This window comes from Streptosporangium sp. NPDC020145, from assembly GCF_040631275.1.
Lineage (GTDB): Bacteria > Actinomycetota > Actinomycetes > Streptosporangiales > Streptosporangiaceae > Streptosporangium.
The window spans coordinates 393,709-505,311 of record NZ_JBEXZT010000004.1; the positions used below are offsets into that span (position 1 = coordinate 393,709).

Consider the following 111,603-nt stretch of genomic DNA (forward strand, 5'->3'; position numbering starts at 1 on the left):
TGATTCGCCTGATGGTTGGGCATTTTGGGCTCGGGGGGAACTCCTCTGTCGTCCCACGCGTCATTCCGGTGTGAATCCCCCGACACCGAGAGGCATCGCCTGTGCGTAGCTCGTTCTTCGGAAACCTCGACCAGGGGCAGGTTCCCGGTCACTTCGCCCTGCAGAACGCCAAGATGCTGCGGGTGCACCTGAACGGGGAGGTTCTGGCCCGGCAGGGGTCGATGGTCGCCTTCCAGGGGCAGATGGACTTCGACTACGAGGGCGGCGGCGTGGGCCGCCTGCTGAAGAAGATGGTCACCGGGGAGGGCGCGCCCCTGATGCGCGTGCGGGGCCAGGGCCTGCTCTTCCTGGCCGACAACGCCGACGACGTCCACCTGTTCTACCTGGAGAACGAGGCGATCACCGTCAACGGCAGGAACCTGCTGGCCTTCGATCCGCAACTCACCTGGGACATCCAGCGGGTGCAGGGCGCGGGCATCGCCACCGGCGGTCTGTTCAACACCACCGTCCAGGGCACCGGGTGGGTGGCCGTGACCGCGCACGGGGCTCCGGTCCTGCTCGACGCCTCCCGTATGCCCACCTACGCCGACAGCCAGTCCGCGGTGTGCTGGAGCACGGGTCTGCGCGTCGGCGTCAACCGCACCTTCAAGGCCTCGGCGCTCATCGGGCGCGGCAGCGGCGAGGCGGTCCAGCTCGCCTTCCAGGGGCAGGGGTTCGTCCTGGTCCAGGCGAGCGAGGGCCCGATCGTCCCGCAGAACGGCGGCTGACACCCCGGCGGGAGATCCCGGCCGGGGTCACCGGGGCGGCGCGGGACGGGCGGCGCGCCGGAAGAAGGCCGCGATCGCGTAGGGGTCGACCGGGTCGGTGAGCAGGGCGAGCATCTCCTCCCGGCGTGCCGGGTCCACCTTGAAGGGATGGCCGAACACGTGCGGCCCGGTCCCGTCGTCCAGCAGCCTGGTCAGCATCAGGTCGCCCGGACGCGCCTGGGAGGGCAGCAGCTCGTCGGCCAGCGTGACCGGCCGCCCGGCCTTGTCCGCCGCGTCGCGCAGGGTGATCCGGTCGTCGTGGACGCCCAGCACCTCCCACAGGCGCAGCGGCGTCCCGCGCCACGAATCGAGCAGCCGGACCTCGTCCTCGCGCAGCCACTCGCCCCGCGCGTCGAGGAACTCGCCGACGACGTCGTTCTCGAACAGCGCCAGGTCGGCCAGGGCGGGCTCGGCGACCCGGACGCTCAACCCGACCAGGTCGTCGATCAGGCGGCGCCTGGCCGGGCGGTCTCCGTAGGCCAGCAGGCCGCGGAACAGGTGCGCGGCCCGCGCGGGCAGCGGATCACCCGGGTCGGTACGGCACGCGGCGTACTCGGCCGCGTCCCGCTCGGCGGGAGCCAGCCCCGGCGACAGCGCCAGCACCTCGGCGATGATCCCGGACGCCTCGAACGAGCGGCCCTCACCCTCGGCCGACCTGGCGGCCAGCAGCAGCGCCGCGGGGTCGGTGCGCGGCAGGGCCTCGACGAGCCGCGCGGGCAGCGGCTCCCGTTCGACCTCGTCGGCGATCCTGGTGAGCACCGCCGCCGAGCGGCCCAGGTAGGTCAGCGCCCGCGACAGGTCGGCGCCCTCCCCGTAGGTGCGCAGCGCGCTGCGCACCAGGGCCAGCCTGACGACGTCGAGCGGGGCGAGGTCGGCGACGGAGTCAGGCTCCCACGGCGCGCCCACGATGCCGACCCGGCCGCCCCGGACCTCCAGCGAGGCGCCGTTCAGCAGCGGGGCGAGCGGCGGCAGCGGATCGGCGAACGTCTCGGGGTCCTTGGCCAGCAGACCGAGGACCGCGACGTCGATCGAGACCCCGGGGCTCGGCTCAAGTCCCTCGGCGAAGGCGCGAAGCGCCTCGAAGGCCCGCTGGGCGAACTCCTCGGTGACCCGGACCGCCCGCTCGGCGGAGAACCCGGCCAGCGTCGTGGTGGACAGCTCGAACCCGCCCCCGCGCAGGCGCAGCGCGACCACCTCCTCCGGCCGCACCGCCGAGAGCCAGCCCTCAGGCCCGGTGAGGTACGGCTCGCCGGCCTCGACCACGGTGCGCACCGTGCCGCCCCCCGCGAGCGGCAGCCCGTCGCCGTCGGCGAGACGGGCCCACAGCCGCAGGTCGTCCACGGCCCGCAGCGTGCCGTCCGTCAGTTCGGCCCTGGTGGCCAGGTGCGTCAGCACCGCGCCCTCGCTCAGCGTAAGAAGCTCACTCACCCGTCCATTGTTCTCGACGTTCCCGATCCGCCGCACCGGGCCCCGGCCGGGGCCGGAACGTCAGGACGCCGCCGTCCCTTCGGAAAGGGGCGGCGGCGTTCGGGGACGGGGGGTCGGGACCCGGCCGTTCTGGCCGGGCGGGTGGTGAACGCGGGGGGTACGGGTTCTCCGCGGGCTCCGCGCCGGATGTCTCATCGTCGCGTCACGGAGAGGTGCCGAAACGCGGGTTGTCGGCGAGCCACGCGGCGTAGCGGACGCTCTGCCGTACCGCGTCGGCGTGGGCCGCCTTGGCGTGCTCGACGATCGAGGCGGCGGCTCGCGCACCCGGGCCTTCCGGATGCCAGCCGAGCAGTTGCCGCCACCGCAGCGGCGCGTCCACGAGCGGTACCAGCGCCACTCCCGGTGTCGGCTGGAAGGTCGCCTGGCACAGCACGACCGCGCGGCCGACCTTGGCCAGGTGCATGCATGTCGCCACGTCCGTCTCGTAGATGGTCTGCGGCGTGAAGCCCGCGCGGGCGCACGCCGTGGCGAAGCAGTCCCCGAAGCAACTGTCACCCGGGGTGACCGCCCAGCTCTCGCCTGCCAGTTCGGCCAGTGTCACCTCCTTCCGATCCACGAGGGGATGGTCCTCGTTGAGCAGGACGAAGACCGGGTCCATGCCCACGGTCAGCCACACCACCGGTCCCTCGACCGGCGGGGCGCTCTCCCCGCAGGCGCCGATGAGCGCGAAGTCGATCCGGCCGAGCATCACCATCGTGGTCAGCTCCCTGGCCGACCACGAGGTGTACGTGCTGACCGGTGTCGACGGCCACGCCCTGGCGAGCCGGTCGACCAGCCCGCCGAGAATGGGACCGTTGGTGGCTCCCAGCCGGTAACGGGGGATGTCACCGGTGGCGTTGGCGAAGCGGACCGCCTCCTCCTGGAGTTCCCTGGCGGCCGGCAACAAGACCATCGCCCTGGACAACACCAGTTCCCCGAGAGGTGTGGGCCGCGCACCGTTGTGGTCGCGTTCGAAAAGAGCTCCCCCGAGCACTCGCTCAATCCGTTTGAGCTGCGCGGTCAGCGCGGGCTGTGCCAGCCCGAGATGGCTGGCAGCTTTGGTGACGCTCCCGGCCTCTGCGACCGCGCGCACGATCCTGAGGTGTCGGAGCTCGAGATCCATACCGGGAAGGTAAGGCTAAGACGTTATGGCCGCAATGCAAACCGTGTCACGAAATCTGACTCAATTTCGTGAAAGCGCTCCAATGAGAAGGGAACAAGGAATGCCGAGAGGTGCGGCGCAGGCGGGACGGGGCAGGTGGAGGCCCGTGACAACGGGAGCCGATCCACGCGGTCCCACCGGGGAAGACCTGCTCCGAGAGCCCTGTCATCCGCACGTTACTCGCAATGGGACGTTTATGCACGCATCGGGCGAAGTGTCGATAGATCACACCAGAGAAACACGAACATGAATATCTCCGTCGCCATACGGGCCGGGGCGTAGGCCGTACACGACGCCGCGGGTCCCGGCCAGGGCTCCTGGAAGGCCCGCAGGGGGCCCACAGGGGGCCGTGGAAAGGCTTTCGGGGATCACCCGGAGTAACACGCCCGAAAGGGGTGAGACAAGGTCCTGGGGCCGTAAGCCGATCCGGGAAGGAGAGCGGAGCATGAGCGAGGAACGACAGGCGGACGTCCAGGCGCTGTCCACGACCGACACCCGCGTCTACGAGGCGGTGGCCGTGCTCGCGGTCGACACCAGGACCGCGAGCGTCGAGGAGATCGTCCACGCCACCGGCCTGCCGGAGCAGGCCGTACGGCACAGCGTCGAGACCCTCACCAGGGCGGGCTGGCTGACGGCCGACGGCGGGTCCTACGCCATCGGCCGTCACGACTGGAGCGTCGAGCGCTGACCTCCCGGACGGGTCCGCGCCCGCCGGGCCGTACGGTCAGGACCGCCAGACCTTGGCCACGACCTCGGCGACGTCGGGGGCCTGGGCGAGGCCCGCGGCGAAGGCCGGTCGCCACAGGGTGGGGTTGAGGATGTCGATCCCGAAGACGGAGATCGCCGCCTGGTCGGGCGCCACGTGGGCGACCGCCGCGTCCCCGAGCGTGGTGACCTCCGCCTCGAAGCGCTCCCTGGTCTCCAGATGCGCCAGCGGCTCGACGACGACCACCGCGGAGCTGCCCGCGGCCAGGTCGGCGTTGGTCACCGAGCGGACTCCGCCGTCCATGTAGTGGCGCCCGCCGATCTCCACGGGCGGGAACACGCACGGCACGGCGCAGCTCGACGCGACGGCCGAGGACAGCGGGACACCCGAGTGACGGTCCCAGACCACGAACCCGCCGGTCGCGGTGTCGACCGCGGTGACCAGCAACCGGCGCTCCGGCCACTCCTGCACGGGCAGCCGCCTGCCGATCTCCTCGGTCCTGGCCCCGGTGTCCCCGGTGCCGAGGGCGAGCGCGCCGACCCGCCGCCTGGCCTCCTCCGGGTCGAGGGAGGAGTCGTGGAGCAGGCCGAAGACGGTCATCACCGCCTCGGGGTCGACCTGCGGGGACGCGGCGGGCTCGGCCTCCGCCTGCGCGACGACCGCCTCCTCCAGGTCGACGCCGGTGGTCATGAGGGTCCCCACGACCGATCCGGCGGACGTGCCGATCACGAGATCGGCCTCACCCAGGTCAAGGCCCGCCCGCCGCAGGCCGGTCACGATGCCCGCCTCCCACGCGATTCCCGCGATTCCTCCGCCGCCAAGCACCAGTGCTCTCGTCATGTCCCCATTGTCGCGGTCGCGGGGAGTGTCCGCCCGAGTCGCGCATCCCCGACCGGTTCGAGCCCCCGGGAGGACGATCCACGCCGGATGGGGAAAGGTCGTGATTCCAGCGCGCAACCTCAATCAAGGTGAAGGTCGCGTTAGAGTGGAATGTGTCCGCGAACATGGAGCTCACCGTCGGCCAGCTCGCCTCGCGCAGCGGGGTCGCCGTCTCCGCCCTTCACTTCTACGAGGCCAGAGGCCTGATCAGCAGCCGCCGTACGGCCGGCAACCAGCGCCGTTTCAGCCGTGACACGCTGCGCAGGATCGCCTTCATCCGGGTCTCGCAGCGGGTCGGCATCCCGCTGAGGACGATCCAGGACGCGTTGTCGGCCCTGCCGGACGAGCGCACCCCGACCCGCGACGACTGGGCCAGGCTCTCGGCGGCCTGGCAGAGCGAGCTGGACGACCGCATCAGGCAGCTGCAGTTGCTCAGGGACGGCCTGACCGACTGCATCGGCTGCGGCTGCCTGTCCCTCGACCGCTGCGCGCTGATCAACCCCGACGACAAGGCGGCGGCCGGCGGCCCCGGCTCACGGCTGATGCTGCGCCCACGGGAGTGCCCGGTGGACTGCGACCCGCCGAAGGCCGGGGTCGCCTGAGGACCGTCCTCAGAGGCCGTGCGCGCTCAGCCAGAGCCGGTTGGCGCGCTGGTCGGCCATGGCGCGCCCGACGTCCTGGCCGGGGCCGGGCGCGTCCTGCTCGACGACCAGCCAGCCCTCGTAGCCGCGCAGCTCGCGCAGGACACCCGCGAGGTCGACCTCGCCCGCCCCGAGCGGGGGGAAGGCGTCGCCCGCGATGACCGCGGCCAGGTCGCCGCCCGCGGCCCGCGCCCGGTCGCGGGCCCGCCTGCTGGCGTCCTTCAGGTGGACCTGCCTGATCCGGTCGCCCCACAGCCGCAGCGCGGTCACGGGGTCACCTCCGGCGAGCCAGAAGTGGCCGGTGTCCAGGCAGATCGAGACGTCGGTGAGGTCGAGCAGCCTCTCGACCTCCTCGGGGGTCTCCACGAGAGTGCCCAGGTGGTGGTGGAAGACGGGTTCGAGACCGCGGTCCCGGCAGCGGTCGGCGGCCTCCTGCACCCGTGAGGCGAAGTCGGCCCACGCCTCGCCGGGCAGGCCGGGGGCGACACCCTGGGCGAACCGCCTGCGGTGCGGCGGACAGGCCAGGGTCAGGCGGGGGGCGAAGCGCGGGTCGGCCACCGGAACGCTCGCGAAGATCGCCAGCGCCGTGTACAGCCCGGCCAGTCCGGCGGCGAAGGCGTCCTCGTCGTCGTAACGCAGGTCCACCTGGCCGCCCGCCAGGCCCATCCCGGTCCTGGCCAGCCGGTCGAGCAGTCCGCCGCCGGTGCCCAGGTAGCCGATCGGCCCCGAGTCGATTCCCTCGTAACCGGCCTCAGCCAGCCCGTCGAGCAGGAGGTCGGGGCTCGGTGTACCGCCCCCTGCCCGGTTGATCCCGAAGTTGACGGGCGCGTTCGCGACCTTGATCGACATGGCCTATGTCGTGCAGGTCAGCCAGCGGAGGGGGTTGTCATGGGTGATCATGCGGATGGCGCCCTCACCGATGCCCGCCTCGCGGAGCCTGGGCAGGAGGGTGCGGAACAGGTGGCTGTAGCCGGCGCCGCCGTACCGCTCGATCTCGGAGACCCTGGACAGGCCGCTGCTGAGCAGCAGCCTGGAGGCGTAGCCGTCCTCGATGAGGTCGAGGGCGTCCCGCAGCCGGTCGCCGCCCATGGAGGTGAGACAGACGTAACCGCCCGACTCGACGACCTTGTGCGCGGTCATGGGGTCGGTGCCCGCGTCGGCGACGCTGATCCGGTGCGCGGGGACCCCCTCGGACAGGAGGATCTCCAGCAGGGGCAGGCCACCGCGCTCGGAGACGGCGAGGGGCAGGCCGGAGGCCAGGGAGGCCCTGGCGGCGGCGACCGCGAACCGCTCCTCGGCGGGGGTCGGCTCCTCGTCCCAGGAGCCGATCTCGCCGATCACCCCGGGACGGGAACCGGTCCCGTCGAGGCCGTTGTCGATCTCGTCCATCAGGTGGGCGGTGAGCGTGTCCACGTCGGCGGTCAACGCCCACGGCGGGCTGAACGGCCCGGCGAAGAAGCCGGTTCCGGCGATCACGGACACCCGGCTGCACGCCGAGATCCTGGACAGGGTCGCGGCGTCGCGACCGGTTCCGATGGAACTGAGCTCGACCACCAGGCCGAGCCCGTCGGACCTGCGCAGTTCGCGCAGCTCCACGGAGGCCGCGTCCTCCTCGTCCAGCCAGCGGTGCGGGTCGGACGGGACACCCGCCGCCCAACGCAGGTCGGCACGAAGGCGCTCGCGGGGCAGGACCGAACCGGTGATGGCGGACACGGCGCAGGGGCCGCTCACGGTCCTCACACTGACGGTCTTGACAAGGGGAGCCTCAGACATGGACGGACATTAACCCACTTTTGGGGCTAAAATCACCCAATTCACCAGGGTTTTTACCTTTGACTTGTCAGGGCTGTTTCGGGGTCTCGTCATCCCCAAGGGCGCGTAACGCCCGGTCGCGGCCGGAAAACGTCGGTCACCCCGGCTAGGGTCCCTCCCATGATCGCGACCTCACCGGAAGCCCCGCTCTCCGCCGTCGGCCGGATGGTCCTGCCCGTCGGCGACCTCGACGTGGCGCTCTCCTTCTACCGCGACGTCCTCGGCTTCGCCGTGCTCCACGACCGGACCGACGACGGCTACCGCTACCTGCACGTCGGGCTGCCGGGGCAGGAGCCGGTCGGGGTGTGGCTCATGCCCGCCGCCGGCCGGGAGCGGGCACCCGGCGGCAGGCCGTCGCTCGTGCTCTACACCACCGACCTCGGCCGCCTCTCCCGGCGCCTGGGTGAGTACGGCGTGCGGGTGTGGAACGAGCGGGAGGACGCCGAGAGCCGTTCGCTGCACCTGGCCGATCCTGACGGCAACACGCTGATCGTCGCCGAGCTCAAGGACTGAGGATTGAGCGCGATCCACTCGAAGGCGCCTATTCTTTGACGAAACCAACGTCCAGGGGATCGAGTGGCCACTTCCAACGGGATGCATGACGAACGCGACGCCTCCGGGCGTCCGTCCGAGACCGGAGACGCCGACGTCCTGAAGGACGAGGCGGCCCGGCGTTCGGGCATTCACGGCTGGCTCGACGGTGTCAGGTCCACCAGAACCGGCCGCCTCACCCTCAAGATCGTCATCGGGGTCATCGGATCGGTGCTGGTCGTCGCCGGCCTCATCATGGTGCCCTTCCCCGGGCCCGGCTGGCTGGTCGTCTTCGCGGGCCTGGCCGTGCTGGCGACGGAGTTCCACTGGGCGCACCGCCTGCTGCAGTTCGGCAGGCGGACGCTGGCCGCCTGGACCGCCTGGCTCGGGCGCCAGGGCTGGACGGTCAAGATCCTGGTGGTCCTGGCCGCCGCCGCGACCGCGACGGTGATCGTCTACTACGGTCTGAGGCTCAGCCTCCACATCGACCTGATCGCCGAGGCGCGCGCCTTCCTGAGCCGCTGACCTCCGGTCACGCTCGGGGTACACGCCCGGCCGGACGGGGATGGCGACGATCAGCCCCGCCCGGCCCGCGTGTCTCCGATTTCTCCCGTTCCCCATTGGAATCACCCCCAACCATCCTCTTCTCGGTCCTCTTTGGGCGAATCCCGGCAGTCCGTTCCCGAAGGCCGCCCTTGTCAGGGAAACCGATTCGGTATAGATCACAAACTATGAGTAGCTCCCGCCCTAGGCTGCGCCCGTGCCTGTGACTCCTGGAATCAACAAAACGCTCGGTGGCGCTGTCATCGCGGCCTGCCTGACCGTGCTCGCCCCGTCCGCGGCCCACGCCGCCCTGCCTGCGGACGTCACCCTGCCCGACACCGGGGTGACCGTCAGGGAGAGCTCCGCGGACCCGCTAACGGTTTCCTCCTACACCCTCGGCAATCTCGCCTACCTGCGCAGAGGTGAGGCGTTCGCCAAGCAGAAGGGGTACCAGGAGATCACGGTGGCGCCGGGCGGGACCAAGGCGCTCGCGGTGCCCAGCTCCTACAGCTCGGGGCACGACTCGGTGCTGCTGGCCGACCTGGTCTCGGAGAAGGCCGTCAAGATCCAGACGGTGCAGAAGCCGTTCGTCGCCCACTTCGCCCACTGGTCCCGCGACGGCCGCAAGGTGGTCCTGACCGTCCAGCGCAAGGCGGCCGGAGGCTGGACGACGACCGGGTTCGTGATCGTCGACGTGGCCGCGAAGACCGCCCGCACCGTGACCGTCTCCGGGGTCGACCCCGCCGCCACGTTCCGCTGGACCCCGGACAACGCCCAGCTGGTCGCCGCCCACCAGGGTGGCGTCCGCTTCTACGGCCAGGACGGCACGGCCAGGCGCACCCTGGCCAAGACCGGCGCCCCGGGCGGAGGAGAGGACGTCTTCTCCCCCTCAGGCAAGGGGCTGATGACCTGGTGCCCGGCGAGCTACGCCGAGGACGTCTGCGTCTGGGACCGCAGCTCGGGCAAGATCGCGGTCAAGGTGAAGGGCGTCAAGCCGAAGGCCCTGCTCGGCTGGTGGGACGAGCGCAGCTTCGTGGCCGTCCTGCCCGGCTCCGGCGTCTACAAGGTCGTGGTCGTGGACGTCAAGGGCAAGGGCCTGCGGGTCCTGGCCGACGTCTCGGCGCGCGACTGGAACAGGAAGATCTATCTGAGCTACACCCGTAGCTGACCGCTCGGCCGGGCGCCGCCTCGCGGTGTCCGGCCGTACGGGACCGTCCCGGGACGCATGGGCGCCGTCCGGCGAGTCCTGGCGGCGCGGCGCGCCTGATGGCTCAGAGGTACAGGCCGGTGCCGTTGTCGGTCTGCGGAGTGGCGATGGCGTGCAGGTCACGCTCGCGCATGACGAGATAGAGCTGCCCGTGCACCTCGACCTCGTACTGCTCCTCGGGGTTGAACAGGACCTTGTCGCCGACCTTGACGGAACGGGCGTTCGCCCCCGCGCCGCAGACCTCACCCCAGACCAGCCGGTTGGCCATCTTCACCGTCGCGGGAATGACGATGCCCGCGGTGCTGCGGCGCTCCTCTGACTCCTGCTCGATCTTGACCATGACACGGTCGTGGAGCATCTGAATCTCGAATTTCGGGTCACCCACAGTAGAAGCTTATGGGAACGGCGCCCCCGGGCCACCGGTGATCCGGCGGACCCGTCAGGCGCAGGGCCCAGGCGAGCCTTGAAGTTCCCCGAGGGGCCGAAAGTAGGATTTTCCGCTATGACGTCCTCTGAGCTCGTGAACGACTTCGTCGCCTGGCACCTGGAGAGCAACCCCGTCCAGGCCACCCTGCTGGGGGCCGAGGGCTACGACCGGACCCTCGGCGACCTCTCCGAGGCGGGCTTCCTGGCCAGGGAGGGAGAGTCCCGGCGCTGGCTCGAACGCCTCGCCAGGGCCCCCCAGGAGGAGGGGTTCGAGGAGGAGATCGACCGCGAACTCGTCGTCTCGACGCTGCGGGGCGCCCTGGCGTACGAGGACTGGCCGACCTGGCGGCGTGACCCCGCGGTCTACGTGGGCACGGTCTTCGGCTCGATGTTCAGCCCGTTCCTGCAGCGCCTGGCGCCCGAGGCCGAGCTGGTCGAGGCGGCGGTGGCCCGGCTGGCCGAGGTCCCCGGCGTCCTGGCCGCCTGCCGGGCCAACCTCGACCCGGCGCTGGCCTCCGAGCTGCTGGTCAGGCGGGGGCTCGGTCAGGCGCGCACCGCGCGTAACTTCCTCACCGTGACGGTCCCCGGCCTGGTCGAGGACGAACGGCTGCGCGCCCGCCTGGCCGAGGCGGCGGAGCCCGCCGCCGCGGCCTTCGACGACCTGGTCGTCTTCCTTGAGGGCTTCCGGGCGGGCGGCACCTGGCGGATGGGGGAGGAGCTGTACTCCAGGCTGCTGTACGAGCGGGAGACACTGGGGTACGGCGCGGCCGAACTGCTCAAGCGCGGCCAGGAGGCCTACGAGGAACTGGACGCGCAGATGCGGGAGGTCGCGCTTCGGCTGCCCGGCGGCACCGAAGACTGGCACGCGGCCGTCACCGCGCTCCAGGACGACCACGCGCCGACCCTTGAGGACATGCGGGCCGAGTACGAGGCCGAGACCGAGCGGGCCAGGCGGTTCGTGCGCGAACGCGGCCTGGTGACGTTCGCGGAGGGGGAGGAGTGCCGCGTCGTGCCCTCTCCGGAGTTCCAGCGGCCCATCCTCGCCGTCGCCTCCTATCTGCAGCCTCCGCCGCTGTCCGCCTCCCGGATCGGGCACTTCTTCGTGCCCTTCACCCCCGACTCCTTCACCGGGGAGCAGGTCCGCCAGCGGCTGCGCACGAACGCCAGGGCGCAGATGCCCTCCATCGCCGTCCACGAGGCCTACCCCGGTCACCACTGGCACCTGTCCTGGGTGGCGGGCAGCCCCCGCCGGGTCCGCAAGCTGTTCCGCACGCCGTACTTCGTCGAGGGCTGGGGCCTGTACGTGGAGAAGGTCATGCGGGAGCAGGGCTACTTCACCACGGCGGCCCAGGAGCTCGCCCATCTGGACTTCCGGCTCTTCAGGGCGGCCCGCATCATCGTGGACACCTCGCTGCACTGCGGTGACATGACCGTCGAGGAGGCCGAGGAGTTCATGACGACGAGGTCCACGCTCACCCCGGGGACCGCCAAGGGCGAGGTGGACCGCTACTGCGCCTGGCCCACCCAGGCGCCGTCCTACCTGACGGGCGCCCTGGAGATCGACCGCATCCGGGACGACTACCTGGCCGCGGGACGGGGTGACCTGCGCGCCTTCCACGACAGGCTGGCGGGTTCCGGCGGTCTCCCCCTCGGCCTGGCCCGCAGGGTCGCCCTGGAGGGGTAGGACGTCGGCCGGGTCCTCGGCGAGGCAGGGGATCCGGCCGACGTGGGTGTCAGGCGGGCAGGCCGGACTCGATGGGCAGGCCCGCCTCGGCCCAGTCCTGGATGCCCTCGCGGTACTTGCGGACGTGGGTGTAGCCGAGCGCGGCCAGTCGCCTGGCCACCGCCTCGCTGTTGCCGCAGGAGGGGTTGGAGCAGTAGGTGACGATGGAGGCGTCCTTGTCGGGGAGCAGCCCGGCGGCGCGCTCGGCGACCTCGCTCTCGACCAGGGCGATCGCCCCCGGCAGGTGCTGCTGCGCGTAGTACTCGCCGCCGAGGGTGTCCAGAACGATTACGGAGCCCGCCTCGATCGCGGTCCTCAGCTCGTCGCGGGTGATCAACTGGGTCATGACCGGCCTCCCGAAGGATAAATGGACTATAGTCCGTTTGTGTGAACAGGAGAGAACTTAACGGACCGCAGTCCGCTTCGTCAACCGAGCCGCTGCGCGTGCTGATGGGCGAGCCGCCCAGGGAACGCGCCGACGCCGCGCGCAACCGTACGAAGGTGCTGGCCGCCGCGGCGCGGCTGTTCCGCGAACGAGGTGTGGACGGCGTCTCGATGGACGCGGTCGCGGCCGAGGCGGGCGTGGGCAAGGGGACGCTGTTCCGCAGGTTCGGCGACAGGTCGGGCCTGGCCGTCGCGCTCCTCGACGAACGGGAACGCGAACTGCAGGAGGCGATCCTGGCCGGTCCCGCACCCCTCGGGCCCGGCGCGCGGGCCGCCGAACGGCTGACCGCGTTCGTCGAGGCCTACCTCGACTATCTGCTGGCCCACCTCGACCTGGTCAGGATGTCGGAGACCGCGAGTCCCGGCGCCCGCTACCGCATCGGCGCCTACCGGTTCTGGCACCGGCACGTGGCGATCCTGCTCGCCGAGGCCCGTCCCGGCTGCGACGCCGACCCCCTGGCCCACGCCCTGCTCGCGCCGCTGGCCGCCGAGCACATGACGGCCCTGGTCGCCGAGTACGGTCCGGCGCGCGCCAGAAAGGCCGTGCGCGCGCTCGTCACGGGGTGAGAATCGTGCAGCCGAACGTGCAGGCGAACGTGCAGATGCCCGATTCGCCCTGGACTGTCGGAGAAGCGGTGTCAGACGTAGGTGCCGCGGACCTCGACGATGTCGGCGAGCGGGAACTCCAGATAGTCGCCGGCCTCCTCGCACCAGGCGTCCAGTGTCCCGCCGCGCAGCTCACCGTGGCTGATGGTCGCGGTCAGTCCGTCGGCCAGCGTGATCGCGGCCCGCACGCCCCGGTCGACCACGAAACCGAGCAGCGACTGCTGGGCGGTGGGCAGGCGGGAGGCCATGCGGCCGATCACCGCCCACGTCCTGCCGTTGCCCCGGGCGCCGTCCCCGGTGGCCAGCAGCCGTCTGGCGTGCTCACCCGGGTCCGGCGGGGTGTCGAGGACCGGGTAGGGCGGTTGCTCGAACTCGGCCACCCGCCCCCCGGGCAGCAGGATCAGCCGCCCGCCCTGGGGCTCCTCGATCCGGGCACGGCGGACGGTGATCTCCCCGGTGTCCTCGACCGGGACCGGGGCGTAACCGTTCTCCCGCAGCGCGGCCAGGGTCTTGGCCGCGGGCACGGAGCTGGCGAGCACGGTCGGCGCGAGCAGCCTGAGCCCCAGCCTGCCCAGCCGCCGGTGACCGGCGATCTCGGCCAGCAGCACCGGGTCGGAGGCCTGGACGATGCAGGCGACCGTGGTCACGGTGACCTCGCCGTGCCGCCTGGCGATGTCGCGCACGAGATAGTCGAGCGGCTGCGGCACCGTGCCGACCTCGGCGAGATCGGCCAGCAGGTCGTCGGCGGAACATCCGGCGTCCATCGCCCGCCGTATGCTCGCCGGGCTGAAGCGCCACACGGAGGCGGCGCCCCTGGACTCGCGGTCGGCGGTCCGGTCGAGCAGTTCGGCCAGTTCGGCGGAGGGGGGACCCGTCACCACGGCGGTCAGGTCGGCGCCGAACAGCGCGCTGCGCCGTACGCTGGCCAGGGCCCTGATCGAGCACTCGACCAGGAGCGGGTCGTTCTCGACGAGCGGCACCGAGTCGTCGTTCTCGTCACCGGCCGTCTGCAACGCGGCCAGCGCGCGCCCCAGGTCGGTGATCGTGTCGTAGGCGACCAGGCCGAGCATCCTGGCCTCCTCAAGTGCGGCGGGGGCGCACTCGCCCAGCAGCGGGCGTTCGAGCAGCGGGGCGTGCCAGTGGGCCGCCTCGACGAGCCCGGCCTGGTCGGCGCACGCCGTACTGGCGGGCAGGCGGGCCAGCACGCCCAGCACCGCCCGTCTGGCGCGGGCGACCATGATCCCCGCGGGGTCGTCGCCGAGCACCGTGCCGTATCTGCCGTCGATCCGGCGCAGCGACGAGCGTTCCATGCGCCACCAGGCGGCGAGCAGCACCCGGAGCCTGGCCGCCGCGTCGTCCAGCCGCCAGCGGTCGAACTTCTCGGTCGGCACCAGGCCGCCCGCCGTGTCGTCCCAGGCCAGCAGCCGGGCGACCGCGCAGATCTCCAGCAGCAGCCGGGTCTCGTCCTCGTCGCAGCCGATGTCCTTGGCCAGCCTGCGCACCTCGCGCACGCCGACCCCGCCCGCCTTCAGCAGCGGCAACGGGATCTTCGCGGTGTTCTCCAGCATCGCGGCGCAGCGTTCGACCACGTGGGGCGCCGCCAGGGTCATCAGGTGGTCGACGGCCTCGGGGTCGACGGGGACGGTCGCCAGGTCGGGCGGGACGGGGGTGAACGGGGGGTGGTAGTCGGCCCCGCGCAGCGCGAGCGCCACCTCCCTGGGCATCTCGGCGGTGTTCCAGCTCGGCCGGAAGAGCAGGCCGTGGTCGCCCGCCCACTTCTCCGGGGAGCCGGGGACCACGAACCGGCCGCCGTCGACGCCACGGGACGGGCCGTCCCAGGCGAACTCGTCGAGCAGTCTCCTGGCTCCCTCGGGAGCCCGTTCCAGCAGGGCGGCGAGGCGGCCCGGGTCGGAGAGCACCTCGATGATCTTGCTGACCGTCTGGCGCTTCTGGCCGTTGGGCAGGCCGAGGGCCCTGGCCAGCGCGCGCAGGGCGTCGGCGCTGACGGTCCACGAGTTCAGGTAGTGGGCCAGCGATTCGCCGAGGCCGCACGGGGCCGTCCAGCAGCGGGCCAGGCCCCCGGCGAGCCGGATGCGTCCCTCGTCGTCGGGCCAGGCCAGGGCGTGGTCGGACAGCAGGTCGATCCAGGGGGCGGTCTCGGCCTCCGAGACGCCCATGAACCCGGCCAGTGTCTCAAGGTCGACGCGGTCGCCCAGGGCCAGGGCCGCCTGCGCGACCTCGAAGGAGGGCAGTGGAAGAGCGCGCATGACCGCGGAGATCGCGGATCCGTTGCCCAGCCGCTGCGCCAGGGTGTCGAGGCGCCGCGGCCACGGTGCGACGATGGCGTCCGGCCGGTTGGCCAGGATTCGGGTGAGCCGTTCTTCGTCGAGGGTCTTCAACCAGCCGAGCAGGTGATCGTCCATCTCGCAGCTCTCTGCAGGAATCTCACACGGGGACTCTCCGTGAGCCATGAACATCCACGGTAATGCAGAGGGCGTCGCCAGGGGACGCACCGCGCAGAATGCGACAGGTTCACAGGATGTTCACCGTGTCACCGCCAGGTCAGCTCATGGTCACCGCCAGGTCACCGTCGGGCCGGCGGTGGATCGGCGGTGGATCGGCGACGGGCGGGAGGCCGGGATCGGCACGGGTTTGGCCGGTCCCGGGGCCGCTCGCGGGGGTGCGTCACGGGCCCGGGACCGGCCGGCGCCAATGAGGGAAGAGGCGGCGCCGTCCGGGATGGTCTTGGCGGGGGTACTACGGGGGCGTCAGCCGAGGACGGCCCAGACGATCTTGCCGTAGGGGGCCAGGGGAGCCCAGCCCCAGCGCACGCTCAGCGACTCGACGATGTGCAGTCCGAGCCCGCCGATGTCCAGGGGTGACGGATCGCGCAGCGCGGGAAAACCCGATCCCGGGTCGTTGAGCGCGCAGGTGACCAGGCCTCCCCGGCGTAGCAACGAGAGCCTGATGGGTTCCTTGGCGCGTGACTCGGCCAGGCGCAGGCCGTGTCTGAAGGCGTTGGTGGCCAGCTCGGAGACGATGAGCTCCATGTTCTCGACCAGGTCGGTGAGCTTCCAGCCGGTGAGTGTCCCCGTGGCGAAGCTGCGGGCGGAGTGCACCGACTCCGCCTGCGGGGGAAGCACGAAGGTGGCGCTCGCCATGGCCGCTGATCCGGAGAGGAGATCGCGTGCCGTATCGGGCCACCAGCCGACGGGGGGCCACCAGTCGAGCGCCGTCCAGGAGGTCCGGGAGAGCGCGGTGTGGGCGGACTGCACAGCGATCATCATGGTGCAAACTCCCGTGCAGGTGCAAGAGCGAATGCACGTGCATAAGGTGCGTGCAACCGCTACGGTTACCCATGAAATCGGCAATCGGACAGAAAGGGGATCTTGTCCGCGGCTGGGAAATCTTGGGCCGCGAAGTGACAGACTGTCGATCAGGAAAGCGAGCGAGGAGCAACCACGTGTCCATGGACCCGCCCGGTACCGGTTCCACCGTTCGGCGCATCATGCTCGGCGCAAGCCTGCGTCGCCTGCGTGAGGAGAAGGGGCTTCCCCGTGAGGTGGCCGGATTCCACATCCGGGCCTCGGAGTCCAAGATCAGCCGGATGGAACTGGGTCGCGTCGGTTTCAAGACACGAGACGTGGAAGACCTGCTCACCCTGTACGGCGTGCTCGACGACGCAGAACGGCGCGGCCTGCTGGAGATGGTCCGCGAGGCGAACACCCCCGGCTGGTGGCACAAGTACGGCGATCTCCTGCCGAACTGGTTCACCACCTACGTGGGGCTGGAGGAGGCGGCGAACGTGATCCGCACCTACGAGGTGCAGTTCGTTCCCGGCCTGCTGCAGACGGCGGCCTACGCGCGCACCGTGATCCGGTTGGGCTACCCGGACGTGCCGGAGGCGGAGATCGAGCGTCGTGTGCATATGCGCATGCAGCGTCAGGAACGCCTGACGAAGAAGGACGGCCCCCGCCTGTGGGCCGTCATCGACGAGGCGGCCCTGAAGCGCCCTATCGGAGGACGGGAGATCATGCGCGAACAGCTCCAGCACCTGCTGGAGGTGGCCGCGCTGACCAACATCACCATCCAGGTGATGCCCTTCCGCTTCGGCATGCACGCGGCCGAGGGTGGTGCGTTCAGCATCTTGCGGTTTCCCGAGTCCGACCTGTCGGACGTCGTTTATGTCGAGCAGCTCTGGGGTGCCCTCTACCTGGACAAACGTGAGGACATTGATCCATACCTCACGGCCATGGAGCAGCTGTGCGTGGAAAGCACCACGCCTGGGGGCACCGCCGAGATCCTCGGCGACCTTCTCAGAGAGATCTAAATGAACCACACCTACAACGGCATGCCCGCCACGGACCTGGCCGGGGCGAGTTGGCGTAAGAGTCGTCACAGCAACTCGACGGGCAACTGCGTCGAGCTGGCGGAACTGCCCGACGGCAGTATCGCGGTCCGGAACTCCCGCTTTCCCGGGGGTCCGGCACTGATTTACACCCGCGACGAGATCCGTGCGCTGGTGCTCGGGGTGAAAGACGGGGAGTTCGACAGCCTTACGGTGTAACGCCGTTTTCACATCGGGGCGAGTGGTTAACCTCGCCGTGTCGATGACGTAACCCGGGGAGCGGGTCGGCGGGGAAGAGTGTGAGCCAACAGCGAATGGGGGCTCAAGCCATGCTCGACCGGATGACCCTGTATCCCGTGGCCGACGACGTGCTGTTCGCACCAGGCGGTCGCGTCGTGATCCGCACATATGGTGTCGCCTCGCAGGCCACAGGCGACGGTGCGACCACTCCGGTGTCCTACCGCACATGGGTCACCGGAGTACGCGACCAGCCCTGCCACTGGAGATGGAGGCACTGCGAGGAGGCCCGCGCGGGCCACGCAGGAAGTGCTGATGTGGTTGACGGGCCGCGGACCGCGGCCCGGCCCTCAGACGGGGGCGTTCCAGGTGAGCGCCACCGGTTCGCCGTGTTCGAAGCCCAGCCGGGAGTAGGTCCCGGTGTCCAGGCGGAACAGGCGGCCGTCCCGCGCGGGAAGTCCCAGCCAGCGGGCGCACAGCACCCGCAGCAGGTGACCGTGCGCCACCACGGCGACCGTGCCGTCCGCGGCGCGGGCCCGGGAGATCACCCGGTCGGCGCGCTCCGCGACCTCCTGCGCGCTCTCACCGGGATGCTCGGCGTCCCCGGGGACGACCCCGTCGCGCCACAGGTACCAGCCGGGGCGCGTGCGCCGGATGTCCACGGTCGTGATGCCCTCGTAGCCGCCGTAGTCCCACTCCCACAGGTCCGGGTCGACCTCGTAATCCGTCAGTCCGGCCAGCTCCGCCGTACGGCGGGCCCGCGACGCGGGGCTGACCAGGGCCAGCCCGAAGGACCTGCCCCCGACCAGCGGCGCGAGCGCCCGCGCCTGCTCCTCACCTCTGGGGGTCAGCGGCAGGTCGGTACGTCCCGTGTGACGCCCGTCCCTGCTCCACTCGGTCTCACCGTGCCGCAGCAGAATCATCTCGTCCATATGTGATCCATCATGCCGGTACGGCCTCCTGGTTCTGGTGGGGTGGGTCCCTGATGAGCGCGCGACCGGCGGAAGGGGTCGTGAGAAGCTGGGGCCGTGACGATATCTGTGGGTTTGGTGGGCGCGGGGCCGTGGGCGGAGATGGTGCACGCACCGGTTCTCGCGGCCGGACCGGACACGCGCCTGGTCGGTGTGTGGGCGCGGCGCCCCGAGGCCGCGGCCCGGTTCGGGGTCCCGGTCTACGAGCGGATCGAGGAACTGTTCGACAACTGCGAGGCGGTCGCCTTCTCCGTGCCGCCCGCCGTACAGGCCGAGCTGGGGGTGCTCGCCGCGCGGGCGGGCAAGGCGCTGCTGCTGGAGAAGCCACTCGCCGCCGACCTCGACGGTGCCAGACGGCTCGCCGAGGCGGTCGCCGAGGCAGGCGTGCCCTCCCAGATGGTCCTGACCTGGCGTTACTCCGCGGCGACCAGGGCCTTCCTGGCCAGGGTCTCGGCCATCGAGCCCTTCGGCGGCAACGCGGTCAGCGTCTCCGGCTCCATGCTGGGCGGCGACTTCGCCACCCCCTGGCGACTCGAACGAGGCGCGATCCTCGACATCGGCCCGCACATGATCGACATGTTGGACGCCGCGCTCGGCCGGATCACCGGCGTGCGCGCCCACGGCAACCCGCGCGGCTGGGTCGGCCTGCTGCTCGAACACGAGACGGGCGCGGTCAGCGAGGCGTCGCTGTGCATGAGCGTCCCCGGCGAGACGCCGCCCTCCAGGGTCGACGTGTACGGCAGGCTCGGCAGCGAGCACCTCGACGGGAACCGCCTCGGCTCCGACTCGTTCGCCGTCATGCTCTCCGAGTTCGCCGAGACCGTCGCCCGCGGCGGCGGCCATCCCCTTGACGCGGCACACGGCCTACGCCTCCAGGAGGTGATCGCCGAGGCCGAACGGGAGCTGGAGGACCAGGCTTGACTGTGTTTCCTTGCGCCGCCTGCGGCGTCGCGGGCTTGGGCGCTGCGGGTCGGTGCTTTCCCTCGTCACTGCGTCGCTGCGCTCCTGCGTTCCTCAGTCCAAGCACCGACGCGCCCAAGCCGTGTCTCTTTGCTCCGCCTGGCGGCGTCGCGGGCTTGGGCGCGTCGGTGTCTTCCCTCGTCACTGCGTCGCTGCGCTCCTGCGTTCCTCAGTCCAGACACCGACGCGCCCAAGCCGGCACTCCTCATGCACGGCACCGGGTTCGCGGATGTTGGGAGGGCGGGCTTGACGGAGGAGAGGATCGGGGGGATTGATAGCGTTGGTTTGTTGCACAGCGTGTAGCGAAGTCCGGTGTGAGCCCGGCGCTGTCCCGCAACTGTCATGGTCAGGGGAGCGTTCTCCCTGATCGAGCCAGGTCGCCTTCCGCTGTGCCGACGCTGTCTGCCCTCGTGGAAAGGGTGACCCCGTCCCTTCACGGGTCTCTCCTGTTCCGATGACCGAAAGGATCCCCCCGAGTGAGGCCCGTACGTATCGCCCTCGTCGGCGCGCTGTCCGGTGTGCTTGCCCTGTCCGGATGCGCCGGGAGCACCGAAGGCGCCGGAAACACCGGGAGCACGGCCGACCCGTCCGCGACGACGGCGCAGTCCCCGCAGGGGGCGGCCTTCCCCGTCACCGTTCAGGCGGGCAACGGCCCGGTCGTCGTCCAGAAGCGCCCGGAGCGCATCGTCTCGCTGTCGCCGACCGCGACCGAGAACCTCTTCGCCGTCGGCGCCGGCCCCCAGGTCGTCGCGGTGGACGACCAGTCGAACCACCCCGCGCAGGCGCCGAAGACCACCCTGTCCGGGTTCAAGCCGAACGTCGAGGCGATCGTCGCCAAGAAGCCCGACCTGGTCGTGCTCGCCAACGACATCGACGGCGTCGTCGGCAAGCTGGGCGCGCTCGGCGTCCCCGTGCTGGTCGAGCCCGCGGCGGCCAAACTCGACGACGCCTACGACCAGATCACCGACCTGGGCCTGGCCACCGGCAACGTGGACCGGGCCGAGGAGGTCGCCGACGGCATGAGGAAGCAGATCGAGGCCCTCGCCGCCGAGGCTCCCAAGGACAAGAAACTGACCTACTACCACGAACTGGACAGCACGCCGTACTCGGCGACCTCGACCACCTTCATCGGCCAGATCTACGGGCTGTTCGGGCTGACCAACATCGCGGACAAGGCCCCCGACGCGGCGGGCGGCTACCCCAAGCTCTCCGCCGAGTTCGTCGTCAAGGCCGACCCGGACATCGTCTTCCTCGCCGACACCAAGTGCTGCGGCCAGTCGCGGGAGACCCTCGCCAAGCGTCCCGGCTGGTCCGGGCTCTCGGCGATCAAGAAGGACCGGGTCGTCGCCCTCGACGACGACCTCGCCTCCCGCTGGGGTCCCCGCGTCGTCGATCTCGTCAAGCAGGTCGGCGAGGCCGTCCGGAAGACCGCGACCAGTTAGGTGACCGACCTCTCCCGTCCCTCAACGGGCTCGTCCTCGCCCGAGGTGGCCCCCGGCCTTCTCCGGACGGCGGGCAGGCGGCTTCCCCGCCGGACCGCGGGACCGCGCCCGTTCGTCACACTGGCGGCCTGCCTCCTGCTGCTGGCGAGCATGCTCGCCGCCCTGCTGGTCGGCGCGGCGGACATCGCGCCGCGCGGCGCCGCGCTGCAGTTGCTCGACTGGCTGCCGTTCGTCTCCGCCGACTCCGGGCTCGCGCCGGTCGAGCGGGCGTTGCTGCTGGAACTCAGGCTGCCCAGGGTCCTGCTCGCCGCGATCGTCGGCGGACTGCTGGCCTGCGCGGGCGCCGGATACCAGGGCGTGTTCCGCAATCCGCTGGCCGACCCCTACCTGCTGGGGGCCGCCGCCGGGGCGGGCCTGACGACGACGGCGGTGATCGTGTTCACGACCGGCGAGGGGGACACGCTCCTGGTGCCCGGCGCGGCGTTCGCCGGGGCGATCGGCGGTGTCCTGCTCGCCTACGCGCTGGGCAACGTCGCGGGGAGGGGCGGCGGCACCGCGACGCTGGTCCTGGCCGGGGTCGCCGTGACCTCCTTCCTCACCGCGGTCCAGACGTTCCTCCAGCAGCTCGACGTGGAGGAACTCCAGCGCGTCTACGGCTGGATCCTCGGCAACGTCGGCGGCGGCTGGGAGCAGGTCAGGCTGATCCTGCCGTACGCGGCGGTCTCCGTCGTGGTCATGCTGCTGTACGGCAGGCTGCTCGACGTACTGTCGGTCGGCGACGACGAGGCGGCCAGCCTCGGCGTGAACGTCGCCAGGGTCAGGCTCGTGGTGCTGCTGGCCGCCTCGCTGGCCACCGCCTCCGCCGTGGCGGTCAGCGGGCTCATCGGCTTCGTCGGCATCGTCGTCCCACATGTGGTCCGTCGCCTGGCCGGGGGGTCCTACCGGGTGGTGCTGCCGTTGTCCCTGGTCGGCGGGGCCGTCTTCCTGGTCCTGGCCGACCTGGCCGCCAGGACCGTGATCGCCCCGGCCGAGCTGCCCATCGGGGTGGTCACCGCCTTCGCGGGGGCGCCGTTCTTCGTGGCCGTGCTCCGCCTCACCCGGCGGGTGGAGACATGAGCCGCGTCGAGGCCAGGGGGCTCGGCGTCGTCCTCGGCGGGCGGGCCGTGCTGTCCGGTGTGGACCTGCGGGCGGGCGCGGGGGAGTGGCTCGCCGTCATCGGGGCCAACGGCGCGGGCAAGTCCACCCTGCTCAGGGCGTTGGCCGGGCTGCTGCCACACTCGGGTGAGGTGCTCGTGGACGGCGCGCCGGTGCGCGGGCTCAAGCCGAGGGAACGGGCGCGACTGCTGGCCTACGCCCCGCAGACCCCGGCGCTCCCCGGGGACATGACGGTCTTCGACTACGCGATGCTCGGCCGCACGCCGTACATCCCGCACCTGGGCAGGGAGAGCCGGGAGGACCGGGAGGTGACCGCCTCGGTGCTCGACCGGCTCGACCTGTCCCCGCTGGCCGCCCGCGCGCTCGGCCACCTGTCGGGCGGGGAGCGCCAGCGGGTCGTGCTCGCCAGGGCGCTGACCCAGCGGGCGTCGGTGCTGCTGCTCGACGAGCCGACCACGGCCCTGGACCTGGGACACCAGCAGCAGGTTCTCGAACTCCTCGACCGGCTCAGGCTGGCCGACGGCCTGACCGTGGTCACGACGCTGCACGACCTGAGCGTCGCCGGGCAGTACGCCGACACGATGACGCTGGTCGCCGGCGGTGGGGCCGCAGCGGCGGGCACTCCCGCGCACGTCCTCACCGAGGAGCTGATCGGTGAGCACTTCGACGCCCGGGTCCGTGTGGTGGCCGACGCGGGCGGCAGACCACAGGTCCACCTGGAGCGCCCGTGAGACTCGGACTGAGCCGTCGTGAGGAGGACGGGGCCAGGCTGGCCTCGCTGCTGTGGGAGTGCGGCCCCGGCTGGCGGGCGATCTCCTCGGCGATGCTGGGCGGCGGCATCGGGCCGGTCGGGTGGGTGCTCAACGCCCAGGTGGCCGGGGGCTACTCGCGGATGGACCCGGTGGCGCACCTGCTGGAGATGGCCCCGCCGGGGCCCGGGGTCGGCATGCTGACCGCGGCGGCCGTGGACCGGTTCACCACGGCCGCAGACGGGGGAGTCGAGGTCGCGGCGACCGTCGGCCTGCGCGTGCCGACCTGGGCGGCGGCCCCTGAGGGAACCCCCGACCCCGAGCTGGCGCCGATGTACCTGCCGGGGACGATCAACATCGTCGTCGCCGTCCCGGTGGCGATGACCGACGCCGCCCTGGTCAACGCCGTCATGACGGTCACCGAGGCCAAGTCCCAGGCGCTGGCCGAGGAGGGATTCCCGGGTACGGGCACCGCCTCGGACGCGGTCTGCGTCGCCGTACGGGAAGAGGGGCGGGCCGAGCTGTTCGGCGGCCCGCGCTCGACCTGGGGCGCCCGCGTCGCCCGCGCGGTGCACGCCGCCGTACGGCAGGGCGCCCGTGACTGGATGGGCAGGAACGGCCAGGCGGCTCGGGAACCATCTTCAGGACTGTCCGAAATGTAGGGATTGGTAGTTGATCTAGGCGTTGTTTTCGGGGGTCTGGCGGGATGTGTCCTGGTCGAACGGTGATTGTTTGTCTACTGAATACTTATCCGGGTGATGTTCTATTGACTTCTGCACTACGGTTGCCACGCTTGTCCTAATCCCCCCTATGGAGTGGCTATGCGGCGATTCGTCTTGGCTCTCGCGCTCCTCGGCGTCGTCGTCCCCGTGGCCGCCGCGACGGTCCCCGCGTTCGCGCACGAACATCCGAGTGGCATCACCGACCTGGTGACCCCGGCGGTCGTCAGGGTCGAGGCCAAGGCACGCGTCGACATCACCCTGCTCGACCACATCGGCGAACTGGTCCACGTCGAACGCTCCTACGACGTGCCGATCGGTGAGGGCACCGGCACCGTGGTCAACCCCGAGGGCGCCGTCGTCACCCTCACCAGGGTGGTCAGGACGGACAAGGACGTGGCGGTCCACGCCGCCAACAAGATCTTCGCCGAGCACCACAAGGTCAAGATCCCTGACGACTTCAAGCGGCACACCCTGAAGGACAAACTGCTCAACCACCACCTGCAGGAGTGCTACCCGCCGAAGCTGCCGACGGCCACCTGCATCGTCGACGTCACCACCGAGATCCGTGTCTTCCCCAACATCTCCCGGCCGGACGACGAGGGCTTCAAGGCTGAGATCACCCGTGTGGGGGACAAGCCGGACAGTCCCGCCGTGCTCGTGCCGGTCGGACGCGCGGACGCCAGCGCGGGCCTGCCGACGGCGCCGCTGGCGGCCCAGGTGCCGGACAAGGACTCCTGGCCGGTCGCGGTCGCCGGATTCACCAGACGGCCCGCGGCGGGCCTGCCGGAGACCGTGGACATCGCCCACCTGAGCGCCGGAGGCGCGGGCGAGGGCGGCAGAGGGTTCCGGGACCCGGAGAACAAGGTGGACGAGCCACGCAAACTGGGGGCGCTCGTCGACCGGGGCCTGCGCGGCGGCCCGGTGATCGAGGACAAGAAGGGGGAGGTCGTCGGCCTGCTCGTCGGAGGAGGCGAGGACGGCCGCATGATCGGGGTCCGGGAGGTCACCAAGGCCCTGGCCGAGGCCAGGGTCATTCCCAGGAGGGGGCCGATCGACGCGGCCTTCGAGCAGGCGCTGACCCGCTTCCACACCCACTACTACGGTGACGCGGTCCCCGCCTTCCAGCGTGTCCTCGACCTCTACCCGGGGCACGTCCTGGCGGCGGCGCACCTGAAGACGTCCCAGCAGAAACGCGGGACCGCCGAGGACGAGGGGGCCAGACGGGCCGCGGCCGCCGCCGGTGACAGCGCCGCCGGACCTCCCCTGTGGCCCTTCCTCGTCGTGGGAGGCGTGCTGGTGCTGGCCGTGCTGGCCGGGGCCTTCCTGCTGTGGCGCCGGAGGGGGAACGAAGAGGAGGAGGCCGAGGAGGAGCCGGTACGGAACACGCCGCCCCCCGGACCGCGGCCCGCACCCCGCCCTGAGCCTCGCCCCGGGGCACAGGCGGACAGGCGCGGGGCACCGGACGAGACGGCCGACGCCACCGTCGTGGTCGGCCGTTCCTTCCCCGCGCTGCCCAGGACGACCACCGCGCCGGGCACTCCCGTGCTGGTCGCGCGGGACCCGGGCGGCGGGCCCGGCACCAGGGAGACCGCGACCAGGCCGGACACCGTCCCCGTCAAACAGAAGTACTGCACCGCCTGCGGGATGCGGCTGGGGCCCGCGCACCGCTTCTGCGGCTACTGCGGCCACCCCACGGAGGCGTGATGGCCCAGAACGACAGAGCCCTGATCGGCCAGGAGGTGGCCGGATACCGCGTCGAGGACCTGATCGGCAAGGGCGGCATGGCGGTGGTCTACCTCGCCATCGACTCCCGGCTGAACCGCAAGGTGGCGCTGAAGGTCCTCAACCCGCTGCTGGGCGAGGACGAGCGCTTCCGCCAGCGCTTCGTGCTGGAGTCGCGGACGGTCGCGAGCATCGACCACCCCAACATCATCCCGGTCTACGAGGCCGACGCGGCCGAGGACGGCACGCTCTACATCGCGATGCGCTACGTGGACGGCCCCGACCTGCGGCGCCTGTTCTACGACCGGGGGCTGATGCCGGTCGGCCAGGCCAACAGGATCTTCGCCCAGGTGGCGGCGGCGCTGGACACCGCGCACGCGCACGACCTCATCCACCGCGACGTCAAACCGGCCAACATCCTGATCGCGGGCCACACCGAGGGCGACCACGCCTACCTCACCGACTTCGGCATCACCAAGCACCTCACCTCGCTCTCCGGGCTGACCCAGACCGACCAGTTCATCGGCACGCCCCGCTACATGTCCCCCGAGCAGATCAACAAGGAGCGCGTCGACGGCCGCTGCGACCAGTACGGCCTGGCGTGCGTGGTCTACGAGGCGCTGGCCGGGCGGCTGCCGTTCCGGCGGGACAACGAGATCGCGCTGCTGTGGGCACACCTGGCCGAGACGCCGACCCCGCTCAGCTCGCTGCGGCCCGAGCTGCCGATGGAGGTGGACGGCGTCATGGCGCGGGCGCTGGCCAAGTCACCCGAGCAGCGCTACGACACCTGCACGCAGTTCGTCACCGAGCTGCGGGACGCGATCAGCGGCCAGTCCTACCGGCTCGCGGAGGCGGCCCCCCAGGACCTTCAGGCCTCCCGGACCTCCCAGGCCGAGCCGGAGGCACCCACGAGGAGGCCCGCGCCGGAAGCCTCGCGGAAGGCCTCCCCGCGCAAACGCGGGAAGGGGCGGGGGATCGTCGTCGGCGCGGGCGTCGCCGTGGCGGCCGTCGTCGCGCTGGTCGCGGTGCTCGCCACCGTCCTGAGGGGCGGCGGCGAGTGGACGCCGTACGCGGGATCGTCCGCGGTGCCGGTCGCCTTCGAGCATCCGCCGAGCTGGACCCCCCGCGCGCACGCCGACGTGTTCGTGGTCGCCTCCCCGAAGGCCGGGGAGTTCGACGCGCTGTTCGGCACGCCGGTCACCGCCGACTGGGCGGCGGTCAACGAGATCATCAAGGCCTCCCCGGCGGAGGCGACCGGGATCTACGCGCAGACCCTCGACACCCTCGACCCGCGGAGCGGGGCCCAGCAGCTCCAGGAGACCCTGCAGTCCTCGCTGCCGGGCACGGTCAACGTCTCCTCCGAGGTCGTCCAGGTGCTGGTGGGCGGCAAGCCGGCCGTACGGCTCGAAGGCTCGATCACCGACCCGCAGCGCGGCGGCAGACTGGACTTCACCGGATGGGCCGTGGAACGACCGGGCAAACCCGCCCTCATGATTTACTTCTGCGCGCCGGGCACCTGTGACAGCTCGCTGGCCAATCGGTTCGTGCGGAGCGTGTCCTTCGGGACCTCCTGACTTGTGGCCCACTTGTAAGCCACTTGCCTGGGCGTTTTGTCCTGTATGCACGGAGGGCGGAAGGGATTAGTCTCCCCGCATGGCGGTTCCCTCTCCCCTCCTGCGACGCTCCGGCGCCGCTTTCCTCACCCGGCACCTCCGCACGGTGCCCAGGGCTGATCTGCTGATCGGCCTGGCCGTCATCGCACTCGGCACGCTGGAGGCCTTCACCGTCGCCGCCGACCACGGCGCGGCGCAGACCCCCGAACTGTGGTGGATCGGTCAGGCGCTCGTCACCGGGGTACTGGTGTGGTTCCGGCGCAAGGCGCCGGTCGCGGTCTTCATCCTGATGATCCTCGCCCAGTACGCCTGGCACCGGCAGGGCTACGAAGGCTGCCAGACCTGGCAGCTGGCCTCCCTGCTGATCGTCTTCCACACGGTCGCCGCCGAGCTGCCCGTCAAGCCGGGCCTGGCCTGGGCCGTGACCGGCATCCTGGTCTTCGACTCCGGTGCCGTCGACCACCGCCTGCTGCCCTTCGACGAGGTCATCTTCCTCACCGTCATCTTCGGTGCCGCCTACCTCACCGGCTTGGCCGTGCGCGCCTACGCCACCAGGGCGCACCGTCTGGCCGCCCACGCCGTACAACTGGAACGTGACAGGGAACGCCAGGCCGCCGAGGCCGTCGCCCAGGAACGCACCCGCATCGCCCGCGAGCTGCACGACGTGGTCGCCCACAGCGTCAGCATGATGGTCATGCAGGCCGGGGTGATGCGCCGGATGGGAAGCCCGCACGAGGACATGCTGCTCGGCATCGAGCGGATGGGCCGGGAGGCGGTGGACGAACTGCGCGTCATGCTCGGCGCGCTGCGCATGCCGCTCGACGAGGCCATTCCGCAGCCGGGACTCGACCTGCTGGCCGGCACGGTCACCTCGCTGGCCTCCTCCGGGCTGCGGATCAGCCTCGACGTCGTCGGCGATCCGGTACGGCTGCCCCCCGGCCTCGACCTGTCGGCCTACCGCATCGCGCAGGAGGCCCTGACCAACGCGGTCAAGCACGGCGGCGAGTCCGAGATCACGATCACCATCACCTACCACGGTGACCACATCGAACTTGAGGTCCTGGACGGCGGCGGCGGAGCCCCGTCCGAGCTGTCGACGGGCAACGGCCTCGTCGGCATGCGCGAGCGCGCCGCGCTCTTCGGCGGCCGCTTCGAAGCGGGCCCCCGCCCGGAGGGCGGTTTCCGTGTCCACGCATCCCTGCCTATCTCCCACCAGGAGGTGTTCGCCGATGAACGGATCAACTGAGACGAGCATTCGTGTCGTGATCGCCGACGACCAGGCCATGGTCCGCGCCGGGCTGAAGCTCGTCGTGGAGAGCGAGGCGGGCATGGAGGTCGTCGGGGAGGCGGCGGACGGGCTCGAAGCCGTCTCCGTCGCCCGCCGTACCCGGCCTGACATCGTGCTGATGGACATCTCCATGCCGCGTATGGACGGCCTCACCGCGGCCAGGCAGCTCCTCGGCCAGCCCGCCCCGCCGAAGGTGGTGATGCTGACCACCTTCGACACCGACGAGAACCTCTACGCCGCGCTGCGCGCCGGGACCAGCGGGTTCCTGCTGAAGGTCTCGCCCCCCGAGCAGCTCGTCGAGGCCATCCGGGTCGTCGTCGGCGGTGACGCGCTGCTCGATCCGGCGGTCACCACCCGGGTCATCGCCTCCTTCGCGGGCCGCCACGACCCGGCGCCCCCGCCGCAGCTGGCCGAGCTGACCCCGCGCGAACTTGAGGTGCTGCGCTTCCTGGCCAGAGGCATGACCAACGCCGAGATCGCCGGGGAGCTCTTCGTCGGTGAGGCCACGGTCAAGACGCACGTCGCGCGGGTGCTCATGAAGCTTCACCTGCGGGATCGGGCTCAGGCCGTGGTGTTCGCGTACGAGTCGGGCGTGGTACGGCCGGGCGCGTCCGTGGGGTAGTGGGAGATCCACTCCGTGCGGCTCATCCTGAGCATCTTGACGCCGAGCGAGCCGATCGCGACCGCGCTGGCGCCCCACAGCGCGACCGAGGCGGGGCCGTACGGAACGACCAGGGAGGTGCCGTAGCCGATCGCGACGACGAGCGGCACCCACCAGTGCGCGAACCCGGCCCGCCACACGCCGGCCAGCAGGACCGGCATGCCGAAGATGGCGAAGAAGAGCCAGGGCATCTGGAAGCCGAAGACGACGCCGGGCAGGTTCAGCATCTCGTCGAGGATCTTGGCGGCCTGTTCGGGGGTGTTGCGCTGCCCCAGCCACCACTCCACCGGATCGATCATGAGCATGCCCGACAGGTTGATGTAGCCGAGCGCGGTGAGTGGGCCCACGATGTGGCCGAAGACCACGGCCCTGCGGCGCATCACATGCAACAGGGCGATGGCGGCCAGGGCCATGAGCAGGTAGGACCAGTGGTACAGAGCCGACTGGGCCTGGGCCAGGGCCGGGTTGTCGCCGTAGCTGACGGCCTCCCGGTCGTCGCCCCAGGTGCCGGGGTCGATGATGACGGCGATCGTCTGCAGGAGGGGCGCGACGATCAGCAGTGTGCCGGACGCGATACGCCTGAAGTCGGCTGAGTCCTTGAACATCGGGAATTCCTTGCTGTGCCTTGCTGTGCGGAACCAATGCAAGGAAGGTAGGCCCGTCCCCGGCGCCGGGTCGTCCGCCGGGGGAGGGACCCACTCTCCACCCGGCGGCGTATCATCCCGCGACGCCGTTCCTTAGAAACAGGTCGGAGCGCTGCCCGGCAGACAGGGGCACTGGTTTCCGCCTCCGTCGCTCACCTGTCCGGAACGTGCCCGGATGACGTATCCCGCGTTGCCCGAGCCGGTGTTGCCGGCCGGAGGGAGCGGAGGAAGGGCCGGGGCGCCGCTCCTGGCCTCGTTCACGACGTGCATGCCACCCCGGAGGGGGCGAGGCCGTTCATCAGGGTGGCTATCAGGGCGTCGGCCGTGGCGGGGGGAACGTCGGCGGGGACGGGGGCACCGCGCAGGAGGCGGGGGAGGACCAGTTCGTGGCAGACGCCGACGAGTAGCGTGGCGGCGGCCTCGGGGTCGGCCGAGGGGGTCAGGCGGCCGAGGTCGCGTTCCGCGCGCAGATAGTCGGCGAGCATCGCCTGCAGCCCCTTGCCCTCGCCGAGGGGGTTGGGCAGCGCGTCGAAGCGGGCGAGCACCTCGGGCTGGGGGAGCAGGCCCGCGAAGGCGGGCAGGAAGGCCCTGTGCAGGGCGAGACCGTAGGTGAGGCAGGCGCGCAGGTTGCCGGCGACGGTGCCCTCACCCGGCCTGGCGGGCAGCGGGCCGAGGTCGTGCTCGACCGAGCGGACGTGGGCGTGCAGCGCCAGCGCCAGCAACTCCTCCTTGCCCTCGAAGTGGTTGTACAGCACGCCGTCCGCGACCCGTGCCGCACGGGCGATGTCGCGGACGGTGAGTCCGGTGGTGCCGCGTTCGGCGATGAGCCGTCCGGCGGTGGCGACGAGGTGTTCGCGCAGGCTCAGGCCGTCGGTGCCGTCACGCAGGGCGGCCGCTTTTCTCGGTGACATCACCCCGCATCCTAGTGAGCCGGGTGGGTCACGGCCGGGTGGCGGTGATCAGCCAGGCGGCGCCGCGCAGCCGTACGGCACCGGCCCGTTCGAAGGGGCGCATCGCCTCGGTGAGGGCGTCGAGGGCGTGGGAGGCCGACTCCTGATCGACCTGGCCGAGCATGAAACGGACGGGACCCCAGGCTCCCAGGAAGGCCGCCGCGTCCTCGGTGTCCGCCCCCCATGTCTGGGGAGCGTCCACGGGGGTCGCGGCCACGTTCTCGAAGCCCGCGGCGGTGAGCACCTCGTGGACGCGGACGGGGTCGGCCAGTGACTCGGGGCCGGGCCCGCCGGGTTCTGTCGTGGCGGGGCGACGCGGCAGGTGCGGGGTCATCGCGGCGAGGACGCGGCCCAGGTCCTGGTCGTCCAGGTTCCGCAGCGACAGCATGGCCAGGCGCCCGCCGGGGCGCAGCGCGCGGCCGATGTTGGCGAACGCGGCGACAGGGTCGGCGAAGAACATGATCCCGAACCGGCTCGTCGCCACGTCGAACCGGCCGGAGGGCAGCGGGTGGACCTGGGCGTCGCCCCGCTCGAAGGTCACGTTGGCGACGCCCTCGGCGTCCGCGCTCGCGCGGGCCCGCGCGAGCATGGGGGCCGACAGGTCGAGGCCGGTCGCGTGGCCGTGCCGGGCCAGCCGGGCGGCCAGCCTGGTCACCCGCCCGTTGCCGCAGCCGACGTCCAGCACCGTGTCCCGCTCCCCGACGGCCGCCGCCGCGAGCAGGGGTTCGTTGAAGGCGTCGTTCACGGCGTCGTAGCGGTCCTGGTGGTCGGCCCAGTGGTTGCCCTCGTAGCCGTTCCAGGCCTCGGACTGGCGGACGTTGACGACGGAGCCCATGCTTCCTCCCGAACTGATATGAACGAACGTTCATGAACGTTCGTTCATGATGGGGCGCGGAGCGGGAGGGTGTCAACCGCACGTGCCCCGGGCTCTTCGCCGATTAGGTCTTACTGGAAAGCTTCTTTGCTTTTACTCTCGATGCGTGGATCTCCAGGTTCGTCATCTGAGGGTGCTGTGTGCGATCGCGGACAGCGGGAGCATCTCCAGGGCGGCCGTGACCCTGAAGATGTCCCAGCCCGCGCTCACCGCTCAGCTGCGCCGTATCGAGCAGATGTTCGGCGACCCCCTGTTCGACAGGGGCCCCGAGGGCGCCCGCCCGACCATGCTCGGCGAGTGGCTGCTCGTCCGCTCCCGCTCCCTGGTCTCGGCCGTCGACGAGTTGGAGCGGACGGCCAGGCGTTACGCGCCCCCGCAGGTGGAGACGGCGCCGATCCGGGTCGGCTGCGCCCCGACCCGGCTGCGGATCTACCTGGCCAAGACCCTCCGCAGACTGCTGCCCGGCGCGGAGATCAGGCTGCTCACCGAGCAGACGATCGACACGTTGCCCGGCCTGCTCGAATCGGAGCGGATCGAGCTGGCGACCCTCGACGACTATCCGGACCACCGGCTCTGCGCGCCGCCCGGCGCGGTGTACACCGCCATCGCGGTGGAGCCGCTCTTCGTCGGCCTGCCCGCGGGCCACCCGCTGGCCGAGCACGAGGAGGTCGAGCTGCGCGACCTCGCCGAGGAGGACTGGGCGCTGCCGACCCCGCTTGAGTCGGGGCCCAGGGAGTACTTCTGGAACACCTGTGCCGCGCACGGCTTCGCCCCGCGCGTGGCCTACGGCGTCAACCTGGAGGTCGGGGTCGACCTGGTTGCGGAGGGGCGCTGCGTCAGCCTGTTCCAGGCGACCGTCCCGGCCAGGGAGGGCATCGCGATCCGCCCGCTGGCCGGCTCGCCCCTGCGCTTCCGGCACCTCATCGGATGGACCGCTCCCGGGCCGATCACCGCGCACGCCGACGCTCTGGTGCGGGCGCTGACCACCACCTACTGGACGGAGTCGCAACGGGCTCCCGCCTACCGGAACTGGCTGGAAAGGCACGGGCCGCTGAAGCGGTTGTGAGCCGTAGTCTCGCGGCGTGATGACCAGGAACTCGCACTGCTCCTTCTGCGGCAGTGCATACGCCCTCGACCAGGCGTGGCCGCGCACCTGCTCCTTCTGCGGCAACACCGCCTACCTCAACCCGCTGCCGGTCGCCGTGATGCTGCTGCCCGTCGACGACGGCGTGCTGGTGATCCGCCGCGGCGTCGAACCGCACCGGGGCGGCCTCGCCCTGCCGGGCGGCTTCGTCGACGTGGGGGAGTCCTGGCAGCAGGCGGCGGTCAGGGAGCTCCGCGAGGAGACGGGGGTCGTCGTCGGCGCGGACGACGTCCGGCTCCTCGACGTGCTCAGCGCCCCCGACGGCACCGTGCTGATCTTCGCCATGGGGCCGGAGACCTCCTCCGCCGCGCTCCCGCCGGTCGTGCCGACCGATGAGACGACGGAGTGGCTGACGATCGACGGGCCACGCGAGCTGGCTTTCCCGCTGCACACCAGGGTCGTGGCGGACTACTTCGCCGCTAGGTGACCTCCCGGGGCGGGCCCGCCGCGTCGGGCCCGCCCCCCATCCCGTACGGCCACGTGTATTGGTCCGTCCGAAACCTCCTCCCCGGGGGCCTCGCCGTGCCCTTGCCCGGGTGATCCACACCGCTCCTGCCGTAAGAGGTGTGTCAATATTCGGGCATCTTGTGTATATTTTCCGTCGTTGGCTCACATCTGAGGGAGGATTTATCGTGCGAGCGTTCCCACGGGTGCTCTTCGACGAGGCACACAACGAGTCATGGACCATCCGCAGGGACGTGGCCGAAACGATGAATCCGGGGCATCCCGACGACAACAGCTACGCCCGCGCCGCCGAGACGCTGCGCCGCCTCGGGCACACCGTGGCCGCGCACACCGGCGGACCGATCACCCCGGCCCTCCTCGCCGGGCAGGACGTCCTCGTGATCGCCCACCCCTCCGCCGACCGCTGGGAGCGCACCACGGGCCTGGGCAGCCCCGTCCTGCCGGTCGAGGAGCTCGACGCGATCGAGGACCACGTCACGGCCGGAGGCGGCCTGGTCGTGCTCGCCGAGTGCGAGCAGGAGAAGTACGGCAGCAACCTCGCCGAACTGCTCGGCCGCTTCGGCGTCACCGTCGAGCACACCACCGTCCAGGACCCCGGGAACTCCCACAACGGCGTGGCCTCCTGGGTCCTCGGCGTCCCCGGCGACCCCTCGCAGCGGGAGGACCCGCTGGCCGGGGCGCGCAGGGCGTGCTTCTACCGGGCGGGTGTCCTGACCGGCCCCGAGCACGCGAACGTGCTGTTCCGGACCTCGCGGACCGCCGACCCCGCCGACGCGCCCCTGGCGCTGGCCGTACGGCACGGCGAGGGCAGGGTCGTGGTCGTCGCCGACTCCGACCTGTTCGGTGACGACTCGATCGGCGACTACGACCACGCCGTGCTCTGGGGCAACCTCGTCACCTGGGCCGCCCGGGTGCCCGTCCCCGCCGGGCGCCGGGAGACCCAGGAGGTCCAGGAAGTCTCCGTGGTCCGCGAGTCCTTCCAGGCACTCAAGGCGGCCGTCGAGGCGCTCCAGCCGCTGCAGGCCAAGGACGGCTCCGTCGAGGGCGACCGGGACAGGGCGGTCGAGCTGATCGCCGAGATCGTCGAACACGTCGCACGGCTCGCCCCGTGCTTCCCCCACGACGAGGCCTACCTCACCGCAGTGGTCGCCGACCTGCGCAAGTGGGTCGAGCAGGGCCTGGGCGTCCCCGACTTCCTGGACTCCCTCGACGCCTTCCACCCCGACACCCAGCGGATCGACGGCCTCGAACACCTGGTCGTCTTCCCGATGTACACCCAGAACGGAAGCGTCCGCCGCCACCTGGAGGCCGTGCTGATCCGCACGGTCTGGCCCGAGTGGCTGGCGAACCTGGAGAACGAGCGCTACGACAACCCGCTCTTCGTGCCGATCGCCTTCGAGGACTTCACCTCCGGCTACGACACCAACTCCGCCGTCCTGTTCCCCGAGACCGTCGCGGTGCGCCAGACCCCGGCCCGTTTCACCTGGGGCGGCATCTTCTGCGACCGGGAGGCCGCCCGCTTCCGCGCGGTCAGCGGGGCCGCCGCCGAGACGCTCAAACTCGCGCTGCCGCCGGACGCGGCGCGGCTGGTCGCCTCGCAGGAACTGGCCCAGGACACCTTCGTGCTCTGGGACCTGATCCACGACCGCACGCACAGCCACGGCGACCTGCCGTTCGACCCGTTCATGATCAAGCAGCGCATGCCGTACTGGCTCTACTCCCTTGAGGAGCTGCGCTGCGACCTGACCGCGTTCGGCGAGGCCGTGAAGCTGGAGCGGGAGGGCGTCCCGCACGCCCGCTACGTCCAGATCGCCATCCTGTTCGACCGGCTGTTCCGCTTCCCGATCACCGGTGACCGGGTCCGCAACTACGACGGTCTCGGCGGGCAGCTGCTCTTCGCCTACCTGCACCGCAACGACATCGTCAGGTGGACGGACAACCGGCTCAGCGTCGCCTGGGACCGGGTCGCCGACGGCGTCGCCGACCTGCGGGGCGAGGTGGAGAAGCTCTACCGGGACGGAATCGACCGCTCCAAGCTCGCCCACTGGCTGGCCGCCCACCAGCTCGTCGCCGCCTACGTGGAGCCGCACCCGGCCTCCGTCTGGCACCGGGGGGTGGACGCGCTGCCGGTCGAGGGCTTCCCCAAGGCCGTGGTGGACGCGGTGCTGCCCGACGAGTTCCCCCTGAGCATGTTCTACGAGGCCCTGCGCCGTAAGCTCGGCGATGTCGTCGAGTCCACGAGGGGAATCCGGGCATGATCATTCTGGTGACGGGCGCGGCCGGGCCCGCGGGCAGGGCGGTCGTACGCCGCTTCACGGACAAGGGACACACCGTCATCGGTGTCGACAGGTCAGGCGCGGAGGGCACCCTCCCGGTCGACCTGCTCGACGCCGAGGCGGTCAGGCGGCTGGCCGCCGACGTCCAGGCCGAGCACGGCCGGCTGGACGGCGTCGTGCACCTGGTCGGCGGCTGGCGCGGCTCGAAGACCTTCGCTGAGACCAGGCTTGAGGACTGGGACCTGCTGCACGACCTGCTGGTGCGCACCCTGCAGCACGTCACCCTCGCCTTCGAGCCGCTGCTGAGGGTGAGCGGACGGGGCAGGTTCGCCATCGTCTCCGCGCTGGCCGCCGAACGGCCGACCCAGGGCAACGCCGCCTACGGCGCCGCCAAGGCCGCGGCCGAGGCCTGGACCCTGGCCTTCGCCGACGCCCTTGAGGGCTCGGGCTCGACGGCGAACGTCCTGGTCGTCAAGGCCCTGGTGAACCAGGCCATGCGGGAGGCCGCCCCCGAGCGGACCTTCCCCGGGTTCACCGACGTCGACGACCTCGCCGAGGCGATCGACGGCCTGTGGGACACCGACAGGAACGGCGAAAGGATCGTCCTGGCCCCGTGAGGCGGGACGGCGAGAACGACGCGGGCGGCCGGACACCGAAAGGCGGCCGCCCGACCAAGGGGAAGAAGTGACAGACGCCATCCGCAGACACGACCCGCTGGTCAAGGGATTCGCCAGCGACAACTACGCCGGAGTGCACCCGGAGATCCTCCAGGCCCTCGCCCTGGCCAACGAGGGACACCAGATCTCCTACGGCGAGGACGTCTACACCGAGGCCCTCCAGGAGGTCTTCCGCGGCCACTTCGGCCCCCTGGCGCAGGCGTGGCCGGTCTTCAACGGCACCGGGGCCAACGTGGTCGCGCTGCGCGCGATGACCGCCCCCTGGGAGGCGGTCGTCTGCGCGGAGTCCGCGCACATCCACACCGACGAGGGCGGGGCCCCGGAACGGTCGGCCGGCCTCAAGCTGCTCACCGTCGCCACCCCGGACGGCAAGCTCACCCCCGAGCTGGTCGACACCCAGGCCTGGGGTTTCGGCGACGAGCACCGCGCCCAGCCCAGGGTCGTCTCGATCACCCAGGCGACGGAGCTGGGCACCCTCTACACCCCCGACGAGGTCAGGGCGATCTGCGAGCACGCCCACCAGCTCGGCATGCTCGTCCACCTCGACGGCGCCCGCGCGGCCAACGCGGCCGCCGCGCTCGGGGTGCCGCTGCGCGCCTTCACCACGGACGCCGGGGTGGACGTGCTGTCCTTCGGCGGCACCAAGGCCGGGCTGATGTTCGGCGAGGCGATCGTGGTCCTCAACCCCGACGCCGTCAGGGGGCTGCGCTACCTGCGCAAGAGCGCGATGCAGCTCGCCTCCAAGATGAGATTCGTCTCGGTGCAGTTCGAGGCGCTGCTCGCCGGTGACCTGTGGCTGCGCAACGCGCGCAACGCCAACGCCATGGCCCGCAGACTGGCCGACGCCGTACGGGAGATCCCCGGGGTCGAGGTGCCCAGGCCCGTGCAGGCCAACGCCGTCTTCGCGGTCCTGCCCGCCGAGGTGACGCAGCGGCTGCAGAAGCGCTTCCGCTTCTACACCTGGAACGAGGCCGCCGGGGAGGTCCGCTGGATGACCGCCTTCGACACCACGGAGGCGGATGTGGACGCCTTCGCCGCCGCCGTGGCCGAGGAGATGCGCGCGCAGGCGTGAGAACACGCGGCCCGGTCCCGTACGGCTGACGCCGGGGGGAGAGACGCGCGGGGACGGGTCAGGACTTCCTGCCCGTCTCCTTCTCGTATGCGGTCAGCTGCTGTTCCAGAGCCTTCATGAGTTCGAACACCTGGCTCGGGGGGATGCGGATCCGGCTGACGATCCTGGTCGGCACACTGACGAAGTGCTGGCCCGACGAGGGGTCGTTGGCGAGCTGGGGCGGCCTGGTGATCACCGCGAAGTCCAGGACGAAGCCATCCTCGGTGTGCCACACCGATGCGAAGTTGGCGTACTGCCCGGCCTCGACCTCGGCGGAGATGCTCACCTCCAGGCGGTTCTCCGGTTCGTCGTTCACCATTTCTGTTCTATCTCCTCCGGCCAGGTTGCTCAATGCTGCCCTGGCCGGGGGAACGGGCGGCGCAGGGGCGCGCCGACCTCGTCGAGGCGGACGCCGTACAGGGGGTGGGCCCGGGAACGACCGGGGAGAGCTAGAGGATCGAGGGCAGTGGCCTGGCCCCGCGCTGGGCCAGCATGTCGGTCATCAGCTTGATCTCTCCCGTCTGGCCCGCGACGATGTGCCGCGCCAGGGTGGCCACCTCGTCGCGGTCCGACAGTTTCAGCAGCCCCTCGCTCATCTGCACGCCGCCCTCGTGGTGGCGGATCATGAGCTGAAGGAAGAGGATCTCCTGCTCCTTGCCCGTGGCCTCGCGGAGCCTCTTGAGCTCCTCCTGGCTGGCCATACCGGGCATCGCACCCGGGGCCGCCGCCGTTACGCCGTGGCCGTGACCGGACATCCAGGCCATCGGCGGGCGCTCGGTCGACTGGTTGAGCCCCCACTGCTGGAGCCAGCCGCCGAACATCCCGCGCTGGGCGGTCTGCGTGACGATGATGTCGTAGGTGAGCACCCGCAGGGGATCGTTCGTCGTGTCGTCCCGCATGATGAAGGCCATCTCGACGGCCTGCGAGTGGTGCGTGGCCATGTCACGGGCATAGCCGGCTTCGGCAGAGGAGTCGGTGGGGGACTGCCTACCCCCCAGGAACAGCACGGAGCCGACGAGCGCGAAAACGATGACTATCGCAAGGATCGTCCACGGTCGACGTGATCTGGGGCGTTCTACGGGGGTCTCCATCGCCTAGTCAGCCTACCGGTTACCAGCTGTGGGGAGGGAGTGCGGTACTTATTCCCGCTATACGTAGGTAGCGCATAAGGTGACTCGGACATGGTTTGCCCCCTGGAGGATTGATGATCAAGGAAGAGGCACGGTCGAGACGTGAGCGTCTCAACCAGATGCGTGAACAGCAGAAGCGCCGTGAGCGCCATGCCGGGATCATCATGTGGGGGGCCGGAGGCCTGGTCGTTCTGCTGCTCGTCGGAGTGGTCGGCTTCTACCTCGTCAACGAGCGGGCGCAGACCTCACTGGATTCGGTGACAAGCGCCAAATACGCGGGCGGATCGCACAAGGAAACCAAGATCAAATATGCGGAGAACCCCCCGATGGGCGGGGAGCACAACTCCGTATGGCAGCGCTGTGGCATCTACGACGAGCCCGTGAACAACGAGAACGCCGTGCACTCCCTGGAGCACGGCGCGGTGTGGATCACCTATCGGCCCGACCTTCCCAAGGACCAGGTCGAGACGTTGAAGAAGGCCGCATCGAGCGACTACATGCTTCTCAGCCCCTACCCGGGTCTCCCCAAGCCCGTCGTGCTGAGCTCCTGGAACAAGCAGCTGCAGCTCGACAGCGCGGACGATCCGCGACTGGCCAAGTTCGTCGCGAAGTACAAGAACAGTCCTGAGACCCCCGAGCTCGGCGCCTCCTGCGAGGGTCCGAACAGCGTCGACAAGCCCGCGTCGCAGAACCCCATTCCCGACGCCACGCCCGCTCCCTCCTCAAGCGCCTCCTGACGACAGGGAGGGCGGCGACCTCGCCGCCCTCCCGCCACGCGGGCGCCGAGGGTCACGAGTGGTCTCTCAGGGGGCGCAGGACCACTCCCACCACGGCGTCGGCGGGTACGTAACCGTACTGTCGCGAGTCTCCGCTGCCGTCGGGATTGTCTCCCAGGAGCACCAGACTGGCCGGGGGGACCACCGCCCCGGCCCCTTCGAAGGGAAAGGGCACCGGATCTCCGGGGATCGCCGCGACCCGTTTGATGACCCGCCGGGCGCGCAGTGCCTCCCGGGGACCCAGCTCTCCGGGAACGGGCCGTATCCACTCAGGCAGGTCGACGACGGCCACCTCACCCGCCCGGATCCGGCCTCCCCGGCGGCGCCGTACCAGTAGCCGGTCGCCGTGACGGTAGGTGGGTGTCATGCTGGGGCCCCGCACCGTGACCACCAGGTATCCCCGGCGCAGCCGGTTCAGCCAGCCCGCGAGGCAGGCCAGCGCGACAAGGGCCAGCGCGATCTGGATCATGTGAGCGTCGTCTCGTAGCCGCGGGCCTGCAGGGAGAAGAGCCGGGAGTAGACGCCGCCCTCGGCGACGAGCCGGGCGTGGTCGCCGCACTCGATGATCTCCCCGTCGGAGAGGACCGCGATCTGGTCCGCGTCGCGGACCGTGTTGAGGCGATGGGAGATCAGCAGGCTGGTACGGCCGCCGCGGTGCTCGCGGAGCCGGGCGTGAACCTCGGCCTCGGCCTCCGCGTCGAGACCGGAGCTGGGCTCGTCGAGGACGAGCATGTCCCGGTCGTCCCGAAGCAGCGCCCTCGCCAGCGCCAGCCGCTGCCCCTGCCCGCCGGACAGCAGCATGCCCATCTCGGGGTGCTCCTCGTCGATCCCGGCCAGGAACATCCGGGTCAGCATGGTGTCGTAGCCGTTCGGCAGCGCGGCCAGCACCTCGTGCACCCCGGCGCGCCGCGCGGCGGCCTCGATCCGATCTCGGTCCTCCAGCCGGGCGAGGTCACCGAGGCCGATGTTCTCCGCCGCGGAGAGCTCGTACTCCACGTAGTCCTGGAACACCGTGCCGATCCGTTCCCGCAGCTGGGCGGGGTCGGTGTCCCGCAGGTCGACTCCGTCCCAGCGGACCTGGCCGCGGGTGGGGTCGTAGAGCCTGCAGAGCAGCTTCACCAGTGTGCTCTTGCCCGCGCCGTTCAGCCCGACCAGCGCGGTGGCCCGGCCCGCGGGAATGGTGAGGTTCACACCACGCAGCACCCACGGCTGGTCGGGACCGTAGCGGAACCAGACGTCCCGGAACTCGACCCCTCCCGTCAGCGCCGGTACCGGGCGGGGAGAGGCCGGGACCGGCAGGTCGGGTTCGACCGTGGTCGCCACGTGGTAGTGGTCCAGCATGAGCAGCGCCTGGTAGGAGGCTCCCAGCTGACTGATGATCGCGGACAGGGAGCTCTGGACCCCGGCGACCGCGGCCACGAGCACCGTCACGTCACCCACGGTGAGTCGTCCGGCCCGGGAGGCCAGGACGGCCCAGATCAGCCCGCCGCCCGCGACTCCGGCCCCCAGGAGGGCCAGGAGGATCTGCACTCCCAGCTCGCGCCGGTCCAGGGCGCGGTTGACGGCGTTGGTCGAGCGCAGCTCGGAGAGCATCCGGTTCCTGAAGAAGTCCCCCAGTCCGAAGAGACGGACCTCCTTGGCCTCCCGCGGGGCGCTGAGCAGGTTCGCATAGAAGTACTGCCGCCGCTCGGCGTAGCCGGTCCGCCACATCGCCCCCACCCGGCGCCGGCCCAGCAGGACCTCCGCCCGCGTGGTGGGGATCGCGGTGACCGAGACGGCCAGCACCAGCCAGGGGTTGATCAACAGCAGGGTGACCAGGAAACCGGTCAGGGTCAGCAGACTTCTTCCGATGCCGGTGGCGCTGTTCAGCAGGTGCACGGGGCCGGTGCTGCCCGCCTGCTGCGCCAGGCTGATCCGATTGTGGAAGTCCGGGTTCTCCAGGGTCGCCAGCCCCCGCAACCGGTCGTTCATCGCGGTGTAGAGCCGGTCGACCGCGACCGTCCGCACCCGCCTCCCCACCTCGGCCTCGGTGTACTGGGACAGCCGTGGCACGACCACGGCGCAGACCCCCGCGAGGGCGAGCGCCACGGCGGCCCAGACCAGGGCCGTGCCGGAGACGCCGCCGACCAGGCCGTCCAACGTCAGCCGGGTGAGCCAGGCGACCACCACCGGCGCGAGCCCCGCGGCGGCCGAGAGCAGCACCAGCACGCCCAGCGCCGCCGGAGCGGCCGCCAGCGTCAGCCGCGCCGCCATGAGGGTGTGGCCGAACGCCGCTTTGGGGGTGAGCCCGGCCGTCGCTGCGGCCTGCCTCACATCTCCGCCGGTACGGCCACGGCACCTCGCCCGGTGTGGGTCACCGCGCCGTCCGCGCCGAGACGGCACATGGCGGGGTAGGCGGAGGTCTTGAAGGCGGCGGCCAGCGGCCCGCGATCCCGTTCGATGACGACCATGACGTTCTCCCGGAGCTGCGACACCATGTCGGCGGCGACCTCGTCCGTCGGCGCCACGATCACGGCCAGCGCCTGCCGACGGCCCTCGGGCAGCGCCCGCGCCGCCGCGGCGAACCTGGGAAGCCACTCGTGGCACGCGTCGCAGGTCGGGGAGAAGAACCCCACCAGCCCACCGGCCAGCTGTGCCCCGGTGACCGCCTCGGCGTCCACGGTGCGGGCGGTGAAGGGACCGGGGCGGGTCCCGGGACCGGTGATCGGCTCGATCATGGACTTCGGGTGGGTCAGGCCGTCGAGACGTTCTGTGTGGTCCCGTAGCCGGCGGATCACGCCCAGCGTGAGGACCAGATTCAAGACGGTGACGACGACACAGAGAATCACGGCTGCGGCAACAAACATGTCCACTGCTTTCTTCACTTCGATTTGTTCGGGTGGTACGGAGACGAGGCGAACAGGGCGACCAGATCGTCCAGGCGGATCACCAGGGACGCGACGGTGAGGGCGGCGATCACCGTGACCACGGCGAGGGCCGGCTCCATCGGCCCGGCGGGGGAGAGCAGGGCCGTCAGCAGGCCGGCCACCGCCACCACGATCAGGACGAGGTTGCGCGCCAGGTGCACCGGTCCCAGCGGTGTGCCTCCGGCCCCGAAACAGCGGCACGGGGCACGTTCACCCCGGCGCAGCGCCGCGGCGATCGCGATCGTGAACCCGGTGGTCGTCACGGTGGCGAGGGCGAATCCCGCCGCGGCGGTCGCGGGAAGGAGGGTCAGGACGACGACGGCCAGTTCGGCGGCGAACACTCCGAGGGCGACCGGCCGCCGCCACCTGCCCACGCGGGGAGGCAACAGCCGGCCGGTCGATCTCGTGAATTCGGCAAACGCCTTACCGGGCCGTTTGCTGATCGCCGCTACGGCGAAAGTGCTCGCCACGAGCACCTGGCAGCCCAGGGTGACGAGTGCCATTGGTCGTTTAGGCGGGGACTAGGAGCAGACGCTGCACGTGATACGGCGGGCGCTGTCCTCGCAGAGGCACAGCTTGGTCAGGCCACCTCCGCAGGGAATCTCATAGAGACACGGCCCCGTGTAGGGGTAGGAGCCACAGGGGCAGCTCGCGGCCGCGCTCGACGCGGGCACGAACCGGCTCAGCAGCCGGTCCCCCAGGATTCCCAATTTGTTAAGCATGTCGCAGACCCTTCCTCCGGCCGCCGGTTCCGCGCGTGAGAGATTAATATGCGGCCGGAGTGGTCTCCGGGGCGGCACGTTGTTCACGCTAACCGCCGCTTATCGGCAAAACAATAGATTCTTGCCGAAGAATGGCAATTGCAATTCCGGGAGGCCGGTTATTCATTGATTTGGAAGGATGTGGTTTCGAATTCCCGACTCTCCTGTCGGGTAACCTGGGCGGACGTGAGCCCCGGGGCCGCGGGGGGCCCGCAGGAGGCCTTCGTCCAGTCTGGCCGGGGGTCGTGAGCTGCGAACATTCGCTCGCCTCCCGGGGCGTCCCGCATGGTGACCGTGGCCTTTCCGTGGCCTTTCCGTGTCATGACGGGCTCCCGCCCTCCCCGGGGTGTGACCCGGCCGTCCGAACCGGTCGCGTTTTTCCAGCTTTTCGGCCCGCCGGTTCGGACTGTTCCGCCCTTTTTGGGCATCACTTCCTGCTGTTTTCTCTGCCCGTTTGGCGGATGGGCGGAGTGTCACCGGACGTGCCATTTCTGTGACGTTTCTGTGAATGGCTTGGAAAGCATTTCCGTATGGAAATCATTACTTTATGTGAGCGCATTGTCCGATGAATGGGCGGGTCGGTCAAGCATTTGTGCAATGTGAAATGGTTCACAGATTGACCGCTTTGGGAGAGGGTAACGCGGTGCCGGTTTCCGGGACGGCGGGGCTGACAGGGCGCCGAACAGCCCCGCACGGCGTGCCGGGGGTGGTCCTGAACCACCGGACTATCGGAGTACCCGCTCCAGCGGAACCGCCTCCAGGCCGTGGGCCTCGGCCACCGGCTGGTTGGTCAGGTGCCCCTCGTGTGTGTTGAGGCCGGGAGCCAGTACGGGGTCCTCGCGCAGCGCCTGGCGCCAGCCGAGGTCGGCGATGGCCAGGACGTAGGGCAGGGTCACGTTGGTCAGCGCGTAGGTCGAGGTGTGCGGGACGGCGCCCGGCATGTTGGCCACGCAGTAGAAGATCGAGTCGTGCACCCGGTAGGTCGGGTCGGCGTGGGTCGTCGGCCGGGAGTCCTCGAAGCAGCCGCCCTGGTCGATGGCGATGTCCACCAGGACCGAGCCCGGCCTCATCCGTGAGACCAGTTCGTTGCTGACCAGTTTCGGGGCCTTGGCGCCCGGCACCAGCACCGCGCCGATGACCAGGTCGGCGTTGAGGACCGCGCGCTCGACCTCGAAGCTGTTGGAGGCGACCGTCTGGCAGTGGCCCTGGTAGATGACGTCGGCCTGGCGGAGCCTGTCGATGTTCTTGTCCAGCAGGACCACCTCGGCCTGCATGCCGAGCGCGATCACCGCGGCGTTCATGCCGGAGACCCCGGCACCGATCACGACCACGCTCGCGGCGTGCACACCGGAGACGCCGCCCATCAGCACCCCGCGGCCGCCCTCGGGCCGCATCAGGTGGTAGGCCCCGACCTGGGGGGCGAGGCGCCCGGCGACCTCGGACATCGGGGCGAGCAGCGGCAGGGAGCCGTTGGCGTTCTGCACGGTCTCGTAGGCGATGCCGGTGACCCCGGACTCCAGCATGGCCCGGGTGCAGGCCTCGGAGGCGGCCAGGTGCAGGTAGGTGAAGAGCACCTGCCCCTTGCTCATCCGGTGGTACTCCTCGGCGACGGGCTCCTTGACCTTCAGGACGAGGTCCCCCTCGGCCCACACGTCGTCGGCCGAGTCGATGATGACGGCGCCGACGCTCTGGAAGTCGGAGTCGGGAATCGACGACCCCGCTCCGGCGTCCTTCTCGATGAACACCTGATGACCATGCCGGACCAGCTCCTGGGCGCCGGCTGGGGTCAGGGCCACACGGTACTCGTGGTTCTTGACCTCGCGGGGAACAGCGATCTTCACGGCTCCTCCAGATTCGTGCACCTATGTCACCTTCACTCTGCGTTCCCGAGAAAGAGGGCACTACGCGCAAGGTGCAATGAATCGCTCATCGTTGATAACACGCTGTCAAACTGCGGAAGTCGTCATCTTTCTGGATGCCCGATTGACCGTCCGATTACCGGGGATTTTGAGTGATCGGTAGGCTCGTTCGCGAGGGACGCGACGATACGGGGACGAAGACGATGGAGATGCGCACCGGTCCTGGCGGCACGGACGACCCGCCGGTGCCGCAGGGGCCTCCACCCGCCCGTCACGGCCATCATCAGGGCCGTCACCAGGGCGTCCGGCCTGACCCGACGGGACCGGGGCGCGGGAACGGGGACAGGTCCGGCCCGCCGGGCGGCCGAGGCCGTCCCACGCCCCCCGGAGGGCCCCGCGACCCACGGGACCCCCGCGACCCCCGAGCGGCCGGATACGCCCCGCAGCCGCCCCGCGCCACCAGGATCACCACGATCGCCCTGGTCGTCGCCCTGGTCATCGTCGTGCTGACCGCGGGCGTGCTCGGTACCCTCGCGGTGCTGATGACCCGCAACCCCGACCTGCCGCTGGGCGCGACGCCGCCCCGGCGGCTGGCCGTACCCATCCACTTCGCGCCGGTGACGGGCGCCCAGCAGGGGCCGTGCACCGACCCCGACGCCAGGCCCGACGACCTCGGGCAGGTCTGCTACACACTGGCCGCCGGGGTCAGCGTGGACGCGGTGCGCAGGATCGAGGCGGTCCAGGACCGGGGCGGCTCCTACTCGGTGAAGATCGTGTTCGCGCCCACCTTCCGCGACCAGATCAACGACCTGACCCAGGAGACGGTCACGCAGCAGATGGCGATCGTCGTCGGGGAACGGGTGGTCGCGGCCCCCAGGGTCGCCCAGGTGATCACCGAGGACAGTCTGAGCATCGCGGGCTCCTTCACCAAGGAACAGGCCGACGCCATGGTCGCCCGGCTGCTCGGTGCCGCGAACGCGCAGCCCTCGGCGACCCCGGGAACCACGACGCCTCCCACGACGGCGCCCATCACCCCACCGGCCACGAACGCGCCCACCGGTCAGGCACCACAGACCCCGGCCGCCACCACGGGAACCACCACCGGGCCCACGACGGGGCCCACGACGGGAGCCGCCGCGCCCGCCGCCGGGGCGCGGGGGACCGATCCCCGCTATCCGGACTGCGCGAGCGTGGCCAGGGCGGGACGCGGCCCCTACTTCAAGGAGACCCACAAGGAGTACCACTGGTACCCCGACAAGGACGGCGACGGCGTGGCCTGTGAGGAGGGATACCTCCAGGCCCGCTAGAGCAATCCCTGGACGGCCTCTATCGCGAAGTAGAGGGCGAAGACCAGGGTGACCGCCCACAGCAGCCACGGAATCCGCCCGGCCCGCCCGACGGCCGCCTGGACGACCGTGTAGGAGATCACCCCGGCGCCCACGCCGTTGGTGATGCTGTAGGTGAAGGGCATCAGCGCGATCGTCAGGAACGCCGGTACGGCCAGCGTCAGGTCCTCCCAGGGGATGTTCCTGGCCTGGGTCATCATCAGCGCGCCGACGAGCACCAGCGCCGGGGCCGCCGCCGCGGCGGGCACGACGGAGGCGATCGGGGTGAAGAACAGGCTCAGCGTGAACAGGGCGCCGGTCACCAGCGCCGCCAGGCCGGTCTTCGCGCCCTCGCCGACCCCGGCCGCCGACTCGACGAACACCGTGTTGGCCGAGGCGCTGGACAGGCCGCCGACGGCCCCGGCCACGCCGTCCACGGTCAGGATCGCGCCGAGGCGGGGCACCCGGCCCTGCTCGTCGACCAGTCCCGCCTCGTCGCTCACCCCGATGATCGTGCCCATCGCGTCGAAGAACCCGGACAGGACCAGCGTGAACAGCACGACCGTCGCGGTCACCGGCCCCGCCTGGGAGAAGCCACCGAAGAGGTCGAACTGCCCGACCAGTCCGAAGTCCGGCGCCGCGACCACGCCCTCGGGCACCCGGGGCACCACGACGCCCCAGCTCGCCGGGTCGATCCTGGCGACGGAGTTGACGACGATCGCCAGCACGGCGGTGATCGCGATGCCGATCAGGATGGCGCCCCTGGTCCTGCGCACGTAGAGCACGATCATCAGCAGCAGGCCGAAGCAGAAGACCGTGACCGGCCACCCCGTCAGGTGTCCCGTCCTGCCCAGCTGCACCGGCGTTCCCGTGCCGCGTGCCACGAACCCGGCGTCGACCAGCCCGATCAGCGCGATGAACATTCCGATGCCCACGCTGATCGCGTGCTTCAGGGCCAGCGGGATGGAGTTCATGATGAGCCTGCGCAACCCGGAGACCGCGAGGAGCACGATGACCAGGCCCTCCAGCACGACCAGACCCATCGCCTGGGCCCAGGTCATGTGCGGGGCGGCCTGGTAGGCGACGACGGCGTTCAGCCCGAGCCCGGCAGCCAGGCCGAAGGGGGCGTTGCCGACGACTCCCATCAGCAGCGTGCTCACCGCCGCCGCGAGGACCGTCGAGGTGGTCAGCTGCGTGATCGTCAGCTTCGCGCCGGTGACGTCCGTCGCCCCGCCCAGGATGATCGGGTTGAGCAGGATGATGTAGGCCATGGCCATGAAGGTGGTGATCCCACCCCTGACCTCGCGGCCGACCGTCGAACCACGCGCCGACAGTTCGAAGAACCGGTCCATGAGCCTCCCATCGCCCTGAAGGACGATCGGGTTCCTACCCCCGCGGTTCCGGCGCGATGTCATGGGCCACGGCCTGGACCGTTCCATTTCATCGCGGAGCCGTACGGTCCGGGCGGGAAGCGGGGATGGACGGAAGGTGACGTGCGGAGATGATTCGCCCTGTGCAGGGGGGTTCGGGTGGGTTAGGATCGGCGCACCGATTCCAGGCGCTGGAGCGTTCCTTCGCCGTGCGACATCCGACGGGGCCTCGGCCGGGCGTTCCTCTTCCGGGAACCGGAACGGCCCGCCGCCGTATCCGCCGGATCGCGATGCTCACCGGTCGGGATCTCTCCACGGTGACGGGCCGTGCCGGTCTGGTACCGGCTTTACAGGCGGGCTGACCCGCTGCTAGTCGGGATAGCTCCAGCTCGTCTTGTTCTCCTGGTTGAGCTGCAAAGAATACTGACTGGTGCTCTGCGAGGGGGAAGACGAATCAGCACTTGCAGTCGTAGCATTGCTCATGGCTGCAAATGTGGCCGTAAATAGGACGGCGAGGGCAGACAAAGCGAGGCGTCGGCGCACGGGGGAGGCTCCTGTCGTGGGTTCTGCTGCTCGAACGATATCTTTCAAGGGGTAACGTGGCTGGTCAAGACTTGGTGGGGCAACGCATCAAGACCGTCCGACGTCAACGTGGTCTTTCCCAGGCGCAACTCGCCCATCCGGAACTATCCGACAGTTATGTGTCGCTGATCGAGAGCGGCAAGCGTACGCCCACTCCGGCGGTCCTTGAGCTGCTGGCCGAGAAGCTCGACTGCTCCCTCACCTACCTGATCAACGGCGTGACCGCCGAGCAGATGCAGGAGATCGAGCTGGGCCTCGGCTACGCCCGGCTGGCCATGGAGAACGGCGAGGTCGGCGAGGCGCGCACGCGTTACGCCGAGCTTCTCGCCGACAGCGGCCTGGCGGGCCTGCCCCAGCACAGACAGGACGCCGAGTACGGCCTGGCCCTGGCCACGGAGGCCTGCGGCGACCTCGACGGCGCGATCGCCCTGCTCAACGGCCTGCGCGAGAACGACCCCGCCACGATGAGCCCCGAACGCCACATCGCCGTGGCCGTCGCCCTGTCGCGCTGCTACCGCGAGCAGGGAGACCTGGCCCAGGCGGTGAACGTCGTCGAGGAGATCCTCGGCGGCGCGGTCAGGCCCGCCTGGACCGACGGCCTGATGAGACTGGGCGGCCAGCTGCTGGCCGCCTACGTCGAGCGGGGCGACCTGCTGCGGGCCAGGCAGTTCTCCGCCGAGGTGCTCGCCGCGGCCGAGGTCCTCGGCACCCCGCAGGCGCTCACCCTGGCGCACTGGGGCGCGGCCATCGTCGCGGTCGAGAGCGGGCGCGGCGACGAGGCCGTCACCCACGTCGAGCGCGCCCTGGCCATCCAGTCCGAGTACGGCGACCCCCGCAGACTGGCCCGTCTCCGCAACGACTACGCCCAGGTCATGCTGACCGTACGGCCCATGCAGGCGGGCGCCTGGCGTGAGCTGCTGGCCAAGGTCGAGAAGGAGCTCTCGGAGAGCTCGGCCAACCCCATGGACAAGATGCGCTGCGCGATGAACCTCGCCCGCGCCGAGCTGCTGCTCGCCAACCCCCAGCGGGCCGGAGAGCACATCAAGGCCGTCTGCGACATGCTCGACGGGATGCCCAGGCCGCTGCAGATGGAGGCACGCCTGCTGCACGGCCAGACCTCCGCCGAGCTGGACGGTCAGCAGCGGGCCCTGCACGAGCTGCAGGCCGCGGCCGAGGCGCTCGACAAGCTGCCCGCGACCCGCTACACCGCCCACGCCTGGCTGACGGCGGCGCGGGTCCTGGAGCGCATCGACGAGCCCGTCCGCAGCGTGGACGCCTACAAGAGGGCGCTGGCCTGCGTGGGGCTGTAGGAACCGCTCCGTTCCGCCGGGCTCACGGGTTCGGCGGAGCGGAATGGAAAAGGTGACATCCGAAAGGCCATGCCCGGGGATTGCCGGGCATGGCCTCGGACGTTTTACGGACGGCCGCAGAGGCGGGTCGCCGGCGCGTGCAGACACGGAGGTAGGGACCGCATGAGGGCGTCGGTAGCCTTGGGGGTGCCATGAAGACTTCCCCTGCCGCGGCAGCCCTCACGCTCCTGGCCGCTCTCCTCCTCGGTACGGCTCTCGCCTCACCCGCCCTGGCGCACGACTCGCTGAAGAGCAGCGACCCCGCCAAGGGCGCCACGGTGGACGGCCTGGACCGGGTGAAGCTGACCTTCACCTCCAAGGTCAACTTCCCGATCGTCGTGGTGCACGCCAAGGAAGGCGCCGCCTACCAGGAGGGCAAGCCCGTCATCGACGGGCCGGTCGTCACCCAGCGGCTCAAGCCGGGCCTGCCGCCCGGGGAGTACGTCATCGCCTACCAGGTGGTCTCCTCGGACGGGCACCCGATCGACGGGGAGATCCCCTTCACGCTGAGCGGCTCCGGTGATCCGTCGCCCTCGCGGAGCGCCCCGGCCGCCGACCCCGGCACCGAGCCGAGTGCCGCGCCGGCCGCCGAGGCCGCTCCCTCATCACAGGAGGCCTCCCCCGTCGCCCAGGCGGCGCAGGAACCTTCGAGGGGCATCCCCGGCTGGGTGTGGATCGTCGTCGGCGGTCTCGTCGGAATCGGCATCGGGCTGATGTTCAGCCTGCGCGGGAAGAGGCGGTCATGAGCAGGCGGGAGCGGGCCGTGCCCGCCGTGGAGGAGACGGCGGACAACGGGAAGGTCGTCAGGATCGCCCTCGCGAGCGCGGGTGTCGCCGTCGTCGCACTGGTGATCGCCATGATCGCCGGAGGCGCCGCGACCCCGCGCGTCATCCCCGGTCTGCCGGACGAGGGCGCGTTCACCCGCTGGGGCCTGCCGCTGTCGAAGATGCTGATGGACGTGTCGGGGGTGCTCACCGTCGGCGTGCTGCTGGCCGCGACGGTCTTCCTGCCCAGCGACAAGGGACTGCTCGGCAAGCCGGCCCTCGCCTACGTCAAGGGCGCCTCGTGGCTCGCGCTCGCCTGGGCGGCCTCGGCCGCCGCGACGATGATCTTCAGCCTGTCCGAGGCGCTCAGGGTCCCCGTCGCCGACGTGCTCGGCGGCGACGAGCTGACCAGCTACGCCAGCCAGATCTCCCAGGGCATCGCGCTCACCCTCGTGGTGCTGTTCTCGATAGCGATCGCGCTGTTCGCCCGGGGGACGATCACCGTGGGGGCCTGCGGAGGGCTGCTGGTGCTGGCCATGGCCACGCTGCTGCCCCCGGCGCTGACCGGGCACTCCTCCTCGGCCCCCAACCACGACCTCGCGACCACCGGGGTGGCCGCGCACCTGCTCGCCCTGGCCCTGTGGGTCGGCGGCCTGGCGGTGCTGTGCTTGCACGCGCTGCGGCGGCAGCCGCTCCTGGAGACCGCGGCCACGCGCTTCTCCACGCTGGCACTGTGGTGCTTCGTCGCCGTCGGCCTGTCCGGCCTGTTCAGCACGGTGGCCAGGCTCACCTCGGTCGAGGAGCTGTTCACCTCCGCCTACGGCCTGATGCTGCTGGCCAAGACCGCGGCGTTCGCGGTGCTCGGCGTGTTCGGCTGGTGGCACAGGAAGCACACGCTGCCGCAGCTCTCCGCGGGGACGCCCAGGGTGTTCGCCCGGTTCGCCTCCGTCGAACTGCTCATCATGTTCGCGACCGTCGGCGTGGCCGTCGTGCTCGCCCGCACCGCCCCGCCCGAGGAGGTCCTGCGGACCGACCCGGTCGTCGACCTGCTCGGCTACCCCCTGCCGCCGGAGATCTCGGTGGCGAACCTGGCGTCGCTGTGGTGGTTCGACCTGTTCACCGGCACCATGATCGCCCTGCTCGGCGGCTTCTACCTCGCCGGGGTCGTACGGCTGTCCAGGCGCGGCGACCACTGGCCCGCGGGCCGTACGGCCGCCTGGTTCGTCGGCCTGCTGATCCTGGTCCTGGCCACCCAGACCGGGGTCGCCCGCTACGCCAAGGTGCTGTTCAGCGCGCACATGGCCGAGCACATGACGCTGGCCATGCTGGTGCCGATCTTCCTCGTCCTCGGGGCTCCCGTCACGCTGGCGCTGCGCGCCCTCAAGCCCGCCGCCCGCAGGGGCGACCGGGGTCCCCGCGAGTGGCTGACCACGATCCTGCACAGTAGGTTCGTCCGGTTCGTCACCCATCCGGCGATCGCCACCGCGATCTTCGTGGTCTCGACCTACGCGCTGTACTTCACCCCGCTGTTCACCGCCGCGATGGAGGAGCACCTCGGCCACATGGCCATGACGGCGCACTTCCTGCTGAGCGGCTGCCTGTTCTTCTGGGTGATCATCGGGATCGATCCCTCACCCCACACGCTGCCCCACGTGGCCCGGCTGATCGTCCTGTTCGTCACGATGCCGTTCCACGCGTTCTTCGGTATCGCGCTGATGAGCATGGGGACGGTCATCGCCGCCGAGTGGTACGACCAGCTCGGCCGTACGTGGGGCGCCTCCTCGGTGGCCGACCAGCAGACCGGCGGCGCCATCGCCTGGGGCTTCGGGGAGATCCCGACGCTGATCGTGCTGATCGCGCTGGCCTTCCAGTGGTGGCGCGACGACGACCGCAAGGCCCGCAGAGCCGACCGCAGGGCCGACGCGGCCGCGGCCCGCACCGGGGGCACCGGCGACGCGCAACTCGACGCCTACAACGACTATCTGGCCAAGCTCAACCAGCGCGACAGCTCCCAGTGAACCGCGGCCGTCTCCACGGCCCGCTCCGCGGTATGCCTCACGGCGGCCGAGTCCGGTCGCCCGGACGTCAGGTGATCCTGTCCACCAAGGCCATTGGCGGCTCCGGCAAGTAACCTGGAGGAAACGGGGATCAGCACCACCGCGACGGCACACCGATCGCCACGCGCCGTACCCGGACACATACGGGGGTCCACGTGTCCGACAGGGAGGCCGGTGACCGCCGTACGCGGCGGAAGGGGTGAGCAGTGGCCAAGGAACTGAGCATGCACGCGGACCGAACCCTTGCCCGGGTCCTTGAGGAACACCTGACCGGGTGGGCGCGCGACAACGACGTCACCGTCGAGATCTGGGCGCTGCCCGCCCGCGACGTGCCGGCCGAGGTCACCGGCGCCCTCCTGGCCACCCTTGAGGAGGCGCTGTCCAACGTCCTGCGGCACAGCGGGGCCGACGTCGTCTCCGTCGCGGTGACCCTGGGGCAGGCAGGCCTGCGCATGACGGTCAGCGACAACGGGGCCGGAGTGTACGGCTCCGCCGTCGGCAGGGGGGTCGCCGCCATGCGCGGGCACTTCGCCGGCGTCGGCGGGACGCTCAGCGTCAAGGGCGTCCCGGGCGGGGGAACCACCGTCACCGGGACCGTTCCCATCGGACGCCTGGGACGCTGAGCGGGCCGCCCGGGAGACGCCGGGCGCGGCCGTCAGGGAAGCGTGAGGATCTCGTGGCCGCTCTCGGTGACCAGGATGGTGTGCTCGAACTGGGCGGTCCGCTTACGGTCCCGGGTCACCGCGGTCCACCCGTCGGGCCAGATCTCGTAGTCGATCGTGCCGAGCGTCAGCATGGGCTCGATGGTGAACGTCATGCCGGGTTCGAGGGTGACCGCCAGCGACGGGTCGTCGTAGTGCGGGACGATCAGCCCGGAGTGGAAGGTCGTGCCGATGCCGTGCCCGGTGAAGTCGCGCACCACGCCGTAGCCGAACCGCTTGGCGTAGGCCTCGATCACACGGCCCGCCACGTTGAGCTGGCGTCCGGGGGCGACGGCCTTGATGGCCCGGTTGGTCGCCTCGCGGGTGCGCTCGACCAGCAGCCGGGACTCCTCGTCGACCTCGCCGACCAGGAAGGTCGCGTCGGTGTCGCCGTGCACGCCGCCGATGAACGCGGTGATGTCGACGTTGACGATGTCGCCGTCGCGCAGCACGGTGTCGTCGGGGATGCCGTGGCAGATCACCTCGTTGATCGAGGTGCACAGCGACTTGGGGTAGCCGCGGTAGCCGAGAGTGCTGGGGTAGGCGCCGTGGTCGCAGAGGAACTCGTGGCCGATCCGGTCGAGCTCGTCGGTCGTGACGCCGGGCGCCACGTGCCTGCCGACCTCTTCGAGCGCCTGGGCGGCCAGCTTGCCCGCGACCCGCATCCGCTCGATGATCTCGGGGGTCTTGACGTCGGGCTCCCCGGTCTTGGGGGATTTCTTCCCTACGTACTCCGGCCGTTCGATGTGGGCGGGAACCTTTCGGGTGGGCGAGATCCGCCCGGGCTGGAGCAGTGTCGTCATGGTCCCCCAGTCTAGTTGCGGTTCTCACTGGGCAGGATTGATCGTATGAGCGATCGATGGTGGTTCTGTCTCACGCACATGGCGGTCGAGCCCGACGAGGGCTGCCCGAACAAGGACCGCATGGGTCCCTACGAGACCCGGGAGGCCGCGGCCAACGCCCTGAAGACCGCGGCCGAGCGCAACGAGTCCTGGCGTGCGCAGGACAAGGCCTGGGACGACGACTGAGCGGACGCTACCGCTCCTCGACGACGGCGTAGGCGCGGACCGGGAAGGTGCCCAGGCCCACGACCATCGGGGGAGCGGCGTGGAGGCGGAACCCGGTGTCGGGAAGCGCGGACAGGCCGGTCATGTGCTCGACGATCGGGATGCCCGCGCCGAGCAGAAGCGTGTGAGCCGGGCGCTCGCCCCTCGGCGGGGTGTCGTCGATGTTCAGCGAGTCGATCCCGACGAGGGCCGCCCCCTGCTCCTGCAGCCACCGCGCCGCCTCCGGTTCGAGGTAGGGGTGGCCGTGGAAGTAGGCCTCGGTGCCGAAGTGCCGGTCCCAGCCGGTGTGGACGAGCACGGCCCTGCCGCGCACCTCAAGACCGGTGAACCGGTCGGCTCCGACGGACCGTTCCCCCTCGGCCCTGACGACCAGTCCGGGAAGGTCGGCGACCGCCTCCAGCGGCACCCCCGACAGGTCGGGGCCGTCCGGGTAACGGTGGTAGGGAGTGTCGAGGTAGGTGCCGGTGTTGGCGGCCAGCTCGACGGTGCCGATGTGGAACTCGGTGCCCGGGGCGTAGACCTCGCGTGAGGCCTCCCTGCTCAGGTGCACACCGAGCCGGGGTCCGGGGACGCCCGGGTAGGTGAGCATGCCGTCGGTGATGCGGTGGCTCAGCTCGATCAGCCGTGTCATGGGAGACCCATCGTCCTTCTGTCGTTTCGGGCGTTTCTGAGCACGGCGGTCAGCCCGATCGCGGCCCAGACGACGTTGAGGATCGCCGAGGGCCACGCGGAGTGCCAGGCCGCGTTGACCATCAGGGCGGCCGACCCGGCGAGGTTGATCACCTGGTACGGCAGGCCGTCCCCGGCCATCCGGGACGAGGACACCATGGCGTAGCCGTACAGCATGACGGCGGCGCCGGACCAGCCGAGGACGTCGACGAGGAGGGGCACCGGATCACGCCCCGGTGGGGAGGGTGCTCATGCCTCCATGGTCCCGGCCTCCCTTGTTGAAGCGCAAATAAAGTCTTCTAAACAGGAGCGTAAGCTGAGCTGCATGGAAATCGATCCGCGGCGGCTGCTGGTGCTCCACGAGGTGGCGGTCCGCGGCGGTGTCATGCGGGCGGCCGAGGCACTGCACCTGACCGCCTCCGCGGTCTCCCAGCAACTCGCCCAGCTCGAACGGGAGGTCGGTCTCGCGCTCATCGACCGTTCGCAGCGCCGGGTCGCCCTCACCCCCGCGGGCCGGGTGCTGGCCGGATACGCCGGGCGGATCGAGGAGGAGCTCAGCGAGGCCAGGCGGGAGCTGACCCGCTTCACCGAACTGCTGGCCGGTCCCGTCTCGATCGCCGCCTTCCCCACGGTCATCCGGCACCTGGTGCTGCCCGCCCTGGTCACCCTCGCCGAGCGCCACCCCCAGGTCGCCCCCCGCGTCCACGAGCTGTACGGCGCGCCCGCCCTGCGGGAGCTCAGGCTCGGCGGGATCGACCTGGCCATCACCGAGCAGGACGCCGACGAGCCCGTCCCCACGCACTCCGCGCTCGTCTCGCACCCGCTCTACGTGGACGAGTACCGCATCGTGGCGCCTCCCGGCTGGGCGGAGATCCCCCGTGCCGTCACGGACCTGGGCGGGATGCCGTGGATCGCCGGACCGGCCGACCAGGCCTGCGGGCAGGCGCTCGAACGGCTGGCGGCCCTGCACGGGTTCACCCCGCGCAGGGCGCACGTCATCGAGGAGTTCCCGCCCACCCTCTCCATGGTCGCGGCGGGGCACGGGGTGGCGATCGTCCCCTCGCTGGCCCTGCTGGAGGTCCCCGCGGGGGAGGTCGTGGTGACCGGCATCTCCAACGTGGGAGCCCGCAGTCTCAGCGTCGTGACCCGGATCAGCCGCGCCCGCTCGGGAGAGCCGGGACCGGTGCAGGCGGTGGTCATCGCCGCGCTCAGGGAGGCGGCGCAGGCTCTCGGCGCCCGGGTCGGCAAGCGCTACGGGACGCCGCGACGACGGCGCTTCACCTGGGGCACGGACGGTGGAGGGGCAGGGGCGGTCAGTAGGAGGGGACCCGGGGGCCGCTGACCCGTTCGAGCAGCCTGGCCAGCCTGTCGCGCAGGCCGGGCCGCCTCCCGGTCTCACCCGCGGCCAGGCTGATGAGGTGCTGGGCGCCGTCGAAGGAGAGCGGTGCCCGCTCGGTGACGGCCAGCGCGTCGTGGGCGAGGCCCTCAAGCTCGGGGTCGCCGCCGTCGAGCGCCAGGACGGTCGCCCCGACACGCCGGGCGTCGCTGACCCGTTCGAGCAGGGGCGCCGGGGCCCGCTCCTCGGCCACGACGAACAGCGTCTCGCCCCGCCTCGCCCGCTCGATCCGGTCGAGCCCCACACGCAGGTGCTCGGGGGCGTCGGGGGCGGGGGCCCAGCGCACCAGGGTCGGAGCGAGCTGGGGAAGCCCGGCGAGCCTGGCCTCGTCACCCAGGTGCGCGGCCAGGTGCCAGGGCTCCTCGCCGGGCGTGCCGACGACCAGCAGTCCGCCGGGTGAGCGCGTCGCGCGCAGCGTGAGACCGAACTCGCGGGTGCGCTCGACCCAGCCGGAGGAGGAAAGGATCTCACGTAGGATTTCCGCTGACCGAGAGTCCATCCCTCCATGGTGCCCCCCGTCGCCCCGGTACGGCCCGAGGAACACGACCCTGGCATGATCTGGACAGACAACGCCGGGCAGGGCTGCCGTGAGGGCAGACAGTGAGCGGGGAGCGACCAGTGAGCACCGATCTTCCAGACGTGAGCGGCATCTCCATCGGAATCCTTGGCGGCACCGGTGACCAGGGCAAGGGACTGGCCAGGCGGTTCGCCCTGGCGGGCAATCCGGTGCTGATCGGCTCGCGCAGCGCCGAACGCGCCCAGGAGGCCGCGGCGGGTCTCGGCGGCCAGGTGAGCGGCGCGGACAACGCGACCGTGGCGGCCCAGGCCGACGTGGTGATCGTGGCCATCCCCTGGGACGGCCACCGTTCCACCCTTGAGTCCCTGCGCGCCGAGCTGGCGGGGAAGATCGTCGTCGACTGCGTCAACCCGCTCGGCTTCGACAAGCAGGGGGCCTACGCGCTGCCCGTGGAGGAGGGCAGCGCCGCCCAGCAGGCCGCCGCCGTGCTCCCCGACAGCCGGGTCGTCGCCGCCTTCCACCACGTCTCCGCCGTCCTGCTGCTCGACCCGGAGGTCGAGGAGATCGACCTGGACGTGCTCGTCCTGGGTGACGACCGCGAGGCGACCGACACCGTGCAGGCGCTGGCCTCCCGGATCAACGGTGTGCGCGGCGTGTACGGCGGCCGCCTGCGCAACGCGCACCAGATCGAGGCGCTGACCGCCAACCTCATCTCGATCAACCGCCGCTACAAGGCCCACGCCGGGTTGCGCGTCACCGACGTCTGAGTCTCGTCACCGGCCGGGTCCTGTCGCGCGGGGCGCCCTCGGGCGACCGCGGAGATCCACACGAACAGGCTTCAGATCCAGCCGACGTCCTGGGCGATCCTGATGGCCTCGACCTTGTTCCTGGCGCCGGTCTTGGCGATCGCCCCGGTCAGATAGTTGCGGACCGTCCCCGCCGACAGGTGCAGCCTCGCGGCGATCTCCTCGGCGGGGGCGCCGAGCGCAGCCTCCCTCAGCACGGTCGTCTCCCGCGGGGTCAGCGGGCTGGCACCGTAGGCGAGGGCGGTGGCGACCAGTTCGGGGTCGAGTACCCGCAGGCCCTGGGCGGTCCGGCGGATCGCGTCCGCCAGCCGGTCGCCGGGGGCGTCCTTGACCAGGAACGCCTCGATGCCCTCGGCCAGCGCCCTGCGCACCTGCCCCGGCTGACCCATCGCGGTGAGCACGAGCACCCGGCAGCCGGGCAGCCGTTCCCGCAACTCGACGGAGGCGGTGATGCCGTCGACGACGGGAAGCTCGATGTCCAGCACCGCGACGTCAGGACGGGTCCGCAGCGCGGCGGGCACGATCTCGTCGCCCCCGGTGACCTCGGCGACCACCTCGATGTCCGGTTCGAGCCGCAGCAGCGCGACCAGCGCCGCCCTGATCATGTGCATGTCCTCGGCCAGCAGCACCCTGATCACGCGGGCACCTCCATCGCGAGCCGGAACCCGCCGCCCTCGGTCCGGCCGGCGCTGACCGAGCCGCCGAGTCCCTCCGCCCGCTCCCGCAGGCCGGTCAGCCCGTTGCCGCGCCCGGCCCCTCTGCGGGCGCGGTCGTTGACCAGTTCAAGGCGCACCGCGCCCTCGTCCGCCGAGGTGCTGATCGAACAGGTCGTGGCCTGGCTGTGCCGTACGACGTTGGTGACCCCCTCGCGCACGGCCCAGGCGAGGGCCTCGTCCACCGGGCGGGGGACCGCCAGTTCGGCCAGGTCGGTCCGGCAGCTCACGCCGGAGGCCTCAAGCAGCGCGACCGCCCGGTGGACCTCCTGTGCCAGTGACATCTCCCGGTATCCCCTGGCGACCTGCCGCACCTCCTGCGCGGCGTCCCTGGCCACGGCCGCCAGCTCGGCCAGCTCCGTCTTGGCCGCCCCGGGGTCGGCGTCCACCAGCCGGTGGGCGAGGTCGCCCTTGAGGGCGATGGCGGTCAGGCTGCTGCCCAGGCCGTCGTGCAGGTCACGGGAGATCCGCAGTCGTTCCCGCAGCACCGCGGCCTCGGCCAGCTCCATCCTGGCCTTGGCGAGCTGCTCGCTGACGACGGCCAGCCGCACCGCCCCGTAGGTCACCCCGCTCGTCACGACGACGGTGACCAGGTTGTACAGGGCGAGCGGCACGCTGCCGCCGGAGACGACGAACCCCATCCCCAGGTCGATCACCCCGATCACGGCCATCACGGGGATCGCCGCTCCGAGCCGCAGCCTGAGGAGCACCGCGGAGGCCAGGATCGTCTGCATGCTCGACGCCCAGTTGTAGCCGAGGAAGGGCGAGAGCGAGAACAGCACCGGGATCGTCCCGTAGGTGACGGCGATCTCGACGATCAGGGCGACCGGCACGCCGCGCGGCTCCCGCCCCCGCAGTGCCCGCCGTACCACCAGGTGATGCGGAACCAGGAAGGCGAGGGCGGCCACCGTCAGGATCACGGCCTCCAGGGGGGTCGTGACCAGAGAGAAGATGACCAGGGTGAAGCCGACGGCGATGACGTAGACGGTGCCCACGGCCACGTGCTGGGGGGTGATCCGCATGTCAGGAACCTACCAACCTACGATTTCCTGCTCTCCCAGCGGAACCTGCGGACGATGACGAACGCCCCGATCGCCGCCCAGACCGCCAGCTTCAGCGTCGGTACGGCGGCCGCCCGCAGGTCTTCGCCCAGGCTGCCGTGCGCCGCGTAGGCGGTGCGGGCCATGTCCACGATGGCGTCGGTCGGCAACAGGCCGAGGACCGTGCCCACCCAGCCGGGCAGCACCTGCATGATGGGGCCGAAGCCGCCCGCGCCGAGTCCCGCCAGCAGGAAGAACGGCATCGCCATCGGGGCGGCCAGCTCGCTGCGCGGCACGGCCACGGTGAAGGCCGCGCCCAGCAGGCACAGCACGAGGGCGCCCGCGACCACGGCGAACAGGTACAGCAGCGGATCACGCGGCACCGGCAGGCTCGTCAGCCCGTACAGCGCGACCGAGACCAGCACGGTCAGCGCCGTGCTCTGCAGGACGAGGTTGGCGATCTCCCCGCCGAGGATGTCGCGGTCGCTGAGGCCGGTGGCCCGCAGGCGCTTGAGCAGGAGCTGGTCGCGCCGGACGCACAGGGTGACCGTGGTCTGCTGGAACGTCGAGATGACGAGGACCGTGGTCAGCATCCCCAGGTGCATGTTGACCAGGAGCTCCTGGCTGCCGGCCCCCAGCCGGTCCATCAGCAGCGGCATCCCGGTGCCGAGCAGGAGGAACAACGCCACGGACGTGCTCAGCGCCGTACGGTCCCGCCAGAACAGGCGGCCGTTGAAGCGGGCGACGACCGTCAGGTCGCGTGCGGACACGGTCACACCACCTCCTTCTTCTTCGTCTCGTCGGTCTTCTCGCCGGTCGCGAGGTCGAGGAACAGGTCTTCGAGCGTCGCCGTACGGACCTCGAAGCCACGCAGGCGCAGGCCGTGACCGGCCGCCCAGTTCAGCAGGGCGTGGGCGGTGAGGTCGGGGTCGGGGACGCGGTAGACGGCGAGGTCGCCCTCCGCCGTCGCGCCGGGGACGGGCAGGTCCTCCAGGCGGGTCGAGGGGGGCAGCTCGAAGGCGACCCGGCCCGTCTGGGCGGCCAGGGTCTCGGCCATCCCGCCGCCTGCGACGACCGTCCCACGGTCCATGATCACCATGCTGGAGGCCAGGCGCTGCGCCTCCTCCAGGTAGTGCGTGGTGAGCAGGATGGCCGTGCCCTGCCCGGCCAGCTCCAGGATGATCTCCCAGGTGTCCCTGCGGGCCCTCGGGTCCATCCCGGTGGTCGGCTCGTCGAGGAAGAGCACGTCCGGCCTGCTCAGAATGGCCAGAGCGAGGTCGAGACGGCGCTTCTCCCCGCCGGAGAGCTGGCGCACCCTGGTGCCCGCCTTCGCGTCGAGCCCCGCCAGCCCGAGCGCCTCGTCCCTGGGCCTCGGAGCGGCCACGAAGCCCCGCCAGGCGTCCACCGTCTGCGCCACGGTCAGGTCGGGGAAGAACCCCGCCTCCTGGAGCATGATGCCGCTGCTGCGGCGCACCTTCACCCGGTCCTTGACCGGGTCGAGGCCGAGCACCCGGACCGTGCCCTCGTCGGCCTCCTGGAACCCGGCCAGCACCTCGACCGTGGTGGTCTTCCCGGCGCCGTTGCGCCCGAGCAGGGCGAAGATCTCTCCCTGCGCCACCTCGAACGAGACGTCCCTGACGGCCGTGAAGTCCCCGTAGCTCTTCCTGAGCCCGTCCACCTGAATCGCTGTCACAGCTCAAAGCATGCGGTTCCGGCTGCCGCTGCGGCAGTGAGGAATTCACATGTCTGGCGCATCAGGGCAAAGTCCTCGGACCCTCCTCGACTAGGTCCACGGCGTGGTGGACATCCTTGACACATGACTGAACTTCGCCCGGAGACGCGCACCGTCCACCTGCCCAGGCCGTCGCTGAACGGCAGCCGCCCCATCGCCGTGCCGATCTACCAGACCTCGGGCTTCTCCTTCGAGGACCCGGCCGTGTTCGCCGACGGGATGAACCGTCCCGACGGGGCCTTCGTGTACGGCAGGCTGTCCAACCCGACCGTCCGCTCCCTAGAGGAGGCCGTCGCCGGGCTGGAAGGCGGCGTCGGGGCGGTCGCGACCGCCTCGGGCATGGGGGCGATCAACTCGGTGCTGCTCGGGCTGCTCAAGCCCGGCGACCACCTGATCGCGCAGAAGCCCCTGTACGGCGGCACCGCGGCGATGCTCAACGACCTGGCCTCGCGCTTCGGCATCGAGGTCTCCTACGTCTCGGAGGACGACCCGCAGGCGTTGCGCGCCGCCGTACGGCCGGAGAGCAGGCTGGTCTACTTGGAGACCATCGCCAACCCGGTGACCCAGGTGGCCGACCTGCCGGGGATGTGCGCCGCCGCCCGTGAGGCGGGGCTGGTCTCCGTGGTGGACAACACCTTCGCCTCACCGGTGCTGTGCCGTCCGATCGAGCACGGGGCCGACATCGTGGTCCACTCGACGACCAAGTACCTGAGCGGGCACACCGACGTGCTCGGCGGCGTCGCGGTCTTCGCCTCGGAGGAGCTGTACCGCAGGGTGTGGCACTTCGCGGTCGAGCTGGGCGCCACCGCCGACCCGTTCGCCGCCTGGCTCACCCTGCGCGGCATGCAGACGCTGCCGCTGCGCATGGAACGCCACTGCGCCAACACCCGGGAGCTGGCCCTGCGCCTGGACAACCACCCCGCGGTCGTCGCGGTGCACTGGCCCGGCCTGCCCTCCCACCCCTCGCACGCCCTGGCCAGGAAGCTGCTGCCCGACTTCGGCGGGGTCTTCTCCTTCGACCTCGTCGGCGGGCGGGCGGCGGGCGAGAAGTTCATGAGCTCGGTACGGCTGGCGCTGCTGGCCCCGTCACTCGGCGGCGTCGAGACCCTCGTCCTGCACCCGGCGACCACCTCGCACCGGTCGCTGACGCCGGAGGAACTGGCCCGGCACGGGATCGGCGAGGGCACGGTCCGGGTCGCGGTCGGCATCGAGCACATCGAGGACCTGTGGGACGACTTCTCCCAGGCGCTCTCATGACGATCCGCTGAGGGGTGTACGGCCCGGCGAACACCGGGCCGTACACAGTGGGTCAGCGGTGGACTAGCAGCGGGTCAGCGGTAGCTGTGCTCGACGGTGGGGAAGGCGCCGCCGGTCACCTCGTCGGCGAAGGCGCGTACCGCCCGGTCCATCTCGCCCGCGAGGTCGGCGTACCGCTTGACGAACTTCGGCGGGTTGGGGGTCAGCCCCATCAGGTCCTGCCAGACGAGGACCTGGGCGTCGGTCGCGGGACCGGCGCCGATGCCGACCGTCGGGATCGACAGGGAGGCGGTGACCCGCTCGGCGAGGTCGCCGGGGACGCACTCCAGGACCACGGCGAAGGCCCCGGCGTACTCCAGGTCCTTGGCGTCGGCCATCAGCTCGTCACCCGACTGGCCGCGCCCCTGCACCCGGTAGCCGCCGAAGGCGTTGACCGACTGCGGGGTCAGGCCCAGGTGGGCCATCACCGGGATGCCCGCCGAGACCAGGGTCTCGACCTGGGGGAGGACCCGGCGCCCGCCTTCGAGCTTGATCGCGTGGGCGCCGGCCTCCTTCATGAAGCGGGCGGCCGTCTCCAGCGCCTGCTGGGGAGAGGCCTGGTAGGAGCCGAACGGCAGGTCGGCGACCACCATCGCGCGGGAGGAGCCGCGCACCACGGCCGAGGTGAGCGGGAGGAGCTCGTCGACCGAGACCGGCAACGTGGAGTCGTGGCCGTAGACGACCATGGCGGCCGAGTCGCCGACGAGCAGCACCGGGATGCCTGCCTCGTCGAAGACCCTCGCCGTCATGGCGTCGTAGGCGGTGACCATCGGCCACCTCTCGCCCCGTTCCTTGGCCGCGGCGATGTCGCGGACGGTGACCCTTCGCCCGGCCTTGCCGCCGTAGAGGGCGGTCGGCTGGCCGGCCGTGGAGGGCCCGGAGGAGGGCATGGACGAAGACACAGAAGAGGGCATGGAAAGCCTCCAGTGAAGTCTCGAGGCGTCCCTGTGACGTCCCCGGACTGCTTCCGATGATTGCACGCGGACGTCTTGATAAACACCCCCGGCCCCGACCGTAATCCGGTGCGGAGCGTGTCAGTGCCATACGACACAATACGTGGGGAGGTAAGCAATCAAATGGCATTGGAGCCTTACCGTCGTCTGCTGTCCGTTCCCGGTGTGCGGTCGTTGTTGCTGGTGGGGATGGTCGCCCGGATTCCGGCGACCGCGACCGGGATCACTCTGACCCTGCACGTGGTCAACGGGCTGGGACTCGGATTCGCCCAGGCGGGACTGGCCGCGATGGCGAGCGCCGTCGGCACGGCCGTCGGCTCGCCGCTCGCGGGACGGTTCATCGACCGCAGGGGGCTGCGGCCCGTGATCCTGGTGACCTCGCTGGCGCAGCTGGCGTTCTGGGCGACGGCCTGGGCGCTGCCGTTCCCCGCGCTGCTGGCCGCGACGGTGCTGGCCGGGCTGCTCAGCCTGCCGCTGTTCAGCGTGATCAGGCAGTGCGTCGCGGCGATGGTCCCTCTCGAACAGCGCAGGCTCGGCTTCTCCCTCGACTCGATGATCATCGAACTTTCCTACATGACGGGTCCCGCGCTCGGCGTCCTCGGCGTCACCCTGATCGGCAGCACGTGGACGATGTGCGTGGTCGGTGTCGGGCTCGTCGGGGCGGGTGCGACGTTGTTCGCGCTGAACCCGCCCGTGCGCTCGGCGGAGGAGGCGCGGGAGATGGCGGAGGCCGGGGAGCGGGTGTCCAGGCGAGCCTGGCTGACCCCGGCGTTCGTCGGCCTGCTCGGCACCGTGTGCGCCGCGACCTTCGTGCTCACCACGACCGAGCTCTCGCTGGTCGCGGTCATGAAGCAGGCGGGCGACACCGCCTGGACGGGCCTGGCGATCGGCGTCTGGTGCGCTTACTCCCTGCTCGGCGGCTTCGTGTACGGTGGCCTGCCGCGGGGCTTCTCCCCGCTGCTGCTGATCGGCGCCATGGGCGCGCTCACCATCCCCGTCGGGCTGGTCGGCGACGACTGGCGCTGGCTGATGGTGGCGCTCGTCCCGGCCGGGGTGCTGTGCGCGCCGGGATTGTCGGCCACGGTCGATACCTTGAGCCGCTGGGTTCCCGCGGGGGCACGCGGTGAGGCGATGGGCCTGCACGGTACGGCACTGCTGATCGGCGGCGCCGTGTCGGCGCCGATGGGCGGGGCGCTCATCGACTCCTGGGGGCCGGGCTGGGCCTTCGCCGTAGCGGGCCTCGTGGGGGTGGCGATGGTGCTGCTCGCCCTGCCGTTCTGGCGACGAACCGGTGTCCGGGTTGAGGAATCTGTGCCGGTTTCCACGTGAATCTGCCGGAAATATCCGGCAAATACGAAACGCAACGGTTGCGTATCGTATGATCTACCGATACGGTACTGTTTCGAAACTTTTGTGTATCGAAACGGGGCATCCATGGAACACCAAACCGGCCACCCGAGACGGTGGCAGATCCTGGGGGTGCTGGTCTTCAGCCTCCTGGCGGTCGTGTTGGACAACACGATCCTCAACGTCGCGCTGAAGACGATTGCCGACCCTCAGGAGGGTCTGGGGGCCACGCAGAGCCAGCTTGAGTGGGCGATCAACTCCTACACGCTCGTCTTCGCCGGTCTGCTGTTCACCTTCGGTGTGATCGGCGACCGTACCGGCCGTAAGCGCATGCTGTTCATCGGCATGGTGCTCTTCGGCCTGGCGTCGCTGGCCAGCGCCTACGCCCAGGACCCGACCCAGCTGATCGTCGCGCGCGCCTTCATGGGCGTCGGGGGCGCCGCGATCATGCCGGCCACCCTCGCGATCATCTCCAACGTCTTCCCCCCGCAGGAACGCGGCAAGGCGATCGGCGTCTGGGCGGGAGGCGTCGGCATCGCCGTGGCGATCGGCCCGATCACCGGTGGCCTGCTCATCGAGCACTTCTGGTGGGGTTCGGTCTTCCTGGTCAACCTGCCGATCGTGCTGGTCAGCATGGTGCTCATCGCCCTCGTCGTGCCCGAGTCGCGTGACCCCAAGCCCTCCAGGCTCGACCCGGTCGGCGTGCTGCTGTCCATCATCGGCCTCGTGGCGATCACCTACGGCATCATCAGGGGCGGTGAGCTGGCCACGGTCGCCAGCGCCGAGGTGCTGGTCCCGACGATCCTCGGTGTGGCCGTGCTCGCGGCCTTCGTCTGGTACGAGCGCCGCATCGACCACCCGGCCTTCGACGTCCGCTACTTCTCCAACGTCCGTTTCTCCACCGCGGTCGGCATGATCGGCATCGTGTTCTTCGCGATGATGGGCGCGATGTTCTTCCTGATCTTCTACCTGCAGATCGTCCTCGGCTTCACCCCGATGGAGTCGGGCGCGCTGATGATCCCGTTCGCCGCGGCGCAGATCATCTTCGCCCCGCTCAGCCAGCAGATGGTCAGGCGCTTCGGCAGCAAGGTGAGCGCGACCGTGAGCATGGTCGTGGTGGCCGCGGCCCTTGGTTCGTACGCGCTGATGGACCAGAACACCCCCGTACTGCTGATCGAGATCGTCTTCTTCGTCCAGGGCGCGGCGATGGCCAACATCATGCCGCCCGCGACCACCACGATCATGGAGGCGCTGCCCAGGGAGAAGGCGGGCGTCGGCTCGGCCATGAGCAACACCATCCGCCAGGTCGCGGGCGCGCTCGGCGTCGCCCTGCTCGGCTCGCTGCTCTCGGCGACCTACCGCGACGAGATCGCCCCCAGCCTGACCGGCCTGCCCGCCGGGCTCCAGCACGTGGCGGGTGAGTCCCTGACGGCCACGATCGGCGCGGCCAAGGCCCTCGGCGAGCGCGGTGCCGCGCTGATAGAGCCCGCCAAGCACGCCTTCCTCGACGGAATGCACGTCACCTCGCTGGTCTCCGCCGCCATCGCGCTCCTCGGTGCTCTGGTGGTGCTCAGGTGGCTGCCGGGAAAGAACGCCCCGGTGACGGTCGCGGAACAGCACGATCTCGATAAGGAACCGGCCGGCGTGTAGGTAATGTGGACATACGATGACCACGACGGATGAGACTCAGGCGGCCCGTCCCGCGGGCCGCCCCCGTAGCGCCAGGGCAGAGAAGGCGATCATTGAGGCGACCCTCGATCTGATCAGCGAGAGCAGCGGCCTCGGTGAGCTGTCGATCGAGGCGATCGCCGCCCGCGCGGGCGTCGGCAAGACGACGATCTACCGCCGATGGTCCAACAAGGAAGATCTGCTCGTCGACGCCCTCGCCGCCCTCAAGGCGCCCCTGCCCGCGCTGGCGGGCAGGTCGCTGCGCGAGGACCTGGTCGCCTGCGCCGAGGTCTTCCTGCAGGAGGCGCGCAACGCGCGGTCGCGGTGCGTGATGAACATCGCGATGAACGAGACCGAACGGCATCCCCGCCTCGTGCAGCGCATCCACCAGGCGACCATCGCGCCGCGCAGGGCCGTACTGACCGCGCTGCTGCAGCGTGGCATCGCGACCGGCGAGCTGAGGGCCGACCTCGACGTGCCGGTCTCCATCGCCTCGCTGATCGGGACCGTGGTCTGGTACGTCAGGGGCTTCGGCCCCGATCAGGAGGATCTCCCCGAGGGGACCGCCGAGCGGGTCATCGACCATCTGCTCGTCGGCATGTCCCCTCGCTGATCCCCGCCTCACCGCCCGGGCTTCACCCGGCGGGCAGGGCGCCGATCCGTGCCCGCAGCCACGGGCGCACCAGGGGCAGGACCGCGGGAGGCTGCATGGCCCCCATGTGGTCGAGCCCGTCCAGGACCGTCACGTCCCAGCCGAGGGCCTCGATCTCGGCCCGCCGCCCGATGACCGCACTCGCGATGCCCACACGCACCCCGCCCCAGCGCTCGCCGTACTCGATGTCGTCGGCCGATCCGACGAAACAGAGCCTGGGGCAGGTGATCCGGGCCTGGGCTGCCAGGTCGTCGAACCCCCGCAGTTCCTCGTACAGCGTGACGAACTGCCTGGTCTGGTCCGGCGACAACGTCACCTCGACCGACGACCAGTCGTCCTTCTCCGGCGGCCCGGAGGGCTTCTCGGCGGCCTCTCCGGTGGCTTTTTCCACGGCTTTTTTCGAGGCCCCGGCGAGCGCCATCTCATGGGTCGCCATGGTCACCCGCAGCATCTCCGCGTACGGCCCGCCGAGTGGCGGGAAACCACCCATGACCAGGGCGGACAGCCGGTCGGTCCTGAGCGCGAGCTGGAGTCCGCTCAACGCGAGCCAGGAGTAGCCGTAGTAGGCGAAGCGGTCGGCCCCCGCGGCGTCGGCGACGGTGAGCAGGTCGCGGGCGATGTTGGCGGGGGTCAGGGTACCGGGCTTGGGGTTGGCCAGGACATGGTTCTCGTAGTCGAAGGCGACCACCGTGAAGGCGTCGCGCAGGCCCTCGATGAGGGAGCGGCCAAGTGCGGGGTCCGTGCCCCAGGCGCGCATCGCCTCGGCCTGGGGCCCCTCGGCGGGGAGGGGGTTGACGGGCAGCAGCAGGACGGGTCCCTCGCCGTGGACCTCCACCTCGATGGGACTCGCGTCGTGCAGGGTCACCGTGGGCATGGGCGTCTCTCCGGTTCTTCCAGCGGCGGCGGGAATTCCGTACGCCGTAAGGAGTTGATGGGCGCAAGAATAGCTTATGCCGTAAAGAGTTGCTGCCCGGGATGCGGAGACGAGTTCGCCGCCGCCCCGGGCCGGGACGACGGCGAACGACCCCCCTCACGTCACGAGGTGGTGAGCGGGGTCTCCTTCCGGTCCTCGGAGACCACGTGGGCGTCCGGGCCGGGGAACACCATGGTCTCGTGCTCGTCGTGCTCCCAGTGCACCATGTAGGGCGGGGAGCCGTCCTCGTGGACAAGCCCCACGACCACACCGATCCGCCGGGTCTCCCCGTGCCGGGTGCCCTCGACGACGAGCCTGTCACCTACCTTTGCCTTCATCTGATCTCCCCCTGTCTCCTGGATTCCGGCGGGCCGCCGAGCGCGGGCGGACGGGTGGAGGGGAGTCGACGGCGCCCGCTCGCCGCCCGCCGGACCACCGCGGCCGATCTCAGCCCCCTCCCCGGCCGCCGGTGACCCTCCCTGCGGTGATACCCACCCCGCAAAGCTCATGCACGGCCCCACCGGAGTCGTTCAGGCAGGTCAGAGGGGAGTCTCGCGCCAGCGGTTGGTGATCGGCAGACGACGGTCGCGGCCGAAGTTCTTGGCCGTGATCTTGGGACCCGGGGGATACTGGCGGCGCTTGTACTCGGCCAGGTCGACCAGGCGGATGATCCTGGCGACCAGAGCGGGGTCGTGACCGGCGGCGACCAGCTCGGCCGATCCCATGTCCTCCTCGACGTAGTCGTGCAGGAGGGGGTCGAGCACGTCGTACTCGGGCAGGGAGTCGGTGTCACGCTGGCCGGGGCGCAGCTCCGCGCTCGGCTCCTTCTCGATGGAGTTCTCCGGGATGGGCGGGCGCGCGAAGCCGTACAGGAACTCGCCCGACCTGCCCGCCTGGGCGTTCCGCCAGCGCGACAGCTCCCAGACCAGGGTCTTGAGCACGTCCTTGATGGGCGCGAAGCCACCGGCGGAGTCGCCGTAGAGGGTGGAGTATCCGACCGCGAGCTCGCTCTTGTTGCCGGTCGTCAGCACCAGGTGACCGTGCTGGTTGGACAGGCCCATCAGGATCATGCCGCGTACCCTGGCCTGGAGGTTCTCCGCGGCCAGCCCGGACAGCTCGATCTCCTTCTCGAAGGCGTCGACCACACCGGAGATCGGGACGACCCTGGAGTTGATGCCCTGCCGTTCGACCAGCTCCCTGGCGTCGCTCAGGGAGTGGTCCGAGGAGTAGCGGGAGGGCATCAGCACCGCGTGCACCCGCTCGGGGCCGATCGCGTCCGAGGCGATCGTCGCGGTCAGCGCCGAGTCGATCCCCCCGGACAGGCCGAGGATGACCGACTGGAAGCCGTTCTTGCGCACGTAGTCGCGCACCGCGAGAACCAGTGCCGAGTAGACCTCCGCGGTGTCCTCCATGGGCTCGGCGACCGAGGGCGCCAGCGGCTCGTACGGTTCGAGCGAGCGGGCGGACAGCTCGATCCGCTCGACCGTGATGACCGTCCCGTCGCCCGCCTCGGTCTCGAAGGTCCCCAGGCCGCCGAACCGCGCCTCGGGCAGGTCGAGATCGACGACCAGCAGCTCCTCGGCGAACTTCGCGCCCCGCGCGACCAGCTCACCCGAGGCCGAGACGACCAGCGAGTCACCGTCGAAGACCAGCTCGTCCTGGCCGCCGACCTGGTTGACGTAGAGGAGGGCGCAGCCCGCCTCCCTGGCCCGCCGTGCGACGAGCTCAAGCCGCACGTCGTCCTTCTCCCGCTCGTACGGCGAGGCGTTCGGCGTGATCAGCAGCCCGGCGCCCGCCTCGGCGACCACGGCGACCGGCCCGCCCTCCTGCCACAGGTCCTCACAGACGGCGATGGCCACGTCCACCCCGTGCAGCCGGAAGATCGGCAGCCGGTCACCGCGCACGAAGTAGCGGTACTCGTCGAAGACCCCGTAGTTGGGCAGGTGGTGCTTGGCGGTCCTGACCACGACCCGGCCCCGGTGGATGAGGGCCGCGGCGTCCAGCGGGGCCCCCTTCGGCAGGCCGAGCCTCGGGGAGAGGTTCGCCCGGTCCACGTAGCCGACCACGACCGGCATCTCGCCGAGCCCCTCCTCGGCCAGCCGCGTCGCGAGGGCCTCGACGGCGGCGAGCGAGGCGTCGACGAAGGACGCCCGCAGCACCAGGTCCTCGACCGGGTATCCGACCAGGGACATCTCGGTGAAGACCGTCAGATGCGCGCCACGCTCGGTGGCGCGCCTGGTCCACTCGACGATCCTGTCGGCGTTGGCCGCCAGGTCGCCGACCTCGGGGTTGGTCTGGGCAAGGGCGATGCGCAGTTGAGCCACGTGTCCCACCCTATTGGGGCCCCGCCCTCCGGCGCGGCGGGGGCCGTACGGGTGGGTCAGCCGATGACGCTGAGCAGACCGAGGTTCTTGGCCTGCGGGATCTCGCCCACGCGCTGGCTCACCTTGTAGGTGTCGGGGTCGAGCACGACCCAGGTGTTGGCGCTCTTGCCCTTGACCCGGACCACGAGGGTGCCGTCGGTCAGGAACCTGGCGCCGATCAGTGTGCCCCGCACCGGGATGGGGATCTTCCTGCCGGTCCTGGTGTCGTAGAGCGACGGGGTGTAGGACAGCGGCCAGGAGCCGTCCCCGCCGGGGGCGTTCTTGCCGATCGTGTTCACCACGACCCGGTCGCCGTTGGGGGACAGACCGTCGACGTGGTTGGCGAGCCGGATCCCGGGGACCCTGGTCGAGACGTGCGAGACGGTGTTCAGCAGGTAGACGCCGTCGGTGTTCCCGGCGTATCCGGCGAGCGTCCTGCCGTCGGCCGACCAGGCCAGGTGGCACACGCCCGCGGTCTTGCCCGCGATCACCGGCCTGCCGCCGCCGGCGCCGACCAGCGCGACGGTCGCCTTGTCCGAACCGCCCCTGGTCACGTAGGCGATCCGCTTGCCGTCCGCGCTCCAGGCGGGGGTCAGGCACGGCCCCACGTAGGCGGCGTTCGTGGCGACCACCTTGTCGCCGGCCGCGCTCTTGACGTGCAGGCGCCCCTTGCCGTCGATCCAGGCGACCTTCCCGCCGCCGGGCGCCGCGGCGAACTGCCCGGCGAAGGAGGAGCCGCCGACGGCCAGCTTGCTCAGGCCCCCCTGCTGGGTGACCACCTCGACCCCCGCGCCCTTGTAGCCGAAGAAGACGGCCCCTGGAGTGGTGGCGGCCCGGGCGGGGGCGGGGACGGCGGCGACGGACACGACGGTGGACGCGGCGAGTACGGCGCCGACGGCCAGGGCCAGGTGCTTCACGCGAAACTCCTCGGATAATTTCAGCAACGCCATGTCAGACACGCGGGAGCACCGGAAAGTTCACACTCAGGCGGCGGAGATCGGCAGCACGGCCTCGACGACCGTACCGCCTCCCGGCGCGGCGCCGATCACGCACGTCCCGCCCAGCTCCGCGGCGCGCTCACGCATCGACAGCAGGCCGACGCCCGCACGGCGCCCCTCGGGCAGCCCGCCTCCGTCGTCCTGGACGCGGACGACCAGCGACTCGCCCCGGCGCAGCGAGATCACGGCGGAGCTGGCGCCCGCGTGCTTGCGGACGTTGGTGAGCCCCTCCTGCGCGATCCGGTAGGCGGCGACCTCGGTGGCCGCGGGCAGGTCGGACAGGTCGCCCTCGGTCTCCACGGCCACCTCGGGCCCGCCGTCGGCGGCCAGCGCCCGTACGGCCCCGGCCAGGCCGAGCTCGTCGAGGGTCGGCGGGCGCAGGCCGTAGACCAGCTCCCTGATCTCCTGACCGACCGTGTCCATGCCCTCGCGCAACTCGGCCAGGAGCCGGTCGGCCGAGGCCGGGGCGGAGCGCAGGCTGATCCTGGCCATGTTGATCGACATCGCCATGTCGGTCAGCGCGTGGCCGAGCCCGTCGTGCAGGTCCCGCCGCAGGCGCCTGCGCTCCTCCTCACGGGCGGTGAGGATGCGCTCGCGGGAGCGCCGCAGGTCGGCGGTCATCGTCACGGCGTGCACCACGTCCGCCACGTACGGCGTGACCACGGCGATCAGCCGGTCGTTGTGGGCCGCGGCGAACCTGCGGGGGCCGGGCGCGCCCAGCAGCAGCCGTCCGACGGGCTCGCCGTGCCAGACCAGCGGTACCACGCGGGGGGTGGGTCCCAGCAGGCCGATCTCGACCCTCCTGCTTCCCGGGGCCCGCGCCTCGACCGCCACACCGGTGACGCTCAGGCCGTCCTTGACGGCCGCGGCCACGGCGGCCAGCGCGTTGGCGGGCTCGGCCTGGCCGACCTCCCTGGTCAGCCGGGCGGCCAGGGCCGCCGGATCTCCGTGCGTGCCGTACATGAGACGGTCGGCCCAGCGCCTGAGCATCCCGCGCAGCGGGTGGAAGAACACCCCGGCGAGCAGGGCGGCGGCCAGGCCGCCGATCCGGTCGTAGCCGGACAGGGCGAACCCGGCGATGGCCCCGGCCCCGAAGTAGACCACGCTGACCGCGGCGATCAGCCCGGCGGCCACGAAGGCACGGCTGATCACGGTGTCGATGCCGTACAGGCGGTGGCGCAATACGGAGAAGGTGATGGCGATCGGGATCAGCCCGGTCCACACGGTGGCCGTCAGGACCCAGTCCTTCCCGGCGAGCATGCAGACGATGTAGACGGCGAACGCGCCCAGCGGCCAGGCGATCTGGCGGCGCATCACCGGGTCGGCCCGGCGCAGGCGCAGCACCAGGGAGAGCATCGCCAGCACCGCCATGCCCATGATCATCCCCAGCATGACGTTCTGCAGCGCCGCGTTGTACGGCCTCAGCGCCTCGATCGCCAGCGGGTTGGGCAGCCGGGCGGGCAGCGGGTAGCCGTCCAGGGGCGGTGTGGGCCGTACGACCAGGCGGAACGCCTCGACGGCCATCACCACGCCCGTCAGGACCACGACAGGACGCCAGCGCCGGGAGGGCAGCCTGCCGTCGGGGGAGTAGAGCGGCAGCAGGACCGCCAGCGTCAGCCCGCCGACGGCCCAGCCGATCCCGGCGGCGTAGCGGTATGTCCCGGCCGCCATCAGGTCGCCCTGGGCCCCCGAGCGCAGCATCAGGGCGGTGCCCAGGACGTTGACGGCGCAGGCGATCCCGCCTACGCACATCAGCCACGCCGCGGGCGGGCGGGACCGGTGGGCCAGCAGGAAGGCGCCGACCAGCGGGAAGGTCAGGGCACACGACAGGTCGGGGGAGACGAGCAGCCCGACGCCCCACTCGGACGGCAGGTCCCAGGTGACCACCAGCGCGGCCACCGTCAGCGCGGAGGCGGCGGCCGAGAGCGCGATGACCACCAGGCGCGGCCGGGAGATCGCCCGCCGCCCCCGCGCCGCCCGCCCGGGCACGTCCACGGCGGGGGCCGTTCCGGGGACGTCGGGGGGGCGGCCGGGAGGTGTCTCGACCGGCATCGTCACCTGCCCACGTCACCCGGGTTGACCAGGCCCGACTCGTATGCGGCGACGACGAGCTGGGCGCGGTCGAACAGTCCCAGGCGGTCGAGGAGCCTGGCCACCGACTGGGCGACCGACCGTTCCTGGACGGCCAGGGTCGCCGCGATCTGCCGGTTGGTGAGCCCCCTGGCGATCAGTTTCATCAGGTCGAGGTCGGCGTCGCCGAGACCGGCGAGGCCGGGAGGAGCCGAGGGGTTGGCCCGCCCGGCGAAGCCCGCGATCAGGCGGGTCGTGACGGCGGGGTCGATCAGCGCGTCACCGGCCTGCGCGGCACGCATCGCGCTGATGAGCTGCTCCGGCGCGGAGGTCTTGAGCACGAACCCGCTCACCCCGGCCCGTAGCGCCGCGTAGAGGTTGTCGTCCGTGCCGAACGTGGTCATCATGATCACCTTCGGCGGGGCCTCGTCGGACAGGATGCGCCGCGCGGCGGTCAGGCCGTCGAGACGGGGCATCTGGATGTCCATCAGCACCAGGTCCGGGTGGGTCTCACGGACGACCGTGATGGCCTGTTCGCCGTTCTCCGCCTCACCGACGAGGTGGAAACCGGGCTCACTGTCGAGCACGACGCGCAGACCCGTGCGGACCAGAGCCTGGTCGTCGGCCACGACCACGCGCAGCGTGGGGGCGGCGGGAAGGACGGGGGCGGCGGGCCGTACGGTGACGGTCTCCCTGACGGACGGCGCGTCCCCGTGCGGATCCAGGTGGGCGGCCTGTGAGAGCATGTCCGATTCGAGCCGTTGCAGGGTCGCGCCGAGATCGAGGCCGAGCTCCTCGCGGAGCGTCGTCCTGGCGCGCCGGAGCGCTCCCAGGGCGTCGCCCTGCCTGCCGCCCCGGTAGAGCGCGAGCGCCAGCAGCCGCCAGGCCTCCTCCCGCAGCGGGTGCGCCGAGACGTGCGCCTCCAGGTCGGCGACCAGCGCGCCGGAGCGGCCGAGCGCCAGCCCCGCGTCCGCGCGGCGTTCGAACGCGATCAGCCGCAGTTCCTCAAGGCGGCCCGCCTCGGTCATCGCCCAGGGCAGGTCGGAGAACTCGGCCAGCGCCGGTCCCCGCCACAGCGACAGGGCCTCTCCCAGCCGTTTCCACACCGTCGCGGGGTCGCCCTCGGTCTTGACGGCGTCCTCGAACATCCAGGCGTCCACCTGCTGGGCGTCGGCGCGCAGCGCGTACCCCGGCGGCGCCGAGACCAGCACCTCCGCCTCCTCCCTGGGGGCGCGGCCCGGTTCGAGGGCGCGCCGCAGCCGCGAGACGTATCCCTGTACGGTTGACAGGGCCTGAGTGGGGGGTTCGCCCGGCCAGAGCTCGTCGATGAGCATGCTTACGGGCACGGCGCGACCGCCCGCGACGAGGAGGCGGGCCAGCACGGCCATCTGGCGTTGGCCGCCTAGATCGATCACCGTGTCGCCGTGGCGAGCCTGGAACGGTCCGAGAGCACGAAATATCAGCATCGCAGGGTAAGCGTAGGGCTAGCAGGGCTAACGTCATACGGTAATACCCACCATCGTTCGCATCCTGTGAGAAATCACCAAAGATCAGGTCTCCGCGTTCGCGTTCAACGGGAGCACCGCCTCGACCACCGTCCCGCCCTCCGGTGGTGAGGTGATCACGCAGGTGCCGCCGAGCTCGGCGGCCCTCTCCCGCATCGACGAGAGTCCGACCCCGGAGCGCCTGCTCGCGGGCAGGCCGATGCCGTCGTCGCTCACCCTGACGTTCAGGTGCTCTTGCCCGTCCCGGTCCGGTGCGACCCGTTCGAGGACGACCCGCACCACCTGGGCCCCGGCGTGCTTGCGGACGTTGGTGAGCGCCTCCTGGACGATCCGGTAGGCGGCGACCTCGACCGCGGCGGGCAGCCCGGCCGGTTCCCCGCTCACCTCGACCCCGGGGCCCGCCATCTGCCTGACGGCCCCGGCGAGCCCGAGGTCGTCCAGGGCGGGCGGGCGCAGGCCGTAGACCAGGTGCCTGATGTCGCTGGTCACCGCGTCCATGCCGGAGCGAAGGTCGCTGAGCACGCGTTCGGCTGCCTCGGGGGAGGTGCGCAGCGAATGCCTGGCCATGGTGATGGACATGGCCATCCCGCTGAGCGACTGGCCGAGCCCGTCGTGCAGGTCCCGCCGCAGGCGGCGGCGCTCCTCCTCCCGGGTGGCGACGATCCGCTCGCGGGAGCGCCGCAGCGCGCCGACCAGCCTGACCGCGTGGGCGGCGTCGGCCACGTACGGCGTGAGCGCGGCGATCACCCGTCCGTTGTGCGCGGCGGGCAGCCGCCTGGCTCCGGGCGGTCCGATCAGCAGGTCGCCGACGTGCCCGCCGTGCCAGACCAGCTCGACGTCGCGCACCACCTCCCGCAGCTCGCCGACCGTCACCTCCGCGGGCCCGCCGCCCGGGAAGCGCACCGCGACCCCGGTCACCGCCAGGCCCTCCCGGAGCACCTCCAGCGCGGCGACCAGCCCGCCGGCGGGATCGACACGCTGCAGGCGCCGCCGTAGCCCCTCGGCCAGCGCCACCGGGTCGCCCCTGCTGCCGTAGAGCAGGTTGTCCGCGCCGCGTTGCAGCAGACGGCGCAGCGGATGGAAGAACGCCCCGGCGCAGAGCGCGGCGAGCAGTCCGCCGACCGGGTAGACGTCGGACAGGAACAGGCTGGAGGCCGCGCCCGCCGCCATGTAGACGCCGCCGATCACACCGACCAGTCCCGCGCCGACCAGCGTCCGGGTGACCAGTGTGTCGATGCCGTAGAGCCGGTGGCGCAGCACGGAGAAGGTGATCGCGGCGGGGATGAGCAGGACCGTGAACGAGGTCAGCCACCACAGGGGGTTGCCGACCACCCAGGGGATGATCACGGTGGCCATCGCCAGCAGCGGCCACAGGATCTGCCTGCGCTCCTCCAGTCCCGCCCGCCGGAACCGTACGGCCAGCGAGACGAAGGCCAGGACCATCGCCACGTTGCCGAGGTACTCCATCAGCAGATGGGCCTGCCAGGGGAAGGTGGAACGGTCCCGTGTCTGAGGGATCAGGAACTCGGCGCGCAGCGTGTCGACGGTCAGCACGACGACGGTGAACCAGATCAGCGGCCGCCAGCGGCGGGAGGGCAGACGCCCGTCCGGGTACAGCAGCGGCAGCAGCACACCCAGCTGCAGGATCGTGAGCTTCCCGCTCACACCGGCGACCGTCCAGATCTGCTCGGGAAGGCCGAGGTGCCCGACCGCGTTCAGCAGCGCGAGGTTCGTCGTCAGGCTGTTCAGCGCCGAGCACAGCCCGCCCAGGCACAGCAGCCAGCCGATCACCAGCCGGGGCCGCTGGAACACCAGCAGCGCCCCGAAGATCGGGAAGGCACTGCCCGTGACGTCCTCGGGCGCGAACGGCAGTGGCGTGTAGGAGGGCTGCGGCAGTTGCGCCGTCACCCAGATGTTGCCCCATTCCATGGCCACGGAGACGGCGGCGATCAGTACCGCCGAGATCCGCGCCCTGACGGGCGTCACCGTCGGGAAAACCCGGCTCAGCCCGCGCATCGCCTCGGCCCTTCCATGTCGTGCTCAGAAGGACCTTAACCGGCACGAACCACAAAAGAATCAACCAATGATCAACGTGAGAACCTCACCTTCACGCCCCGGCGCGCCGGGTGAGGGGAAGGCCGCCTTTCGCCACGCGGGTGCGGACGCGGGCGAGGGCGGCGCGAACCTCACGCCGTGACGTCGTATCTCTCTGACTCAAGGAGCCATTCGAGCTGGGCCCTGGGCGCGGTGAGGAAGGCGCAGGCGACCTTGCTGGCGTTCCTCGCCTCGACGGGTGTGAGCCCGAACTCGTCGAACAGTCCGGGCAGCCGGCGCGCGGCGGCCCGCAGGTCCTCGGAGCGCTCGGCGATCCGGTCGTTCACCCAGGCCACGGCCTCGGCGTCGGACAGGCCGAAGGCGTGCGCGGCGACCATCACGTAGTTGTGCACGTCACCGTTGGCCCGCTCCTTGTGGTGCGAGGCGACGTCGTTGCACCAGGCGGTGACGTCGTTGCAGGCGTCGACCAGCGTCCGCCAGGTCCGGCACTCCCGCAGCTCGGCCGGGACCTCGACCCCCAGGCACGGTTCGACCAGGTCGAACAGGTAGGGGCCGACCGTTCCCCTGCGCAGCACGGGGTACTCCGTGATCGAGGGCACCCGCCCCGCGCACCGGTTCTCCGCCTCGGTACGGCACGCCGCCCCCTGGGCCGCCAGCCCGTGGGCGAAACGTTCCCGCCAGCGGCGGCTCATCCGGGGGGCGGTCGCCCCCCACAGGTCGCGGAAGGCCGCCTCGACCGGGGAGACCCCCTCCGGCCTCGGCGTCCTGACCGGGAGCGGGGACGGGATCCGCGTCATGACCGGTGCCGCAGGCCTCGGCCGTGCGGCGGTGAGCGACGCCGTCATGGCCGTTCTGGCCGCCTGCGTCTCACCGTGGACGGCCTCCGCGGTGTGGCGGACCAGACGGGAGAAGGTGGCCTCCACGATCCCGGCCGCCCGCCCGGCGGGTTTCTCGTCCCACTCGTCGTCGAAGTGGAACAGCCAGGTCAGCCATTTGGCGAACAGGAGTGTCGAATCGGTGCCGAACCCGGCGAAGGCGCGGCCCGCCATCCGGTCGAAGCGCGCGAGCACGGGAGTCTCAAGCCCGATCTCGCGGGTCCAGTCCGCCAGTGAGGCCGTGATCCGGTCGATCGAGGCGTGCATGCGGCACGGGGCGGCCATGACCGGAACCCGGTCGACGAGGGGCAGCAGCAGAGCCGCGGCGACCGAGGAGGCCCGTCCACCGGTCCTGGTCGCCGTGTCGATGACGGACACTACAGCGAACCGCCGGGCCGGGAGGGGACCGTGTAGTAGGCCCTGGTCGCCTCGACCAGCTCGCCGACCGAGACCCCGCGCTCGTGCTCCAGCCGCTCGAAGGCGGTTTCCGCCTCACCGCACGGGGCGCCGAACGCGCTCAGCAGAAGCCGGAGCTCGGCTGCCTCGACGACACCGTCGCCGTCGGTGTCGCACATCTCCGCGACCGCCTCCGCGGCGGGGCGGAGCACCGCGTCGAACCGCGCGTCCTCGGAAAGGACCGAGGACATGCCGGTTCTGAACTCCTCCGGGGAGATGGCGCCGTCGCCGACCTCACCGGAGAGGGCTCGCCAGACCGACTCGAACCCGTCGACCAGTTTGCTGCCCGCGGCCGAGGTCGGCGACTCGCCGAAACCGACCAGGATCAGGGCACCCAGGCCGAGTAGGTCGTCACGCTCGACCCGCCCGTTGCCATCGGCGTCCAGTTGCCCGAAGGCATGATCCAACCTGCTCTTGAGAAGCTCTGTGCTCATCCTACACCTCCACGTTACTTGTGGGACACAGGCGGTTACTCTAGGTGACGATAGCGACGGGATTCCAGAAGTCCCTCCAGGTAAGCCCTTGGAATCGTCAAGAAGGCACAGGCCACCTGGATCACCTCACGGGAGGCGTCCAGGCCGAGGCCGTGGCGTCCGACGAGCGGGGGCAGGACGCGGGCGGCGGCCCACAACTCCTCCATGCGCTCGACCACGCGGTCGACCGCCCGGGCCTGGGCGCCCTGCGGGAAGGCCTCCGCCCGCGCGGCGGGAACCGGAGGAACGGGCGGGGAGGACGGGGCGGCCACGACCGGCAGGCGACCGGTCAGCAGGGCGTCGCACCAGGTCACCACGTCACCGCCCGCCTCGGTCGCCGCGCGCCATCGGCGGCTCTCCTGGAGCGTGGCGGGCACCTCGACCCCGAGACACGGTTCGGCCAGGTCCAGCAGCTGCCGCCCGAACCCCGCCCCGGCCGGTACGGCGAGCCCCGAGACGAACCGCTCGCGCCACCTCCGGCTCATCCCGGGAGCGCAGGACCCCCACAGGTCGGCGAAGGCCCGTTCGACCGGAGCGTGCCCCGGCTCGCCGCCCCCGGCGACCGCGAGCACCCCGGGAAGAGCCGCGGGTTGGCGGCGCAGCCGGGTCAGCAGGGTCAGCCAGCGGGCGAACAGCGTGGCCGTGCCGGTGTCGTGCCGGGCGAACGCCCGCCCGGCCAGCCGGTGGACCTCCTCCGCGGGGTCGGCGTCCAGGCCGGTCCTGCGCGCCCAGTCGATGACCGCCGCCTCGATCCGGTGCGCGGACGGGTGCATGGGGCAGGGCGCGGACAGCGCCGCCAGCCGTTCTCTGAGCGGGACTCCGGGCGGGACCGCCCCCCGTGGCGCGTTGAGCCGGGTACGCATCGTTCTCCCCCAGAAGGACGTCGGCGGGACGTGGTGTGCGAGGGCGGGGCCGCCGGAGGGCGGAGCCGGGAGCCCGTCACGGCCCGGGGTGTCCCACCTCGCCGTGGCGCGGCCGCCGCGGGCCATCGGGACGGCCGTTCGGATGATCGGCCGTACGGTGTCCCCGATCCCGGCCCGCCGGTGCGCGCGGGCCGGTGGCCCGCATTGTTTCGCCTGGTCACCGCAGGTTCCAGTACCTCTCGCGCCGGGCGTGTCCCGCTCTCGCGGCGACCTCTCGCCGCCTCCGCGGGGCCGTACGGCGGGGGCGGGGGCACGAAGGGACACAACGGGTGACACAGGAAGGGCAGGAAAGGGGCGAAACGGCGTCTCGCCGCCTTCTCCGTAACGTGTCCGAAACACTGAGCGGGCAGACTGGTAGAAGGCCAGGCGTGTGCCCGCAGACGTGCACCGTGTCGGCCTCGGCAGTGGAGGAGAGAGGCTTTGGACCGCCAGCAGGAGTTCGTTCTCCGTACCCTTGAGGAGCGCGACATCCGGTTCATCCGGTTGTGGTTCACCGACGTGCTCGGGTTCCTGAAGTCGGTCGCCATCGCCCCCGCCGAGCTTGAGGGGGCCTTCGCGGAGGGCATCGGCTTCGACGGCTCGGCGATCGAGGGCTTCGCCCGCGTCTACGAGTCGGACATGCTCGCCAAGCCCGACCCCTCGACCTTCCAGATCCTGCCCTGGCGCAGCGAGACACCCGGTGTGGCCAGGATGTTCTGCGACATCCTCATGCCGGACGGCTCACCGTCGCACGCCGACCCGCGCTGGGTGCTCAAGCGGACCCTGGCGAAGGCCTCCGACATGGGCTTCAGCTTCTACACCCACCCCGAGGTCGAGTTCTTCCTGCTGAAGGACAGGCCGGAGGCGGGCAGGCGGCCCGAGCCGATCGACGACGGCGGCTACTTCGACCACACCCCGCACAGCTCGGGACACGACTTCCGGCGCAGCGCGATCATGATGCTGGAGTCGATGGGCATCTCGGTCGAGTACAGCCACCACGAGGGCGCCCCCGGTCAGCAGGAGATCGACCTGCGCTACGCCGACGCGCTCACCACGGCCGACAACATCATGACCTTCCGGCTGGTCATGAAGGAGGTCGCGCTGGAGCAGGGCATCTGGGCGAGCTTCATGCCCAAGCCGTTCACCGAGCACCCCGGCTCCGGCATGCACACCCACATGTCGCTGTTCGAGGGAGACCGCAACGCCTTCTACGAGCCGGGGGCCGACTACCAGCTCTCCAAGGTCGGCCGGTCCTTCATCGGCGGGCTGCTCGCGCACGCCGCCGAGATCACCGCCGTCTGCAACCAGTGGGTCAACTCCTACAAGCGGCTGTGGGGCGGCGCCGAGGCCATCGCCGGGGCGGGCGGCGAGGCGCCGAGCTACATCTCCTGGGGGCACAACAACCGCTCCGCCCTGGTCAGGGTGCCGATGTACAAGCCCCACAAGAGCGGCTCGACCCGCATCGAGTTCCGCTCGCTCGACTCGGCCTGCAACCCCTACCTCGCCTTCGCGGTGATCCTCGCGGCGGGCCTGAAGGGCATCGAGCAGGGATACGAGATGCCTCCCGGCGCCGAGGACGACGTCTGGGCGCTGACCTCGGCCGAGCGCCGGGCGCTGGGCATCCAGCCGCTGCCGCAGTCGCTCGACGAGGCCATCGCCGTGATGGAGCGCAGCGAACTGGTCGCCGAGACCCTGGGCGAGCACGTCTTCGACTACTTCCTGCGCAACAAGCGCGCCGAGTGGAGCGAGTACCGCCGCCAGGTCACCGAGTTCGAACTGGGTCGCTACCTTCCGGTGCTGTGACGGTCTCCGGGGTGCGGCAGGGGGCCGTACCCCACCTGCCTCACGCGGGGGCGTCCCGGGCGCGGTAAGGTTCAAGCGCGCGGGCGGTTCCGGCGCCCGTACCCTGTGACCCCCGATCATGCGGGCTGCTTCGGCGTGCCCGCGACCGGCCGGTCCGCGGGGCGCGGGCCGGGCGAGGTTTCGCGGCGACGACCGGCGGGCCGTCCCCGAAAGACTCGTCGGCAAGGACGCGCCCCCCGCGGTTCCCCTCAGGACGGCGGGTGGCAAGGCGCCGTTGATCCGCTCGTCACCGTCACCTGGTTCGCCGGTCCCGTGGCGGCTCCGGTAAAATCAGTCGGTCCATTTATAGGGATTTTTCGAGGACAAATCGCCGTAAAGGGCGATTAGGAGGTGCCGTATGACAACGGCTGCCGAGCTGCAGACCGTGGTGACCGTCCCGGCGCGTTTCCGTGGGCCCGAGGGCTCAGCGAACGGCGGATGGATCGCGGGTACGGTCTCCCAGGCGTCGCACGGCGCCCGGCACGACTCGGCCGTCGAGGTCACACTGCATGCCCCCACACCGCTGGAGACCGAGCTCTCCCTGCGGCACCTGGCCAACAGCGCGACCCTCACCGACGGGGAGACCCTGCTCGTCGAGGCCATCCCGGTCGCCGAGCGGCTCAACGCCCCCGACTTCGTGCCCTTCAACGAGGCCGCCCGCGCTGAGAGCGGTTTCGCCGGGATCACCGGCCACCCCTTCCCCGGCTGCTTCGTCTGCGGCCTGCGCGACCCGGGGGACGGCCTGCGGATCTTCCCCGGCGCCGTGTCCGGCGGCGAGCTGGTCGCCGCGGGCTGGCGGGTGCCGATGACCGTCACCGACGAGGACGGCGTCGTCCCCGACGCGCTCGTCTGGGCTGCCCTCGACTGCGCTACCGGCTGGGCCCACTTCGGACCCGGTGAGTCGGCCCTGCTCGGCAGGCTGACCGCCAAGGTCGAGCGGCGCGTCTACCCCGGCGGCACCTACTCCGTCGTCGCCCGCGCCACGGGCCGCGAAGGCCGCAAGCTCTTCGGCGAGAGCGCCGTCTACGAGGTCGACGGCACCCTGGTCGCCGCCGCCAAGGCCGTCTGGATCACCTCCGCCTGAGGTCGTACGGGACCGGGGGCCGCACCCCCCGTATCCCATTGAAGACCGATATGGGGTCTGGTACGGCTTTCGCCGATAATTGCGGCATGAGAATCACCGTCGTCGAGAACGAAGCCGGAGCGGGCCTGGGCGCCTTCGCCGGATGGCTGGCCGACAGCGGCGCCGAGTGCGAGGTCGTCCGCCCCCACCTTGGAGAGCCGATCCCGCGGCGGGCGCGGGACGGCCTGATCGTGCTCGGCGGGACGGCGGCGGCCTGGGAGGACGAGCGCTTCCCCTGGCTGCCCGAGACCCGCGCCCTGATCAGGTCCTCCGTCGAGAACGGCGTGCCGACCCTGGGGGTCTGCCTGGGCGCCCAGCTGATGGCGCTCGCCTGCGGCGGCTCCGTCGAACGCGGTGAGCACGGCCTTGAGGTCGGCGTCACCGAGGTCGTCCCCCTCCCCGCCGCCGCCGACGATCCCCTGTTCACCGGGTTCGGCCCGGTGCCCGCCGTGCAGTACCACGGTGACGCGGTGACCCGGTTGCCCGAGGGAGCCGTGCCGCTCGCCGTCGGCGACCCCTACCCCAACCAGGCCTACCGCCTGGGCGAGAGGGCCTGGGGGGTGCAGTTCCACCCGGAGGCGGATGTCGAGGTCTTCACCGACTGGACCGGCCACTCCGCCGACCACCTGACCGGGCTCGGCCACTCGGTCGAGGAGCTCAACGCGGGGGTCAAGGCGGCCGAGGAGGACCTGACCCGGACCTGGCGGACCTTCGCCCGGCGTTTCGCGGCCGTCGTGGAGTCCGCCGGGGAAGGCACGGACGCCGCCGGCTGACCGGCGCGGCCGTACCGGGCGGGGATGACGGGGCGGTGATCGGGGAAGGCCACACCCGTGCCCGGTGACCGTGGACGAGGGAGGGTGAGCGCCGTGCCCCGGATGGAGACGACCGCGGGACGGATGGCCAGGCTCGGTTTCGCCGACGCGGCCAGGGCGGACCGGCTGTTCGGCGAACTGGGCACGCGGGCGGCGCGCGAGGCGGGCCTGCTCGACCCGCTGCTCGACTCCCTCGTGGCGACCGCCGACCCCGACCTGGCGCTGACCTCGCTCAACCGGCTGGCCGAACGGGACGAGGAGGCCGTCGAGGCGCTCACCGCCGACCCCGTCCTGCGGGCGCGCCTGCTGGGCGTCTTCGGGGTCAGCGCCGCGCTCGGCGACCACGTGGTCAGGCACCCGGAACACCGGCACCTGCTGGACGGCACGCGGGACCTGAGGCGTCCCGCCGCCTCCGAACTCCGTGCCTGCCTGCTACGGGCGGTCGGCGCCGACCCGGCGGACCCCGAACCCAGGGCGGCGGCCACCGGCACCGAGACCCTGGTCGCGCTGCGGGTCGCCTACCGGGCCCGCCTGCTGTGCCTGGCCGCCCGTGACGTCCTGGGCCAGGCCTCACTCGCGGAGATCGCCGCCGAGCTGTCCGACCTGGCGGGAGCCGCGCTTGAGGCGGCGCTGGCCGTGGCCCGGGCCGAACACGCCGACCCGGGGACGGTACGGCTCGCCGTCATCGGCATGGGCAAGTGCGGGGCGCGGGAGCTCAACTACATCAGCGACGTGGACGTCGTCTTCGTGGCCGAACCCCGCCAGGGCGCGGAGGAGACCGAGGCCATCCGGCTGGCCACCCGCCTGGCCCAGGGCATGATGCACGTCTGCTCGGCGGGCACCCCCGAGGGGGCGCTGTGGGAGGTGGACGCCGCGCTGCGTCCGGAGGGCAGGTCCGGGCCGCTGGTGCGCACCCTCGCCAGCCACCGCGCCTACTACCGCCGCTGGGCCAAGACGTGGGAGTTCCAGGCGCTGCTGAAGGCCCGCCCCGTCGCGGGAGACCTCGAACTGGGCGAGCAGTACGTCTCGATGACGAACGAGATGGTCTGGCAGGCGGCCACCAGGGACCGGTTCGTCGAGGACGTGCAGGCGATGCGCCGCAGGGTCGAGGCCCACGTGCGCGGTGACGAGGCGGATCGTCAGATCAAGCTCGGGCCCGGCGGGCTGCGCGACATCGAGTTCGCGGTGCAGCTGCTGCAGCTCGTCCACGGCCGCCTCGACCCGCTGTTGCGCCGCCGCGCCACGCTCCCCGCGCTGGCCGCGCTGTCCAGGGGAGGCTACGTCGGCAGGGACGACGCCAGGGCGCTGGCCGAGGCCTACACCTTCCTGCGCCGGGTCGAGCACCTGATCCAGCTCTACCGGCTGCGCCGTACCCACGTGGTGCCGGAGGGGGAGGGCGACCTGCGGCGGCTCGGGCGCGGGCTGGGCATGACCGTCGATCCGGTCGGGGAGTTCACCGTCCGGTGGCGGCGGCACGCGATGGAGGTCAGGCGTCTGCACGAGAAGCTGTTCTACCGGCCGTTGCTGCAGGCCGTGGCCCGGCTGCCCGAGTCGGAGGACCGGCTCTCGACCTCCGCGGCGCAGGCCCGTCTTGAGGCGCTCGGCTACGCGGACCCGGCCGGGGCGCTGCGCCACATCAGCGCGCTGACCAGCGGGGTCTCCCGGCGGGCCGCGATCCAGCGGACCCTGCTGCCGGTCATGCTCGGCTGGTTCGCCGACGCCCCCGACCCGGACGCGGGCCTGCTCGGCTTCCGCCAGGTCTCCGACAGGCTCGGCGCGACCCCGTGGTACCTGCGGCTGCTGCGCGACGAGACCGCCGTCGCCTCACGCCTGGCCAGGCTGCTGGGCACCAGCCGCTACGTGACGGGCCTGCTGCTGCACGCCCCGGAGGCGGTCGCGATGTTCGGCTCGGACGCCGACCTGGCCCCCCGGCCCCCGGAGGCGCTGCTGGCCGAGGCGCGGGCCACCGTCGGGCGCTACCCGGGTGAGGCGGAGAGCGCGGTCGCCGCCGCCCGCGGGCTGCGGCGCAGGGAACTCGTCCGTACGGCCGCCGCCGACCTGTCGGGGCTCCTCGACGTGGAGCGGGTGGGGCAGGCGTTGTCGGCGCTGAACGACGTGACCGTCCAGGCCGCGCTCGACGCCGCGATCGGCAAGGTCGAGATGGAGCGGCGAACCCCGCTCCCCACCAGGTTCGCGGTGATCGCGATGGGCCGTCTCGGCGGCCTCGAATGTTCCTACGGCAGCGACGCCGACGTGATGTTCGTGCACTCGCCCCTGGAGGGGGCGGCGGAACGGGAGGCGACGGAGGCGGCCTTCGCGGTCGCCAACGAGCTGCGCCGCCTGCTGGCGCTGCCCGCCCCCGACCCGCCGCTGCTCATCGACCCCGACCTGCGCCCCGAGGGCCGTCAGGGGCCGCTGGTGCGCACACTGGCCTCCTACGCCGCCTACTACGGGCGCTGGTCGTCCCCCTGGGAGTCCCAGGCGCTGCTGCGCGCCCGCCTCTCCGCCGGGGACGCCGCGCTCGGCGCGGAGTTCCTCGCCCTGGCCGACCCGGTGCGCTATCCGGCCGGGGGCATCCCCGACGCGGCGGTGCTGCAGATCCGCAAACTGAAGGCCAGGATGGAGGCGGAACGGCTGCCCCGGGGAGCCGATCCCGCCCTGCACACCAAACTGGGCAGGGGAGGCCTGTCGGACGTCGAGTGGGTGGCGCAGCTGCTGCAGCTGCGTCACGCGGGGCCGCTGCCGTCGCTGCGGACCACCCGGACCCTGGAGACGCTGCGCGCCGCGCTCGCCGAAGGGCTGCTCTCCGAGGCGGACGAGGCCGCGCTCGCCGGGGCCTGGCGGCTCGCCTCCCGCGTCCGGGACGCGATCATGCTGGTCAGGGGCAGGGCCGCGGACTCCATCCCGGTCGACGTCCGTGAACGCGCCCTCATCTCCCGCACCCTCGGCTATCCGCCCGACGACAGCGGGGACCTCGTCGAGGACTACCGCCGGGTCACCCGCCGCGCCCGTCTGGTCATGGAACGCGTGTTCTACGGCGAGTGAGCGTTTTACCGGTTTCCGGTGATGTTGTTGCGCCTCCAGGGACGGACGTGTATCAACGGTGCGGGTGATCTACTGTGATATCGGTATACGTTGACCTGGCCATCGGCCTGGTGCTGGCCTTCCTGCTGCTGTCGCTCCTGGTGAGCGGTGTCAACGAGGCCATCGTGAGACTGCTCGGCATCCGCAGCAAGTTCCTGTGGGCCTATCTTCGTGACACGCTCGACGGCGGGCGGGGCAAGGGCGTCTCGTGGATTCCGTCGAAGGTCCTCGACGTCTTCGCGCGGCTCCCCTTCTCCAGGCACGATCCGAGGCCCGTGCACGATCCCGAGCCCGCGCCGCCGGTGGTGGAGCCCGTGCCGGTCGATCCCGAGGTGGTGCTCGCCACGGAGGCGCCCGCGCCCGCGGTCGACATGACCAAGCGGCTCTACGAACGCCTGCAGGAGATCGACCGTCCCGAGGGTGCCAGGACCAGCATCGCCGACATCCCGCCCGAGCGTTTCGCCTGGGCGCTGCTCGAACTGGTCGCCGCGGAGAAGGAGGGCGTCGAGGGGCTGATCGCCAAGCTGGAGGCCGTACGCAGCCCGCTCGCCGGACATCTGAGGGGTGTCTGGGAGGGTGCCCAGCGCGACATGGGCAGGTTCCGCAAGGGCGTGGAGGACTGGTTCGACGGGGAGATGCAGCGGCTGTCGCGGCTCTACCGTCGTTACGTCAAGTGGGTGGTCTTCACCCTGGCCGTGGCGCTGACCCTGCTGTTCAGCATGGACTCGCTGGAGTACGGCAAGACCCTGCTGCGGGACAACGCCTACCGGGCCGCGGTCGCGGCCATCGCGGGCGGTGGGGAGAGCACGGCCGAGCTGAAGGACTCCCTGAGGGACAGGTGCGCCGTCGTGGGGTCCGTCGAGCCGTACTCCTGTGTGACCGAGGTCTTCAGCTCTCCGGCGCTGGTCAAGATCTTCGACCACGCGGTGATGAGCGTGACGATCCCCGCGGGCGACTCCGGTCCCTCCTTCACCTTCGACGCCGGCGCCTGGTGGAGCCGTCTGACCACGATCGGCCACTGGCCCGGTTATCTGATCACGGTGTTCGCCCTGCTGTTCGGAGCCTCCTTCTGGTGGGACATCCTGCGCAGGCTCACCGGCATCCGCGGCAGCCGTTCGAGTTGATAAATGGAGGGTGCCTCCGTATGGTTGGGTGAACCGGAGAGCGCCTCCGGTAAAAATCCTTCGGGGGAGCGCGACCCATGAGTGTGGATCTCGGGCGTATCGGCGTGTGGACCTTCGCCTTCGACGGCAGGCCCGCGACCGAGGTGCGGGAGGCCGCGGCCGAGCTGGACGAGCTGGGCTATGGCGCGATCTGGTTCGGTGAGGCCTTCGGCAGGGAGGCGCTCACCCAGGCGGCGCTGCTGCTCGGGGCGACCGGGCGGCTGGCCGTCGCCACCGGCATCGCCAACGTCTTCCTCCGGGACCCGATCGCCATGGCCGCGGCGGAGCGCACCCTCGCCGAGGCCTTCCCGGACCGCTTCCTGCTGGGCCTCGGCGGGCACCGCACCGTTGACCAGCCCGCCGGTCTCCTGCCGCACCACGGCCGTCCCGTGCCCACCATGCGGGCCTACCTGGACGCGATGGACCAGGTGCCCCTGCAGAGCCCGGCGCCGGCCGAGCCCTCGCCCCGCGCCCTGGCCGCCCTCGGCCCCGGGATGCTCAAACTCGCCGCCGAACGCACCCGAGGTGCCCACACCTACTTCGTGCCGGTCGAGCACACCGCCAGAGCCAGGCAGGTCATGGGGCCGGGAGCGCTGCTCGCGGTCGAGCAGACGGTCGTCCTCGACCGGCCCGAGCGCGCCCGCGAGATCGCCCGCGGCTTCGTCGCCGGGTACGGCCAGGCGCGCCACCAGGTCGAGAACCTCGAACGGCTCGGCTTCGGGGAGGACGACCTGGCCGGGGGCGGCAGTGACCGGCTGGTCGAGGCCCTGGTGGCGTGGGGGGACGCCGGGGACATCGCCGGACGGGTGCGTGAGCATCTCGACGCGGGCGCGGACCACGTCTGCGTCCAGGTCCTGTCGGCGGGGGAGGGCCTGCCCGTCCGGCAGTGGCGCGAGCTGGCCCCGGCCCTGCTGGAGCTTTGAGCTTGAGCGAGCATTTCTACATATAGCGGAAATATCCGGCGAAATCCTTGACGGTGGTGATCGGGTCGATCCTGATCCTCGTCCCGGTTCGCAGCGCGTTGATCATCTTGCCGTCGCCGACGTAGACGCCCACGTGGTGGGTCTTCACCCGGTCACCGAGCCTGCCGTAGAACACCAGGTCACCGGGGCGCGCCGCGGAAGCGGGAATCCTGCTCAGCCGCCGGATGTGGTCGTCGGTGTTGCCGGGCCCGAGCACGTCCCCGCCGTAGGCGAGCGAGTAGACCCACCTGACGAGTCCCGAGCAGTCGAGCCCCCGCGTGGTCGTCGCCGGGCACGGCCTGATCGATCCCCGGTAGCCCGTACAGGTGCCGAAGGAGGGCCCGGGAACCTCGTCGTGGCCGCCGCCCCAGGAGTACGGGATCCGCCCACCCCGCCAGCCGGGCTGTTCCTGCCCGGCCTTGATCGCGTAGGCGATGGTGGTCACCCGCTTCAACAGGGCGGGCAGAACCGGCACCGACCCCCCGCAGACCAGCAGGGTCCCCACGAGCACGATCGCGAGCATCGGCCATCGTGGAGAGGCCCTCCGGCGTTCCCGCCCATCGCGGTCGTCAGGCTGCTTCCGGGGCATTCCGTTACGGTACCGCCACTTCTGTCCGAGTGATCCACCCGTTGAAGCCGTTGGCGCGACGCGTACGTCGGATGCATCTCTTTGGCAATCGGGCGAACCTGTCAGAAGGCGAGCTGGAGCACCGCGGAGCCGACCGTCGCCCCGACGGAGGCCAGCAGCAGCCAGAAGCCCCAGCGGATGAGCAGATACTTTCTCAGGACGATCACGCTGACCGCCCTGATCTGCTCGGCCAGTTCGATCAGGTCGCCGTCGGTACGGTCGCGCAACGCCTTGGCGATCTCCTCGGCGGAACGGTAGCGCCGGACGTCCCCGAAGTAGGTGATGCCGAGGGGCCGTCTGGTGATGCGCGGGTACACCGCTTTCGCCAGGCAGAACAGGGCGGCCAACGCGCACCCCGCCCCCGCCCACCACAGCCACTGCAGGGCCGTGTGCAGCCTCAGCGGTGACCAGTTCCCCGCGAGCAGGCCGCCGGCGACCGCGCCGATGCCCACCCCCGCGACACCCAGCAGCACCTGTGCCTTGGCGTCGGCCCGGTTGAGCTCCTCACGGGCCTCGGCGAGCATCCGGCTGCCGTGCGCGCGCGCACGGGTCTCGGGATCGGACGGCACCGGCGTGGCCGTCCTGGTCATCCACCGGAACACCGTGTCCCCCTGATTGAGCGAACCCCGGCAACCGCCGCGAATACGGCGAAGCGCGCACGACAAGATCGCACTCTACGCGACACCCGGCGGCATGTGGCAGCGGAATCCGCGAGGCGTCGCGGGAACAGACGAACCGGCCGAGGCGGATGCCCTGGCCGGTGGAGAGCCGTGCGCATCAGGCTCGGACGGTCAGGCCGCCGCCCGGCAAGGGATCGGTTTCCCTCGACGCGACGACCTTCGGGAGCGGCGAAACGCCTCGGGCGAGCGGTTCGGTTCCGCCTGGATCCGACGGACTTTCACCTCGGGCGGACGTCGGTGAGAGTCGGTACCGCCCCAAGGTCGCGTCAAGCCCCAGGATGTCGAGCCATGGACCTGGTTCTCGGCATCGACGCGGGCGGCACGTCGTCCCGCTGTGCGGTTCGCACCCTCCATGGAGACCCCGTCGGCTACGGCCGCTCCGGGGGCGGCAACCCCACCGCGCACGGAGCGGCCGTAGCCCGCTCGAACCTCGCCTCGGCGGTGCGTCAGGCGCTGGGCGCCCACGATCCGGCGTCGGTGCGCGCGGCGGTCGCCGGTGTGGCCGGATCCTCCGCCTCTCCCGATGACCTGACCGAACTCTGGGCCGCGCTGGGACTCGGCGTCTCACCCCGCGTGGTGGGAGACGTCGAGATCGCCTTCAGCGCCGGAACCGCGGCCCCCTCGGGAACGGTGCTGATCTCAGGGACGGGGGCGATCGCCGCGCACCTCGCGGACCGGTCGGTCACGGCCGTCTCCGACGGCTACGGCTGGCTGCTCGGCGACACCGGCTCCGGGTTCTGGCTCGGCCGGCAGGCGGTCGGCAGCGTGCTCGACACCCTGCGCCACGGCGCGCCCCCGTACGGAACACTGGCGGAGACCGTGGTGGAACGGCTGCTGGGAGCCGTGGGGACACCACCCGGCCCCGATCGGGTGAACGAGGTGATACGGGCGGTCCACGCCCGCGCGCCCCTGGCACTCGCCGAGCTGGCGCCACTCGTCACCGCCGCGGCGCAAGCCGGGGACACCACCGCCACGAACCTGATCACGCGGGCGGCCGTCCACCTGGTCGACACCGTCGCCAAGGTACGCGCGCCGGGGGACACCGGCCCGATCGTCCTGGCGGGCAGCCTGCTGACCGGAAACGGTCCGCTCGGCCACGCCGTACGGGACCGGCTGACCCGGCGCTGGAACGCCCCGGTGACGACGGCGGGCGACGCGGCGTGCGCCGCCGCGTGGCTGGCCGCCCGCGACCTGGTGCCCGACCCCGACGCCCTGCACGCCCGGATCATGCGGGCATGACATGTTCCTCCCCGCCGTGCGGGGAGGAACATCTGTGAAAGGCCGCCCGGCGACCTTAAACAGCAGCGTTTTCGCAGGTCATGGCACTTATCTACACATCGTAGTAAAGCTCGAACTCGTGGGGGTGGGGACGCAGGCGGATGGGGTCGATCTCGTTCTCACGCTTGTAGGAGATCCAGGTCTCGATCAGGTCCGGGGTGAACACACCGCCTTCGAGAAGGTAGTCGTGGTCGGCCTCCAGCGCGTCGAGCACCTCACTGAGCGAACCGGGAACCTGCGGAATGCTGCGGGCCTCCTCCGGAGGAAGCTCGTAGAGGTCCTTGTCCACCGGCTCCACCGGCTCGATCTTGTTGCGGATGCCGTCGATCCCGGCCATGAGCTGCGCGGCGAAGGCGAAGTACGGGTTGCAGGACGGGTCGGGCACCCGGAACTCGATGCGCTTGGCCTTCGGGTTGGACCCCGTGATCGGGATGCGGATGCACGCCGAGCGGTTGCGCTGGGAGTAGACCAGGTTGACCGGAGCCTCGTAGCCGGGGACCAGACGGTGGTAGGAGTTCACCGTCGGGTTGGTGAAGGCCAGCAGCGACGGGGCGTGCCTGAGCAGGCCGCCGATGTAGTAACGGGCGGTGTCCGACAGGCCCGCGTAGCCGACCTCGTCGTAGAACAGCGGCGCGCCGTCCTTCCAGAGCGACTGGTGGCAGTGCATGCCGGAACCGTTGTCGCCGAAGATCGGCTTGGGCATGAAGGTGACGGTGTGGCCGTACTCGATGGCCGTGCTCTTGACGATGTACTTGTAGAGCATCATCGTGTCGGCGGCCTTGAGCAGCGTGTTGAACCGGAAGTCGATCTCGGCCTGCCCGGCGGTGCCGACCTCGTGGTGCTGCATCTCCACCGGGATGCCCGCCTCGATGAGGCGGCGCACCATCTCCGAACGCAGGTCGGTGAAGTGGTCCATCGGGGGGACCGGGAAGTAGCCGCCCTTGTAACGCGGCTTGTAGCCGAGGTTGCCGCCCTCCTGGGCCTTGCCGGTGTTCCAGGCGCCCTCGATGGAGTCGATGTGGTAGTAGCTGGCGTGCGCGCTGGTCTCGAAGCGGACGTCGTCGAAGATGTAGAACTCGGCCTCCGGGCCGAAGAAGACCGTGTCGGCGATGCCGGTCCCCTTGAGATACTCCTCCGCCTTGCGGGCGACGTTGCGCGGGTCGCGACTGTAGGCCTCACCCGTCAGCGGGTCGTGCACGAAGAAGTTGATGTTGAGCGTCTTGTGCCGGCGGAAGGGGTCGAGCACGGCCGTCGAGGGGTCGGGCAGCAACAGCATGTCCGACTCGTGGATGGCCTGGAAGCCGCGGATCGAGGAGCCGTCGAACATGAGGCCGTCGGTGAAGACGTTCGCCCCGAAGTTCTCCGTGGGGAATGTGAAGTGGTGAGTCGTCCCGGGCAGGTCCGTGAACCTGACATCGACGAACTGCACCCCCTCGTCCTTGATGAACTTGAGGACGTCGTCGGCGGAGTTGAACACGCGAACCTCCCAAGGGGGACGAGCTTTCAGCTCGAAAGTAGGCTTGAGCCGTTACCGCCCCGTGTCTCATTTGTTTCACCCGTGTTAAGGAGAATCGCCCCACGTTAGTCCTGGAATGCGGCCGTACCGGGCGGATGAACGCTTCCTTTGCCGGACTTTTCACGTGCGGGAGGCGAGCGTGCACTCCTCCTCGCGCGGTTCCCGGTCGAGCTCGTAGGGGTCGACCGGGGCGCCGGTGGCCTTGGAGAGCTCCTTGTCGGGGACGGAGTCCTCGTAGTACGGGTGGACGAAGCCGTCGTCGACGTCGCAGCGGGCACCCGTGACGGCCCCGCCGTTCCACTTGACGGGCCACACCACCAGCCGGCCGTTCTCCCGGTAGGCGATCACCTCGCCGACGCTGTGCACGATGATCCGCTCGCCCCGCCCGGTCTCCCCCGGCCGTCGTACGGCGTAGACGAACAGGTAGTTCACGGTGATCTTCGCCCCGGTGCGGCCGTCCTCATGGAACGAGGCGTACTTCGTCCGCCCGTTGACCTTGATCACGTCGGTGGCCAGTTCGGCGGCCTTGGGAGCCAGGCTGGTGACCCAGTATCTGGTGTTGAAGTGACCCTTCTTCGGCTTCCTGTTGTCCAGGTCCTTCAGGAACCACTCGCGCTGCTCCGCAGGGAGGAGCCTCGCCAGCGCCGTCGGCCTGCCACCCGCGAGAGTCTTACGGTCGAGATGGGTCGCCGCGAGCATGTCCCGGGTGCTCTTCAAGGCGGTGGCGACGTCCTTGCGGCTCAGGCCGCCCGTCGCCCGGGCCTTCGGCGACGTCAGTCCCTTGACACCCTCGGCGTAGTCCTTGGCGGGAGACCCCTCGAACGGGGAGACCGGCTCGGGGGTGACGGGGACGGGCTCGGTCTCCTCGGGAACCGGGCCACCGTGGTCCTCCCGCGCCTGAAGGAAACGGGCGGAGAGGGCCTCGCCCACCGGGGCGACCCACCCGGGCCGGTAGACGGTGACCAGCCCGGCGGCCACGACGAGGACGAACGCCGCGAGTAAGGTGATCCGCCGCCCGCGGCGACGCCTGTAACGCGGCAGGTGAGACCACGCCTTCTCCATCCTCCGCCGCTCCTTGCGCTCGATCTGCGAGGTCAGGGCCTCGAAGCGCCGGTTGATGTCGTCGTTGTCAGTCATTGGGGGTGCTCCGGGAGGGGAGGGCGAAAAAGATCATGACCATGATGTACCGATCGCATGGCCGATGCGGTCGTTTGGGGGAGTTCGAGGGCGACCACGGGGGCGGATACCGTTGAACCATGAACAGCAGGCAGCAGCCCCGTTGGACCCAGACCTGGCTCGGCGGCGTCAGATCCGCCGGAGTCGACCTGGGCTACCCGGGGGAAAGGCTCGGGCTGCCCCAGGAGGGCAGCGGATCGGTCGCCGGATTCGGGCGCAGGATCGGCGCCCTGGTGATCGACTGGCTGATCTGCACCTGGGCCATCACCCAGGGACTCCTGCGGATCGACCCGACCCACCAGAGCTGGGTTCCGGTCGCGGTGCTCGCCGCCGAATACCTCCTGCTCGCGGGCACCATGGGCATGACCTTCGGCATGCGCCTGACCGGCATCAGGATCGCCGCGCTCAACGGCGGGCGCGCCCCGTTCCCCTCGATCCTCGTGCGAACCGTGCTGCTGTGCCTGGCCGTACCCGCCCTGATCTGGGACCGCGACCAGCGGGGCCTGCACGACCGCGCCGCCGCGACCGTGGTCGTCCGTATGTGAGTTACGGCCGCACGCAGGTGAAGATGGCCGTCCCCGGCAGCAGACGGCCACGCAGCGGGCTCCAGCCTCCCCACTCACGCTCGTGACCGACCGGCCACTCCGGCTCGGTCAGCCCGCGCAGCACCAGGCCGGAGGCGACGATGTGCCCCACCCAGTCGGCCATCGTGCGGTGATGCTCGACGTAGGAGGCCTTCCCGTCCGCACCGACCTCCACGTACGGCGAGCGGTCGAAGTAGGACCGGTCGGAGGTCAGTCCTGCGGGGCCCGGATCGTCGGGGAAGGCCCAGCGGATCGGATGACTCACCGAGAAGACCAGGAGGCCCCCCGGACGCAGCACCCGGCGGACCTCGGACAGGACGGCACCGGGATCGGCCACGAACGGCAGGGCGCCGAAGGCCGAACAGGCGAGGTCGAACGACTCGCCGGCGAACGGCAGCGCCTCGGCGTCGGCCTGGACGACCGGCAGCCCGGAACCACTGTCCAGATCGATCCGGTGAGAGTGCTGAAGCTGCCGGAACGACAGGTCGAAGGCGACGACCCGCGCCCCCTGCCCGGTCAGCCACCGCCCGCACTGGCCCGCGCCACAGCCGATCTCCAGCACGTCCCTGCCCGCGACGTCGCCCAGCAGCCGGGCGTCGGCCTCGTCCAGACCCTCCGGGCACCAGACGAACCCGCAGTCACGCAGGAAACCGCCGTGCTCGGCCTGGTACTCGTCCGCGGCGCCGTCCCACCAGCCGCGGTTGGCCCGCGAGGTTTCCTCGGCGCCCACCCGGCGCCGGTCGATCCCCGCCACGTCCATCAGCGCATCTTGGGGCGGGGCATCTTCGCACCGCGCGGCAGCGGGCCCTTGGGCATCGGCAACGTCTGCGGCAGGGCCTTGAGCCTGTTGTTGACCTCGTAGACCGCGGGCTTCTTGAGGTTCCTCGGCAGCTTCATCAGGTGCCGCTGCAGCTTGGCGATGGGCACCTGACCCTCGCCGTCACCGGACTGGATGTCGTAGACGGGGACGTCCAGGGCGACACGCTGGACACGCTTCTTCTCCGCGACCAGCATCTTCTGCACCCGGGAACCCGGCCCCTCGGAGACGAGGATCACACCGGGAAAACCGACCACGCGGTGCACGATGTCCTGATCACGGTTGACCGCGACGGCGGGAGCGACCTCCCACGTGCCACGCATGCCCTGCAGGATCGCGGCGGCCGCGCCGGGCTGGCCGTGCAACATGGAGTACTGCGCGCGCTGGGCGAGCTGGCCGAAGACCACCAGGCCGACGGTCAGCGACAGCATCAATCCGATGAAGATCAGATACCAGATCGAGCCCGTGACCAGGCCGATCACGACGCACAGCGCGAACGTGCCGAGCGCTGACGCGTAGACGATCGGCATACCCTTCGGGTTCGCCTGCTTGATGATCCCCGCGATCATACGGAGCTGCTTGATGCGCCCCGGGCGCTCTTGGTCTTCGGGCTTCTTCGCCATGACTTGAGGATACAAATTCCGGGGTCAAGAAATGAAAACGTGACCTGCCGTCCCACGGGAGTCCCGATGACCGGGAAGGATCACCGGGCCCCGCGGACGACGACGGTCAGGCGTACCTACGGGCCTCGATGGCCTGCTGGTACAGACGGCCCGCCCGGTAGGAGGAGCGGACCAGCGGACCCGACATGACCCCGGCGAAGCCGATCTCCTCGGCCTCCTTCTGGAGCTCGACGAACTCCTGGGGCTTGACCCAGCGGTCCACCGGGTGGTGGCGGGGGGTCGGGCGGAGATACTGGGTGATGGTCAGCAGGTCACAACCGGCCTCGTGCAGGTCACGCATGGCCTGCACGACCTCCTCCCGCTCCTCGCCCATGCCGAGGATCAGGTTGGACTTGGTCACCAGACCGGCCTCACGACCCCTGGTGATCACTTCGAGGGAACGCTCGTAACGGAACGCGGGACGGATCCGCTTGAAGATCCGCGGCACGGTCTCGATGTTGTGCGCGAAGACCTCGGGCTTGGCGGAGAAGACCTCCTCAAGCTGCCCCCGGTCGCCGTTGAAGTCCGGCACCAGCAGCTCGACACCGCACCCCGGCAGCAGCGCGTGGATCTGCCGCGCGGTCTCGGCGTACAGCCAGGCACCGCCGTCCGGCAGGTCGTCACGGGCCACCCCGGTCACCGTGGCGTACCGCAGGCCCATCTGCTGAACCGACTCGGCCACCCTGCGAGGCTCGTCGGTGTCGTACTCGGCGGGTTTGCCGGTGTCGATCTGGCAGAAGTCACAGCGCCGGGTGCACTGGTCGCCACCGATCAGGAAGGTGGCCTCCCGGTCCTCCCAGCACTCGTAGATGTTGGGACAGCCTGCCTCCTCGCAAACCGTGTGCAGCCCCTCGCGTTTCACCAGTGACTTGAGCTCGGTGTATTCCGGCCCGGTCTTCAGCCGGGTCTTGATCCACGGGGGCTTACGCTCGATGGGGGTCTGGCTGTTGCGCACCTCCAGGCGGAGGAGCTTTCGGCCTTCAGGAGCAACGGTCACATCGTTCAGCTTATGTCCAGCGGGAAGGAGGCCGCGCGCGGGGTTGGGTCCCTGTCCCTTTGCTCCGCCTGGCGGCGTCGCGGGCTCGGGCGCCTTTGAGTCGGTGCTTTCCCTCGTCACTCCGTCGCTGCGCTCCTGCGTTCCTCAGTCCAAGCACCGACGCGCCCAAGCTGTGTCTCTTTGCTCCGCCTTCGGCGTCGCGGGGCTTGGGCGCCCTGGGTCGGTGCTTTCCCTCGTCTCTTCGTCGCTGCGCTCCTGCGTTCCTCGGTCCAAGCACCGACGCGCCCAAGCCGGGCACTCTTCGCGCACGGCACCGGTAAGGCACAAGCCGATACTCCTCGTGGAAAGCGGGAGGAGACGGTTCTCGTGCTTGGTTGGGAAGGCTCGGGCGAACCCCTGGGTGGGGCGTTGAGGGTCCCGGGGGATCAGCGGCGGAAGAGGTCTTCCTCCGGGAGGTCGAAGGCCTGGGCGCCCAGGGCTTCCACCAGGCGTTTCTCGGCGTACGGCGTGACCTCGTCGACCACGATCCTGCGGCCCGTCTCCGCTGACAGCGAGGAGACCCCGGCGTCGCTGATGCCGCACGGGACGATGCGGTTGTACCAGCTCGGGTCGTTGGAGCAGTTGAGCGCGAAGCCGTGCATCGTCACCCCCCGGGTGACGCGGATGCCGATCGCGCCGAGCTGGCGGTCGGGGAGGCCGTGGGAGGGGTCTCCGGCGACCCAGACGCCGCTGCGCCCCCCGACCCGCCCCGCCTGCACGCCGAAGTCGGCGCAGACCCGGATGAGGGTCTCCTCCAGCAGTCCCATGTATGCGGTGACGTCCAGCCGGTCACCGAGCTTGATGATCGGATAACCGACGAGCTGGCCTGGACCGTGCCAGGTGATGCGGCCTCCCCGGTCGACGTCGATGACCGGGGTGCCGTCCGTCGGCCGCTCGTGCGCGGCGGTGCGCTTGCCGGCCGTGTAGACCGGAGCGTGTTCGAGGAGAAGACAGGTGTCGGGAATCTCGTCGGCCACGCGCCGGGCGTGAATGCGCCGCTGAAGATCCCAAGCCTGCTCATAGGGGAAGTCAACGCCAAGACGAACGATCGCCAGCTCAGTCACGCTTAAAGAGTAGTTGACCCGCTCATGCTCAAGTCGTGAGAAGCCGAGGCTCGATGCGGAACTCCTTGACCCCGCCCTGCCCGTCGTGCTCGATCCGGTAGGCGTAACCCTTCGGGTCGACGCTCACGGCCTGGATGAACTCGGTGCCGACGTAGTGCAGCGCCACCCCCTCGTCGGCGGCGTAACCACCGGGCAGCTCACCGGAGGCGACCGACTCGTGCAGCAGCGCACGACGCTGCGGCTCGGAGTTGTAGTGCACGCCGCACGAGTACGGCAGCAGTCCGAGGCCGTCGGCCCACACCCGCAGCTCGGGCCCGAAGGAGTCGGTGTTGCCGCCCACGTGCCAGCACAGCGCCCCCGCGCTCTGCCCGGCCAGCACCACACCCGCCCGCCACGCCTCCTCGAAGGCCTCGTCGAGGCCGTGCAGCCGCCACAGCGCCGCGAGGTTGGCAACGCTGCCGCCGCTGACGTAGATGACGTCCTGGCTCAGCATCCACTCGCGCGGATCGTCGACGTTGGGCATCGGGAAGACGGTCAGGTGGCTGATCTCGACGTCCCAGGCCCGGAACGCGCCGTACATGCTCAGCAACCACTGGGAGTCGTCACCCGTCGCGGTGGCGAGCAGACCGAGTCTTGGCCGGTCCTGGCCGGTCAGGTCGAGGGCGTACCGCAGCAGGGCGCTCGCCTCAATGACCCCTTGCCGTCGTGAGGCGCGGAAGGAACCGCCCCCGATGGCGAGGATGTGAGACTGCCCGGACCTGCCCATAGGTGATCTCCCAGCTGATGTGGTGGAAACAGGGACCCTAGAGTACGGCGGACAGTGCGTCGCCGAGACGGATATGCCGGAACGTGTGCCCCACCTCGGTCAGGCGCCGGGGGATCACCCGCTGCCCGGTGAGCACCCCCTCTTCGGCGAACCCGCCGACGACGGCACGCAGCGCGAACCCCGGTACGGCCAGCGGCATGGCGGGCCGCCGTACGGCCTGGGCGAGCGTCTTGGTGAACTCCGCGTTGGTGACCGGGTGCGGCGCGGTCAGGTTCACCGGCCCGGAGAGGCCGGGGTCGCGCATGACGCGCAGCACGGCCCCGACCCAGTCGTCGGCCGTGATCCACGACCAGTACTGGCGGCCGGACCCGAGCGGCGCGCCCAGCCCCATCTTGAAGATCGGCAGGATCCTGGGCAGCATGCCGCCCTCGCGGCTCAGCACCAGGCCGGTGCGCAGCAGCGCGACCCGGATACCCGCCTGCCGCGCGGGTTCGGTCTCCGCCTCCCAGGGCACGACCACCTCCCGGGCCAGGAACCCCTCGCCAGGCGGGGACGTCTCGTCGACCTCCCTGTCTCCGGTGTCGCCGTAGAAACCGATCGCGGAACCGGAGAGCAGCGCCTCGGGCCTGGCGTCCGCCCTGGTCAGCGCGTTGACCAGGGTTCTGGTGCCCTCGATGCGGCTGCGGGCGATCTCACGCTTGACGTCGGCGTTCCACCGCCGGTCGCCGATGCCCGCCCCGGCCAGGTGCACCACGGCCCGCGCCCCGTCGACGGCCGCCGGGTCCAGGATCCCCTCCGCCGGGTTCCAGAACGCCTCATCAGGCCCGTGAGGCTCACGCCGTACCAGTTGGACCACCCGCGCGCCCTCGGCCCGCAGGGCCTCGGTCAGGGCCGAGCCGAGCAGGCCGGAGGAGCCGGTCACGATGATCGTCATGTCGTTCAATCTAAACAACCTCCCCCGGGGTTTTCGGGAACCGGGCGGTCCGCGGACGCAGATGTCTCTCCGGAGGAGGAAAAAGGCCGGGCCGGCCCGCGAGAACGCGGACCGGCCCGGAAACGCGAAGCGGAGGCTAGACGTTGAGGCCCAGCTGGTTCTCGAAGCGGCCCTCCTCAAGACGACGCTTGATCGTCGTCAGGAAGCGGGCGGCGTCGGCGCCGTCGACCAGGCGGTGGTCGTAGCTGAGCGCGAGGTACACCATCGAGCGGACGGCGATGACCTCGCCCTCGGGGGTGTCCAGGACGACGGGCCGCTTGACGACCGCGCCGGTGCCCAGCATGCCGACCTGCGGCTGGTTGAGGATCGGCGTGTCGAACAGCGCGCCACGGCTGCCGGTGTTGGTCAGCGTGAACGTGCCGCCGCCGAGCTCGTCGGGGCTCACCTTGTTGGTGCGGGTGCGCTCGGCCAGGTCGGCGATCTTACGGGCGAGGCCGGCGATGTTGAGGTCGCCCGCGTCCTTGATCACCGGGACGATCAGGCCGCGCTCGGTGTCCGTCGCGAAGGCCAGGTGCTCGGCGTCGAAGTAGGTGACCTCGTTGGTCTCGCTGTTGATCGTGGCGTTGAGCTTGGGGTGCTGCTTGAGCGCCTCGATCGTGGCCAGCGCGAAGAACGGCATGAACGAGAGCTTGACGCCCTCGCGCCGCTGGAACTCCGCCTTCGCGCGGTCGCGCAGCTGGGCGACCTTGGTGACGTCGACCTCGACCACGGTGGTGAGCTGGGCCGAGACCTGCAGCGACTCGACCATGCGCTTGGCGATGGTCTGCCGCAGCCGCGACATCTTCTCGGTACGGCCACGCAGCGTGGTGTCCACCGCGACCGGCTCGGGGGCCGGGGCGGCGGCGAGCGCCTGAGCGGGGGCGGCGGCCTGCGGGGCGGGGGCCTGCGGGGCCGGAGCGGCCTGGGCCTGGGCCGCGGCGGCGCGCTCACGCTGGCTGCGGGCCGCCTCAAGCACGTCCTGCTTGCGGATGCGACCGCCGACACCGGTGCCGGTCAGCGTCTCCAGGTCGACGTTGTGCTCGCCGGCGAGCTTGCGGACCAGCGGGGTGACGTACGGGCTCTCACCGGAGACCGGCTCGGCGGCAGGGGCGGGAGCCTGCGGAGCCGGAGCGGCCTGCGGAGCAGGAGCGGGGGCAGGCGCGGGAGCCGGGGCCGGGGCGGGAGCCGGGGCCGCGACGGGCGCGGGCTGCGGGATCGAGGAGATCGGCTGAGCCGGGGCGGGCGCCGGAGCGGGCTCGGGCTCGGGAGCCGGGGCGGGCGCCTCGGTCTGCACGGCGCCCTCGGTGGCGTTCTCGTCGATGATCGCCAGCTCGGCGCCGACCTCGACGGTCTCGTCCTCGCCGACAACGATCTTGGTGAGGATGCCCGCGGCCGGGGAGGGGATCTCGGTGTCGACCTTGTCGGTCGAGACCTCCAGGAGCGGCTCGTCGGCCTCGACGCGCTCGCCCTCCTTCTTCAGCCAGCGGGTGACGGTGCCCTCGGTTACGCTCTCGCCGAGCTGGGGCATCTGTACGGACTTCGGCATGATGACTTCTCTCGTGTTCCGAGTGAGGGCTTCGAACTAGCTGTGAACGTGCAGAGGCTTGCCGGCCAGGGCCAGCATCGCCTCACCGACGGCTTCGGACTGGGTCGGATGCGCGTGGATGAGCTGCGCGACCTCGGCGGGCAGCGCCTCCCAGTTGTAGATCAGCTGACCCTCGGTCACGAGCTCGCCTATACGGCGGCCGACCATGTGCACGCCGAGAACGGGCCCGTCCTTCTCCGAGATGATCTTGACAGCACCCTGCGTCTGCAGGATCTGGCTCTTGGGGTTGCCCGCGAGGTCGTAGGTGAACTCGACGATCTCGTGACCCCGCTCCCTGGCCTGGGCGGAGGTGATGCCGACCGAGGCGACCTCGGGGTCGGAGTAGGTGATCCTGGGGACACCGGCGTAGTCGATCGGCACCGGGTTGAGCCCGGCGATGTGCTCGGCGACCAGGATGCCCTCGGCGAAGCCCGCGTGGGCCAGCTGCAGGGTGGGGATCAGGTCTCCGACGGCGTAGACGCCGGGGACACTGGTCTGGCAGTACTCGTTCACCACGACGGTGCCCCGCTCGACGGCGACGCCCGCCTCCTCGAAGCCCATGCCCGTCACGACGGCGCCACGGCCGACGGCGACGAGCAGGAGCTCGGCCTCAAGGGTCTTGCCGTTGGCGAGGGTGACGACGACACCGGTGTCGGTGGTCTTGACACCTTCGAAGAAGACGCCGAGCTCCTGCTTGATGCCCCTGCGGCGGAAGGCGCGCTCCAGCAGCTTGGAGCTGGACTCCTCCTCAAGGGGAAGCAGGTGCGGCAGGCCCTCGACGATCGTCACCTCGGCGCCGAAGGAACGCCAGACGCTGGCGAACTCGACGCCGATGACGCCACCGCCAAGGACGATCACCGAGGCGGGCACCCGGTCGAGCTTGAGCGCGTGCTCGCTGGTGATGATCCGCTCACCGTCGATCTCAAGGCCGGGCAGCGACCTGGGCGCGGAGCCCGTCGCCAGCACGACGTTGCGGCCCTCGTAGACGTCGGAGCCGACGGCGATCCGGTTCGGGCCGACCAGGCGGCCCTCACCCTCGACGATCGTGATGCCCTTGCTCTTCAGCAGGCCCTGCACGCCCTTCCAGGCACGCGTGACGATCTTGTCCTTGAAGGCGTGGACCGCGGGCACGTCGATGCCCTCGAAGCGGGCCTTGACGCCGTAGGTCTCGCTCTCCCGCGTCTCGTCGGCCACCTCCGCCGAGTGCAGGAGGGCCTTGGTGGGGATGCAACCCCGGTGCAGGCACGTGCCGCCGATCTTGTCCTTCTCGATGAGGACGACCGTCTTGCCAAGCTCGGCCGCCCGCAGAGCGCAGGCGTACCCACCGCTACCGCCCCCCAGGACGACGATGTCGTACGGGCCGCTGCCATCAGCCACAGGAAAGCTCCTTGTCGGATCGAAATACCTTCTCGCGGTCGCGCCCGCTCCGTGTCCCGGGGGCCGCGGACACCCGTCGGTGTCCGCGGCCGTGTCCCGGGGCGCTCGGTTCGCCGCCGTGCCGCTGCCCGCCCCTGGCTCTGCCGCCCGTGGCCTGGCCTCGGCAACCGCATCTTTTCATCTGTCTGTGCCGCTCGTGACCCGCACGGGTCAGCCCGCGTAACGCTCCGCGAGGCCGACGAGGGTGCGGGTGATCGCACCGGTGCCGCCCTTGGGGGTGTAGCCGTGCGCCTCGCCCTTGTTGAAGGCGGGGCCCGCCATGTCGATGTGGGCCCAGCGGACGCCGTCGGGCACGAACTCCCGCAGGAAGATCGCCGCGGTCAGCATGCCGCCCCAGCGCTCGGGGTGCAGGTTGGCGATGTCGGCCACAGGGGAGTCGAGACCCTTGCGGAGTTCCTCGGGCAGGGGCATGCCCCAGGCGCCCTCGCCCTGCTCGCCCGCGACCTCGACGACCTCCTCGCGCAGCGCGTCGTCGTTGGACATGACCCCGGAGGTGCGCCAGCCGAGCGCGACGAGCTGCGCGCCGGTGAGGGTGGCGACGTCCACGATCACGTCGGGGGAGTCCTGCGCGGCCCTGGCGATGCCGTCGATCAGCACCAGGCGGCCCTCGGCGTCGGTGTCGAGCACCTCGACGGTCTTGCCCGCGAAGCTGGTGAACACGTCGGAGGGGCGCTGGGCGGTGCCGCTGGGCATGTTCTCCGCCAGGCAGAGGTAGCCGACGGCGTTGACCTTGAGGCCCAGCTTGGCGATGGCGACGAGCGCGCCGAAGACCGCGCCCGCGCCGCCCATGTCTGACTTCATCCAGTCCATCGAGGCCGACGGCTTGAGCGACAGGCCGCCGGAGTCGAAGGTGATGCCCTTGCCGACGAACGCGACCGTCTTGGCGGCCTCGGGGTGGCTGTAGGCGAGGCGGACCAGGCGGGGCGGGTTGGCCGAGCCTTGGCCGACGGCCACGATGCCGCCGTAGCCGCCCTCCTTGAGGGCCTTCTCGTCCAGCACCTCGACCGAGAGGCTTGCCGCGGAGCCGGTCTGCTCGGCGATCTCGGCGAAGCGGGCGGGCCACAGGTCGGAGGGCGGGGTGTTGACCAGGTCGCGCACGAGAGAGACCGACTCCGAGACGGTGACGGCCCGCTCGACCGCCGCCTGGGCGTCCTCGGCGCCGCTCAGCACGGTCAGCTCCCCGACCGGGGCGGGCTGCTCGCCGTTGGTGCGGTACTTGGTGAAGGAGTAGGCGCCGAGCAGGCCGCCCAGCGCGAGAGCTCCGACCTGCCGGGAGTCCGCCGCGGGCAGGGCGAGCGCGACGCGGGCCGTGCCCGCCAGGGCGCGTACGGCCACGCCGGCCGTACGGCGCAGCGCCTCGGCGTCGTAGCCCGCACCGTCGGCGGGGACGTCGCCGAGGCCGACGACCACCAGGAGCGGGGCGGCCAGCGCGCCGAAGGTCGGAACCTTGGCGACCTCGCCGGATCTGCCCTTGACGCCTATGGCGTCGAGTGTCGCGGCCAGCTTGCCGTTCAGCGCATCGTCCAGTCCCTCGGCGCCGGGGGCGAGACGGGGACCGTCCTCACCGGAGTGGACGCCGACGACCAGCGCATCGGTTTCGAACGAGACGACGTTGTCAGTTGAATTCACCCGCACAGTGGTCACGCGCCCGATGCTAGCCGTGCTTGCGCCGTACGCATAAACGAGGGTTCGTCCTATGAATTGGCTGGACGGCGATGAAGCTACTCGAATTAGCACCATTCGGGCGATGGTGCTAGTGTCGCTATCACTATGTTGCTCTCTTTGGACCTCAACGATCCGCGGCCGCTGCACGACCAGGTCGCGGGGGCGGTCCGTCGCGCCATCGCGGATGGCTCCTACCGGCCGGGCGACCGGCTGCCGCCTGCCCGGGATCTGGCGGACGCGCTGGGCATCAACGCCAACACCGTGCTGCGCGCGCTGCGCGACCTGCGGGACGAGGGGCTGCTGGAGTTCCGCAGGGGCCGGGGGGTCAGCGTGCTCAGCAGACCGGACGCCAGGGCCGTGCTGGCGGAGGCGGCGCGTGAACTGCTCGCCGAGGCCGACCGGTACGGCTACGGCCCCGAGGAAGTGATCCACATCATCAGGGAGCTGACATGACCCCTCGCGCCACGGCTCCCGACCTGCTCGTCTCTACGGAAGGAGGCGCGATGACCTCCAAGGGCCGCGCCGCCCTCGCCCTCGGCTGGGGCACCCTCGTCACCGCCGCCGTCGCCGGCGTCCCGCTCGCCCTGCGGGACCGTCTGCCCGACCCGCTCGCCACCCACTGGAGCGGCGCGGGCACCCCGGACGGGCACCTCTCCTTCACCGCCTCCCTGTGGGCGGGCCTGGCCCTGTGGGGGGTCGCCTGGGTCGTCCTGACCGCCCTCGCCCTGTGGGGACCGGCGCTCGACACCCGCCTCGGGCGTGCGAGCTGGTCGGGCTTCCTGTTCGGCTGGGCCGTGCTGGCCGTCGGCGTGCAGGTCTCGACCGTCGCCGCCAACCTCGACGTCGCCGACTGGCGTCAGGCCGGGTTGCCCCCCTGGCAGGTGGCCGTGGTCGTCTTCGCCGCGCTCGCGGCCGGCGTGCTGGCGGGGGCGCTGGGCAGGGGCGGTCCCGACCCGCGCCGTGACCCGGACGCCCTGCCGGCCGTGCGACTGCGTCCTGGGCGGCGCTCGGTCTGGGTGAGCCGCGCGAGCAACGGCTGGCTGGTCGGGCTTTCCCTGGTGGCCCTGGCCGGAGCCCTGGTCTGCGCGGGGCTCGCCGTGATCGGGCTGCTGTCCGGGCCCGGCCTGGTCGCCCTGGCCGGGCTGTCCCTGGCGGCGCTGCTCGGGCTGGCCACCTGCTCGACCCGTGTCCGGGTCGACGAGAACGGCCTGCGCGTCGGCCTCGGCCCGTTCGGCGGCCTCGCGCGCCGTACGCCCATCGACAGGATCGAGTCCGCCTGGGTCGAGACGCGCAGCCCGGCCGAGGTCGGCGGCTGGGGGATACGGGGCCTGCCCGGCACGGGCCGGGTCACGTTCATGCTGCGCGGCGGCGAGTGCCTGGTCATCCGGCGCGTCACCGGGGGCGAGTTCGCGGTCTCCGTCGACGACGCGAGCCACGGCGCCGCCCTGCTGAACGCCTACGTCGCCGAAGCCGCCCACTGACTCGCGGGACACGTCCGCGAACCCTCCAAGGAAGTGGTGTCATGCCCCGTCGTTCCACGGATCTGTGGTTGTTCCTGATCGTCACGTTCGGCCTGTCCTGGCTTTTCGCCCTGCCGGTCTGGCTGACCGGTTCCCCGCTCGGCTCCCCGTCGCTGGTGGTGACGGCCGCCGTGATGATGTTCACCCCCACGCTCGGCGTCCTGGCCGTCCGGATGTACGGCAGGCGCCGGGGCGAGCCGGGCACCACCTGGCGTGAGTGGGCGGGGCGCACCGGCCTGACGCTGGGGGAGCGGCGGGGCCGTACGGCGGCTCTCTTCGCGCTGGCCTGGTTCGGCGTGCCGCTGCTCGTGGTCGTGGCGATCGCGCTCAGCGCCGCCCTGGGGCTGTTCGGTCTCGATCTCGACGGGTTCAGCCTGTTCAGGCAGAGCCTGGAGCAGGCTGCCCCGGGACGGCCCCTGCCGTCGTCGCCGGAGGCGCTGGTCGCCGTCCAGATCGCGCTCGCGGTCTTCCTCGCGCCGCTGGTCAACGTCATTCCGGCCTTCGGCGAGGAGTGGGGCTGGCGGGGGTGGCTGCTGCCGAGGCTGATGCCGCTGGGCACCTGGCGGGCGATCCTGGTCTCCGGGGTGATCTGGGGGGCCTGGCACGCCCCGCTCACCCTGCGCGGCTACAACTACCCGGAACTCGGCGCCTGGGCGGCCCCCTTCTTCGTGGTGTTCTGCGTCGCCTTCGGCGCCCTGCTCGGCTGGCTGCGCCTTCGCTCGGGCAGCGTCTGGCCCGCCGCCGTCGGCCACGGCGCCCTGAACGCCTCCGGAACCCTGATCCTGCTGGTCGCCGACGCGGCGCACCCGCCGAACCTGGTCGTCGCCGGGATCACCGGCCTGGTGGGTTCGGCGCTGGTGGCCGTGCTCTCGCTCCTGCTGTTCACCCGCGCCCCGGTGCGGCCCGCCGTACCGGCGCCGAACTGAGTCAGCCGCCCGTCGCGCACACCACGAGCGCCGCGGCGGTCGCGGTCTCGACGAGCGCGCCGAGCACGTCCCCGGTGACGCCGCCGAGCCGTCGTACGGCCCGCCGCCGCAGGGCCCAGGCCGCCAGCAGGCCCACCAGGACGGCGAGGACGGCTCGCGGACCGGCCAGGGCGGCTCCCAGGAGCGTCAGCGCCGTCACCGCGAGCGCGGGGCCGGGCCGTACGGTGCCGGCCACCAGGCTGCCGAGTCCGCCGGGACGGGCGGCGGGAACCCCGGAACGGCAGGCCCAGGTGAGGGCGAGTCTGCCCGTGGCGCACGCGGTCATCAGCGCGGCGGGGCCCGTTCCCGAGGCCGTCACCTGCGCCAGGGCCGTCACCTGGATCAGCAGGGTGAGGACCAGCGTCACCACACCGAACGGCCCGATGTCGGATTTTTTCATGATGTCGAGCGCCTGTTCGGCGGGTTTGGCGCTGCCCAGCCCGTCGGCCAGGTCGGCCAGCCCGTCCAGGTGCAGGCCCCGGGTGAGCAGCGCCAGGGCCGCGACGGCCAGCGCCGAGGCGAGCGGGGGAGCCAGGCCGAGCCACACCGCCACGGCGAGCACGGCCGCGCAGGCACCGCCGAGCAGCGCCCCGGCGAAGGGGGCGGCCGTCATCGCGACGCCCCCGGCCCGGCGGTCGACGACCCCGATCCCGGCGGGCAGGACGCTCAGAGTCCCGGCCGCCAGGCGCAGGCCGTCGGCGAACGTCGAGGGCCGCCCCTCCGGCGGCGGGTCACCGGGCACGGTCGTCGGTCCTCATCAGGCGGTCCTCATCAGACGGGCAGGGGCATCGGGCGGCCCGCGACGACCAGGGCGACGTCCTCGGACTCGGCGGCCAGCCGCCGGTTCAGCGCGCCGAGGGCGTCGCGGAACATCCGGCCGCTCGCCGTCGCGGGCACCACGCCGAGCCCGACCTCGTCGGAGACCGCGACCACCCGGCGGCGGACCCGCCGCCAGGCCTCGACCAGCTCGTCGAAGCGGGCCTCGACCGCGGGAAGGCCGTGATCACCGGACCAGGCCCCGCACTCGTCGAAGACCGCGGCGACCCAGGTCCCGAGCCCGTCGACGAGCAGCGGAACCGGTGAGTCACGCAGCAGCCCGGCCAGGTCGGTGCTCTCGACCGTCTCCCAGCGGGCGGGCCTGCGTTCCCGGTGCGCCCTGACCCGGCGGGCCCACTCGTCGTCCCCGTCGCCGCTCGGGCCGGTCGCCACGTAGCGGACCTCGGGTTCGGCCGCCAGCCTCAGCTCCGCCTCGGCCGACTTGCCCGAGCGGGACCCGCCGAGCAACAGCGTCCGCCGGGGAGGCGCGCAGGGGGCGGGCGCGGGCTCGTCCAGGTCGAGGACCGTCCCGTCGGGTACGGTCCGCACGCCCCACAGCGCGGTCCGCCTGGCCAGCTCCGCCTCGGAGGGCACCCGGTGGTCCAGGTGCGCGGCGACCACGTGGGTCGCGTCGGTGACCAGGCCCCGGCGGCGCAGGCCGCCGAGCAGCTCGGGCCGGTCGAGCACGTCGACCAGCACCAGGTCGCACGCCCGCCCGGCGGGACCGTCCAAGGACCGGACGTGGGGCGGGACGGCGTACAGGACGCGGTGGCCGCCGGGGCAGGTGAGCAGCAGGCCGCCCGGGTCGGCGAAGACCCGGTGCCCCGCCGGGAGGGGGCCGCCGGACAGATCGTGCGGGAGCCGTACCGCTCCGTCGAGGACGATCTCGGCGGGGCGCCGGTCGCCGGGGGAGAGGCGGGAGCACGAGGCGCATCCGCATCCGGGAACCGGCCATCCCTCGGCGCCCGCCGTACCGGAGAACAGGACCTTCACGGGCCCAGCGTACGGCCAACCCCCGGGGCGGCCTCGGGCGATGTAGGGTTCGCTGAGCCGCCGGAAAGACGTCGGGAAGACACCGGAAGGCACAGCCGGACCTCTGAGAAGGAGCGCGTGGCATGACGTGGCACTGGCGTTACGAAGACGCGAACGGCGGCGAGGTGACCGAGGGGGTCACGCCGTCCGACGCGTTCCCCAGCCAGGCGGACGCGGAGTCGTGGCTCGGCGAGAGCTGGCGTGAGCTGCTCGACGCGGGTGTCGAGAGCGTCACGCTCCTTGAGGACGGCCGGGTCGAGTACGCGAACATGTCGCTGCGCCCCGAGTGAGCCGTGCTCTCCCGTGGCTCCTGCCGGGGCCACGGGAGAGGGGTGAGCTAGGGGCGCTTCTGCGGGCTCACGGTCTTGGCCGGGTCGCGTTCGGCCACGGCGCCGATGATCTCGTCGATCCTGGTGAGCACGTCCTCACCCAGCTTGACCCCGGAGGCCCCGACGTTGTCGCGGACCTGCTCGGGCCTGGTCGCGCCGACGATCGCCGAGGACACGTTCGGGTTCTGCAGCACCCACGCGACCGCGAGCTGGGCCATGGTCAGGCCGAGGTCGGAGGCGATCGGCTTGAGCTGCTGGACCCGGGTGAGCAGGTCGTCGTCCATCATCCGGGAGATGAAGCCGCCTCCGGTGGGGTCGGTGGCCCTGGATCCGGCGGGCGGGGGCTGACCCGGGAGATACTTGCCGGTGAGCACGCCCTGGGCGATCGGGGACCAGACGACCTGGCCGAGGCCCTCCTTCTCGCACAGCGGCACGACCTCGGCCTCGATGACCCGCCACAGCATCGAGTACTGCGGCTGGTTGGAGACCAGCCGGTCGAAGCCCATGTCGTCGGCGATCCGCAGCGCCGCGGCGATCTGGTCCGCGGTCCACTCGCTGACGCCGACGTAGAGGACCTTGCCCTGCCGTACGAGGTCGTCGAAGGTCTTGAGGGTCTCTTCGAGCGGAGTCTCGTAGTCGAACCGGTGGGCCTGGTAGAGGTCCACGTAGTCGGTCTGCAGGCGGCGCAGCGAGCCGTGGATCGACTCGGTGATGTGCTTGCGCGACAGGCCGCGGTCGTTGGGGCCGCTTCCGGTCGGCCAGTAGACCTTGGTGAAGATCTCCAGGGACTCGCGGCGCACACCCTTCAGCGCCCGGCCGAGCACCTCCTCTGCCTTGGTGCCCGCGTAGACGTCCGCGGTGTCGAAGGTGGTGATCCCCTCATCGAGGGCCGCCCGCACGCACTCCTTGGCGGCGTCCTCCTCGACCTGGGAGCCATGGGTGATCCAGTTGCCGTAGCTGATCTCACTGACCTTGAGGCCGCTACGGCCGAGGTGACGGAATTCCATGCCCTGACCCTAGTAGGCGTCATAGAACAGAGGGATTCGGGATACTCTGCCCGGCGTGTCGCGGTTGATCACTTCTAGATGGGTACGGCTCGCACTGGTGGCCGCCGTGGTGACGGCGGTCGTCGTGGCGGTCCTGCGCCTGCGCCGTCCTCCGGCGGTCCGGCGTCAGGAGGGCCTTCCCGAACCGTCCCGCGCCGAGACCGCCGCGGCCCCCGGCGTGTGGGCGGCCCCCGAACCGAGGGCGTGGCCTCCCGCCCCGATCCTCGGCACGCCGAACGCCGAGATCCTCAAGGGGTACGCGACCGTCACCAGGCCTCCCGCCTTCCTCACCCGGCAGGCCGTACCGCGCACGCCGCTCGACGGGGCCGCCAGGCGCGTGCTGACCCGCTGGGCCGCGGCCGCGTGCGCGCTGGGCCTGCTGGCCGTGGGCGCCCAGGTCCTGGACGACGCGGTCTTCTCCGGCAGGAGGCACTCGGGGGAGCCGTGCGCGGGGGAGACGGTCTGCCAGAGGGCCGCGGCGCCGGTGACGGAGATCCTGGAGACGCCCGCGCCGGCTGTCCCGGACGCCGACTGCGACCCGGCGGCGCGTACCCCGCACCGCAGGCCGGTCAGCCCCAGGGTGACCAGGGCGGTCGACCGGCAGTGGAACAGGATAGAGAGGTGGCTGAGGGCCAACACCCCGCGGACCTACCGCGCGCTCAGTGCCCCCGCAAGGTCCGGGACCATCGCCGTCGCCGAGGCTCAGATGGGCCTGCGCCTGCCCGACGACCTGCGCGCCTCCCTGCTGCGGCACAACGGCGGGGCGCCTCTCCTGATGGGGGAGAGCCCGCTGGACGTCAGGGGGATCCGCGACACCTGGCGGACGCTGTGCGAGGTCGACGGCGTCGACGGATACACGGGTGAGGAGATCGGCGAGAGGTCGGAGTGGTGGGACGGGCGGATGATCCCGTTCACCGCGGACGGCACCGGTTGCCATCTGCTCATCGACTCGGTCGCGCGCGACGTGGGAGGAAAGTGCGAGGACGAGCCGATCGGCTTCACGCCGGGCGGGGTTCGCCTGAGGTCCTACTACGCGCTGCTGAAGGCGACCGCCGACGCGCTGGAGACCGGCGGGAGGATCGGCTACTGGAGGCCGAGGGCGGCCGGCGGCGCGCTGGACTGGGAGATCGTCGACGCCGGAGCCGAGGCCGAGTACGCCGATCCGTGACATGCCGTGACATGCCACGGGCCCCGGTCCGTGTGGACGGGGCCCGTTCCGCGTTCTACTTCTTGGGCGGGACCGGCTTGCCGCCGGGCAGGAGGGTAGGCGGCGGGAAGCGCAGCTTGCGGATCTGCAGCGCGCGCATCGCGGCGTAGAAGCCGATGCCCTTGAGGTTGTCCGAGGGGAACTTCTCCTCGGCCAGCCGCTTGATCTTCCAGCCCACCCAGATCGAGGTCATCAGCACGCCGATCATCATGAGCGGCCAGCCGATCGTGATGACGGCGACGTAGATCTGGCCGCGGATCTGCTCGGGGAAGGGGACCCAGGTCACCAGCAGGATGAACAGGGAGAAGGGCAGGAAGTACTGACTGGGCAGGCGCCGGGAGTCGACCCAGTCCCGGGCGAACTTGCGGGCCGGGCCCCGGTCACGCGCGGGGAAGTATCGCTCGTCGCCACGCAGCATGCCCTCGCGGGCCTTGACGCGCTCGGTGGCCTGGCGCTCACGGAGCTGCCGGTAGGCCTCCTTGCGGTTCTGGGGGGCGTTCACCGGCTGACGGCGGCGCCCCTCGGCGTCGCGGCGCTTGGGTGTGGGACGCCCCTTGCCCGCAGGCTTAGGATCGTTGACGGAGACGGGGGAGTCGTCCGCGGTGGTCTGGGTACGTCGGAACACATCGTCAGCCTACCGGGAGTGCAACTTAGTGACGCCCTCGTGCGTTATGCGTAGGGTGAACCTAGGTGGCTCCGGTGCTTAGCTTGGGGGGCTGGAATCACTGGGGTGACCCGAAGCGCATTTGAAGAAGGGGACGGCCGACGCGCATGAGCGTGATGAAGAGACTTTCAATGATCTTCAAGTCCAAGGCGAACAACGCCTT

The 111,603-nt window shown here is 71.1% G+C and carries 109 protein-coding genes and 1 riboswitch (1 of these 110 only partly in view); of the genes, 51 read left to right on the forward strand and 58 right to left on the reverse strand.

The window, feature by feature from the left end; translation table 11 throughout:
* The first annotated feature begins 101 nt into the window (after positions 1–101).
* Positions 102–767 (forward strand): AIM24 family protein, encoded by a 666-nt coding sequence (locus tag ABZ463_RS10135; RefSeq protein ID WP_352008726.1) that lies wholly within the window; start codon positions 102–104, stop codon positions 765–767.
* A gap of 27 nt (positions 768–794) precedes the next feature.
* Here ABZ463_RS10135 and ABZ463_RS10140 read toward each other — a convergent pair whose 3' ends face one another.
* On the reverse strand, positions 795–2,234 hold the full coding sequence (locus ABZ463_RS10140; RefSeq protein WP_362775088.1) for a hypothetical protein: 1,440 nt from the start codon (positions 2,232–2,234) through the stop codon (positions 795–797).
* Positions 2,235–2,436: 202 nt separating this feature from the next.
* Positions 2,437–3,396, reverse strand: coding sequence for a LysR family transcriptional regulator (locus ABZ463_RS10145; RefSeq protein WP_352008728.1), 960 nt, complete (start codon positions 3,394–3,396; stop codon positions 2,437–2,439).
* A gap of 484 nt (positions 3,397–3,880) precedes the next feature.
* On the opposite strand from ABZ463_RS10145, the gene ABZ463_RS10150 reads away from it, so the two are divergent.
* Positions 3,881–4,123 carry a hypothetical protein gene (locus ABZ463_RS10150; protein WP_352008729.1) on the forward strand — a complete coding sequence of 81 codons (243 nt, stop codon included), beginning with the start codon at positions 3,881–3,883 and terminating at the stop codon, positions 4,121–4,123.
* A 36-nt stretch (positions 4,124–4,159) separates the two neighbouring features.
* Here ABZ463_RS10150 and ABZ463_RS10155 read toward each other — a convergent pair whose 3' ends face one another.
* Positions 4,160–4,981 carry a patatin-like phospholipase family protein gene (locus tag ABZ463_RS10155; RefSeq protein ID WP_352008730.1) on the reverse strand — a complete coding sequence of 274 codons (822 nt, stop codon included), beginning with the start codon at positions 4,979–4,981 and terminating at the stop codon, positions 4,160–4,162.
* Positions 4,982–5,145: 164 nt separating this feature from the next.
* On the opposite strand from ABZ463_RS10155, the gene soxR reads away from it, so the two are divergent.
* Positions 5,146–5,622: a redox-sensitive transcriptional activator SoxR gene (soxR, locus tag ABZ463_RS10160; RefSeq protein WP_352009444.1), complete on the forward strand. Its 477-nt coding sequence runs from the start codon at positions 5,146–5,148 to the stop codon at positions 5,620–5,622.
* 9 nt (positions 5,623–5,631) lie between these two features.
* Here soxR and ABZ463_RS10165 read toward each other — a convergent pair whose 3' ends face one another.
* Positions 5,632–6,510 (reverse strand): sugar phosphate isomerase/epimerase, encoded by an 879-nt coding sequence (locus ABZ463_RS10165; RefSeq protein WP_362775094.1) that lies wholly within the window; start codon positions 6,508–6,510, stop codon positions 5,632–5,634.
* Between the two features lie 3 nt (positions 6,511–6,513).
* The gene (locus ABZ463_RS10170) at positions 6,514–7,434 is read right to left on the reverse strand and encodes an aryldialkylphosphatase (RefSeq protein ID WP_352008732.1); all 921 of its coding nucleotides are present in this window, start codon (positions 7,432–7,434) and stop codon (positions 6,514–6,516) included.
* A gap of 159 nt (positions 7,435–7,593) precedes the next feature.
* Between ABZ463_RS10170 and ABZ463_RS10175 the strand changes: the two genes are divergently transcribed.
* The 3 genes from ABZ463_RS10175 (at position 7,594) to ABZ463_RS10185 (ending at position 9,715) form a co-directional block, all read left to right on the forward strand.
* A complete protein-coding gene (locus tag ABZ463_RS10175; RefSeq protein WP_362775097.1) occupies positions 7,594–7,986 on the forward strand; it encodes a VOC family protein in 393 nt (130 codons plus the stop codon).
* 63 nt (positions 7,987–8,049) lie between these two features.
* Positions 8,050–8,529 (forward strand): TIGR02611 family protein, encoded by a 480-nt coding sequence (locus ABZ463_RS10180; protein WP_362775100.1) that lies wholly within the window; start codon positions 8,050–8,052, stop codon positions 8,527–8,529.
* Positions 8,530–8,764: 235 nt separating this feature from the next.
* Positions 8,765–9,715 (forward strand): hypothetical protein, encoded by a 951-nt coding sequence (locus ABZ463_RS10185; protein WP_352008735.1) that lies wholly within the window; start codon positions 8,765–8,767, stop codon positions 9,713–9,715.
* A 103-nt stretch (positions 9,716–9,818) separates the two neighbouring features.
* Here the strand turns inward: ABZ463_RS10185 and ABZ463_RS10190 are convergent, their stop codons facing one another.
* Positions 9,819–10,139: a co-chaperone GroES gene (locus tag ABZ463_RS10190; RefSeq protein ID WP_352008736.1), complete on the reverse strand. Its 321-nt coding sequence runs from the start codon at positions 10,137–10,139 to the stop codon at positions 9,819–9,821.
* Positions 10,140–10,256: 117 nt separating this feature from the next.
* Here ABZ463_RS10190 and ABZ463_RS10195 point away from each other — a divergent pair, with 117 nt between their 5' ends.
* Positions 10,257–11,864 carry a DUF885 domain-containing protein gene (locus ABZ463_RS10195; RefSeq protein WP_352008737.1) on the forward strand — a complete coding sequence of 536 codons (1,608 nt, stop codon included), beginning with the start codon at positions 10,257–10,259 and terminating at the stop codon, positions 11,862–11,864.
* Positions 11,865–11,913: 49 nt separating this feature from the next.
* On the opposite strand, the gene ABZ463_RS10200 is transcribed toward ABZ463_RS10195, so the two are convergent.
* Entirely contained in the window at positions 11,914–12,249 is a 336-nt protein-coding gene (locus ABZ463_RS10200; protein WP_362775106.1) for a rhodanese-like domain-containing protein, read from the reverse strand.
* Positions 12,250–12,290: 41 nt separating this feature from the next.
* Here ABZ463_RS10200 and ABZ463_RS10205 point away from each other — a divergent pair, with 41 nt between their 5' ends.
* The gene (locus ABZ463_RS10205; RefSeq protein WP_362775109.1) at positions 12,291–12,914 is read left to right on the forward strand and encodes a helix-turn-helix domain-containing protein; all 624 of its coding nucleotides are present in this window, start codon (positions 12,291–12,293) and stop codon (positions 12,912–12,914) included.
* 71 nt (positions 12,915–12,985) lie between these two features.
* Here the strand turns inward: ABZ463_RS10205 and ABZ463_RS10210 are convergent, their stop codons facing one another.
* Both ABZ463_RS10210 and ABZ463_RS10215 read right to left on the reverse strand, forming a co-directional pair.
* Entirely contained in the window at positions 12,986–15,376 is a 2,391-nt protein-coding gene (locus ABZ463_RS10210) for a helicase-associated domain-containing protein (protein ID WP_362775112.1), read from the reverse strand.
* 345 nt (positions 15,377–15,721) lie between these two features.
* Positions 15,722–16,240 carry an ATP-binding protein gene (locus tag ABZ463_RS10215; RefSeq protein ID WP_352008740.1) on the reverse strand — a complete coding sequence of 173 codons (519 nt, stop codon included), beginning with the start codon at positions 16,238–16,240 and terminating at the stop codon, positions 15,722–15,724.
* Between the two features lie 221 nt (positions 16,241–16,461).
* On the opposite strand from ABZ463_RS10215, the gene ABZ463_RS10220 reads away from it, so the two are divergent.
* Both ABZ463_RS10220 and ABZ463_RS10225 read left to right on the forward strand, forming a co-directional pair.
* Positions 16,462–17,283: a helix-turn-helix transcriptional regulator gene (locus tag ABZ463_RS10220; RefSeq protein ID WP_352009446.1), complete on the forward strand. Its 822-nt coding sequence runs from the start codon at positions 16,462–16,464 to the stop codon at positions 17,281–17,283.
* Positions 17,284–17,520 (forward strand): DUF397 domain-containing protein, encoded by a 237-nt coding sequence (locus ABZ463_RS10225; protein ID WP_184715044.1) that lies wholly within the window; start codon positions 17,284–17,286, stop codon positions 17,518–17,520.
* Between the two features lie 368 nt (positions 17,521–17,888).
* Here the strand turns inward: ABZ463_RS10225 and ABZ463_RS10230 are convergent, their stop codons facing one another.
* Positions 17,889–18,470, reverse strand: coding sequence for a histidine phosphatase family protein (locus ABZ463_RS10230; protein WP_362775115.1), 582 nt, complete (start codon positions 18,468–18,470; stop codon positions 17,889–17,891).
* Between the two features lie 96 nt (positions 18,471–18,566).
* Here ABZ463_RS10230 and ABZ463_RS10235 point away from each other — a divergent pair, with 96 nt between their 5' ends.
* The 9 genes from ABZ463_RS10235 (at position 18,567) to ABZ463_RS10275 (ending at position 28,782) form a co-directional block, all read left to right on the forward strand.
* Positions 18,567–19,430, forward strand: coding sequence for a Gfo/Idh/MocA family oxidoreductase (locus ABZ463_RS10235; protein ID WP_352008742.1), 864 nt, complete (start codon positions 18,567–18,569; stop codon positions 19,428–19,430).
* 341 nt (positions 19,431–19,771) lie between these two features.
* A riboswitch (cobalamin riboswitch) is annotated at positions 19,772–19,825 on the forward strand.
* 120 nt (positions 19,826–19,945) lie between these two features.
* Positions 19,946–20,911, forward strand: a complete 966-nt coding sequence (locus ABZ463_RS10240; RefSeq protein WP_352008743.1) for an ABC transporter substrate-binding protein — start codon at positions 19,946–19,948, stop codon at positions 20,909–20,911.
* A gap of 120 nt (positions 20,912–21,031) precedes the next feature.
* A complete protein-coding gene (locus ABZ463_RS10245) occupies positions 21,032–22,027 on the forward strand; it encodes an iron ABC transporter permease (protein ID WP_352009447.1) in 996 nt (331 codons plus the stop codon).
* Positions 22,024–22,797 carry an ABC transporter ATP-binding protein gene (locus ABZ463_RS10250; protein ID WP_362775120.1) on the forward strand — a complete coding sequence of 258 codons (774 nt, stop codon included), beginning with the start codon at positions 22,024–22,026 and terminating at the stop codon, positions 22,795–22,797. The genes ABZ463_RS10245 and ABZ463_RS10250 overlap by 4 nt, the downstream gene beginning before the upstream one ends.
* A complete protein-coding gene (locus ABZ463_RS10255; protein WP_362775123.1) occupies positions 22,794–23,477 on the forward strand; it encodes an adenosylcobinamide amidohydrolase in 684 nt (227 codons plus the stop codon). Before ABZ463_RS10250 ends, ABZ463_RS10255 begins: the two co-directional genes overlap by 4 nt.
* A gap of 159 nt (positions 23,478–23,636) precedes the next feature.
* Positions 23,637–25,241 carry a zinc ribbon domain-containing protein gene (locus tag ABZ463_RS10260; protein ID WP_352008746.1) on the forward strand — a complete coding sequence of 535 codons (1,605 nt, stop codon included), beginning with the start codon at positions 23,637–23,639 and terminating at the stop codon, positions 25,239–25,241.
* Positions 25,241–26,833 carry a serine/threonine-protein kinase gene (locus tag ABZ463_RS10265; protein ID WP_352008747.1) on the forward strand — a complete coding sequence of 531 codons (1,593 nt, stop codon included), beginning with the start codon at positions 25,241–25,243 and terminating at the stop codon, positions 26,831–26,833. Before ABZ463_RS10260 ends, ABZ463_RS10265 begins: the two co-directional genes overlap by 1 nt.
* Before the next feature lie 79 nt (positions 26,834–26,912).
* Entirely contained in the window at positions 26,913–28,118 is a 1,206-nt protein-coding gene (locus tag ABZ463_RS10270) for a sensor histidine kinase (protein ID WP_362775127.1), read from the forward strand.
* A complete protein-coding gene (locus ABZ463_RS10275) occupies positions 28,102–28,782 on the forward strand; it encodes a response regulator transcription factor (protein ID WP_352008749.1) in 681 nt (226 codons plus the stop codon). The genes ABZ463_RS10270 and ABZ463_RS10275 overlap by 17 nt, the downstream gene beginning before the upstream one ends.
* Here ABZ463_RS10275 and ABZ463_RS10280 read toward each other — a convergent pair.
* The 3 genes from ABZ463_RS10280 to ABZ463_RS10290 all read right to left on the reverse strand — a co-directional run bounded on the left by ABZ463_RS10280 (position 28,722) and on the right by ABZ463_RS10290 (position 31,250).
* Positions 28,722–29,426 (reverse strand): hypothetical protein, encoded by a 705-nt coding sequence (locus tag ABZ463_RS10280; RefSeq protein ID WP_362775130.1) that lies wholly within the window; start codon positions 29,424–29,426, stop codon positions 28,722–28,724. The genes ABZ463_RS10275 and ABZ463_RS10280 overlap by 61 nt on opposite strands.
* Positions 29,427–29,722: 296 nt before the next feature.
* On the reverse strand, positions 29,723–30,376 hold the full coding sequence (locus ABZ463_RS10285) for a TetR/AcrR family transcriptional regulator (RefSeq protein ID WP_362775133.1): 654 nt from the start codon (positions 30,374–30,376) through the stop codon (positions 29,723–29,725).
* A gap of 28 nt (positions 30,377–30,404) precedes the next feature.
* Positions 30,405–31,250, reverse strand: coding sequence for a methyltransferase domain-containing protein (locus ABZ463_RS10290; protein ID WP_362775136.1), 846 nt, complete (start codon positions 31,248–31,250; stop codon positions 30,405–30,407).
* Between the two features lie 145 nt (positions 31,251–31,395).
* Between ABZ463_RS10290 and ABZ463_RS10295 the strand changes: the two genes are divergently transcribed.
* From ABZ463_RS10295 to ABZ463_RS10315, 5 genes are all read left to right on the forward strand, one after another.
* Positions 31,396–32,355, forward strand: coding sequence for a LysR family transcriptional regulator (locus tag ABZ463_RS10295; RefSeq protein ID WP_362775139.1), 960 nt, complete (start codon positions 31,396–31,398; stop codon positions 32,353–32,355).
* Between the two features lie 19 nt (positions 32,356–32,374).
* The gene (locus ABZ463_RS10300) at positions 32,375–32,860 is read left to right on the forward strand and encodes an NUDIX domain-containing protein (protein WP_352009448.1); all 486 of its coding nucleotides are present in this window, start codon (positions 32,375–32,377) and stop codon (positions 32,858–32,860) included.
* 205 nt (positions 32,861–33,065) lie between these two features.
* The gene (locus ABZ463_RS10305; RefSeq protein ID WP_352008754.1) at positions 33,066–35,156 is read left to right on the forward strand and encodes a DUF6421 family protein; all 2,091 of its coding nucleotides are present in this window, start codon (positions 33,066–33,068) and stop codon (positions 35,154–35,156) included.
* The gene (locus tag ABZ463_RS10310) at positions 35,153–35,791 is read left to right on the forward strand and encodes an SDR family oxidoreductase (RefSeq protein WP_362775143.1); all 639 of its coding nucleotides are present in this window, start codon (positions 35,153–35,155) and stop codon (positions 35,789–35,791) included. Before ABZ463_RS10305 ends, ABZ463_RS10310 begins: the two co-directional genes overlap by 4 nt.
* 67 nt (positions 35,792–35,858) lie before the next feature.
* Positions 35,859–36,923: a low specificity L-threonine aldolase gene (locus tag ABZ463_RS10315; protein WP_362775146.1), complete on the forward strand. Its 1,065-nt coding sequence runs from the start codon at positions 35,859–35,861 to the stop codon at positions 36,921–36,923.
* 58 nt (positions 36,924–36,981) lie between these two features.
* On the opposite strand, the gene ABZ463_RS10320 is transcribed toward ABZ463_RS10315, so the two are convergent.
* Both ABZ463_RS10320 and ABZ463_RS10325 read right to left on the reverse strand, forming a co-directional pair.
* Positions 36,982–37,281 (reverse strand): DUF3467 domain-containing protein, encoded by a 300-nt coding sequence (locus ABZ463_RS10320; protein ID WP_352008757.1) that lies wholly within the window; start codon positions 37,279–37,281, stop codon positions 36,982–36,984.
* 130 nt (positions 37,282–37,411) lie between these two features.
* The gene (locus ABZ463_RS10325) at positions 37,412–37,969 is read right to left on the reverse strand and encodes a DUF305 domain-containing protein (protein WP_352008758.1); all 558 of its coding nucleotides are present in this window, start codon (positions 37,967–37,969) and stop codon (positions 37,412–37,414) included.
* Between the two features lie 197 nt (positions 37,970–38,166).
* On the opposite strand from ABZ463_RS10325, the gene ABZ463_RS10330 reads away from it, so the two are divergent.
* Entirely contained in the window at positions 38,167–38,829 is a 663-nt protein-coding gene (locus ABZ463_RS10330; RefSeq protein WP_362775151.1) for a DUF3105 domain-containing protein, read from the forward strand.
* Positions 38,830–38,881: 52 nt separating this feature from the next.
* Here the strand turns inward: ABZ463_RS10330 and ABZ463_RS10335 are convergent, their stop codons facing one another.
* The 6 genes from ABZ463_RS10335 to ald all read right to left on the reverse strand — a co-directional run bounded on the left by ABZ463_RS10335 (position 38,882) and on the right by ald (position 44,376).
* Positions 38,882–39,337, reverse strand: a complete 456-nt coding sequence (locus ABZ463_RS10335) for a S26 family signal peptidase (protein WP_362775154.1) — start codon at positions 39,335–39,337, stop codon at positions 38,882–38,884.
* The gene (locus ABZ463_RS10340; RefSeq protein WP_362775157.1) at positions 39,334–41,181 is read right to left on the reverse strand and encodes an ABC transporter ATP-binding protein; all 1,848 of its coding nucleotides are present in this window, start codon (positions 41,179–41,181) and stop codon (positions 39,334–39,336) included. Before ABZ463_RS10340 ends, ABZ463_RS10335 begins: the two co-directional genes overlap by 4 nt.
* Positions 41,178–41,669 (reverse strand): hypothetical protein, encoded by a 492-nt coding sequence (locus ABZ463_RS10345; protein WP_362775160.1) that lies wholly within the window; start codon positions 41,667–41,669, stop codon positions 41,178–41,180. Before ABZ463_RS10345 ends, ABZ463_RS10340 begins: the two co-directional genes overlap by 4 nt.
* 59 nt (positions 41,670–41,728) lie before the next feature.
* Positions 41,729–42,277 (reverse strand): MauE/DoxX family redox-associated membrane protein, encoded by a 549-nt coding sequence (locus ABZ463_RS10350; RefSeq protein ID WP_362775163.1) that lies wholly within the window; start codon positions 42,275–42,277, stop codon positions 41,729–41,731.
* A gap of 18 nt (positions 42,278–42,295) precedes the next feature.
* Positions 42,296–42,496: a hypothetical protein gene (locus ABZ463_RS10355; protein WP_352008764.1), complete on the reverse strand. Its 201-nt coding sequence runs from the start codon at positions 42,494–42,496 to the stop codon at positions 42,296–42,298.
* Positions 42,497–43,260: 764 nt separating this feature from the next.
* The gene (gene ald / locus ABZ463_RS10360; RefSeq protein ID WP_352008765.1) at positions 43,261–44,376 is read right to left on the reverse strand and encodes an alanine dehydrogenase; all 1,116 of its coding nucleotides are present in this window, start codon (positions 44,374–44,376) and stop codon (positions 43,261–43,263) included.
* A gap of 227 nt (positions 44,377–44,603) precedes the next feature.
* Between ald and ABZ463_RS10365 the strand changes: the two genes are divergently transcribed.
* Entirely contained in the window at positions 44,604–45,701 is a 1,098-nt protein-coding gene (locus ABZ463_RS10365) for an excalibur calcium-binding domain-containing protein (protein ID WP_362775167.1), read from the forward strand.
* On the opposite strand, the gene ABZ463_RS10370 is transcribed toward ABZ463_RS10365, so the two are convergent.
* Positions 45,698–47,071: an NCS2 family permease gene (locus ABZ463_RS10370; RefSeq protein ID WP_352008767.1), complete on the reverse strand. Its 1,374-nt coding sequence runs from the start codon at positions 47,069–47,071 to the stop codon at positions 45,698–45,700. The genes ABZ463_RS10365 and ABZ463_RS10370 overlap by 4 nt on opposite strands.
* 635 nt (positions 47,072–47,706) lie before the next feature.
* On the opposite strand from ABZ463_RS10370, the gene ABZ463_RS10375 reads away from it, so the two are divergent.
* The 4 genes from ABZ463_RS10375 to ABZ463_RS10390 all read left to right on the forward strand — a co-directional run bounded on the left by ABZ463_RS10375 (position 47,707) and on the right by ABZ463_RS10390 (position 52,464).
* Complete coding sequence (locus ABZ463_RS10375; RefSeq protein WP_352008768.1) at positions 47,707–48,981, forward strand: helix-turn-helix domain-containing protein; 1,275 nt, start codon at positions 47,707–47,709, stop codon at positions 48,979–48,981.
* 191 nt (positions 48,982–49,172) lie between these two features.
* Positions 49,173–49,766: a copper resistance CopC family protein gene (locus tag ABZ463_RS10380; protein WP_362775171.1), complete on the forward strand. Its 594-nt coding sequence runs from the start codon at positions 49,173–49,175 to the stop codon at positions 49,764–49,766.
* Positions 49,763–51,802, forward strand: coding sequence for a cytochrome c oxidase assembly protein (locus ABZ463_RS10385; protein ID WP_362775174.1), 2,040 nt, complete (start codon positions 49,763–49,765; stop codon positions 51,800–51,802). Before ABZ463_RS10380 ends, ABZ463_RS10385 begins: the two co-directional genes overlap by 4 nt.
* A 263-nt stretch (positions 51,803–52,065) precedes the next feature.
* Positions 52,066–52,464, forward strand: coding sequence for an ATP-binding protein (locus ABZ463_RS10390; RefSeq protein ID WP_352008771.1), 399 nt, complete (start codon positions 52,066–52,068; stop codon positions 52,462–52,464).
* Between the two features lie 32 nt (positions 52,465–52,496).
* On the opposite strand, the gene map is transcribed toward ABZ463_RS10390, so the two are convergent.
* On the reverse strand, positions 52,497–53,345 hold the full coding sequence (gene map / locus ABZ463_RS10395) for a type I methionyl aminopeptidase (protein ID WP_352008772.1): 849 nt from the start codon (positions 53,343–53,345) through the stop codon (positions 52,497–52,499).
* Between the two features lie 45 nt (positions 53,346–53,390).
* Between map and ABZ463_RS10400 the strand changes: the two genes are divergently transcribed.
* Positions 53,391–53,570 (forward strand): hypothetical protein, encoded by a 180-nt coding sequence (locus ABZ463_RS10400; protein WP_352008773.1) that lies wholly within the window; start codon positions 53,391–53,393, stop codon positions 53,568–53,570.
* A gap of 7 nt (positions 53,571–53,577) precedes the next feature.
* Here the strand turns inward: ABZ463_RS10400 and ABZ463_RS10405 are convergent, their stop codons facing one another.
* A complete protein-coding gene (locus tag ABZ463_RS10405; protein ID WP_362775179.1) occupies positions 53,578–54,240 on the reverse strand; it encodes a cyclase family protein in 663 nt (220 codons plus the stop codon).
* Positions 54,237–54,500 carry a hypothetical protein gene (locus ABZ463_RS10410; RefSeq protein WP_352008775.1) on the reverse strand — a complete coding sequence of 88 codons (264 nt, stop codon included), beginning with the start codon at positions 54,498–54,500 and terminating at the stop codon, positions 54,237–54,239. Before ABZ463_RS10410 ends, ABZ463_RS10405 begins: the two co-directional genes overlap by 4 nt.
* 103 nt (positions 54,501–54,603) lie before the next feature.
* On the opposite strand from ABZ463_RS10410, the gene ABZ463_RS10415 reads away from it, so the two are divergent.
* Complete coding sequence (locus ABZ463_RS10415) at positions 54,604–55,620, forward strand: LysR family transcriptional regulator (RefSeq protein ID WP_352008776.1); 1,017 nt, start codon at positions 54,604–54,606, stop codon at positions 55,618–55,620.
* Here the strand turns inward: ABZ463_RS10415 and ABZ463_RS10420 are convergent.
* Positions 55,592–56,173 carry a hypothetical protein gene (locus tag ABZ463_RS10420; RefSeq protein ID WP_352008777.1) on the reverse strand — a complete coding sequence of 194 codons (582 nt, stop codon included), beginning with the start codon at positions 56,171–56,173 and terminating at the stop codon, positions 55,592–55,594. The two genes, ABZ463_RS10415 and ABZ463_RS10420, sit on opposite strands and share 29 nt — an antisense overlap.
* A 119-nt stretch (positions 56,174–56,292) precedes the next feature.
* Between ABZ463_RS10420 and npdG the strand changes: the two genes are divergently transcribed.
* On the forward strand, positions 56,293–56,958 hold the full coding sequence (npdG, locus tag ABZ463_RS10425) for an NADPH-dependent F420 reductase (protein ID WP_352008778.1): 666 nt from the start codon (positions 56,293–56,295) through the stop codon (positions 56,956–56,958).
* Between the two features lie 71 nt (positions 56,959–57,029).
* On the opposite strand, the gene ABZ463_RS10430 is transcribed toward npdG, so the two are convergent.
* From ABZ463_RS10430 to ABZ463_RS10445, 4 genes are read right to left on the reverse strand one after another with little or no spacing between them, the layout of a single operon-like run.
* Positions 57,030–57,635, reverse strand: coding sequence for a response regulator transcription factor (locus tag ABZ463_RS10430; protein WP_352008779.1), 606 nt, complete (start codon positions 57,633–57,635; stop codon positions 57,030–57,032).
* The gene (locus ABZ463_RS10435) at positions 57,632–58,732 is read right to left on the reverse strand and encodes a sensor histidine kinase (protein WP_362775185.1); all 1,101 of its coding nucleotides are present in this window, start codon (positions 58,730–58,732) and stop codon (positions 57,632–57,634) included. The genes ABZ463_RS10430 and ABZ463_RS10435 overlap by 4 nt, the downstream gene beginning before the upstream one ends.
* A 17-nt stretch (positions 58,733–58,749) precedes the next feature.
* A complete protein-coding gene (locus tag ABZ463_RS10440) occupies positions 58,750–59,526 on the reverse strand; it encodes an ABC transporter permease (protein ID WP_362775188.1) in 777 nt (258 codons plus the stop codon).
* Complete coding sequence (locus ABZ463_RS10445; RefSeq protein ID WP_362775191.1) at positions 59,523–60,443, reverse strand: ABC transporter ATP-binding protein; 921 nt, start codon at positions 60,441–60,443, stop codon at positions 59,523–59,525. Before ABZ463_RS10445 ends, ABZ463_RS10440 begins: the two co-directional genes overlap by 4 nt.
* A gap of 123 nt (positions 60,444–60,566) precedes the next feature.
* Here ABZ463_RS10445 and ABZ463_RS10450 point away from each other — a divergent pair, with 123 nt between their 5' ends.
* Complete coding sequence (locus ABZ463_RS10450; protein ID WP_352008783.1) at positions 60,567–61,739, forward strand: aminotransferase class I/II-fold pyridoxal phosphate-dependent enzyme; 1,173 nt, start codon at positions 60,567–60,569, stop codon at positions 61,737–61,739.
* 74 nt (positions 61,740–61,813) lie between these two features.
* Here the strand turns inward: ABZ463_RS10450 and panB are convergent, their stop codons facing one another.
* Positions 61,814–62,668, reverse strand: coding sequence for a 3-methyl-2-oxobutanoate hydroxymethyltransferase (panB, locus tag ABZ463_RS10455; protein ID WP_362775335.1), 855 nt, complete (start codon positions 62,666–62,668; stop codon positions 61,814–61,816).
* 186 nt (positions 62,669–62,854) lie between these two features.
* Here panB and ABZ463_RS10460 point away from each other — a divergent pair, with 186 nt between their 5' ends.
* From ABZ463_RS10460 to ABZ463_RS10470, 3 genes are all read left to right on the forward strand, one after another.
* Positions 62,855–64,060: an MFS transporter gene (locus tag ABZ463_RS10460; RefSeq protein ID WP_362775195.1), complete on the forward strand. Its 1,206-nt coding sequence runs from the start codon at positions 62,855–62,857 to the stop codon at positions 64,058–64,060.
* Between the two features lie 105 nt (positions 64,061–64,165).
* Positions 64,166–65,728: an MFS transporter gene (locus ABZ463_RS10465; RefSeq protein WP_352008785.1), complete on the forward strand. Its 1,563-nt coding sequence runs from the start codon at positions 64,166–64,168 to the stop codon at positions 65,726–65,728.
* A 16-nt stretch (positions 65,729–65,744) separates the two neighbouring features.
* Positions 65,745–66,359 (forward strand): TetR/AcrR family transcriptional regulator, encoded by a 615-nt coding sequence (locus tag ABZ463_RS10470; protein ID WP_352008786.1) that lies wholly within the window; start codon positions 65,745–65,747, stop codon positions 66,357–66,359.
* Positions 66,360–66,381: 22 nt separating this feature from the next.
* On the opposite strand, the gene ABZ463_RS10475 is transcribed toward ABZ463_RS10470, so the two are convergent.
* The 10 genes from ABZ463_RS10475 to ABZ463_RS10520 all read right to left on the reverse strand — a co-directional run bounded on the left by ABZ463_RS10475 (position 66,382) and on the right by ABZ463_RS10520 (position 78,969).
* Complete coding sequence (locus ABZ463_RS10475) at positions 66,382–67,272, reverse strand: alpha/beta hydrolase (RefSeq protein WP_362775200.1); 891 nt, start codon at positions 67,270–67,272, stop codon at positions 66,382–66,384.
* A gap of 161 nt (positions 67,273–67,433) precedes the next feature.
* The gene (locus ABZ463_RS10480; protein WP_352008788.1) at positions 67,434–67,649 is read right to left on the reverse strand and encodes a DUF1918 domain-containing protein; all 216 of its coding nucleotides are present in this window, start codon (positions 67,647–67,649) and stop codon (positions 67,434–67,436) included.
* Between the two features lie 201 nt (positions 67,650–67,850).
* Positions 67,851–69,635, reverse strand: a complete 1,785-nt coding sequence (locus ABZ463_RS10485; protein WP_352008789.1) for an NAD+ synthase — start codon at positions 69,633–69,635, stop codon at positions 67,851–67,853.
* A 56-nt stretch (positions 69,636–69,691) separates the two neighbouring features.
* A complete protein-coding gene (locus ABZ463_RS10490; RefSeq protein ID WP_352008790.1) occupies positions 69,692–70,591 on the reverse strand; it encodes a hypothetical protein in 900 nt (299 codons plus the stop codon).
* A gap of 66 nt (positions 70,592–70,657) precedes the next feature.
* On the reverse strand, positions 70,658–72,724 hold the full coding sequence (locus ABZ463_RS10495; RefSeq protein WP_362775337.1) for a sensor histidine kinase: 2,067 nt from the start codon (positions 72,722–72,724) through the stop codon (positions 70,658–70,660).
* A 2-nt stretch (positions 72,725–72,726) separates the two neighbouring features.
* Positions 72,727–74,157 (reverse strand): BTAD domain-containing putative transcriptional regulator, encoded by a 1,431-nt coding sequence (locus ABZ463_RS10500; protein WP_362775206.1) that lies wholly within the window; start codon positions 74,155–74,157, stop codon positions 72,727–72,729.
* A 135-nt stretch (positions 74,158–74,292) separates the two neighbouring features.
* Positions 74,293–76,263, reverse strand: coding sequence for a sensor histidine kinase (locus ABZ463_RS10505; protein WP_362775209.1), 1,971 nt, complete (start codon positions 76,261–76,263; stop codon positions 74,293–74,295).
* Positions 76,264–76,433: 170 nt separating this feature from the next.
* Entirely contained in the window at positions 76,434–77,555 is a 1,122-nt protein-coding gene (locus ABZ463_RS10510; RefSeq protein ID WP_362775212.1) for a terpene synthase family protein, read from the reverse strand.
* Positions 77,555–78,067: a hypothetical protein gene (locus ABZ463_RS10515; protein WP_362775215.1), complete on the reverse strand. Its 513-nt coding sequence runs from the start codon at positions 78,065–78,067 to the stop codon at positions 77,555–77,557. Before ABZ463_RS10515 ends, ABZ463_RS10510 begins: the two co-directional genes overlap by 1 nt.
* Positions 78,068–78,102: 35 nt before the next feature.
* Entirely contained in the window at positions 78,103–78,969 is an 867-nt protein-coding gene (locus tag ABZ463_RS10520; RefSeq protein ID WP_362775218.1) for a hypothetical protein, read from the reverse strand.
* A gap of 480 nt (positions 78,970–79,449) precedes the next feature.
* Between ABZ463_RS10520 and glnA (ABZ463_RS10525) the strand changes: the two genes are divergently transcribed.
* From glnA (ABZ463_RS10525) to ABZ463_RS10550, 6 genes are all read left to right on the forward strand, one after another.
* A complete protein-coding gene (glnA, locus tag ABZ463_RS10525) occupies positions 79,450–80,811 on the forward strand; it encodes a type I glutamate--ammonia ligase (RefSeq protein WP_352008797.1) in 1,362 nt (453 codons plus the stop codon).
* A gap of 397 nt (positions 80,812–81,208) precedes the next feature.
* Positions 81,209–81,934: a hotdog fold domain-containing protein gene (locus ABZ463_RS10530; RefSeq protein ID WP_352008798.1), complete on the forward strand. Its 726-nt coding sequence runs from the start codon at positions 81,209–81,211 to the stop codon at positions 81,932–81,934.
* Between the two features lie 86 nt (positions 81,935–82,020).
* Positions 82,021–82,746 carry a type 1 glutamine amidotransferase gene (locus tag ABZ463_RS10535; protein WP_362775222.1) on the forward strand — a complete coding sequence of 242 codons (726 nt, stop codon included), beginning with the start codon at positions 82,021–82,023 and terminating at the stop codon, positions 82,744–82,746.
* Positions 82,747–82,848: 102 nt separating this feature from the next.
* Positions 82,849–85,830 carry a bifunctional [glutamine synthetase] adenylyltransferase/[glutamine synthetase]-adenylyl-L-tyrosine phosphorylase gene (locus ABZ463_RS10540; RefSeq protein ID WP_362775339.1) on the forward strand — a complete coding sequence of 994 codons (2,982 nt, stop codon included), beginning with the start codon at positions 82,849–82,851 and terminating at the stop codon, positions 85,828–85,830.
* A gap of 74 nt (positions 85,831–85,904) precedes the next feature.
* Entirely contained in the window at positions 85,905–86,993 is a 1,089-nt protein-coding gene (locus ABZ463_RS10545; protein ID WP_362775225.1) for a hypothetical protein, read from the forward strand.
* Between the two features lie 77 nt (positions 86,994–87,070).
* Positions 87,071–87,955, forward strand: a complete 885-nt coding sequence (locus tag ABZ463_RS10550; RefSeq protein ID WP_362775228.1) for a TIGR03620 family F420-dependent LLM class oxidoreductase — start codon at positions 87,071–87,073, stop codon at positions 87,953–87,955.
* Between the two features lie 16 nt (positions 87,956–87,971).
* On the opposite strand, the gene ABZ463_RS10555 is transcribed toward ABZ463_RS10550, so the two are convergent.
* Both ABZ463_RS10555 and ABZ463_RS10560 read right to left on the reverse strand, forming a co-directional pair.
* Positions 87,972–88,583 (reverse strand): C40 family peptidase, encoded by a 612-nt coding sequence (locus ABZ463_RS10555; protein ID WP_362775231.1) that lies wholly within the window; start codon positions 88,581–88,583, stop codon positions 87,972–87,974.
* A gap of 101 nt (positions 88,584–88,684) precedes the next feature.
* Positions 88,685–89,212, reverse strand: a complete 528-nt coding sequence (locus ABZ463_RS10560) for a Pycsar system effector family protein (RefSeq protein WP_362775233.1) — start codon at positions 89,210–89,212, stop codon at positions 88,685–88,687.
* A 378-nt stretch (positions 89,213–89,590) separates the two neighbouring features.
* Here ABZ463_RS10560 and ABZ463_RS10565 point away from each other — a divergent pair, with 378 nt between their 5' ends.
* Complete coding sequence (locus ABZ463_RS10565; RefSeq protein ID WP_362775236.1) at positions 89,591–90,541, forward strand: BadF/BadG/BcrA/BcrD ATPase family protein; 951 nt, start codon at positions 89,591–89,593, stop codon at positions 90,539–90,541.
* Positions 90,542–90,632: 91 nt separating this feature from the next.
* Here ABZ463_RS10565 and glnA (ABZ463_RS10570) read toward each other — a convergent pair whose 3' ends face one another.
* Positions 90,633–92,057: a type I glutamate--ammonia ligase gene (gene glnA, locus ABZ463_RS10570; RefSeq protein ID WP_352008805.1), complete on the reverse strand. Its 1,425-nt coding sequence runs from the start codon at positions 92,055–92,057 to the stop codon at positions 90,633–90,635.
* A gap of 159 nt (positions 92,058–92,216) precedes the next feature.
* On the reverse strand, positions 92,217–93,233 hold the full coding sequence (locus tag ABZ463_RS10575) for a hypothetical protein (RefSeq protein ID WP_362775240.1): 1,017 nt from the start codon (positions 93,231–93,233) through the stop codon (positions 92,217–92,219).
* 119 nt (positions 93,234–93,352) lie between these two features.
* On the opposite strand from ABZ463_RS10575, the gene ABZ463_RS10580 reads away from it, so the two are divergent.
* Positions 93,353–93,817 (forward strand): RDD family protein, encoded by a 465-nt coding sequence (locus tag ABZ463_RS10580; protein ID WP_352008807.1) that lies wholly within the window; start codon positions 93,353–93,355, stop codon positions 93,815–93,817.
* Position 93,818: 1 nt separating this feature from the next.
* Here ABZ463_RS10580 and ABZ463_RS10585 read toward each other — a convergent pair whose 3' ends face one another.
* The 9 genes from ABZ463_RS10585 to ABZ463_RS10625 all read right to left on the reverse strand — a co-directional run bounded on the left by ABZ463_RS10585 (position 93,819) and on the right by ABZ463_RS10625 (position 103,840).
* Positions 93,819–94,616 (reverse strand): class I SAM-dependent methyltransferase, encoded by a 798-nt coding sequence (locus ABZ463_RS10585; protein ID WP_352008808.1) that lies wholly within the window; start codon positions 94,614–94,616, stop codon positions 93,819–93,821.
* Positions 94,616–95,296, reverse strand: a complete 681-nt coding sequence (locus ABZ463_RS10590; RefSeq protein ID WP_352008809.1) for a DUF4191 domain-containing protein — start codon at positions 95,294–95,296, stop codon at positions 94,616–94,618. Before ABZ463_RS10590 ends, ABZ463_RS10585 begins: the two co-directional genes overlap by 1 nt.
* Positions 95,297–95,402: 106 nt before the next feature.
* The gene (lipA, locus tag ABZ463_RS10595; protein WP_352008810.1) at positions 95,403–96,332 is read right to left on the reverse strand and encodes a lipoyl synthase; all 930 of its coding nucleotides are present in this window, start codon (positions 96,330–96,332) and stop codon (positions 95,403–95,405) included.
* A 425-nt stretch (positions 96,333–96,757) separates the two neighbouring features.
* Complete coding sequence (gene lipB, locus ABZ463_RS10600; protein WP_352008811.1) at positions 96,758–97,435, reverse strand: lipoyl(octanoyl) transferase LipB; 678 nt, start codon at positions 97,433–97,435, stop codon at positions 96,758–96,760.
* Positions 97,436–97,463: 28 nt separating this feature from the next.
* Positions 97,464–98,201 carry a peptidase E gene (locus ABZ463_RS10605; RefSeq protein WP_352008812.1) on the reverse strand — a complete coding sequence of 246 codons (738 nt, stop codon included), beginning with the start codon at positions 98,199–98,201 and terminating at the stop codon, positions 97,464–97,466.
* Between the two features lie 37 nt (positions 98,202–98,238).
* Complete coding sequence (locus ABZ463_RS10610) at positions 98,239–99,135, reverse strand: TIGR01777 family oxidoreductase (protein ID WP_362775246.1); 897 nt, start codon at positions 99,133–99,135, stop codon at positions 98,239–98,241.
* A 136-nt stretch (positions 99,136–99,271) separates the two neighbouring features.
* Complete coding sequence (gene sucB / locus ABZ463_RS10615) at positions 99,272–100,720, reverse strand: 2-oxoglutarate dehydrogenase, E2 component, dihydrolipoamide succinyltransferase (protein ID WP_362775249.1); 1,449 nt, start codon at positions 100,718–100,720, stop codon at positions 99,272–99,274.
* 36 nt (positions 100,721–100,756) lie between these two features.
* Entirely contained in the window at positions 100,757–102,136 is a 1,380-nt protein-coding gene (gene lpdA, locus ABZ463_RS10620) for a dihydrolipoyl dehydrogenase (RefSeq protein WP_352008815.1), read from the reverse strand.
* A gap of 210 nt (positions 102,137–102,346) precedes the next feature.
* Complete coding sequence (locus ABZ463_RS10625; protein WP_362775252.1) at positions 102,347–103,840, reverse strand: leucyl aminopeptidase; 1,494 nt, start codon at positions 103,838–103,840, stop codon at positions 102,347–102,349.
* A 126-nt stretch (positions 103,841–103,966) separates the two neighbouring features.
* Here ABZ463_RS10625 and ABZ463_RS10630 point away from each other — a divergent pair, with 126 nt between their 5' ends.
* The 3 genes from ABZ463_RS10630 to ABZ463_RS10640 are packed head-to-tail and all read left to right on the forward strand — an operon-like array spanning position 103,967 to position 106,307.
* A complete protein-coding gene (locus ABZ463_RS10630; RefSeq protein ID WP_362775255.1) occupies positions 103,967–104,314 on the forward strand; it encodes a GntR family transcriptional regulator in 348 nt (115 codons plus the stop codon).
* A complete protein-coding gene (locus tag ABZ463_RS10635; protein ID WP_362775258.1) occupies positions 104,311–105,342 on the forward strand; it encodes a DUF1648 domain-containing protein in 1,032 nt (343 codons plus the stop codon). Before ABZ463_RS10630 ends, ABZ463_RS10635 begins: the two co-directional genes overlap by 4 nt.
* A 41-nt stretch (positions 105,343–105,383) precedes the next feature.
* On the forward strand, positions 105,384–106,307 hold the full coding sequence (locus ABZ463_RS10640; RefSeq protein WP_362775261.1) for a CPBP family intramembrane glutamic endopeptidase: 924 nt from the start codon (positions 105,384–105,386) through the stop codon (positions 106,305–106,307).
* Between the two features lies 1 nt (position 106,308).
* Here the strand turns inward: ABZ463_RS10640 and ABZ463_RS10645 are convergent, their stop codons facing one another.
* Together ABZ463_RS10645 and ABZ463_RS10650 are read right to left on the reverse strand one after the other, a co-directional pair.
* On the reverse strand, positions 106,309–107,088 hold the full coding sequence (locus tag ABZ463_RS10645) for an adenosylcobinamide-GDP ribazoletransferase (RefSeq protein ID WP_362775264.1): 780 nt from the start codon (positions 107,086–107,088) through the stop codon (positions 106,309–106,311).
* A 29-nt stretch (positions 107,089–107,117) separates the two neighbouring features.
* A complete protein-coding gene (locus tag ABZ463_RS10650) occupies positions 107,118–108,155 on the reverse strand; it encodes a bifunctional adenosylcobinamide kinase/adenosylcobinamide-phosphate guanylyltransferase (RefSeq protein WP_362775267.1) in 1,038 nt (345 codons plus the stop codon).
* 122 nt (positions 108,156–108,277) lie between these two features.
* On the opposite strand from ABZ463_RS10650, the gene ABZ463_RS10655 reads away from it, so the two are divergent.
* Entirely contained in the window at positions 108,278–108,484 is a 207-nt protein-coding gene (locus ABZ463_RS10655) for a hypothetical protein (protein WP_352008822.1), read from the forward strand.
* Between the two features lie 47 nt (positions 108,485–108,531).
* Here the strand turns inward: ABZ463_RS10655 and ABZ463_RS10660 are convergent, their stop codons facing one another.
* On the reverse strand, positions 108,532–109,530 hold the full coding sequence (locus ABZ463_RS10660; RefSeq protein WP_362775270.1) for an aldo/keto reductase family protein: 999 nt from the start codon (positions 109,528–109,530) through the stop codon (positions 108,532–108,534).
* 55 nt (positions 109,531–109,585) lie between these two features.
* On the opposite strand from ABZ463_RS10660, the gene ABZ463_RS10665 reads away from it, so the two are divergent.
* The gene (locus ABZ463_RS10665) at positions 109,586–110,737 is read left to right on the forward strand and encodes an SMI1/KNR4 family protein (RefSeq protein ID WP_362775273.1); all 1,152 of its coding nucleotides are present in this window, start codon (positions 109,586–109,588) and stop codon (positions 110,735–110,737) included.
* 55 nt (positions 110,738–110,792) lie between these two features.
* Here ABZ463_RS10665 and ABZ463_RS10670 read toward each other — a convergent pair whose 3' ends face one another.
* Positions 110,793–111,401: a DUF3043 domain-containing protein gene (locus ABZ463_RS10670; protein ID WP_352008825.1), complete on the reverse strand. Its 609-nt coding sequence runs from the start codon at positions 111,399–111,401 to the stop codon at positions 110,793–110,795.
* Positions 111,402–111,547: 146 nt separating this feature from the next.
* Here ABZ463_RS10670 and ABZ463_RS10675 point away from each other — a divergent pair, with 146 nt between their 5' ends.
* A protein-coding gene (locus ABZ463_RS10675) for a PspA/IM30 family protein (protein WP_352008826.1) crosses the window boundary here: on the forward strand, positions 111,548–111,603 show its beginning. The gene runs 772 nt beyond the window's last position; 56 of the gene's 828 nt are visible here — the first part of the coding sequence; the start codon lies at positions 111,548–111,550; the stop codon falls past the right edge of the window.

Excerpts from the sequence above, each read along its gene's own strand:
- ABZ463_RS10145 (WP_352008728.1), bottom strand. The coding sequence starts at position 3,396 with ATGGATCTCGAGCTCCGACACCTCAGGATCGTGCGCGCGGTCGCAGAG.
- ABZ463_RS10150 (WP_352008729.1), top strand. The coding sequence starts at position 3,881 with ATGAGCGAGGAACGACAGGCGGACGTCCAGGCGCTGTCCACGACCGAC.
- ABZ463_RS10155 (WP_352008730.1), bottom strand. The coding sequence starts at position 4,981 with ATGACGAGAGCACTGGTGCTTGGCGGCGGAGGAATCGCGGGAATCGCG.
- soxR (WP_352009444.1), top strand. The coding sequence starts at position 5,146 with ATGGAGCTCACCGTCGGCCAGCTCGCCTCGCGCAGCGGGGTCGCCGTC.
- ABZ463_RS10165 (WP_362775094.1), bottom strand. The coding sequence starts at position 6,510 with ATGTCGATCAAGGTCGCGAACGCGCCCGTCAACTTCGGGATCAACCGG.
- ABZ463_RS10170 (WP_352008732.1), bottom strand. The coding sequence starts at position 7,434 with ATGTCTGAGGCTCCCCTTGTCAAGACCGTCAGTGTGAGGACCGTGAGC.
- ABZ463_RS10175 (WP_362775097.1), top strand. The coding sequence starts at position 7,594 with ATGATCGCGACCTCACCGGAAGCCCCGCTCTCCGCCGTCGGCCGGATG.
- ABZ463_RS10195 (WP_352008737.1), top strand. The coding sequence starts at position 10,257 with ATGACGTCCTCTGAGCTCGTGAACGACTTCGTCGCCTGGCACCTGGAG.
- ABZ463_RS10200 (WP_362775106.1), bottom strand. The coding sequence starts at position 12,249 with ATGACCCAGTTGATCACCCGCGACGAGCTGAGGACCGCGATCGAGGCG.
- ABZ463_RS10210 (WP_362775112.1), bottom strand. The coding sequence starts at position 15,376 with ATGGACGATCACCTGCTCGGCTGGTTGAAGACCCTCGACGAAGAACGG.
- ABZ463_RS10215 (WP_352008740.1), bottom strand. The coding sequence starts at position 16,240 with ATGATGATCGCTGTGCAGTCCGCCCACACCGCGCTCTCCCGGACCTCC.
- ABZ463_RS10220 (WP_352009446.1), top strand. The coding sequence starts at position 16,462 with ATGCTCGGCGCAAGCCTGCGTCGCCTGCGTGAGGAGAAGGGGCTTCCC.
- ABZ463_RS10225 (WP_184715044.1), top strand. The coding sequence starts at position 17,284 with ATGAACCACACCTACAACGGCATGCCCGCCACGGACCTGGCCGGGGCG.
- ABZ463_RS10230 (WP_362775115.1), bottom strand. The coding sequence starts at position 18,470 with ATGGACGAGATGATTCTGCTGCGGCACGGTGAGACCGAGTGGAGCAGG.
- ABZ463_RS10250 (WP_362775120.1), top strand. The coding sequence starts at position 22,024 with ATGAGCCGCGTCGAGGCCAGGGGGCTCGGCGTCGTCCTCGGCGGGCGG.
- ABZ463_RS10260 (WP_352008746.1), top strand. The coding sequence starts at position 23,637 with ATGCGGCGATTCGTCTTGGCTCTCGCGCTCCTCGGCGTCGTCGTCCCC.
- ABZ463_RS10265 (WP_352008747.1), top strand. The coding sequence starts at position 25,241 with ATGGCCCAGAACGACAGAGCCCTGATCGGCCAGGAGGTGGCCGGATAC.
- ABZ463_RS10270 (WP_362775127.1), top strand. The coding sequence starts at position 26,913 with ATGGCGGTTCCCTCTCCCCTCCTGCGACGCTCCGGCGCCGCTTTCCTC.
- ABZ463_RS10275 (WP_352008749.1), top strand. The coding sequence starts at position 28,102 with ATGAACGGATCAACTGAGACGAGCATTCGTGTCGTGATCGCCGACGAC.
- ABZ463_RS10280 (WP_362775130.1), bottom strand. The coding sequence starts at position 29,426 with ATGTTCAAGGACTCAGCCGACTTCAGGCGTATCGCGTCCGGCACACTG.
- ABZ463_RS10285 (WP_362775133.1), bottom strand. The coding sequence starts at position 30,376 with ATGTCACCGAGAAAAGCGGCCGCCCTGCGTGACGGCACCGACGGCCTG.
- ABZ463_RS10290 (WP_362775136.1), bottom strand. The coding sequence starts at position 31,250 with ATGGGCTCCGTCGTCAACGTCCGCCAGTCCGAGGCCTGGAACGGCTAC.
- ABZ463_RS10300 (WP_352009448.1), top strand. The coding sequence starts at position 32,375 with ATGACCAGGAACTCGCACTGCTCCTTCTGCGGCAGTGCATACGCCCTC.
- ABZ463_RS10310 (WP_362775143.1), top strand. The coding sequence starts at position 35,153 with ATGATCATTCTGGTGACGGGCGCGGCCGGGCCCGCGGGCAGGGCGGTC.
- ABZ463_RS10320 (WP_352008757.1), bottom strand. The coding sequence starts at position 37,281 with ATGGTGAACGACGAACCGGAGAACCGCCTGGAGGTGAGCATCTCCGCC.
- ABZ463_RS10330 (WP_362775151.1), top strand. The coding sequence starts at position 38,167 with ATGATCAAGGAAGAGGCACGGTCGAGACGTGAGCGTCTCAACCAGATG.
- ABZ463_RS10335 (WP_362775154.1), bottom strand. The coding sequence starts at position 39,337 with ATGATCCAGATCGCGCTGGCCCTTGTCGCGCTGGCCTGCCTCGCGGGC.
- ABZ463_RS10350 (WP_362775163.1), bottom strand. The coding sequence starts at position 42,277 with ATGGCACTCGTCACCCTGGGCTGCCAGGTGCTCGTGGCGAGCACTTTC.
- ABZ463_RS10355 (WP_352008764.1), bottom strand. The coding sequence starts at position 42,496 with ATGCTTAACAAATTGGGAATCCTGGGGGACCGGCTGCTGAGCCGGTTC.
- ABZ463_RS10365 (WP_362775167.1), top strand. The coding sequence starts at position 44,604 with ATGCGCACCGGTCCTGGCGGCACGGACGACCCGCCGGTGCCGCAGGGG.
- ABZ463_RS10370 (WP_352008767.1), bottom strand. The coding sequence starts at position 47,071 with ATGGACCGGTTCTTCGAACTGTCGGCGCGTGGTTCGACGGTCGGCCGC.
- ABZ463_RS10380 (WP_362775171.1), top strand. The coding sequence starts at position 49,173 with ATGAAGACTTCCCCTGCCGCGGCAGCCCTCACGCTCCTGGCCGCTCTC.
- ABZ463_RS10385 (WP_362775174.1), top strand. The coding sequence starts at position 49,763 with ATGAGCAGGCGGGAGCGGGCCGTGCCCGCCGTGGAGGAGACGGCGGAC.
- ABZ463_RS10390 (WP_352008771.1), top strand. The coding sequence starts at position 52,066 with ATGCACGCGGACCGAACCCTTGCCCGGGTCCTTGAGGAACACCTGACC.
- map (WP_352008772.1), bottom strand. The coding sequence starts at position 53,345 with ATGACGACACTGCTCCAGCCCGGGCGGATCTCGCCCACCCGAAAGGTT.
- ABZ463_RS10400 (WP_352008773.1), top strand. The coding sequence starts at position 53,391 with ATGAGCGATCGATGGTGGTTCTGTCTCACGCACATGGCGGTCGAGCCC.
- ABZ463_RS10405 (WP_362775179.1), bottom strand. The coding sequence starts at position 54,240 with ATGACACGGCTGATCGAGCTGAGCCACCGCATCACCGACGGCATGCTC.
- ABZ463_RS10415 (WP_352008776.1), top strand. The coding sequence starts at position 54,604 with ATGGAAATCGATCCGCGGCGGCTGCTGGTGCTCCACGAGGTGGCGGTC.
- ABZ463_RS10420 (WP_352008777.1), bottom strand. The coding sequence starts at position 56,173 with ATGGACTCTCGGTCAGCGGAAATCCTACGTGAGATCCTTTCCTCCTCC.
- ABZ463_RS10435 (WP_362775185.1), bottom strand. The coding sequence starts at position 58,732 with ATGCGGATCACCCCCCAGCACGTGGCCGTGGGCACCGTCTACGTCATC.
- ABZ463_RS10450 (WP_352008783.1), top strand. The coding sequence starts at position 60,567 with ATGACTGAACTTCGCCCGGAGACGCGCACCGTCCACCTGCCCAGGCCG.
- panB (WP_362775335.1), bottom strand. The coding sequence starts at position 62,668 with ATGCCCTCCTCCGGGCCCTCCACGGCCGGCCAGCCGACCGCCCTCTAC.
- ABZ463_RS10460 (WP_362775195.1), top strand. The coding sequence starts at position 62,855 with ATGGCATTGGAGCCTTACCGTCGTCTGCTGTCCGTTCCCGGTGTGCGG.
- ABZ463_RS10465 (WP_352008785.1), top strand. The coding sequence starts at position 64,166 with ATGGAACACCAAACCGGCCACCCGAGACGGTGGCAGATCCTGGGGGTG.
- ABZ463_RS10470 (WP_352008786.1), top strand. The coding sequence starts at position 65,745 with ATGACCACGACGGATGAGACTCAGGCGGCCCGTCCCGCGGGCCGCCCC.
- ABZ463_RS10475 (WP_362775200.1), bottom strand. The coding sequence starts at position 67,272 with ATGCCCACGGTGACCCTGCACGACGCGAGTCCCATCGAGGTGGAGGTC.
- ABZ463_RS10480 (WP_352008788.1), bottom strand. The coding sequence starts at position 67,649 with ATGAAGGCAAAGGTAGGTGACAGGCTCGTCGTCGAGGGCACCCGGCAC.
- ABZ463_RS10495 (WP_362775337.1), bottom strand. The coding sequence starts at position 72,724 with ATGCCGGTCGAGACACCTCCCGGCCGCCCCCCCGACGTCCCCGGAACG.
- ABZ463_RS10505 (WP_362775209.1), bottom strand. The coding sequence starts at position 76,263 with ATGCGCGGGCTGAGCCGGGTTTTCCCGACGGTGACGCCCGTCAGGGCG.
- ABZ463_RS10515 (WP_362775215.1), bottom strand. The coding sequence starts at position 78,067 with ATGAGCACAGAGCTTCTCAAGAGCAGGTTGGATCATGCCTTCGGGCAA.
- ABZ463_RS10520 (WP_362775218.1), bottom strand. The coding sequence starts at position 78,969 with ATGCGTACCCGGCTCAACGCGCCACGGGGGGCGGTCCCGCCCGGAGTC.
- ABZ463_RS10530 (WP_352008798.1), top strand. The coding sequence starts at position 81,209 with ATGACAACGGCTGCCGAGCTGCAGACCGTGGTGACCGTCCCGGCGCGT.
- ABZ463_RS10535 (WP_362775222.1), top strand. The coding sequence starts at position 82,021 with ATGAGAATCACCGTCGTCGAGAACGAAGCCGGAGCGGGCCTGGGCGCC.
- ABZ463_RS10540 (WP_362775339.1), top strand. The coding sequence starts at position 82,849 with ATGGAGACGACCGCGGGACGGATGGCCAGGCTCGGTTTCGCCGACGCG.
- ABZ463_RS10550 (WP_362775228.1), top strand. The coding sequence starts at position 87,071 with ATGAGTGTGGATCTCGGGCGTATCGGCGTGTGGACCTTCGCCTTCGAC.
- ABZ463_RS10555 (WP_362775231.1), bottom strand. The coding sequence starts at position 88,583 with ATGCCCCGGAAGCAGCCTGACGACCGCGATGGGCGGGAACGCCGGAGG.
- ABZ463_RS10560 (WP_362775233.1), bottom strand. The coding sequence starts at position 89,212 with ATGACCAGGACGGCCACGCCGGTGCCGTCCGATCCCGAGACCCGTGCG.
- ABZ463_RS10565 (WP_362775236.1), top strand. The coding sequence starts at position 89,591 with ATGGACCTGGTTCTCGGCATCGACGCGGGCGGCACGTCGTCCCGCTGT.
- ABZ463_RS10575 (WP_362775240.1), bottom strand. The coding sequence starts at position 93,233 with ATGACTGACAACGACGACATCAACCGGCGCTTCGAGGCCCTGACCTCG.
- ABZ463_RS10580 (WP_352008807.1), top strand. The coding sequence starts at position 93,353 with ATGAACAGCAGGCAGCAGCCCCGTTGGACCCAGACCTGGCTCGGCGGC.
- ABZ463_RS10585 (WP_352008808.1), bottom strand. The coding sequence starts at position 94,616 with ATGGACGTGGCGGGGATCGACCGGCGCCGGGTGGGCGCCGAGGAAACC.
- ABZ463_RS10590 (WP_352008809.1), bottom strand. The coding sequence starts at position 95,296 with ATGGCGAAGAAGCCCGAAGACCAAGAGCGCCCGGGGCGCATCAAGCAG.
- ABZ463_RS10605 (WP_352008812.1), bottom strand. The coding sequence starts at position 98,201 with ATGGGCAGGTCCGGGCAGTCTCACATCCTCGCCATCGGGGGCGGTTCC.
- ABZ463_RS10610 (WP_362775246.1), bottom strand. The coding sequence starts at position 99,135 with ATGACGATCATCGTGACCGGCTCCTCCGGCCTGCTCGGCTCGGCCCTG.
- sucB (WP_362775249.1), bottom strand. The coding sequence starts at position 100,720 with ATGCCGAAGTCCGTACAGATGCCCCAGCTCGGCGAGAGCGTAACCGAG.
- ABZ463_RS10630 (WP_362775255.1), top strand. The coding sequence starts at position 103,967 with ATGTTGCTCTCTTTGGACCTCAACGATCCGCGGCCGCTGCACGACCAG.
- ABZ463_RS10635 (WP_362775258.1), top strand. The coding sequence starts at position 104,311 with ATGACCCCTCGCGCCACGGCTCCCGACCTGCTCGTCTCTACGGAAGGA.
- ABZ463_RS10640 (WP_362775261.1), top strand. The coding sequence starts at position 105,384 with ATGCCCCGTCGTTCCACGGATCTGTGGTTGTTCCTGATCGTCACGTTC.
- ABZ463_RS10655 (WP_352008822.1), top strand. The coding sequence starts at position 108,278 with ATGACGTGGCACTGGCGTTACGAAGACGCGAACGGCGGCGAGGTGACC.
- ABZ463_RS10660 (WP_362775270.1), bottom strand. The coding sequence starts at position 109,530 with ATGGAATTCCGTCACCTCGGCCGTAGCGGCCTCAAGGTCAGTGAGATC.